General features: G+C 64.6%; 69 protein-coding genes, 1 tRNA gene, 5 pseudogenes and 1 riboswitch. Of the genes and pseudogenes, 29 read left to right on the forward strand and 46 right to left on the reverse strand.

Translation table 11 applies throughout. The annotated features are described in order from the left end of the window. Positions 1–81: 81 nt before the first annotated feature. On the reverse strand, positions 82–276 hold the full coding sequence (locus AKN84_RS26105; RefSeq protein WP_050423447.1) for a hypothetical protein: 195 nt from the start codon (positions 274–276) through the stop codon (positions 82–84). A gap of 138 nt (positions 277–414) precedes the next feature. Then, positions 415–1478: pseudogene (locus AKN84_RS26110) on the reverse strand (ketopantoate reductase family protein). Between the two features lie 122 nt (positions 1479–1600). Here AKN84_RS26110 and AKN84_RS26115 point away from each other — a divergent pair. The 6 genes from AKN84_RS26115 (at position 1601) to AKN84_RS26140 (ending at position 8190) form a co-directional block, all read left to right on the forward strand. After that, positions 1601–2851, forward strand: a complete 1251-nt coding sequence (locus tag AKN84_RS26115; protein ID WP_128971171.1) for a TetR/AcrR family transcriptional regulator — start codon at positions 1601–1603, stop codon at positions 2849–2851. 261 nt (positions 2852–3112) lie between these two features. Next, the gene (locus AKN84_RS26120; RefSeq protein ID WP_050423448.1) at positions 3113–4351 is read left to right on the forward strand and encodes a branched-chain amino acid ABC transporter substrate-binding protein; all 1239 of its coding nucleotides are present in this window, start codon (positions 3113–3115) and stop codon (positions 4349–4351) included. A 161-nt stretch (positions 4352–4512) separates the two neighbouring features. Further along, positions 4513–5460: a branched-chain amino acid ABC transporter permease gene (locus tag AKN84_RS26125; protein WP_050423449.1), complete on the forward strand. Its 948-nt coding sequence runs from the start codon at positions 4513–4515 to the stop codon at positions 5458–5460. Continuing rightward, on the forward strand, positions 5457–6749 hold the full coding sequence (locus tag AKN84_RS26130) for a branched-chain amino acid ABC transporter permease (RefSeq protein ID WP_050423450.1): 1293 nt from the start codon (positions 5457–5459) through the stop codon (positions 6747–6749). The genes AKN84_RS26125 and AKN84_RS26130 overlap by 4 nt, the downstream gene beginning before the upstream one ends. Next, positions 6746–7495: an ABC transporter ATP-binding protein gene (locus AKN84_RS26135; protein ID WP_050423451.1), complete on the forward strand. Its 750-nt coding sequence runs from the start codon at positions 6746–6748 to the stop codon at positions 7493–7495. Before AKN84_RS26130 ends, AKN84_RS26135 begins: the two co-directional genes overlap by 4 nt. Beyond that, positions 7495–8190 (forward strand): ABC transporter ATP-binding protein, encoded by a 696-nt coding sequence (locus tag AKN84_RS26140; protein WP_021078467.1) that lies wholly within the window; start codon positions 7495–7497, stop codon positions 8188–8190. Before AKN84_RS26135 ends, AKN84_RS26140 begins: the two co-directional genes overlap by 1 nt. A 63-nt stretch (positions 8191–8253) precedes the next feature. Here the strand turns inward: AKN84_RS26140 and AKN84_RS26145 are convergent, their stop codons facing one another. Then, complete coding sequence (locus tag AKN84_RS26145) at positions 8254–9246, reverse strand: AraC family transcriptional regulator (RefSeq protein WP_050423452.1); 993 nt, start codon at positions 9244–9246, stop codon at positions 8254–8256. A 540-nt stretch (positions 9247–9786) separates the two neighbouring features. Here AKN84_RS26145 and AKN84_RS26150 point away from each other — a divergent pair. Together AKN84_RS26150 and AKN84_RS26155 are read left to right on the forward strand one after the other, a co-directional pair. Further along, the gene (locus AKN84_RS26150) at positions 9787–9966 is read left to right on the forward strand and encodes a hypothetical protein (RefSeq protein WP_050423453.1); all 180 of its coding nucleotides are present in this window, start codon (positions 9787–9789) and stop codon (positions 9964–9966) included. Between the two features lie 124 nt (positions 9967–10090). After that, complete coding sequence (locus AKN84_RS26155; RefSeq protein ID WP_128971172.1) at positions 10091–11353, forward strand: OpgC family protein; 1263 nt, start codon at positions 10091–10093, stop codon at positions 11351–11353. Positions 11354–11388: 35 nt separating this feature from the next. On the opposite strand, the gene uca is transcribed toward AKN84_RS26155, so the two are convergent. The 17 genes from uca to AKN84_RS26240 form a co-directional block, all read right to left on the reverse strand. Beyond that, entirely contained in the window at positions 11389–14931 is a 3543-nt protein-coding gene (uca, locus tag AKN84_RS26160) for an urea carboxylase (protein WP_050423454.1), read from the reverse strand. Positions 14932–14934: 3 nt separating this feature from the next. After that, a complete protein-coding gene (locus AKN84_RS26165; protein WP_050423455.1) occupies positions 14935–15588 on the reverse strand; it encodes an urea amidolyase associated protein UAAP2 in 654 nt (217 codons plus the stop codon). Then, positions 15585–16430 carry an urea amidolyase associated protein UAAP1 gene (locus tag AKN84_RS26170; protein ID WP_050423504.1) on the reverse strand — a complete coding sequence of 282 codons (846 nt, stop codon included), beginning with the start codon at positions 16428–16430 and terminating at the stop codon, positions 15585–15587. Before AKN84_RS26170 ends, AKN84_RS26165 begins: the two co-directional genes overlap by 4 nt. Next, entirely contained in the window at positions 16427–17260 is an 834-nt protein-coding gene (locus AKN84_RS26175) for an ABC transporter ATP-binding protein (protein WP_128971173.1), read from the reverse strand. The genes AKN84_RS26170 and AKN84_RS26175 overlap by 4 nt, the downstream gene beginning before the upstream one ends. Then, complete coding sequence (locus AKN84_RS26180; protein WP_050423456.1) at positions 17257–18075, reverse strand: ABC transporter permease; 819 nt, start codon at positions 18073–18075, stop codon at positions 17257–17259. The genes AKN84_RS26175 and AKN84_RS26180 overlap by 4 nt, the downstream gene beginning before the upstream one ends. Positions 18076–18122: 47 nt before the next feature. Continuing rightward, positions 18123–19196, reverse strand: coding sequence for a putative urea ABC transporter substrate-binding protein (locus tag AKN84_RS26185; RefSeq protein ID WP_050423457.1), 1074 nt, complete (start codon positions 19194–19196; stop codon positions 18123–18125). Positions 19197–19274: 78 nt separating this feature from the next. Beyond that, positions 19275–19385: riboswitch (guanidine-I (ykkC/yxkD leader) on the reverse strand. A 294-nt stretch (positions 19386–19679) separates the two neighbouring features. Next, complete coding sequence (locus tag AKN84_RS26195) at positions 19680–20324, reverse strand: glutathione S-transferase family protein (RefSeq protein ID WP_050423459.1); 645 nt, start codon at positions 20322–20324, stop codon at positions 19680–19682. Between the two features lie 4 nt (positions 20325–20328). Further along, positions 20329–21069: an SDR family NAD(P)-dependent oxidoreductase gene (locus tag AKN84_RS26200; protein WP_050423460.1), complete on the reverse strand. Its 741-nt coding sequence runs from the start codon at positions 21067–21069 to the stop codon at positions 20329–20331. A gap of 64 nt (positions 21070–21133) precedes the next feature. Beyond that, entirely contained in the window at positions 21134–22330 is a 1197-nt protein-coding gene (locus AKN84_RS26205) for a CaiB/BaiF CoA transferase family protein (RefSeq protein ID WP_050423461.1), read from the reverse strand. A 120-nt stretch (positions 22331–22450) separates the two neighbouring features. Then, complete coding sequence (locus tag AKN84_RS26210) at positions 22451–23323, reverse strand: AraC family transcriptional regulator (protein WP_050423462.1); 873 nt, start codon at positions 23321–23323, stop codon at positions 22451–22453. Positions 23324–23467: 144 nt separating this feature from the next. Continuing rightward, positions 23468–27349, reverse strand: a complete 3882-nt coding sequence (locus AKN84_RS49325) for an NACHT domain-containing protein (protein WP_128971174.1) — start codon at positions 27347–27349, stop codon at positions 23468–23470. Next, positions 27330–27905: a hypothetical protein gene (locus AKN84_RS46035; RefSeq protein ID WP_128971175.1), complete on the reverse strand. Its 576-nt coding sequence runs from the start codon at positions 27903–27905 to the stop codon at positions 27330–27332. Before AKN84_RS46035 ends, AKN84_RS49325 begins: the two co-directional genes overlap by 20 nt. A gap of 489 nt (positions 27906–28394) precedes the next feature. Further along, the gene (locus tag AKN84_RS26220) at positions 28395–29102 is read right to left on the reverse strand and encodes a hypothetical protein (RefSeq protein WP_050423464.1); all 708 of its coding nucleotides are present in this window, start codon (positions 29100–29102) and stop codon (positions 28395–28397) included. A 79-nt stretch (positions 29103–29181) separates the two neighbouring features. After that, positions 29182–29751: an invasion associated locus B family protein gene (locus AKN84_RS26225; RefSeq protein ID WP_157863338.1), complete on the reverse strand. Its 570-nt coding sequence runs from the start codon at positions 29749–29751 to the stop codon at positions 29182–29184. Positions 29752–29756: 5 nt separating this feature from the next. Further along, positions 29757–34736 carry a beta strand repeat-containing protein gene (locus AKN84_RS26230; protein ID WP_050423466.1) on the reverse strand — a complete coding sequence of 1660 codons (4980 nt, stop codon included), beginning with the start codon at positions 34734–34736 and terminating at the stop codon, positions 29757–29759. A gap of 399 nt (positions 34737–35135) precedes the next feature. Continuing rightward, entirely contained in the window at positions 35136–36023 is an 888-nt protein-coding gene (locus AKN84_RS26235) for a helix-turn-helix domain-containing protein (protein WP_244485495.1), read from the reverse strand. A 955-nt stretch (positions 36024–36978) separates the two neighbouring features. Continuing rightward, positions 36979–38661: a peptidoglycan-binding protein gene (locus AKN84_RS26240; RefSeq protein WP_050423468.1), complete on the reverse strand. Its 1683-nt coding sequence runs from the start codon at positions 38659–38661 to the stop codon at positions 36979–36981. A gap of 348 nt (positions 38662–39009) precedes the next feature. Here AKN84_RS26240 and AKN84_RS26245 point away from each other — a divergent pair, with 348 nt between their 5' ends. From AKN84_RS26245 to AKN84_RS26260, 3 genes are all read left to right on the forward strand, one after another. After that, positions 39010–39438, forward strand: coding sequence for a hypothetical protein (locus tag AKN84_RS26245; RefSeq protein WP_167351878.1), 429 nt, complete (start codon positions 39010–39012; stop codon positions 39436–39438). A 365-nt stretch (positions 39439–39803) separates the two neighbouring features. Then, a complete protein-coding gene (locus AKN84_RS26255; RefSeq protein WP_050423471.1) occupies positions 39804–41378 on the forward strand; it encodes a putative bifunctional diguanylate cyclase/phosphodiesterase in 1575 nt (524 codons plus the stop codon). After that, positions 41375–42211 (forward strand): hypothetical protein, encoded by an 837-nt coding sequence (locus AKN84_RS26260; protein ID WP_050423472.1) that lies wholly within the window; start codon positions 41375–41377, stop codon positions 42209–42211. The genes AKN84_RS26255 and AKN84_RS26260 overlap by 4 nt, the downstream gene beginning before the upstream one ends. A 704-nt stretch (positions 42212–42915) precedes the next feature. Here AKN84_RS26260 and AKN84_RS26265 read toward each other — a convergent pair. Both AKN84_RS26265 and cpdR read right to left on the reverse strand, forming a co-directional pair. Then, a tRNA-Val gene (locus tag AKN84_RS26265) sits at positions 42916–42989 on the reverse strand. A gap of 79 nt (positions 42990–43068) precedes the next feature. Continuing rightward, positions 43069–43428 (reverse strand): cell cycle two-component system response regulator CpdR, encoded by a 360-nt coding sequence (gene cpdR, locus AKN84_RS26270; RefSeq protein ID WP_016843340.1) that lies wholly within the window; start codon positions 43426–43428, stop codon positions 43069–43071. A 305-nt stretch (positions 43429–43733) separates the two neighbouring features. Here cpdR and AKN84_RS26275 point away from each other — a divergent pair, with 305 nt between their 5' ends. The 3 genes from AKN84_RS26275 (at position 43734) to AKN84_RS26285 (ending at position 47047) form a co-directional block, all read left to right on the forward strand. Next, a complete protein-coding gene (locus AKN84_RS26275) occupies positions 43734–44621 on the forward strand; it encodes an N-formylglutamate amidohydrolase (protein WP_050423505.1) in 888 nt (295 codons plus the stop codon). A gap of 591 nt (positions 44622–45212) precedes the next feature. Next, the gene (gene hisN / locus AKN84_RS26280; protein WP_050423473.1) at positions 45213–45992 is read left to right on the forward strand and encodes a histidinol-phosphatase; all 780 of its coding nucleotides are present in this window, start codon (positions 45213–45215) and stop codon (positions 45990–45992) included. Positions 45993–46069: 77 nt separating this feature from the next. Then, positions 46070–47047, forward strand: coding sequence for a Bug family tripartite tricarboxylate transporter substrate binding protein (locus AKN84_RS26285; protein WP_162240904.1), 978 nt, complete (start codon positions 46070–46072; stop codon positions 47045–47047). A 68-nt stretch (positions 47048–47115) separates the two neighbouring features. Here AKN84_RS26285 and AKN84_RS26290 read toward each other — a convergent pair whose 3' ends face one another. From AKN84_RS26290 to AKN84_RS26295, 3 genes are read right to left on the reverse strand one after another with little or no spacing between them, the layout of a single operon-like run. Continuing rightward, positions 47116–47646 carry a glutathione S-transferase family protein gene (locus tag AKN84_RS26290; RefSeq protein ID WP_244485496.1) on the reverse strand — a complete coding sequence of 177 codons (531 nt, stop codon included), beginning with the start codon at positions 47644–47646 and terminating at the stop codon, positions 47116–47118. Then, positions 47591–47764 (reverse strand): thioredoxin domain-containing protein, encoded by a 174-nt coding sequence (locus AKN84_RS49330; protein WP_244485497.1) that lies wholly within the window; start codon positions 47762–47764, stop codon positions 47591–47593. The genes AKN84_RS26290 and AKN84_RS49330 overlap by 56 nt, the downstream gene beginning before the upstream one ends. Before the next feature lie 17 nt (positions 47765–47781). Next, positions 47782–48675 carry a LysR family transcriptional regulator gene (locus AKN84_RS26295; RefSeq protein WP_050423475.1) on the reverse strand — a complete coding sequence of 298 codons (894 nt, stop codon included), beginning with the start codon at positions 48673–48675 and terminating at the stop codon, positions 47782–47784. A 92-nt stretch (positions 48676–48767) separates the two neighbouring features. On the opposite strand from AKN84_RS26295, the gene AKN84_RS26300 reads away from it, so the two are divergent. Further along, positions 48768–49520, forward strand: coding sequence for a sulfite exporter TauE/SafE family protein (locus AKN84_RS26300; RefSeq protein ID WP_050423476.1), 753 nt, complete (start codon positions 48768–48770; stop codon positions 49518–49520). 67 nt (positions 49521–49587) lie between these two features. Here AKN84_RS26300 and AKN84_RS46040 read toward each other — a convergent pair. Continuing rightward, positions 49588–50222, reverse strand: a pseudogene (locus tag AKN84_RS46040) (LysE family translocator). A 238-nt stretch (positions 50223–50460) separates the two neighbouring features. On the opposite strand from AKN84_RS46040, the gene AKN84_RS26310 reads away from it, so the two are divergent. Together AKN84_RS26310 and AKN84_RS26315 are read left to right on the forward strand one after the other, a co-directional pair. Further along, on the forward strand, positions 50461–52260 hold the full coding sequence (locus AKN84_RS26310; RefSeq protein WP_050423478.1) for an adenylate/guanylate cyclase domain-containing protein: 1800 nt from the start codon (positions 50461–50463) through the stop codon (positions 52258–52260). Between the two features lie 60 nt (positions 52261–52320). Further along, positions 52321–52980 carry a hypothetical protein gene (locus AKN84_RS26315; RefSeq protein ID WP_050423479.1) on the forward strand — a complete coding sequence of 220 codons (660 nt, stop codon included), beginning with the start codon at positions 52321–52323 and terminating at the stop codon, positions 52978–52980. 27 nt (positions 52981–53007) lie between these two features. On the opposite strand, the gene AKN84_RS26320 is transcribed toward AKN84_RS26315, so the two are convergent. Then, the gene (locus tag AKN84_RS26320) at positions 53008–53955 is read right to left on the reverse strand and encodes an alpha/beta fold hydrolase (protein WP_050423480.1); all 948 of its coding nucleotides are present in this window, start codon (positions 53953–53955) and stop codon (positions 53008–53010) included. Between the two features lie 220 nt (positions 53956–54175). On the opposite strand from AKN84_RS26320, the gene AKN84_RS26325 reads away from it, so the two are divergent. Then, a complete protein-coding gene (locus tag AKN84_RS26325) occupies positions 54176–54652 on the forward strand; it encodes an Hsp20 family protein (RefSeq protein ID WP_193399688.1) in 477 nt (158 codons plus the stop codon). Between the two features lie 172 nt (positions 54653–54824). Here AKN84_RS26325 and AKN84_RS26330 read toward each other — a convergent pair whose 3' ends face one another. Beyond that, positions 54825–55628: a hypothetical protein gene (locus AKN84_RS26330; RefSeq protein ID WP_050423482.1), complete on the reverse strand. Its 804-nt coding sequence runs from the start codon at positions 55626–55628 to the stop codon at positions 54825–54827. A gap of 488 nt (positions 55629–56116) precedes the next feature. Here AKN84_RS26330 and gltB point away from each other — a divergent pair. Together gltB and AKN84_RS26340 are read left to right on the forward strand one after the other, a co-directional pair. Next, positions 56117–60851, forward strand: a pseudogene (gltB, locus tag AKN84_RS26335) (glutamate synthase large subunit). Between the two features lie 138 nt (positions 60852–60989). Then, positions 60990–62446 (forward strand): annotated as a pseudogene (locus tag AKN84_RS26340) (glutamate synthase subunit beta). A 244-nt stretch (positions 62447–62690) separates the two neighbouring features. Here AKN84_RS26340 and AKN84_RS26345 read toward each other — a convergent pair. Further along, on the reverse strand, positions 62691–63674 hold the full coding sequence (locus AKN84_RS26345; RefSeq protein ID WP_050423483.1) for a HEPN domain-containing protein: 984 nt from the start codon (positions 63672–63674) through the stop codon (positions 62691–62693). 45 nt (positions 63675–63719) lie between these two features. Next, complete coding sequence (locus AKN84_RS26350; RefSeq protein ID WP_050423484.1) at positions 63720–65405, reverse strand: outer membrane beta-barrel protein; 1686 nt, start codon at positions 65403–65405, stop codon at positions 63720–63722. Between the two features lie 240 nt (positions 65406–65645). Here AKN84_RS26350 and AKN84_RS26355 point away from each other — a divergent pair, with 240 nt between their 5' ends. Continuing rightward, the gene (locus AKN84_RS26355; RefSeq protein WP_050423485.1) at positions 65646–66653 is read left to right on the forward strand and encodes a KpsF/GutQ family sugar-phosphate isomerase; all 1008 of its coding nucleotides are present in this window, start codon (positions 65646–65648) and stop codon (positions 66651–66653) included. Positions 66654–66714: 61 nt separating this feature from the next. Here the strand turns inward: AKN84_RS26355 and AKN84_RS26360 are convergent, their stop codons facing one another. Further along, complete coding sequence (locus tag AKN84_RS26360; RefSeq protein WP_050423486.1) at positions 66715–67254, reverse strand: carboxymuconolactone decarboxylase family protein; 540 nt, start codon at positions 67252–67254, stop codon at positions 66715–66717. An 89-nt stretch (positions 67255–67343) separates the two neighbouring features. Between AKN84_RS26360 and AKN84_RS26365 the strand changes: the two genes are divergently transcribed. Then, on the forward strand, positions 67344–67679 hold the full coding sequence (locus AKN84_RS26365) for a winged helix-turn-helix transcriptional regulator (RefSeq protein ID WP_050423507.1): 336 nt from the start codon (positions 67344–67346) through the stop codon (positions 67677–67679). Here AKN84_RS26365 and AKN84_RS26370 read toward each other — a convergent pair. From AKN84_RS26370 to hemH, 3 genes are all read right to left on the reverse strand, one after another. Continuing rightward, entirely contained in the window at positions 67676–68122 is a 447-nt protein-coding gene (locus AKN84_RS26370; RefSeq protein ID WP_050423487.1) for an NfeD family protein, read from the reverse strand. The two genes, AKN84_RS26365 and AKN84_RS26370, sit on opposite strands and share 4 nt — an antisense overlap. Positions 68123–68377: 255 nt before the next feature. Next, positions 68378–69382: an SPFH domain-containing protein gene (locus AKN84_RS26375; RefSeq protein WP_050423488.1), complete on the reverse strand. Its 1005-nt coding sequence runs from the start codon at positions 69380–69382 to the stop codon at positions 68378–68380. A 183-nt stretch (positions 69383–69565) separates the two neighbouring features. Next, positions 69566–70603 carry a ferrochelatase gene (hemH, locus tag AKN84_RS26380; protein WP_050423489.1) on the reverse strand — a complete coding sequence of 346 codons (1038 nt, stop codon included), beginning with the start codon at positions 70601–70603 and terminating at the stop codon, positions 69566–69568. Between the two features lie 112 nt (positions 70604–70715). On the opposite strand from hemH, the pseudogene AKN84_RS26385 reads away from it, so the two are divergent. Next, positions 70716–71113 (forward strand): annotated as a pseudogene (locus tag AKN84_RS26385) (MAPEG family protein). A gap of 250 nt (positions 71114–71363) precedes the next feature. On the opposite strand, the gene AKN84_RS26390 reads toward AKN84_RS26385, so the two are convergent. Genes AKN84_RS26390 through AKN84_RS26400 form a run of 3 tightly spaced genes read right to left on the reverse strand, consistent with a single transcriptional unit; the run spans position 71364 to position 75234 of the window. Continuing rightward, entirely contained in the window at positions 71364–72512 is a 1149-nt protein-coding gene (locus AKN84_RS26390) for a nickel/cobalt transporter (RefSeq protein WP_162240905.1), read from the reverse strand. Then, a complete protein-coding gene (locus tag AKN84_RS26395) occupies positions 72509–73144 on the reverse strand; it encodes a DUF1007 family protein (RefSeq protein ID WP_050423508.1) in 636 nt (211 codons plus the stop codon). Before AKN84_RS26395 ends, AKN84_RS26390 begins: the two co-directional genes overlap by 4 nt. A 14-nt stretch (positions 73145–73158) precedes the next feature. After that, complete coding sequence (locus AKN84_RS26400; RefSeq protein WP_050423490.1) at positions 73159–75234, reverse strand: M3 family metallopeptidase; 2076 nt, start codon at positions 75232–75234, stop codon at positions 73159–73161. 130 nt (positions 75235–75364) lie between these two features. Here AKN84_RS26400 and AKN84_RS26405 point away from each other — a divergent pair, with 130 nt between their 5' ends. The 6 genes from AKN84_RS26405 to AKN84_RS26430 all read left to right on the forward strand — a co-directional run bounded on the left by AKN84_RS26405 (position 75365) and on the right by AKN84_RS26430 (position 80337). Continuing rightward, entirely contained in the window at positions 75365–75625 is a 261-nt protein-coding gene (locus AKN84_RS26405; RefSeq protein ID WP_050423491.1) for a hypothetical protein, read from the forward strand. Positions 75626–76288: 663 nt separating this feature from the next. Beyond that, a complete protein-coding gene (locus AKN84_RS26415) occupies positions 76289–77431 on the forward strand; it encodes a type III PLP-dependent enzyme (RefSeq protein WP_050423493.1) in 1143 nt (380 codons plus the stop codon). A 130-nt stretch (positions 77432–77561) separates the two neighbouring features. Further along, positions 77562–78170 (forward strand): GNAT family N-acetyltransferase, encoded by a 609-nt coding sequence (locus AKN84_RS26420; protein WP_050423494.1) that lies wholly within the window; start codon positions 77562–77564, stop codon positions 78168–78170. 11 nt (positions 78171–78181) lie between these two features. Beyond that, entirely contained in the window at positions 78182–78349 is a 168-nt protein-coding gene (locus tag AKN84_RS48175) for a hypothetical protein (protein WP_167351880.1), read from the forward strand. 115 nt (positions 78350–78464) lie between these two features. Further along, positions 78465–78854, forward strand: coding sequence for a RidA family protein (locus AKN84_RS26425; RefSeq protein ID WP_050423495.1), 390 nt, complete (start codon positions 78465–78467; stop codon positions 78852–78854). 40 nt (positions 78855–78894) lie between these two features. Further along, on the forward strand, positions 78895–80337 hold the full coding sequence (locus AKN84_RS26430) for a homospermidine synthase (protein WP_128971178.1): 1443 nt from the start codon (positions 78895–78897) through the stop codon (positions 80335–80337). Positions 80338–80404: 67 nt separating this feature from the next. Here AKN84_RS26430 and AKN84_RS26435 read toward each other — a convergent pair whose 3' ends face one another. The 9 genes from AKN84_RS26435 to AKN84_RS49335 form a co-directional block, all read right to left on the reverse strand. Continuing rightward, on the reverse strand, positions 80405–81145 hold the full coding sequence (locus tag AKN84_RS26435) for an acetoacetate decarboxylase (RefSeq protein WP_050423497.1): 741 nt from the start codon (positions 81143–81145) through the stop codon (positions 80405–80407). A 118-nt stretch (positions 81146–81263) separates the two neighbouring features. Then, positions 81264–81590, reverse strand: coding sequence for a hypothetical protein (locus AKN84_RS26440; RefSeq protein WP_050423509.1), 327 nt, complete (start codon positions 81588–81590; stop codon positions 81264–81266). 183 nt (positions 81591–81773) lie between these two features. Next, a complete protein-coding gene (locus AKN84_RS26445) occupies positions 81774–82490 on the reverse strand; it encodes an MgtC/SapB family protein (protein WP_050423498.1) in 717 nt (238 codons plus the stop codon). Between the two features lie 51 nt (positions 82491–82541). Continuing rightward, positions 82542–83561, reverse strand: coding sequence for a WD40 repeat domain-containing protein (locus AKN84_RS26450; RefSeq protein WP_050423499.1), 1020 nt, complete (start codon positions 83559–83561; stop codon positions 82542–82544). Further along, on the reverse strand, positions 83561–84619 hold the full coding sequence (locus tag AKN84_RS26455) for a CobW family GTP-binding protein (protein WP_050423500.1): 1059 nt from the start codon (positions 84617–84619) through the stop codon (positions 83561–83563). The genes AKN84_RS26450 and AKN84_RS26455 overlap by 1 nt, the downstream gene beginning before the upstream one ends. 145 nt (positions 84620–84764) lie before the next feature. Next, positions 84765–85637, reverse strand: coding sequence for a metal ABC transporter substrate-binding protein (locus AKN84_RS26460; RefSeq protein ID WP_050423510.1), 873 nt, complete (start codon positions 85635–85637; stop codon positions 84765–84767). 2 nt (positions 85638–85639) lie between these two features. Next, a complete protein-coding gene (locus AKN84_RS26465) occupies positions 85640–86509 on the reverse strand; it encodes a metal ABC transporter permease (RefSeq protein WP_050423501.1) in 870 nt (289 codons plus the stop codon). Between the two features lie 5 nt (positions 86510–86514). After that, positions 86515–87270 (reverse strand): metal ABC transporter ATP-binding protein, encoded by a 756-nt coding sequence (locus AKN84_RS26470; protein ID WP_050423502.1) that lies wholly within the window; start codon positions 87268–87270, stop codon positions 86515–86517. A 5-nt stretch (positions 87271–87275) separates the two neighbouring features. Then, positions 87276–87470 carry a hypothetical protein gene (locus AKN84_RS49335; protein ID WP_128971181.1) on the reverse strand — a complete coding sequence of 65 codons (195 nt, stop codon included), beginning with the start codon at positions 87468–87470 and terminating at the stop codon, positions 87276–87278. Positions 87471–87627 lie beyond the last annotated feature (157 nt).

Below are 87627 nucleotides of genomic sequence, written 5' to 3' on the forward strand. Positions count from 1 at the left end.
AGGGAGCCTGACTGGTGTGCTCACCTCACAAGGCGCAGGGCGCGATATGCGAGCGCTAGGTAAGTGCTCGGTGACCGCGGCTTACGCGGCCAGATGGCACTGCCCCATCTCGAGGCCGTGCCTGCGGCCGCGCGCGATGCCTTCGGCGATCGCTTTCACGACAAGCTCGGCGTCGTCGGGGGAAAGATGGTCGAGCGGCTGCCAGGCGCGCAGGATGTCGCGTGCGCGATCGAGGTCGCCATAGATTGCAAGGAGAGGAAGCGATTTGTTCGGCATGTCGGTGGCTCCGAGCCGCAGCTGCGCCAGCCTAGCTCAACTAACCAGGCCGAGCCATGCGTTCGCGAGCCGCGATTTCGCGCTTCGCCGATCGCCGGTGCATGGCGAGAGCTCTTCTGGCCCCCGCCATCAACGCGATTACTCCGCGCCGGAGCCGCCCTGCACGATCTTCTCGTTCAGCTTCTGATCGACGGTCTCGACGGTGCGGTCGATCTCGGCGCTGGGGTTACCGAGCTGGTGCGAGATCAGCTTCACCAAGAGGTCGACGCGCTCGATGAACGGCGCGCGGCGGCGACGGCGCGGGCCGCCGATGACGGCTTTAGCAGGCTTTCCGCCGCCTTGGCGTATTTCGCGAACGGCACCTGATCGGCGGGGTCGGCACCGAGCTTGCGCGCGATGCCATCGACATGGTCGTAGATCGCCTGCGAACGGCTGAGATCGCCGTGCACGGCGTCGCGGATCGATTGCGGCTCGGTCGGCGTGATGCAGCGATAATTGCCGGTCAGCAGCATCGACCATTTCGCCAGCGGCACGAACAGCGAGTCGAATACTTTCAGCTTCACCGGCACGTCCTGGCCGTCGAGCGTCACCGCTTCGATGTCGGCTTCGAGCTCGCGCAGCACCTTGTTGTGCTTGTCGTCGGCGAAGGCAGAGGCCTTGAAGTTGGTCGGCAGGCCGACATGCAGCACATTGGCCTTCTCCTCCGGCGGACGGAACGCCTGCGGATCCGGCGAGCACAGCGTGACGAGGCTCGGCTCGAAGCGCTCCCACACCTGCGCATTGGTGTAGGCCTCCTCGAGATCCATGCCGGCGAGCGCGGGGATCCGCTTCAGATACGGCAGCGGCGGCATGTTCATGATCGACAGGCACGGCAGCTTCGCCGCCGCGATCTTGATCATCAGCACACGCACCGTGTGGTTGGTGTATTGCGGCTCCTGCATCGCGAGGCCGACCATGTCGTAGCGCGACACGTCGACATCGGCGGGCGTCACGGCATCGAGCTTGCCCGGCAGGTCGCGCGAGAAGATCGAGCGATGCTCCTTCTCGTCGCGCAGCTTGATCCGAACCTCGGTGCCCTCGCGGTTGATCAGATCCGCGGTGTTCTTGCGGCACACCAGGGACACATTGTGCCCCGCCATCAAGAGCTTGGTCCCCAACAGGGAGCCGTAGGAGGCTCCAAGAATCAAAATGTTGCGCGCCATGCTCTCTCCAAAGGACTGCTGGTGTATGGTATGCCACCGTCTATCGCAGATCGACAAGCCGCTGCCAAGCGGATTATCTCGCGGGCGGATTATCGTTCTGCGATCAGGAAGGGCATTCGAGCTTGCAAGTCGCCGCCGACCCGACGGACCGGGCTGAAGCAATCCTCATCTCAGCTTCCCGGCTGTTTGCCCGCCACTCCTATGCGAACGTGACGATGGAGCAGGTCGCGGCGTCGGTTCGGGCCGTGCCGGGCGCGCTGTACCACTATTTCCGCGACAAGGAAGATCTGATCTTCCACTGCTATCTGCGGGGACTTGCGATCTACCGGCACGAAATCGAAGCCGCCGCCGAGCCAGGGATCGACGGGCTCGAGATCATCAGGCGCTTCGTGCGCGGGAGGCTGCGGCCCGAGGGCCAGCGCATGATCCTGTTCACCGATATCGATGCGCTTGCCGCGCCCTACAGCAGCGAGGTCCATGCCAAACGCTGGCAGAACGCCGCGCTGCTGGCGGATATCCTGGAACGGGGCGTCGCGGACGGCTCGATCGCCTGCGACGAGCCGCAGCTCACGGCGGTGGCGCTGATCTCCATCCTGGACTGGGTGCCGTTCTGGCTGTCCGAACGCGACTACTACACGCGCCAGCAGGCGATCGACGCCATCGACGACATCATCACGCACGGCGTCTACCGGCGCGAGATCGCGCTTCCCGGCATGCCCGAACCGCTCAGCCTCGCCCCGTTCCTCGCGTCTCGAGCGGCGTTGAACAAGCGGGCCGCGAAGTTCGACAGGATGCTGTCGATTGCCTCCGACAGCTTCAACCGGCGGGGCGCGTCAGGGACGTCGCTCGAGAACATCGCGGCGGATGCGGGCATGACCCGCGCCGGCATCTACTATCACTTCAGCGAAAAAGAGAGCCTGCTGCTGGCCTGCCTGCGACGCGGGCTCGCCGGCGAGGTCAGCATTCGCGAGCACCTGCAAGAGCACAGCCTCGGGGCGTTCGACCACATCGTTCAGCGAATCCGCCTGCTGCTGATGCTGCACGACACACCCTGCGGCCCCAAGGCGACCTACCACAACATCAACTATCTCAACGACGCCGACCGGAAGGAGTATGTCGGCCAGGTGCTGGCGACGATCCGGCGAGACCAGGACAGCTATCAACGCTGGATCGACGAGGGCCGCTTCCGCCGCATCGATACATATTTCGCCGAGCGGATTTTAACCGGCATGGGGCATTGGTATCCGATCTGGTTCAAGACGCGGCGCGACTGGTCTGCCGTCGAGATCGCCGACCACTTCGCGCGGCTCTTCCTCTCGGGCCTCAAGCCGCGCCGGCGGGCTGAATCGCCAATTCGCGTCCCGCCGCTATAATGCTCCAGGATCGGGCTCGTCCCGCGGACGAGGTCGGTTCCAAACGAACTGGCGAACGCCTCGTCCAAAAGTTTACTTGCGGTTCAAATCTGTGCCGGATCTCGCGGTATCTCGAAACATTTATAGCCTATAACATTATAATACCTCGCGCGAAAACTTGACGCAGTATTCAAAGCGAAAGTTGCGAAGGCTCGGCAATTGAGGTTATGAGACGGCTTCGATCGCTGAAGATCAAGAAACATGAGCAAGGGAGGAAGCAGGATGCGTAGGCTGATCGTTGCTGCCACGGCAGCACTGACGGTGTTGGGAGGCGCGGCGTCCGCGCAGGAATCCATCAAGATCGGCTACATCGATCCGCTCTCCGGCGGCGGCGCCAGCGTTGGCGAAGGCGGCCTGAAGACGTTCCAGTATCTCGCCGACGAGTTGAACGCCAAGGGCGGCATCCTCGGCCACAAGGTCGAGATCGTTCCGCTCGACAACAAGACCAATCCGCAGGAAAGCCTGGTGCAGGCGCAGAAGGCGGTCGACGCCGGCGTCCACTACATCACCCAGGGCAACGGCTCGTCGGTCGGTGCCGCGCTGGAAGACTTCGTCACCAAGCACAATTCGCGTAACCCCGGCAAGGAAGTGCTCTACTTCAACTACGCCGCGGTCGATCCGAGCATGACCAACGAGAAGTGCAGCTACTGGCATTTCCGCTGGGATGCGAACTCGGACATCAAGATGGAAGCGCTGACCAACTACATGAAGGGCCAGCCGTCCATCAAGAAGGTCTACCTGATCAACATGGACTATTCGTTCGGCCAATCGGTGCGCGCGGCTGCGCGCAAGATGCTGGGCGAAAAGCGGTCGGATATCCAGGTCGTCGGCGACGAACTGCATCCGATGCTCAAGGTCACCGACTTCTCGCCCTACATCGCCAAGATCAAGGCGGCCGGCGCCGACACCGTCGTGACCGGCAACTGGGGCCAGGACTTCGCGCTGCTGCTGAAGGCGGCTGCCGACGCCGGCCTCAAGGTCAACTGGTACACCTATTATGCCGGCGGCGCCGGCGGCCCGACTGCGATCAAGCAGACCGGTCTCGAGAACCAGGTGTTCCAGATCAGCGAAGGCGTGCCGAACTCCGGCAACAAGGCGGCGATGGATTTCGAGAAGGACTTCCGCGCCAAGACCGGCATCTCCGTGTGGTATCCGCGCGCGGTCAACGAGATGCGGATGTTCAAGGCAGCCGCCGAGAAGGCCAACTCGATCGACCCGGTGAAGGTCGCAGCCGCGCTCGAAGGCATGAAGTTCGACGTGTTCGACGGCGGCGAAGGCTTCATGCGCAAGGACGACCACCAGTTCTTCCAGCCGATCTACATCTCCTCGTTCGGCTCGCTCGCCGACAAGGCCAAGGAGCCGTTCGACGAGGAGAACACCGGCTGGGGCTGGCACATCGTCTCCAAGATCGACACCGCGCAAACGATGCTTCCGACCACCTGCAACATGAAGCGGCCCTGATCGGCTCCTTCCGTCATTCCGGGGCGCTCGAAGAGGCGAACCCGGAATCTCGGGGTTCCGGGTTCGCTCGCTAACGCGAGCGCCCCGGAATGACTGGTGATAAATTTCCTTCGACAGGTCTTTGATCACGTGAACCGTTCCCATTCTCAAGCGAGTGCACCGTGGCTGAGCTGATCGTCATCTCGACGCTCAACGGCGTGCTGTTCGGCATGCTGCTGTTCCTGTTGTCCAGCGGGCTCACCGTCATCTTCAGCATGATGGGCGTGCTCAACTTCGCGCATGCGAGCTTCTACATGCTCGGCGCGTTCTTCGGTTATCAGCTCACCCGCTGGATCGGCTTCTGGCCGGCGCTGGTGATCGCGCCGCTGCTGGTCGGCGTGGTCGGCATGGGCGTCGAGCGCTACGGCTTGCGCAACACCCACAAGCACGGCCATGTCGCCGAGCTGCTGCTGACCTTTGGTTTGGCTTTCGCGATCGAAGAGATCGTCTCGATGATCTGGGGCAAGAGCCCGGTCGACTACCGCGTCCCGGCAGTGCTGGACTTTCCGGCCTTCACAGTGTTCTCCACCAACTACCCCGCCTACAAGATCTTCATGCTGGTGGTCTCGGTCGTGATCTTCATCGCGCTGCTGGTCACGCTGAAGCGGACGCGGGTCGGCCTCATCGTGCAGGCCGCGCTGACCCATCCAAGCATGGTCGGCCATCTCGGCCACAATGTCGGCCGCGTGTTCATGCTGGTGTTCGGCGTCGGCAGCGCGTTGGCGGGTCTTGCCGGCGTCATCGCCGGTCCCTCGCTGGTGACGCAGTCCGACATGGCCGCGTATCTCGGCCCGATCCTGTTCGTCGTCATCGTGTTCGGCGGCCTCGGCTCGCTGCCCGGCGCCTTCATCGCCTCGCTGCTGATCGGGCTGATCCAGACCTTTGCGGTCGCGCTCAACGGCTCGCTCGCCAGCGTGTTCGGTCCGCTCGATCCGAGCCTCGGCCCCTCGCCGCTCACCGACATCTGGAACGTCACGATCGCGCAGATCGCGCCGATCCTGCCCTATCTGCTGCTGGTGCTGGTGCTGATCTTCCGCCCGATGGGCCTCTTGGGGACGCGCGAGTCATGACGAACGCTCCCACGCCCTCCCTCGCCGCGGCCAAGCAGGAGTCCAGCGGCGCCCTCGGCTTCTATGGCGTCTGGCTGCTCGCAGCCGCAGCGCTCGTCGTGCTGCCGCTGGTCTTCTCCTCCGGCGGCTCGCTGACCTCGTTCAGCCTGATCGGCATCGCGATCATCTTCGCGCTGTCCTACAACATCCTGCTCGGCCAGACCGGGTTGCTGTCGTTCGGCCACGCGGTGCAATACGGCCTCGGCGGCTTCCTCGCCGTGCATGTCATGAATGCGGCCGCGAGCCACAACTGGCCGATCCCGCTGCCGGTAATCCCCTTGGTCGGCGGCATCGGCGGCATGGCGTTCGCTTTGCTGGTCGGTTGGGTCATGACCAAGCGCGCCGGCACCGTGTTTGCGATGATCTCGCTCGGCATCGGCGAACTGGTCGCCTCGTCGTCGCTGATCCTGCGCAGCGTGTTCGGCGGCGAATCCGGCATCACCACCGACCGCACCTCGCTGATGCCGCTGTTCGGCTGGACCTTCGGGCCGCAGATCCAGGTCTACTATCTGATCGCATTCTGGGTGCTGGTCTCGGCGATCGCGATGTACGCGCTGACGCGCACGCCCCTGGGTCGCATCTGCAACGCGGTGCGCGACAATCCGGAGCGCGTCGAGTTCATCGGCTACGATCCGCATGTGGTGCGCTATCTCGCCTACATGTTCGCCGGTTTCTTCGCCGGCATCGCCGGCGGCCTGACCGCGATCAATTTCGAGATCGCCAACTCCGCCTATCTCGGCGCCATGCAATCGGGCTTCGTGCTGTTCTCCACCTTCATCGGCGGCACCGCCTATTTCTTCGGTCCGATCCTGGGTGCCATCCTGGTGACCTATCTGCAGCTCGGGCTGACCAGCGTCACCTCGGTCTGGCAGCTCTATTTCGGCGTCATCTTCATCGGCATCGTGATGTTCGCGCCGGGCGGTATCGCCGGCATCCTGATGAAGCATCGCCCGCTGATCCGCGCCGGAACGCTCGGCACGGTGATCCCGTCCTACCTGGTCGCGGCGATTCCGACGCTGGCGTTTGCGCTCGGCATCATCCTGACCATCGAGACCGTCGCGCGCTTCTCCGGTGGCGACCCCATCAACCTGCTCGGCATTCCGTTTGTCGCCACGGCGCCGACGACCTGGGCGGCTGCCGCGGTTCTGGTGGTCGGCGGCTTCCTGGTTGCGCGCATCACCTGGCGGCGCGTTGCGGATGCCTGGGATCGTGCCGCGACGGTGGCCCGTGATCGGGGGTATCTGGCATGACCGCTGCCATCCAAGTCAACGCCGTCGAGAAGAGCTTCGGCAATGTCCAGATCATCCGCGACCTCAACTTAAGCGTCGCCAAGGGCGAACGTCACGCCATCATCGGCCCGAACGGCGCCGGCAAGTCGACGACGTTCAACCTGATCAGCGGCCACATCAAGCCGACCTCGGGCGAGATCCGCCTCAACGGCGAGGTGACCTCGGGCTTGCGGCCATTCGAGATCAACCGGCGCGGCCTGTCGCGCTCGTTCCAGGTCACCAACGTGTTCGCCCGGATGACGGTGTGGGAGAACGTCCGCTGCGCCGTGCTGTGGGCGACCGGGCATCGCTATGCGTTCTGGAAGAACGTCGACAGTCTGCCCGAGGTGAAGCAGCGCACCGCACAGATCCTCGACGACATCCATCTCAGCCATCGCCGCGACGTGCCGGCGGGCCTCTTGACCTATGCCGAGCAGCGCGAGCTCGAGATCGGCATCACCATCGCCGGCGGCGCCAGCGTCATCATGCTGGACGAGCCGACCGCGGGCATGAGCCACGCCGAGACCGAACGCGCCGTCGCGCTGATCCGCCGCCTCACCGAGGGCCGCACCCTCGTCATCGTCGAACACGACATGAGCGTGGTGTTCGGCCTCGCCGACCGCATCTCGGTTTTGGTCTACGGCCACATCATCGCCTCCGGCACGCCCGAGGAAATCCGCGGCAACCCGAAGGTCAAGGAAGCCTATCTCGGCGAGGAGGTCGACTGATGCTCGAGGTCAGGAATCTTCACGCCTATTACGGCAAGAGCCACATCCTGCAGGGCGTCGATCTCGACATCGCGGCCGGCGAGGTGGTGAGCCTGCTCGGCCGCAACGGCGTCGGCCGCTCGACCACCGTCAAGGCGATCATGGGAGAGGTGCCGCCGCAGGGCACCATCCGCTTCAAGGGCCAGGACATCGCCGGCCTGCCGAGCCACAAGATCGCCCGCCTCGGGCTCGGCTATGTGCCCGAGCATCGCGACATCTTCCCGAGCCTGACGGTGCGCCAGAACCTGATCCTCGGCATCAAGGACCCGCGCCGGCCCGGCAAGTGGCGGCTGCAGGAAATGCTCGACATGTTCCCCAACCTCGCCCGCCGCGCCGACACGCCGGCCGGCGTGCTGTCGGGCGGCGAGAAGCAGATGCTGACCACCTGCCGCACGTTGCTCGGAGACCCCGAGCTGATGATGATCGACGAGCCGACCGAAGGCCTGGCGCCGCTGATCGTGCAGCAGGTCGGCGAGCTGATCGCGCGGATCGCGAAGGCAGGCGTCGCCATCCTGCTGGTCGAGCAGAAGCTGTCGATCGCGATGAAGATCTCGAACCGGGTCTACATCATGGGCCACGGCCGCGTCGTGTTCGAGGGCACGCCCGAGCAGCTCAAGAACAACGCCGCCATTCGCGAGGAATGGCTCGAGGTGTGAGGCGGACAGCCTCAACAATCCGCGAACATCGGCTGTTGGACTCCGCAGACGCCTCCTTCTCGATCAGAGTCGCGCGGCTCCGCTGGATCCCTTGCGTCCGAACCGGACGCCGCGCGGTGAATCGCCGAAGCGAGCCCGGAACAAGCGGTTGAAATGCGAAACGTCCGAGAAACCCACCTCCAGCGCGACATCGGAGATTCGCCGACGGCCGGCATCGGACCCGGTGAGCAGCTGGAACGCCCGTTGAAGACGCAGCTCATTGAGGCGCTCGGTGAACGATGATCCCGACGACGCCATCAGGCGCTGCAGATAGCGGGACGAGATGCCCTGCCCGCGTGCGGCCGTCTGAACGCTAAGTCCGGGCTCCTCGAAGTGGTGGGCGATGTAGTCGAGTGCTGCACTCTGCCGCGCAGCTACGACGGCGCTCGCACTGCTCTCACCCAACGCAGGACACTCGTCGATGGCGAGCGCGACGAGATCATGGATGTGGTGCACGACCGTCTCACGAAGCCCCGGAGCGCTCAGGGCTCCCGTCTTGAACACCGACTTCAGATATGCCGTGAACAGGCGGAAGGCTTCCGTTTGGTGCCGGATCGGCCGCATGGCCAGGCCTTCCACATCCGTCACGCGCTGCGCAAGCGCCGCGTGCGGCACGGCCAGGCCGAATTGCAGTCCTTCGACATAAGTCACGCTGACGGGCTCGGAATGCAGAATTGCGATCGCATCGGTGCCGCGAAGCTCAACCTCCTCGCCGCGCTGCGACAGCCGACTTCTCGCGGACGAGCAGACGATGACACCGATGGAGTCATCGCCATCGGCAAGGTTCGCTCGCAAGCGCGCGAAACGCATGGACGTGCCTTTCAGCGCGAGCGTACGCAAGCCCTGAACCGCCTGCAGCGACGCATCGGCCCGGAACGGAACGTCCGATAGAGGCTTGATATCGGCGTGCACGATGCATCGTGCGAAGTGCTCGCGCCATAGCGGGACCCGGATACGCTCCGGATGGTCGCGCGTCGAAAATCGATACGATAAAAAATCGGCTGCGTCCGTAGCCATGGGGACCTCCAGCCTTCACAAAACATCAGAACGGAATGCTGCGGCACACCGCAGCCACTATCTACATTTTGCAATTCACGCACCGACCTAAGCTCGATCCGTGCGCATGAGTCCAAGAAGCCACGCTACCGGTCTGCTAGTCTCACTCGCCTGTGATTGATGCTGATGTGAACTGGTTCACTCGGTGATCAGGATATTACGGTTATAATGATAGCGAAAGTCACGGCGATTTTTCTCCTTTAAGAGGAGGCGGTCGTGATGGCTCTATTTATAATTGCTGCCACCGGACCCAGTTTGGATACTCCTAGCAAGGTGCAAAGCGCAAATCAGCTTTGCGAACTTGCTGGCGATCGATCGAACTCAGGGAACTGCGGGCAGGCAGGTATTTTGGAATCGAATTTATTTTGCTGCCACAGCGACATCGCTGGCAGAGTTCATCGGACATAAGACATCCCCGGCACCGCTTTTTTGCCGCCGGTTGAAATGGTCGAAATCTGTCACGTGGGAAGTTAACCTCAGTGATCAAGAAGGCGTTCGATCATGCCCACCATATTCGACATGCTTTATCATGAATACTGTCGCGCCCGCCTCGCCGAGATGCGGAAGCAGCTTTTGATACCGGTCATCGGCGAAATCATGCAGACGCCGTCGGAAGACAGCGATCCTGCTGGCCCCCGTGATTGCGACTGGCCGACGAAAACGTCGCCAACCCTCGGGTAGCCGGAGCACATAATCCCAAGAGTTGACCGGAGGCTGGACCAGCACGCGCGCGCCTCGGAGCATCCGAGCGCCTCATGGACCCTCGTCCGATGAGGTCGTGCGCGTACGCCGGACAGATCGACAAATGCATGATCGAACACACAGCTCGAAGCGATTGATCGGCGAAACCCCGCCGGAGTTCAGATCGACCGGCCGCGACCCGCGCATCGATATCTGTCGCGGCATCGCGTTATGGTGGATCTTTCTCGATCACATCCCGAACAACGTCGGAAGCTGGCTGACGCTGCGCAACTACGGCTTCTGCGACGCCGCCGAAATATTCATGTTCATCTCGGGCGTTACCTGCGCGCTTGCTTATGGCAGGGCGTATCAGCGCGAGGGCTGGAGGCACATGATCGACCGTTCGCTGCGGCGGGGTTGGGACATCTATGCCGCCTTCCTGCTGCTGACGGTCGCCTGCGCCATCCTCGTCTACCTCGCAGGCAGCGACCGCCTTGCCGACGCGAGCAATACGCGGATTCTGCTCGAGCATCCCGGCGCGACGCTCGCGCATGCCGCGGTCCTGCAATACCGTCCGGTCAACACCGATGTCTTGCCGGTCTTTGTGATCTGTCACATCTTGTTCGCACCGTTGTTGTGGCTGCTGCTGCGCGCACCAAACGTGACGCTCGGCCTTTCGTTATCGCTCTACGCACTGGTGCACGTCTTCGGATGGCGGGTTCCTGCCTGGCCCGACGGCGCCTGGTTCTTCAATCCACTGGCCTGGCAGCTTCTGATCGTGCTGGGCGCATGGTACGTCATCGAGGGGCAGAATGTCCGAAAGTGGCTGACTTCGCGCCCTGCTCTTGCTCTGTCCATTCTCTATCTGGCGTTCAGCCTGGTCCTTGCACTGGGCCAGGACAGCAAGGCACTGCTCCCGCAGACTTTGACGGATCTGCTATTTCCATTGGACAAATCGAATCTGAGTCCGTTGCGATTGCTGCATTTCCTGGCTCTCGCGATCGTGGCGTTGCAGTTCGTTCCGCAGGGCTGGCGAGGACTGTCGGCGCCGCTGCTGCGCAGCGCGAGATGGTGTGGTGAGAACTCGCTGCCGATCTTTTGTCTCGGCGTGGTGCTGGTACTCGTCAGCCAATTCGATCTGTTCGACGTATCGAACAGGCCTTCGATTCAGATCGCGCTCAGCATTGGGGGTGTCCTGATGATGATCGTGTTCGCGATGCTCCTGAACGCGCTCGGTACCAAGCGAGAGCAGCAGCCTCCGGCGAACGCAGCCGATCGAGACATCCCCTCCGCCGCTGCGAACTGGGAAGTTCCGACGGCGCACGCAGGACCGCTGTTGGTCCGCCTCAGAGCCCGCGCAGTATCCGCATCCGCGCCACCGCCGTGAGCTGAGCGGACCTTATGCCTCGATGCGCACCCGTCCTAACCCGGCCGGAGCAACGCCACGACGTCGCCGGCGCGCAGCGTCTGGCCGGGCTTGACCGGCACTGATGCGATCCGGCCTGCCGCCGGCGAGAGGACCGAGATCTCCATCTTCATGGACTCGATGATGGCGAGCACGTCGCCGGCTGCGACCTTTGCGCCCTCCTCGACCAGGATCTTCCAGATATTGCCGGGCACCTCGGAGAACGCTCCGACCTGGCCATCGGGAATGCCCGTCGTGACGGCGCTCGCATCAAGCGTCTCCGCCAGCGCCTCGTCGAGCTTCATCTCGCGCCAACGCTGACGCTCGGCGTCGAACGCGGCCTGCTGTGTCGCCTTGAACGCGGCGATCGAGGGCTGTGCTTCCGCCAGTCGTTTCGCATAGTCGGCGTAGGAGAACTCGCCCTGCTCGATCCTGATGTCGTATTGCCCGTGCGGGAATGCGGCACGGGCGTCGAGCAGTTCGTCGGCGTCGACAGGGAAGAAGCGGATTTTGTCGAAGAACCGCAGCAGCCAGGGATGGCCGGGCTCGAACACCGGCGTCGTGCGCCAGCTGTTCCAGACCTGGATGGTGCGACCGAACAGCTGGTAACCGCCCGGCCCTTCCATGCCGTAGATGCACATATAGGCGCCGCCGATCCCGACCGCGTTTTCCGGCGTCCAGGTCCGCGCTGGATTGTACTTCGTGGTCACGAGGCGATGCCGCGGATCGAGCGGGGTTGCCACCGGCGCACCGAGATAGACGTCGCCGAGGCCGAGCACGAAATAATCCGCGTCGAATACGATGCGGCGAACGTCGTCCTCACAGCCGAGGCCGTTGATGCGCCGGATGAACTCGACATTCGACGGACACCACGGCGCATCTGATCGCACCAGCTCCTGATATTTGCGCATCGCAAGCTCGGCCTGCGGATCGCGCCACGACAGCGGCAGATGCACGGTGCGGCTGGGCACCCGCATCGCGTCGACCGGTGGCAGTTCACGCTCGATCTTGCACAGCACGTCGAGCAGTTTTCCGCGTGACAGCGCCGTGCCGTCATAATGGATCTGCAGCGAGCGGATGCCGGGCGTCAGATCGATCAGGCCGCCGAGCTTTGCCTCCTCCAGCGCCTGCGCCAGCACATGCACGCGCAGCCGCAGCGCGATGTCGAGCTCCATCGGGCCATATTCGACCAGGAGATTGTCGTCGCCGGCGCGGCGGTACACCACCGGGATCGGACCGTCATCGTTGCGTCCGACGATGGCCGAGCCGAGCTCGGGCGCGCGCAGCGCGGTGGGCCCGGCAACCGGATCGTCACGCTTCGCCGGAATGAAGCGGACGGTGTCGCCGGGCCGGAGCTGGCCGACCTTCCAGAGCTCGTCGCGCGCGACCACCGCCGGACACACGAAGCCCCCAAGGCTCGGTCCGTCAGGGCCGAGAATGATCGGCATGTCGCCGGTGAAGTCGATCGAGCCGACCGCATACGCATTGTCGTGGATGTTCGACGGATGCAGCCCGGCCTCGCCGCCATCGGCGCGAGCCCAGCGCGGCTTCGGGCCGATCAACCGCACGCCGGTGCGGGCGCTGTTGAAGTGCACCTCGTAGCTCGACGCAAACAGCGTCTCGATGTCCTCGTCGAGGAAGAAGTCCGGCGCGCCATGCGGGCCGTAGACCACGCCGATCTGCCACGCCGATGTGAGCTCTGGACGCTCATCCGCCGTTGCGCGTCGCGGCGCTGCGAGGCCCGATGCCTCAGCACCGATATGCAGCACGTCGCCGGCCTTCAGCGAGCCCGTCGCATGGCCGCCGAACGCACCGAGCGCGAACACGGCGCGCGATCCGAAGATCTCGGGCACATCGATGCCGCCGCGCACGGCGAGATAGCTGCGCTGACCCGGGCCCTTGATGCTGCCGATGACCAGCGTCTGGCCCGCGCGCACCGCAACCGGCTCGTCGTAGGCCACCTCGGCGCCGTCGAGCGATGCCTTCATGCGCGCGCCTGCGAGCGCGACGATCGCATCGGAGTTGAAGCGCAAGGTGGGTCCATTGACGGTCAATTCCAGCGCGGTCGTTGCTTCCGGATTTCCTACCACACGGTTGGCAAGCCGAAACGACCGCTCGTCCATCGGGCCGCTCGGCGGCACGCCGACATGCCAGAGATGCAGCCGGCCGGGCAATTCCTGCACCCCGCTCTGCGCGCCGGGCGCGACGACGTCGATGGTGCGGGGTCGATAGGCGAACGCGCCGAGCACGCTGGTCGCCACCCGCCCGCTGCGGAAAACGTCCGACGCGGCGATCGCACGCAGATAGCCGAGATTGGTCTCGATGCCGGCCACCACCGTCTGATCCAGCGCCTGCGTCAGCCGCGCGATCGCAGCCTCGCGGGTCTCGGCCGACACGATGATCTTGGCCAGCATGGGATCGTAGAACGGGGTCACCTCGGTGCCGGTCTCGATCCATCCATCGATCCGCGCATCCGGCGAGAAAGCGACCTGCGTCAGCCGGCCCGCGCTCGGACGGAATCCTGCGCCCGGGTTCTCGGCATAGAGCCGCACCTCGATCGCCGCGCCCTTGGGCGCCAGCGTGCCCGCGTGCGCCAGCACGTCCTCGCCGGCCGCCTGCCGGATCATCCATTCGACGAGATCGACGCCGGTGACCTGCTCGGTGACGGGGTGCTCGACCTGAAGGCGGGTGTTGACCTCGAGGAAGTAGAAATCCTCGCGCTCGACGTCGTAGATGAACTCTACCGTGCCTGCGGATTCGTAAGCCACCGCCTTGCCGAGCGACACCGCGGCCGCATGCAGCCGCCGGCGGATGTCGGCGGAGAGCCCCGGCGCGGGGGTCTCCTCAAAGACCTTCTGGTTACGCCGCTGCAGCGAGCAGTCGCGCTCGCCGAGCGCCACCACGTCGCCCTTGCCGTTGCCGAAGATCTGCACCTCGATGTGGCGGGCCCGGGCGACGAACCGCTCGAGATAGACCCGGGCATCGCCAAAACTCGCACGCGCCGTGCGCTGCACGGATTCGAAGCGCTCGCGCAGCGTCGCCATGTCGTGGCAGAGCTGCATGCCGATGCCGCCGCCGCCCGCCGTGCTCTTCAGCATCACCGGAAAGCCGATCGCTTCCGCCTGCTGCACCGCCTCGTCGATGGTCTCCAAGAGGCCGGAGCCCGGCAGCAGCGGCACGCCGCTGCGCTCGGCGATCTCTCGTGCCTTGTGCTTGAGGCCGAAGGCGTCGAGATGCTCCGGCCGCGGCCCGATGAACCTGATGCCGTGCTCGGCGAGCCGCTCGGCAAAGCGGCGATTCTCCGACAAGAAGCCGTAGCCGGGATGCACGGCCTGCGCACCGGTCGCAAGGCACGCCGCCATGATTGCATCGACGTTCAGATAGCTCTCGGCGGCGGGCGCCGGGCCGATGCGCATCGCCTCGTCCGCCTCGAGCACCGGTCGCGTGAAGCGGTCGGCGTCGGAATAGACCGCGACCGAAGCGATGCCCATATGGCGCAATGTTCTGCCGATCCGCCCGGCGATCTCGCCGCGGTTGGCAATCAGGACCTTGCTGAACATGCCTCACGCCTCCGGCTCGAAGATCGTCGCATCGAAGATCGTGACTTGCACCGGCGTCGGGAAGAAACCGTTGCAGGGGTTGTTGATCTGCGGGCAGTTCGAGATCAGGCACAGCACGTCCATCTCGGCGACCAGCTCGATGGCGTCGCCGGGCTTGGAGACACCGTCGACCACGGTGAAGTTGCCGGCGGGATCGATCGGCACGTTCATGAAGAAGTTCAGGTTCGGCACGATGTCGCGCTTCGACAGGCCGTATTTCGCGGCTTCCAGCACGAAATTCTCGCGGCAGGCGTGCTGGTAGCGGGTCTGATGCCCGAACCGCACGGTGTTGCTCTCGCACGAGCAGGCGCCGGCTGATGTGTCGTGCAGGCCGCAACTGTCGGCGGTGACGCGCAGCATCACGCGGCCTTCGTTGGAGATGATCTTTGTGCCGAGCCCGACATAGGCGGAACCCTGCGCGCGCAGCGTATCCTGGCCGCTGTAGCGCTCGCCGAAATCGTCGGCGCGATAGAACAGCGTATCGACCGCCTGCTGGCCGTGGGTATCGGTGATTCGCAGGGTCTGTCCCTTGCGGATGATGGCCGACCACGGCTTGCGCGCGGGAATTTCGACGTCGAGGACGACGCGGCCGCGCGTCTGAACGGATTGCGTAGTCATCGCGCGGCTCCTTGCAGGGTTTCGCCGAGATAGAGCGCGTTGTTCTCATAGGCGCGAACCGCCTCTGCGGTCGCGGTGCGGCAAAGATCGTCCGCCGCCGGCGCCTCGGCGCGGTAGCGCACGATCTCCACACTCGCCTGCGGATAGGCCGCAGCAGAATCGAGCGGATGCGGACAGTTCGACAGCGCGATCAGCAGATCCATTTCCGCACGAAGCTCGACGAAGTCGCCCTTCTCGCGACGCGCCTCGGACCAGACGAACTTGCCGTCCGCGTCGATCGCGACCGGCGCGAAGAAGCTGACGCAGGGGTGGACGTCGCGGCGGTCAAGCCCAAGCTTGGCCGCAGCGAGAACAAAGTTGTCGCGCGTGTTGCGGAAATTCCCGTCGCCGTATTTCGCCAGGTTGGTCGCCGCGGTCGAGCCGCCGACCACCGCATCATGCGCGGCGCTGGTATCCTCGGTGATGCCGAGCAGCGCACGCCCCATGTCGGACAGCAGCACCCGTCCCTTCTGCAGCCGCGCCGCCCACTGCACCTTGATGGTGTCAGCGTGGTTGAGCCGTTCACTGGGATCGGCCGCGTTCCAGGCGAGCAAGCTCACGGTCGACGTCCCCGACGTGTTGACGATGCGCAGCGCCTCGCCGCGGATCAGCCGCGTGGTCCAGTACCAGCCGGCCGGAATCACCTCGCGATGGATGATCGCGTCAGTGGCAACGGGCGCGCCGTCGCGCGCGGTCGGCGCCGGCAACGCGCGCGGCGCATGCTCCTGCCCCGCCGCCTTGAGCTCGTTATACCGTCGGGTGTGCGCCGCGATTTCGGCTTTCTGTTCCTCTGTGAGGATCATGGTTGCTCCTTCAAGACGAGAGCGCCGGGCCGTCCCGGCTGATGCTCCTTGCCTGACCGGGTCGTCCCGGCCGGAGCTGGTTGAACTGGCGACCGCAACTCGGCGCTGCGGCGTGGAAAGATCTCGAGATCGCGCGACACCGTGGCGCCGTAGCGCTCGCGCTCCTCGGGGCGGTTGCGCGACCGCTCCAGCGCGATCACGCGCGTCGCGAGCCCGAACGCTTCGCTGAGGTCATGGGTCACCATCACGACCGTCAGATGGGTCTCGTTCCACAGCCGCTTCATCAACAGATGGATATCGGCGCGGATGCCCGGATCGAGCGCGCCGAACGGCTCGTCGAGCAACAGTATCTTTGGACCGCGCATGATCGCCTGCGCCAGCGCGAGGCGCTGCTGCATGCCGCCCGACAGCGCGGATGGATATTTATTCTCCTGGCCGGCGAGGCCGACCTCGGCGAGCAGCTTCATGGCATCGTCGGCGGCCGCGCGGCGCGCGGCGCCGAACAGGCGGGCGGAGAATTTGGCATCGCGCAATTCGCGGCCGAGCATCACGTTCTGCAGCACGGTGAGATGCGGAAACACCGAGTAGCGCTGGAACACCACGCCGCGGTCGGCATCCGGTTCGCCGGGCAACGGCTTGCCGTCGACCAGGATCTGCCCACGGCTCGGCTGCTCCTCACCGAGCAGCATGCGCAGCAACGTGGTCTTGCCGCAACCGGACGGACCGACCAGCGCAATGAAGGCGCGCGGCTCGACCTCCATCGTGATGCGCTCGAGCACGATGTGATCCCCATATTCCTTCCAGACATCGTCGAACCGTATCGCGCTCATTCCGCCCTCACCGAGGCAAACCAGGGGAACGCCTTGCGTTGCAGGACGCGCAGGCCGACATCGATCAGGAACGCCAGCAGCGTGATCCAGGCGACGTAGGGGATGATGACGTCCATCGCGAGATAGCGCCGCACCAGGAAGATCCGGTAGCCGAGCCCGGAATCGGAGGCGATCGCCTCGGCCGCGATCAGGAACAGCCACGCCGGGCCGAGCTGCAGCCGCAGCACGTCGATCAGCCGCGGCAGGGTTTGCGGCATCGCGACGCGCAGCGCGATCTGCCAGGTCGAGGCGCCGAGCGTCTGCGCCTTGACGATCTGCTCACGCGGCAGCTCCTGCACCTTCATGGCGAGGTCGCGGATCATGCAGGGCAGCGTCCCGATCACGATCAGCGCGATCTTGGAATTCTCGCCAAGCCCCATCACGATGAACAGGATCGGCAACAATGCCAGCGGCGGCACCATCGAGGTCACCGACACGAATGGCCCGAGCAACGCATTGGCGCCCGGCAACAGCCCGATCACGATGCCGAGGACCAGCGCCGCCACCGTCGAGATCAAAAGCGCGGAGCCCAATCGCCCCAGGCTGGCGACCGTGTCGGAGGCCATTAGATAGCTGCCGGTGCGCGGGTCGACCTCGAACGCCATCTGCTTGACCGCTTGCACCATGCTCGGCAGCGCCGGCAGCAGCTTGTCGTTCGGGTTCTGCGCGAGCCGTGCGCTGGAGCCGGCGAAATAGGCGATTGCGACCAACAGGAACGGCAGCGCGAGCAGATAGAATCGCGTCTGCCGTCCCGGCCGTATGTTCACAAGTCGCATCGTCGGCTCCTGCTTGGGGATCGCGCCGTGGCGTCAGAGCTTGCGCGTCAGAGCTTGCCCTTGGCGGCTTCGTCCATATAGGTCGGATCGAAGCGCAGCTTGACGTTCGCCTTGTCGCCCAGCACCGACTTGTCGGCGAGCTCGATGCCGACGGCGTCGGCCGATTTCGCGCCCTTGCCGAGCAGATCCTTTTCGAACAGGAACTTGCGGACCCGATCCATGGTCGCCCCGACGGTCTTGCTGCGCGTGAAGGCTTCGGCATCGGTTGCCTTGTCGAACAGCTTTGTGGTCGAGAGCTGGCTGTCGAACCCGGCAAGATCAGTGCCGGAGGCCTTGGCCATCGCCTCCTTGGCGGCCTTCGCGGCGGGATCGTTCGCGGTCATCCTGGACAGCGTCTCGTACCAGATGCCGACCAGCGCCTTGGCGAAATCCGGATTGTCCTTGGCAACCGCAGTGTTCACCACCATCAGGTCCATGATCTCGCCGGGGATCTGCGAGGAATCGAACACCTTCCTGGCGTCGGGCGAGCCGAGGATTTCCGTCACGATCGGATTCCAGGTCACGACCGCATTGACGTCAGGCGTCTTGTAGGCGGCGGCGATGTCGGCATCCGACGTGTTGACGACCTTGACGTCCTTCTCGCTGAGCTTGCTGGTCTCGAGCGCCCGCGCCAGCAGATAATGCGACACCGAGAACTCGACCAGATTGACCGTTTGGCCCTTGATTGCGGCGAGGTCGGGCTTGTTCTTCAGGATCACGGCATCATTGCCGTTGGAGAAGTCGCCCATCACGACGGCTGTCGTGTCGACACCGCCGGCCGCCGGAATCGACAGTGCGTCCATGTTGGTGATGGTGACGGCGTCATAGCCGCCGGCGGTGTACTGGTTGATCGATTCGACGTAGTCGTTGAACTGCTTGACCTCGATGGTGATGCCGTATTTGTCGGCCCACTTCTTGACGATGCCGGTGTCGGCCGCATAGCCCCACGGCATCCATCCGACATAGATCGACCAGGCGACCTTGAAGCTTTTCTTCGGCGCGGCGTCGGCCGCGGGCACCGCCGCAAGCACGACCGCGCAGCCGATGACAACAGAGCGAAGGAAGAAAGAGAATTTGTTCATTGCCGATCCCTCTTGCGAAACTTCACAAAAAGGGACTGGCGAAAAGACCATCGCTCCGCCAATCCCTTGGCTAACGAGGTCTCCCGGGCTTTTATCCCGCCGTGCACCTGCGGGGATGTCTCCCCCGCAAGCGGCTGCTCTCGGACCAGCATCTTGCCTGGCAAGATCGGAACCCTAGCGGCCAACTCAACGCCTTTGATGCACGAGCCGTGCCACAGCACCGGCGTTGAATCTCATGAGATTTTCCGCCGCGCTCGGCTTGGCGGCGCAAGCGTACTGCTCAAAAACTGCGCAGGCCTGCTCAGAATTGGCTCTGTCCTTTCGCCACCCGCGCTCGCAGGATCGCGATGGACAGTGTCGAGGGGGAAGTCGATGCGCAAGCTTCTGAGCGTTCTGTGCGCCAACCTCTGGCGCGGACTGCACGGCCGGTTCGGCCTGGTGCCGACGTCAGACGTCGGCGGCGCAAGGCGATAATAGGACCGGTCAGGTCTTCACCGTATTGACCGCGACGCTCTCCTTGTAGGCCGGCCGGGCGGTGACGCGGTCGAGATAGGGCGTCGCGACGTCGCAGACCCCGACGCCGTAATCGATTGCCCACACCAGACAGGTCGTCAGCAGGATGTCCGCGCTAGTGAACTGATCGCCCATCAGATATCTGCGGCCATCGGACAGCGCCACTTCCACGTGCCTGAGTTGCTGGCAGAAGTATTCCGCGGCCTTGCCGACCACGTCGGGCGCGTGGCCGTAGATATGCGCAAGGCCCTGGAGGCCGTGGCGGCGCATCACGTAGAGGCTGGTCGAGTCCAGTTCGGCCACGATGAAGAAGCACCATTCCAGCCAGCGCGCGAAATCGCGCGCCGCGACCGGCACCAGCGCAACCTCGGGATTGGAATAGGTGCGCGCCAGATAGGCGACGATCGCGGCGCTCTCCCCGATCGTGAAGTCACCATCCTGCAGCAGCGGTATCTTCTGGCGCGGGTTAAGCAGTGTGTATTCCGGCGTCTTGGTTTCGCCCGAGCGCGGCAGGATCGGCTTGCAGCGATAATCCAGCCCGAGTTCGCGCAACGCCCAATGGGCCCGGATCGTCCGCGATGTCCCCACGCCCCACAGCGTCAGCGTCTCCGGCATGGCATCACCATTTCTCGACCGACGGCCGCAGATCGAGTTCATGGCTCCAGCCGTCGCGGCTTTGCTGGTGCACGAACCAGTAGGCCTCGGCGATCGACGATGTCTTCGTCAGGGAATCCGGCGCGATCTCCGACGCGTCGATGCCCCTGTCGGCCATCCGCTGGTGAATGGCCGGACTATCGACGCCGGCATCGATCAGGAGATGAGCGACATGGATGTTCTTCGGCCCGAGCTCGCGCGCCATCGCCTGCGCCACCGCGCGCAAGCCGAACTTCGCGGACGCAAAGGCGGCAAAGCCGCTGCTGCCGCGCACGCTCGCGGTCGCGCCGGTGAACAGCATGGTGCCTCTGCCATGCCGCAGCATGTGCCGCGTCGCCTCGCGTCCGACCAGGAATCCGGCCATGCAGGCGAGCTCCCAGGCCTTGAAGAACAGTTTTTCGCTGGTCTCGTGCAGGTCTTTCTTCACGTTCGAGCCCGCATTGAACAGGCAGACCTCGATCGGCCCGATCTCGCGCTCGACCCGCTCGCACAGCTCCTGCACCTCGCTCTCGCGCCGCGCGTCGACGGCGAACGCGTGCACCTTGCGTCCGGCGCCGGTCAGCTCCTCCACCAGCGCGCTCGATTTCGCGGGATCGCGCCGCGCGATGCAGACGGAGTAGCCGCCGGCCGCGAACCGCCGCGCGACCGCGGCACCAATTGCATCGCCCGCGCCAACCAGCAAGGCAGTCTTGTTCGTCTCGGCCATAGGACATCTCCCACCGACGGCAGTTCTTTAGTTCGACAATGCTGACGTTGCGCGGCGCGGTCGTTCAGACCGCGCGCACGGCCTTCTGCGCGATCATCGCTTCGATGGCGGCATCGCCGTAGCCGAGATCGCGCAGCACCTGCCTTGTGTGCTGACCGATGCGCGGCGCCGGGCCGCCGATCGCCGCAGTGTCGACCTCGAAGCGCGCCGCGGGCTTCGGCTGCCGCACGGTGCCGACGCCAGGCTGCTCCAGCTCGGCGATCAGCCCGCGGGCCACCACCTGCTCGTTGGTGATGATCTCGCCGCGCCGCAGAATCGGCGCGCACGGCACGTCGGCCGCATCGAGCCGCGCCAGCCATTCGGCGGTGGTGTGCCTGGCGATATAGTCCTGCATCTTCTTGATGCGCGCCGTCGCATTGACCGAGCGCGACGCCGGGGTGGCGAAGCGTTCATCGGCGGCAAGCTCGGGATCGCCGGTGGCCTTGCAGAAGCCCTGCCATTCGGAATCGGAGATCGTGCCGCAGGTGAGGTAGCCGTCCGAAGTTTGGAACACGAGATCGGGACGATCATTCGGGTCCGACGCGGTCTGCTCGCGGCCGACCACCGTGTATTGCATCATGCTTTCCGGCCAGAGATAGGCGATCATCGCATCGAGCATCGCCACCTGGATGTGCTGGCCGCGGCCGGATTTCTCGCGGGCATACAGCGCCGCCGTGATCGCCTGCGCGGCATAGACCGCCGTCGTCTTGTCGGCGACGATGGTGCGGATCATCTGCGGACGGTTGGTGACCGGCTGTGCCTGCACGTCGCAGAAGCCCGACAGCGCCTGCACGATGGGGTCATAGACGCGCTTCTTGGCATATGGCCCGTCTTCGCCGACGCCGCTGATCGAGACATAGATCAGCCGCGGATTGTTCTTGCGCACCTCGTCCGGTCCGAGCCCGAGACGTTCCATCGTGCCGGGCCGGAAATTCTGCACCAGCACGTCGGCCTCTCGAACCAGCTTGCCCAGCACCTCGCGGCCGGCATCGGTCTTCATGTCGATCGAGAGCGAGCGCTTGCCGCGGTTCGACGAGATGAACAGCGCCGAGAACTCGCCGGTCTTGTCGACATTGGCCCGGCTGCGGCGGGTGATGTCGCCGCCGATCGGCTCGACCTTCAGGACATCCGCGCCCTGGTCGGCGAGAAACATCGTCGCGAACGGGCCGGAGACGACGCCGGTCAGATCAAGTACGCGAACTCCCGCCAACGGCCCTGACATGCGTTGCTTCCTTCTCCAATGCGCGGACGCGACCAAACCGTGAGCGCAGTCCCGGCTTACGACGGACCACGCAGAAGCGCTTGCGGGAAACCGCCGCGACTTGCGGAAAAGCGCCGAAACTCAGGCCCGGCGCTGCTGCCGGAACACGGATGGGCTCATGCCGGTGGCCTGCCTGAACGCCGACGAGAAATGCTGGGCGTGGCTGAAGCCCGACGCCAGCGCGATGCTGGTCAGGCTCTCGTCGGTGTCGCTGAGGCGGCGCTTGGCCGATGCGATGCGCAGGCCGAGCACGTAGCGATGCGGGCTGGTGCCAGTGCTCTGCTGGAAGGCGCGCAGGAAATGCCGCTTGCTCAGGCCGGCAACATCCGACAGCGCCGATAGCGAAATCGTCTCGCCGAGATTCGCGCGGACGAACTCCTCGATCCTGCGCAGCTTCAGCGCCGGCAATCCGCCGCGGCTCGGCGGCTTCGGAGCCTCCGCGCCACGCGACAACCGCGCCATGTGGGCCAGCGCCTGGCTCGCCCAACCCTCGGCGAACAGATCGAACAGATTGTCCGGCGTGGCGGCCTCCTGGCCCAGTTCGACTAGGCCGCGGGCAAGCTGGTCGTGGCGGAATGCGATCGCCGGCCTTTCGATCAGACCATGGAGACGCCGCTCGACGAACTTCGGATCGAGGAAGACGACCGTATAGTCGAACGCCGGCTCCACCGACCATTCCCCTTCGATCTCCGTGCCGGCGGGAAACAGCGCGAGGCTGGCCGCCTCGGAGAACTGATATTCGACGGGCCGGCCGTCGATCCGGGCCCGCAGGCGCGGACAACCCTTTCCAAACCAGAACAGCGTCAGTTCGGGCTGGCGGAAGTGCCAGTTCATCCGGGGCCGCGAGGTCCGGCTGAGCAGTTCGACCCTGATCGGCTTCGACCGCGCAATGACGGAAGATACCAGTTCACCGCCGACGTGGCGGACAAACCGCTCCGGACGCGCTTCCTCCATGGGACATCTCCTCCGCGTTGGGCACGGATGGTAAGTTCCAAATCAGAATTGACGATCCGGCGGCAGAAATCCAGCCCTTTATCGGCTGATCGCCAAGATGTTAGCGGACGAATGGGCCTAAGGAACCGCGCAACTGGAATGCCATCAGCGACGGTCCGATTTGGCAAGTTTCCGGCCTCTGCTGATGGAAAGACGTCGCTTGCGAGGCCGCTGCACCGCGCGCTTCTTCGAAGTAGGCGGACCACTTCCATTTGACCAAGCGTTTATCCCCACGCACTTCACCACAATCGGGCCAGCAGCATTTTCCGTAATCGTTGACGCGATTCCCGACAACCATGCAATCAAGTCGGGAAAGGAAATGGGCTTGCTATCGCCAATACCGAGCCATCGCCTGTCACGATGATGAGTGATAACTAGCATACCATGACGACGGCTTTCCGACTTCAAGTAATCTTCTGCAAGCTGGGTTCGTAACGCATGTTCGAGGTCGCGAGCAGTCCAGCCCTTGCCGCCATGCTTGACTTCAATTGCCACTTCGCAGGGCGCGGAAGTTGATGCAACAATGACGTCCGGCTTGTCGCGCGTCGCAACTTCAGCTTCGCGAAACGCATGGAAGCGGCCACGTGCACGAGCTGTCATCTGCTCTACGAGCCAGTGTTGGACTTCATCTTCGTCCTTTGCTCGCTCTAGTAGCGGGCGGGATGTAACGTCTCCTTGCGTGAGGGTTCTCGCGATGTCGCCTAGAACGCCGCCAACAAGACGGAGCAAATCTGCACCCGTTTTTGCCGGAGCTGCAAATTGACGCTGAAATGCGATTACCTCTGCGGCGTTCCACGCAGGACTTTCAGCGTCGCGCTCGGCCTTCCCGCGCGCAAGCTCGCGAAACCGGTGCGAACGCAATGCAAAGACCGGATCGTCAGCAAGTCTCTTGATCGCTTGGTAGGCGTCCGCGCCTGGTCTTCCCAAAAGCGTCGTCAGAATAGCGTCGCGCGCGTTTTGGGCATTATCCCGCGTGTCGGGACTGTAGGAGCCTCTGCGTATGGTGTCGTCCTTCGGGCGGATGCGGGTGTAGGCCAAGCGGAGGAGCGCTTCCAGCGTCTCGATCGGCGCGCTCGAAAGGGCGCCCGTAATGACTGAATCATGGCGGTCGAACAGCGTACTGAATGTCTTATCCGCCCGCACTTGCCGGGCAACCTTGGGTCCAGAATTCAACCATCTGGCAAGGATCGACAAAGCCTTGTCGGCATCAACTATGAGCAAGAGCGCCAAATAGGATAGAGCGAAATCGTCCCTCTCGCCTTTGACATGCTCGCCGTAGCGCGCTTCCGCGGTCGCAAACAGCCTCCTGCGCTGTCCGGCATCCAATTCCAAATTGCGGACAACCTTGAGAATACTTCTGATTACCTGGACCGTATTCGCGTCAGACTTGAGAATGGCTGAAACTATGAGGCGTTGCACCGGCAGCTGTATCGCGTTGGTAAGTGAACCGTATCGATACAGGAATGTGGTGGGCGTTTCAGAAGGCGATGACCATTCGCGTTCGATCTGATCTTTTACGACCGGCAGAACTGCCTTCGGCCATGATATGATCAGTGCGTCAAGCCAATCTGGGTAACTTTGCTCGGCCCGGCATCCGTGACGCGCGGCCATAGCAGCTTCCTCGTGAGTCAGCTGAAGCACCCAATCCGGATTGTCGGCGGCTTCGACACTGATGCCCGCGAATGCGAGAACGGTTGAATTCTTTATGGTGATAACGCCGCCGGGTTTGCGAATCGGTCGAACGGGCTTGACCAGCCGCCAAAGTCGCTTCATTCCGTCCCGATAGGCTTCTGCTACTGCGCGATTAAAGCCTTCCTCAAGCAGGCGCCATTCGAGCGAAGCCTTTGGAGCATCGCCGCCGGTTCTTTTCTGAAGCCAATTTGAAAGGTAATACAGCCTGAACTGCCCGGCCTTCCACGATGAGAGGTTTACTCGGTCGGAAATCAGCGATGGGTGCTTCAATAGTTCATCCTGGAATTCGATCCAGGACTTCCTATCCTCGGCTTCACGTTTCCTCGACTTGAGCTCATAAACCGCGCTTCTCAGTCGGTGCGTCTGCGTCCCGATATCTTCCGGCGGCGGAAGGAGTGCCGCATCCAAGGCGGCGACGAGCACCGCTTCTGAACCCATGGCCCCACGTACAGTTGCTTGGTCGGTGGTGAGTCTGCTAGCTTGCAGAAGAACAGTCAAAATGGCGCTAAGCGCGATTTGCTTGTCTTCAATATTCGAGCGCGCTGAAAGATCTTCATATAGCCACGGCAGATCCATCTCTGAAAAGCTCCAGAGGGACGCGTTGCCGCTGAAGTGCACGTGCCAGAACTGGACGACAGAACCATGCTTCCCGTGTTCGCGTTGCTCCCCGACGTCAGCCCAGAACAGCGCGCGATTGAGCGGTGGGTTGCCCCGCACCAACTCATGAAGTTTCGGCGTTTCCTCCTTGATAAAGCTGTCTCGACCACCGCGTTCGACTACCATCAACAACCGAACCAAGTAGGATGGCGGGACATTCGTCTTTAATCGAAGAGCTTCGTCGCGCGCAATATCATGGAGGTGCTTTGCGATATCGGCAAAGCGTTTTGCGATCCGGCGATAATCGTCAGCGAATGGCTTTGAGAGACAAAGGCTAGCGAGACCAGCCAGCAATTCCGTACGGTCGGCGCTGCTGGGAGCCTTGTCGTAATACTGCCGTAGCAGGTATCCAAATCCATCGGTTGAGTGCTCTTGCGGCGCCTCGGATTTCTCAATCACCTTGAGCAAATTGCGTGTGGTGAGGTGCCTGGGGTAAAGCACAAGCGCTAACGACGCGGCAAGTCCTGCGCTCGCCGCCTCGGGCTGCTTGACCAGTGCTTTTGAGACTGCCGACAATGTCGAGCCGTCACCACATGCATCGGCAGCTTGAGTGGCAACAATCCGATGATACTCGTCGGCCTCAGGATCGAGTGCGACAGCCCTTGCAATCGGAGCCGCTCCCTTGATCCCGCCTTCACGGATGAGCCTGAGGAGATCGAAGCGGAAATCTCCACGTGTATTCAGCCGCCAAGCGTTACGAACAGCGGTCGCGAGCTGTTGGTCAGCGAACATCCATAGAGCTCGAGAATCGAGTCTGTCGTCCGATATTTCTGCCGCCGCTTGCTTTGATGCAAACGATAAAAGCAGTTGCTCTCTGACACGAATAGGCAGTGAGCCCGGGTCGCCGTGGGCAACAAGCACAAGCGGTTCACGGCGGATCACTTCAGCTCGGATATCGGGGTGCCAGAGCGATAACCAAGCCGCTTCTGCTCGTAAGGATGGCACGACGGTTTCGACGTTATATCGTTCAGCGAACAATAGATTGGCTACTTCCGCGACCGGGCAGCCCTTTTGCAGCAAACGGTCAAACCACTTTGCCGCTAGATACTCTTGGGTGGAACGATGATGGAATCGGATGCGGCCATAGGTGGCTGGCGCGAAAAGTCCCCTCCGCAATAGCGCACTTCGTCGCGCTTCCGTCCAATCAGGAAGCACCTCGGTCGGATCAAATGCGCCCGCAGCGAGGCTGGGGTCCGGCTCGTGGCCCGGTGCCAGTAAGGTGAAGGACTTTCCGAGCGCAAGAGCTCCCGCTAAACGCTCCGCCCCATCGCGTGCATCTTCAAGTGAGATGGTCTCATTGTCTGGCCGATGTGGATCGCGCTCGGTCAGCTTGCGTGCAATGCTATGTTCAAGCATTTCCGCAAAGGAGCCGAAAGTCCCGTGGCTCTTCCAATAATTGGCAAGGTCGATCAGATCGCCGGGACGTTCGGTTAGCGCTTCCAGCCCGTGCTTTGTGATAGCTTTGACAAATTTTTCAACATTGTTAGTGACTCCTGCGCCGTTTGCGAGAAGTCGGTACTGGTCGCTCGTAAGCGGGATAAGCTGTACGACTGCAAGGTGATCTAAACTCTCTTCGCTATGGTCGTGTGAAGCCGCAGGAGATGTGCTTTTTTTCCTCTCAAATAGAGGGTCGAGCAATGCGCTGTAGTCGTCTGGTTTGACGACCGGCGGAACAACGGGTTTCTTCCACGCGGGCAAGTACCGTGAATAAGTCGCGCGATCTTCTGCACCAGTCGGTAACTCGGCACGAGACATAGACGTGTGCACGTTCGCGCCCGTCGCCGATATCCCGCGCGAAGCGCTTCAGTGCCGTTTCGAAGCTTTTGCGATTGAGGCGAGCTTCGTCGATAGAATCAAGGAAGAACCAGCCCTCGCGAGAGTCACCAAGCCACGCTTCGAAGAGTTTCACGCTGTCGGAATCAAGTGCTGTTTCCGTACCGTTGTCAGCTAGTTCTTCGATCCGAAAGAAGAATGCTGGTTTACCGAGCGCTCTCAGCGCTTCGCATTGGTGCCGGAACTCCTCGGTTTTCCCGCTCGCCGCTTCAGCTAACAAGATCACGCGTCGGCGTCTTCTCAGATCGCCCCAGCTAAGCCACCCTCCCAGGCGCGGCCCCCAAGCGCGGCCTACGTCCAGACTGGGCTCTTGATCCTTTGCTACAGATATAAAGTATCGGTCGAGTTCGACAAAATCCATGATTTCTCAATTTGCATAGCCGCTGATTCGCATTTATGTAATTCTTACACGCGCCAGTTGTATCGTGCATTGCTGGTGATGGCAAAACGGCCATGCGCGTCGAGTTGCTGTGACTAATAATGCCGCGCGCTGGTAGATCATCGGAGCCCGTAGCTCAGCAACTTTGCTCGAACGCTCCGCCAGGCGGTAAAGACCATGGACAGCCCATTGTCGTCTCTTCTGGCATCGTTGCCCGCTCTAAACGCCGCTCACTTGCCAGAGTCTACAAGCGCGAGGTGCCCCATCGTTGCCTTATGGCAAGGATCAGAAAATCACCCCATCGGCGCGTGCTCTGGTACGACGGAATGCCAGATGCGCGCCGGGGAACAGCGGCGCCCGCCCGATCACGGGCACCAGCTTCGCCATCGATGGCGGCTACGTTCTCCGATCAGGCGACGTCGCGCATCCGAGGAGGCCTGCGATCGGCGCAGCGCGCGCCGAGTTGCCGCGTTACCCAGCGATCCGCAGCGCGGTCACGGCGACGCAGGCATTGCCGAACGGGATCAGCACCACCTGCGCGCCGTTCGACAGCGCGACCGTCGCGAGTTCGCCAAGCGCGCCGCTTTGCCCGTTGAGCTTGGCGAGTTCGGCGGCAACCGTCGAGCAGTTCTCGGCGCGCGGCGTCACCCGCACCAGGTTGCCTTCGCAGGACGATCCGACCGGTGCCGCAAACACGATGCCGGCGGCCTGCTGATTGGCAGCATTGCCCTGCGGGGCTTGATTGCCCTGGTTGCCCTGCGCGGCTTGGTTCGGTGCGAGCGCAACCAGCGACTGCACCGAATGGGCATTGCCGGCCTTGGCGTCCCACTGTGACTGCGCGGTGTAGTTGGAGTTCATCGCAATTCCGCGGCCGAGCGTTCCGAACAGATTGGCGCAGGTCACGATGTTGGCCTGCCGCGCCTGATCGTCGAACACCGTCGGTTGCTGTCCCGCCTGCTGCGGCGGAACTGCTGCCGCGGCAGCGGGCGGTGTCTGAACCTCCTGCGCATGCGACTTGTGCGGCTGCGGCTTGGCAGCGGCGGCGGGCTTCTTGGCCGGCGCCGGCGAAGCCGGCTGCAACGGTACCGGCTGCGCCTGCTGCGCGTAGACCACGACGCCGGCGGCACCGAGCGCGGCCACCACGACCGCAACAAAGATCAATCCAAGGGTGCGCCGCATCGACCATTCTACCTTTTCACTTCGCGCTTCAGTCTCGAGCCGGATACCGGAAGTCCACATCCGCATGTCCGACCTCACGTCATTTCAGTTTCGCCAGCACGCCGGACAATCCGTCGAGCGGCGCCTGCAGCGTGATCGGCCCGCCCTGCGGCAGCGGATAGGACACGAGGCACGGCGTCGCCGCGCGGATGTGCCGTCTCAGCACGTTGCCGATCGCGATCGTGGCGAAGCAGAAATTGGCGTCGCAGCGATCGGTCTGCGCGACGATGCGATCGGGGCTGTCGCCCATCGCGAGCTCGATCTGCGCGCCGACCCCGGCGGCCGCGGGAATCCGCATCGCCATCAGCGGCTTGCCGTCGGCGGTCGCAATCAGCGACCAGTTGAAGGCGACCGCGCTCTGCGCATTGACGATCGTCTGCGTGACGTTGCAGACCCGGCGCTTCGATTTCAGGCTCTCGTCGCAGATCAGGGTCCAGTTCTTGAACGGCTGGATCATCCGCCTGAACTCGCCAAGCGTCTCGCCTTCCGGCACCATGACGTCCGATGGCTTCACGGTGTAGGCGGACGGCGGCGCGCCTTGCGCGTCCGCGCCCGCCGCCTCGCCGAGCCAGATCGCCAAAGCCAGGCACGCCAGCCGCCTCGTCGCCATCAGGATCAATTGAGCGTCAGGCTCACGCCGGCGCTGACGCCCCATTCGCTTCCGGCGGTGGTCGCGGCCGCGTTGGTGCGCAGCCGGCCGTTCTCACTGGTGTAGCCAATGCCGAAGGCGAGCGCGCCCTGGCTGCGCCAGACGCCGCCGCCGGCCGATGCACTGACCTTGCCGGGCCGGTCGTCATAGCGCAGTGATGCCGCCGCCATGCCGATCGCCGCGGCGCGCCAGGCGTCCTGCCGCACCTCGCCGATCTGGCCGTTGAGCTGCTGGAACGCGCTGTTGAGCTGGTTGACGTTGACCGCATCGGTGCCGGCGACGCCCGCCGCCACGTTGCTGATGGTCACCGGCCCGCTGCTGCCGCTGTTCAGCGTCACCCTGTTGGTGGTGTTGCCGGCGGCATCGGTGTCGTAGCGGATCGAGCTCGACGCAACCGCCTGCAGCTGGCTCACATTGACCGCGTCGGTCGCGGCCGAGCCCGCGGCGACATTGGTGACGCGGCGTTCGGCGCCGGACGAGCCGACCGACACTTCGCCGGTCGCAACCCCGGCGACGGACTTGCCGACAACAGGCGTGTAGGCCGCATCGCTGAGATTGGCGGTGGTGGTCGCGTTCGCGCCGAGCGCCAGCGAGTTGGCCGAAGTCGCCTTGGCGCCGGCGCCGATCGCGACCGAATTGTCGCCCGAAGCGGACGAGCCGTTGCCCATCGAGATCGCGTTCGCCCCGCTCGCGACCGACTTCGGCCCGATCGCGACGCTCTCCGCACCGGTCGCAATGGAATCCGCCGCGGTCGAATTGGCGTGGAAATATTTCACGCCGCCACCGCCAGTGCTGATGTTGTTGACGGTGTTATAGAGATTGCTGAGCGACACATTGGTGGCCCACAGCTGTGAGCCGTTGATCGCGTCCGTCGAGGTCGCGGTGATCTGGCCCGCGGCGACGTTGGTGATGGTGCGTTCCGCACCGGCGCTGCCGACGCTGACAGTCGACGTCGGATTGGTGCCGGCGAAATTGTAGGTGGTGCCGGCGATCGTGGTGCTGGCGGTCTTGACCACCGTGGAGGTGGTCGAATTGGCGCCGAGCGCAACGTCGCCGGCCTGCGCCGTCGCCTTGGCATTCGGACCGAGCGCGACGCTGGTCGGGTTGGTCGTCTGGGATCCGGCGCCGATCGACACCGACTGGATGCCGCTCGCCTGCGCGTTGGTTCCGAACGCGATCGAATCAGCGAAGTTGGACACCGAATTCTGACCGATCGCGATGCCGCCGGGCGCGGTCTGCGCCACGGTGGCGCCAAACCCCATGCCGATGCCGTTGTCGCCATTGACCACGGTCTGCGGTCCCACCGCGACCGAGTTGTTGCCGACCGCGAGCGAGTCGGCCAGCGTCGAGTTGGCGTGGAAGTATTTCGTCGTCGTGGTCGCGAACGACGTCAGCGCCCCAGTCAGCTGTCGCACGGTGACGGCGTCGCTCGACTGGGTGCCGTCGGCCACATTGGTGATCTGGCGATAGCTCGTCGCATTGCCGACCGACACCGCGCCGAGCAGCGTGAGATCGGTGGTGTTGTAGGGAATGATGGTGCCGCCGATCGTGCCGAACGCCGGCGCGAGCGGGCGGTTGGACACCGAGCCCGAGCCGATCGCGACGCCGTCGGCGACGGTGGCCTGGGTGTTGAAGCCCAGCGCGGTGGCATTCGCCGCCGTCGCCGACGCGGCGACGCCCGCCGCCATCGAGTTGACGCCGGTCGCGCCGTTGTTGTTGTAGTTGGCCTGCTGGGTGCCGCCGTCGTTGACGCCGTAATAGTGCGTCAGGCCATTGCTGACCACGGTCGACAGGCTGTCGATCGCCGAGGTGGCGGCAAACAGCTGCGAACCGTTGATCGCATCGGTCGAGCCGTTGCTGATCCGGCCAGCGGCGACGTTGGTGATGGTGCGCTCGTTGCCGACAGTGCCGACGCTGACCGTCGAAAGCGGGTTGGTGCCGGCGAAGGCGTAATTGGTGGTGCCGATAGTGATGCCCGATGTGCCGACCGCCGTGGTGGTCTGGCTGCCCGAGCCGAGCGCGATGTCGTTGGCATTGGCCGCGGTCGCGCCATTGCCGATCGACACCGAGCCGCTGCCGGTCGCCGTCGACACCGGTCCGATCGCAACCGAGTTGGTGCCAGCCGCGTTGGAATCCGCCAGCATCGAATTGGCGTGGAAATACTTGATGCCGCCGCCGGTATTGATGTTGTTGACGGTGGTGGCGAGGCCGTCGACCGCCTGGTTGGTGGCCCACAGCTGCGAGCCGTTGATCGCATCGGTCGAAGCGTTGCTGATCCGCCCCGCCGCGACATTGGTGATGGTGCGCTCAGCGCCGAGCGCGCCGACGCTGACGGTCGAGGCCGCCCCCGTGCCGGCGAAGCTGTAGGTGGTGCCGTTGATCACGGTGTTCGGCGTGTTGACCGCGGCGGCGGTGACGCTGCCGGAGCCGAGCGCAACCGAGCCGGCATTGCCGGCGGTGGCGCCGTTGCCGATCGACACCGCGTTGCTGGCGGTCGCGTTCGACACCGGTCCGATCGCAACCGAATTGGTCCCCACCGCGGAGGAGTCGGCCAGTGTCGAATTGGCGTGGAAATACTTGATGCCGCCGCCGGTATTGATGTTGTTGACGGTGGTGGCGAGGCCGTCGACCGCCTGATTGGTGGCCCACAGCTGCGAGCCGTTGATCGCATCGGTCGACGAGTTGCTGATCCGGCCCGCCGCGACATTGGTGATGGTGCGCTCGGCGCCGAGCGCGCCGACGCTGACGGTCGAGGACGCCGTCGGGCCGGCAAAGCTGTAGGTGGTGCCGTTGATCACAGTGTTCGGCGTATTGACCGCGACGGCGGTGACGCTGCCGGAGCCGAGCGCGACATCGCCGGATTTTGCTGCCGCTGTGGCGCCGTCGCCGAGTGCGATATTGCCGGCAAGGCCGGCGCCACCGGCGGTGGAGCCGTTGCCGAGCGCCACCGAGCCCTGCCCGATCGCCTTGTTGTTGTTGCCGATCGCAACTGCACCGTTGGCCTGGTTGGCGACGGTGGCGCTGGCCGTGCCGTCACTGTTGGCGATGTTGTTCGCGCCGCCGGTGAAGGCACCGGTGCCGCTGGCGTAGCTCGGATCGCCGATCGCCACGGCGCCGTTGCCATAGGCAGTGTTGTTCGCACCGATCGCCACCGCGCTGCCGCCGGTTGCGTACGCGCTGGTGCCGATGGCGACCGCGTCGGCGGAGTCCGCGCCAGCGGCGGTGCCGACGGCGATCGTATTTACGGCGAGTGCGGACGCGCCCGCGCCAAGCGCGGTCGCACTCGGCGCTGTCGCGTTGGCCGTCACGCCAATGGCGACGGAACTATCACCACTGGCAACGGCCGAACGGCCGCCGGCGAACGCAAGGGCACCGCTGGCGCTGGAGCCAGCACCAACCGAAGTGGAGAACGCTCCCGCCGCGCTGGCCTGGAAGCCCACGGCTGCCGAGTTGTTGCCACCAGCTACGGTGCCGATGCCGAGCGCGGTGCTGCCGGTTCCGCCGGCATTGGCGCTGACGCCGGCCGCGAGAGAATTGTCTCCTATCGCCTTCGCTCCAGACCCGAACGAGGAGGCGTTTATGCCGCTGGCAACGGCCGCGTTGCCAATCGCCGTGCTGGCGGCGGCACTCGCATTTGAGGCAGTGCCGACCGCTAGCGCGCTTGTGCCGGCAGCACTGGCCCCAACGCCGGTCGCGAGCGAACTGATGCCAGTGGATGCCGCATTGTTGCCGACCGCAATGCCACCTGTCGCGGTGCTGGCGACGATTGCACCCGATCCGATTGCGACTGAGCCGCCGGAACTCAGCGCCTGCGCCTGGTTACCCAAAGCAACGCCGAAATTCCCCGACGCGGTGGCGAGGTTGCCGGCCGCCAGCGAGCTGGTACCGGACGCGGCGGACTGGATGCCAAAGGCGGCGGCGTTGGAGCCGCTCGCATTGGCGAGGTATCCCACGGCTGCGGTCCCGACGGCGGAGCCCTTCGCGCCGTTGCCGATCGCTGTCGACTGGTCTCCTGTCGCGGCTGCGGACGTTCCCAACGCACTGGCGCCCGTTCCCGTTGCTGATGCACTAGAACCGACGCTGGTCGACCACGCCCCCGTCGCGGTGGAACCGGTGCCGAGCGCAACGGCCTCGAACGTGAAGCCGGCCGGCGCGGTCCCGCTGGCATTGGCATTCACGCCGATCGCAATTGGAGAACCGCCGCCGGCTCCGGCGTTTGCCTTGGCGCCGACGCCGATGGCCGTGCCCGAGCCGTTTGGAGATGAGGCGGCGGAGGACAATCCAATCGCGATCGAGGCCCCACCGGAGGCGCTGGCCGATGAGCCGATGGCGACTGCACTCGCACCGTTTGCAGAGGTGTTGACGCCAAAAGCGCTCGATCCGTCGCCGGTGGCGTGCGCGTTCCCGCCTACGGCGAGGGCGTTGGTGCCGGTCGCATTCGCGAAGACACCCATGCCGATCGCATTGAGGCCGTTGACGGAGTTGGCATAGCCCACGATGATCGAACCATCTCCGGTCGCCGTGTTGGAATCGCCGATCGCCAGCGAGTTCTGGCCATTCGCATTGGTGCCGGTGCCAATGGCGGTTGCGCTGACACCGGCGGCGTGGGCACCACAACCCATAGCAGTGCTGCCTGCAGTAGCAGCGGTGGGATTGGTGCAATTGGCGGGGTTGCTCAAGACCCCGTTGCCGATGGCGACCTGCGCGAACGCCCCTTGCGGAGACAACATCGTCATCATGGCAAGCACGGCAGCGCCCGCACCCAGCGATCCGAGCCCCAGCCGATCGCGCTTCATGCCGAGCGTCCGGTGCGCCTGTCGCAGCACGGCCAGTAACCGCCGCCGCAGCGAATGGCTGTCCGCATCGCCTGCTGCGACCCAGCTCCGCACGAAGCCGGTGCGGCCTTGACGCTTCAGCGATGCGGTTGGAGTCTGTGCGACAGCCATGGTACGCCCCCTTTATGACATCTGATCCAGACGTCGGGGGTGCCGTGCCACAGCAGACCGAATGCGGTCCCACCGGACACGCATATGGAGAAATCAGCAGCGCGCGATCCGCGCTCACCTTCCGGTCCTGGCCAACGATGTGTCGAGTTCAACGAGCGCATCTTGCCACCCAGCGCCCGCTCGACCGCCCCGCCAATGTGCCCCGAGTCGTCATAACGGAAAATGATAGACACATATTTGACAACGTCACTCAGCAGGCCGTCCAAATAGATGGCAGATCGTCTCACAAGTTGAACGATCATTAAGGCACACGGTGCGCGGACGTGTCTTATGAATCCCACCGTGCACAGCGTACGCCACGCGTCCACGCCTACGCCATTGGATGATTCGAGCGGGAGCTCAACTTGCGCTTGATGTGCGGCGCGCGTGTTCGCGCATCTCGCGAGGGCTGACGCCGAACTCACGGCGAAACGCGCGCGTGAAATCGGACGCCAGCTTGAAGCCATGGCGAAAGGCGACTTCCTGCACCTGCCGGTCGGGACTGCCGACGAGTTCGGCATACGCAGCGTGCAGGCGCTTGCGCATGATGTAGCCGGCTACGCCGCCGACGCTTTCGAATGCCCGGTATAGGTTCGAGCGCGATATTTTCAACTTTTGCGCGATTCGATCCGGCGTCAGGTCGAAGTCGCCAAGATGCGTCTCTATATAAAGACGCGCACGCTCGAACAGCACCGACTCGATCGCACCGCGCGCTTGCTCCAACCGATCCGAGGACAGCTGAATGCATGCGGCGATCATCTGCGCAGTCGCCCGTCCCGCCTGCCGCAACTCCTCCGGGGACATCAGGATCAGGCGCGTCTCGAGTCGGTCGAGGTAGTCGGTCAACAGTTCGATCAGATTGCCTGAAAGGAGGACGTTGCTGATCTCGCCAAGCTGATCCGCCACGCCTGCGAACGACCTGCGCGGCAAAGCCAGCACCAGCCCATCATAATTCGTGATGCTGCCGCGGAAATCGTCATCAAGCGAGATCAGGAACGTCGCGCCAGGTCCGGCATGAATCCGCCGCTCCGCGGTTTCGAAGCGGGCTTCGCCAGAGCGCACGCGGAACAGCCACCAGATATCGACCGGCGTGCCCTGGGACGGCTGCGCCGCGCGCGCGAATGTTTGCGCGGCAAATCGCCCTGAAGTGAACACGACATCGGCCATGTTGCAGGTCAGGTAATCCACCTCGAACCCCTGTGCAGGATTGTGCCCCTCCGGCGGCGCGACGTCGACCAGCGAGGCCATGCGCGTCTTCCAGACTTCGAATTGCTCCGGCGGCGGATAGGACCGTGTCGTGAAAAGCCGCGGTGCCGCCGGGGCTATATCCCTGATGTTCCGGGGTTCGCGTGGCAAGGGAACTTGTTCCAGGAGCTTCGCTACGCTCGCCGGCGTGTTGTCGTCTGGTTGCATGTACTTTCGTCCCCCGCTGTCGCAAACGACGAACGTCGTCTCAACGAGGGGGCATTCCCAAGGTTGCGCCGCCGGCCACTGACGGGCCAGCAATTTTCTGGCGGACAAGGAAGCAGCATTTTTCTGGATGCGGACATCGCCCGCTTACGCCGGCCGCTCCTGATAGGTCCGATGGTTCCTGCGGCAGTCGTGCTCACACATGGCATTCATCATTGTCGCGTCATTGCATTGTCGCGTCACAGCCGATCCGGCTCGGAAGCTCCCGTCACCGAGTCGGCTCGACTGATCTAGAGAACAATCTGGGCGAGAACCAGAGGGGCGACGACGTGCGTCGAGCGGAAATTCAAGATTGCCTTCATGCGATGCGACAGGGCAACGCATCGTCGCGGACTGTTCGGAAAATTTTCTCGATCTCCGCGCCGAGACGAAACGAACGTCATAAGCGGGACGCGATCTAAGCACGGTACATGACACATCGAGAATCCCGCGCACGGGTTCCTCGGCGACCGCGACCAAGGACATTTGCCTAATCATGTGGCATTCCATCGCGTGCAACGTCAATGCAATCCATGCGGACGGCACACGTGAGCTGCACGAGGCGCACATGTTGTCGCACGTTGTGCGGCATTCTCATTTGAACGTCGAGATGACGAAGGTCACAACGGCTCATCACGTTGCGAAGAACTTTTCCGCTGGACACACGACGCGCGAAAGTAGGGACGCCTCAAGGAAGGAGCCCCGCCGTGCGGCGGGGCTCCTGCTCGAGCATCCTGTTTCCGATCCGAACATCCTATTTGCGATCGGAGTTTTGCGCCGGCGTCTGCGTGCTCTGGCCTGCGCCGGACGATGGCGGATTGCTGCTCTGGTTAGGTTGGCTCGACTGCTTGTCCCGGCCAGCGCCTGGCTGGTTGGCGCTGCCCTGACCAACGGTGGACTGGCTCCGCGGCGCAGCCTGTCCTGTCGTATTGTGCTCCGGGGCCTGCTGTTGAGCGGATGGCTCATTTCCGGTCCGGCCGGATGATGACTGGCTCTGCGGCGAGTTCACCTGCCCCGTCGTTTGTCCATCCCGCGTTTGCCCGGTCGTGCTCTGCTCGGCGGGCTGCTGCCGCGCGCCGCCCCGGCCGACCGTCGACGGCTCTCGCCCCGCACCCTGGCCGATCCGGTCCGACAGGCCCAATGCGGCAACCGTGTGCGTGTCGACGCTTCCGCTGGTCGCGATGCCCTCCCGACGCTGGAACGTGATCAGCGCCTCGCGGGTCCGCGCTCCCATGACACCGTCAGCCTCGCCGACCAGCAGGCCGCGGTCGATCAGCACCTGCTGCACCTCGCGGATCTCTTGAGGATTGAGGTCCATCATCGCATAGCTATCGCTGCTGCTGCGATGGTGGCTGAAGCGCGTCCGCGGTCCGACCGGGACCACGTCGACCACGCGGCGATCCCGATCGAGGAACACGACTTCATCTTCGACGACGAAGAAGCTGTCGTCGCGATAATACGGGAACGCATCGATCAGCACCGGGAAGGCGGCGACCGACACGACGTTGAACCTCCGGGGCACCACCACGCCCGGATTGACCGCGAAGTTGATCGCGTTGACGTTCACGCGCGGCGCGTTGCGCGCCGACAGCACGGAGCGCTGGATCGTGCTTTGCTGTTGCGCGGTCACCGTGCGTCCGGCCTCGGTCTGGACCGCAGCATTCGATTGGGTGCGAGCGGTTGCACCGGCCTGACCGGTGGTCTGTCCGGAATTGAGCTGTCCGGACTTGGCACCGGAGTTAACCTGGCCCTGCGTCGTGCCGGATTGCTGGGCGGCCGCGCCCGTGGTCTGGCCGGCTCTGGTGTTCTGGCCAGCCGTTGTGCTCTTGCCGGTTGTCGTGCTCGCGCCCTGACCCTGACCCGTGGTGGTGCTCTGGCTGCGGTTCGCGGTGTTGGCGCGGTTCTCCTGCCGCTGGCTCTGCCGCGTTGTCGCGTTGCTGCGTTCGCGGGATTCAGATCGGCCGATCTGCTCGCGCTGGCTTCGACTCTGACCGATGGTCTGCTCCTGCCGGCCCTGGGTGCGCTCGCTCTGTCGATCGCCTCTCTCCTGCAACCGGCCGCTTTCGCGCGCTTGCCCGGTGGTCTGGCCTTGCACGCGTTCGCCGCGTCCGGCTGCGCCGCCGCTGATCCGACCTTCAGCGCGGCCACCTTCTCTTGCGCCTGCGCCTTCTCTTGCGCCCGCACCCTGGCCGACCGTCATGCCTTCGCTTCGCGACGCGCCGGGACTTCCATGCATTGCGCCGCCGGCATGTCCGCCTGATGGACCTGCGGACGGTCCGTGTTCGCTGGCACCGGCTCCGGCACCCGCGCCGCCCGCACCACCACCCATGCCGCCGCCTGCTCCTTCGCGCATGCCCTGCGCCGAGGCGAGACTGACGCCGGCGAACAGGATGGCTGTCGTCAGCAGCAATTTGCTCTTCATGATTCGGTTCTGCATTGCGGATTCCTCCTAAAAGTTCGACGGCTACCGGGTTCGCGAAAGCTGGCACGTAATGACCAGCGCTATCGCCGCAAAAGCCGCTTTCCAACAGGGCCGGTGAGATGCGCGGCACAAGCGTGCACGCGACTCGACCAGTGAACCTGCGTTACGAAGAAACAACGTCGCCGCCCTCGCCGTTCCTAGACACGCGCTCGACGCGACATTTCGCATCAGGGAACTGCGGCGGAATCGTCCTGATCCCGCTCAAGGAACCAATTGCCGCCTGCTCGCAGGCGCGTGGCGATTGGCAACCATTGCCACCCTGCCCCGTTGACCGGCTGGGCAATCACTATCGAGGAGGACGCCATGAGGAAAACAGCCCTTGTTCTTGCAACAGTCGGTGCGCTTGGGGTGAGCGCTATCGCAGCCCCCGCGCCCGCCGAAGCACGATGGGGACACGGAGGGTGGGGAGGATGGGGTCCCGCGCTCGCAGGCGGATTGATTGCCGGCGCAGTCGTCGGCGGCCTCGCCTCGTCAGCCTATGGCTACCCAGGCTATGGCTACGGCTACCCCGGTTACGGCTATGACTACGCGCCCGCCTACTATGCGCCCGGTTACGCTTACGACTACGGCTACGACGCGCCGTATCGCTGGGGCGGCGGCTACACCACGACATATTATAGCGGATACAGCCCGGCCTATTACGGCTACCGCTATCGTCACGTGGTGCGACCGGCATACGCCTACTATGGCGGCCCCTACCACCGCTGGCATCATCGCTGGCATCGTTGGTGAGACCGGGTAGAAGCTCGCCGAATTGCGCGGGCATGGCACGTGCCCACGCCGGTTCGCCTGGCATGAAGCTGGCGCGGTCAGCGGCAGCAACATCGCAGCCGGCGACATCGTAATCCTGCGCGTACTCGGAACCATTCGGGTTGCCGATCAGCCGTCGAACACGCTTGTTCCGAACCAAGCGCCGGAACCCGGTAATTTTACCGTCGACGAAAGTCTCAATAAATGGACCACGCCGCCATCGTAGATTTGTAACCATCTTGCAAATCGTTATCGCGCAAAAGTCGCGGACGGCCTTCACGCAACCTTTTGCAAACTCCAGACTGCCTACCGTCGCCGGATATTTGATTGGTAGTGGGGACGAGGAGATGGTTGGACCGCGGCCCAATATTTCGATGCGGCTCGGGGCCACGATCAGGGAACTGCATTCTGGCGTCGAGAATGATCCCGCCGTTGCGTCGGCCGGGACAAGTTCGGAGGTCGAGCGCCTGCGCGGCGTGATTGCACGCCTGATGCACACGGCGGCGCATGACCAGCTGACCGGGCTTCCGACGCGCAGCCTGCTGCTCGAACGGCTGGATCGTGAACTGGCGCGCGAGGCCGATGACGGCGCGCGGGTCGCGGTGCTGTTCGTCGATCTCGACAACTTCAAGCTCGTCAACGATTCGCTCGGCCATAGCAGCGGCGACAAGGTGCTGACCGAGATGGCTAGGCGCATCGCTGCATGTCTTGGACCGGACGATACCGCGAGCCGGTTCGGCGGCGATGAGATGGTCGTCCTGCATCCGCGCGCCTCGGATTCTTCAGGAGCTGCGCTCGGCAGGCGGATCCTCGCCGCGCTGGCCGAGCCGATCCTGCTCTCCGGCAAGGAAGTCGTGGTCTCGGCAAGCGTGGGGCTTGCGCATTGCAAGCCCGGCACGAAGTGCGCCGAACAATTGCTGCGCGAGGCGGACACCGCCCTCTACGCCGCAAAGGTCCGTGGCCGGGCGCGACTGGCGGAGTTCAACGACGAACTGCATGCCCGCGCCGAGAAGCGCGTCCAGATCGAATCCGATCTGCGGGCGGCGCTGCGCGAATCACAGTTGTTTGTCGAGTATCAGCCGCAGGTCCGCCTCAAGGATGGATGCGTGGTGGGTGTCGAGGCGCTGGTGCGCTGGCGACATCCCGAGCGTGGCATCATCTCGCCCGCCGACTTTATTCCCGTCGCCGAGGAATGCGGGCTCATCGTGAAGATCGGACGGCAGGTGCTGCAGGAATCCTGTCGCCAGCTCGCCGAGTGGACGAGGCAGATGCCGGGCTGCCGGCTCGCCATGACCGTCAACGTGTCGCCGCGTGAGATCGCGGAGCCGAGCTTCATCGAGGAGCTCCGCCAGGTTCTCGCCACGACTAATGTCGATCCGACCGCCCTGTGCCTCGAAATCACCGAAAGCGTCATGATGAGCGCGCCGGAGGAGGTCGTTCAGGTCCTGGATCAGATCCGCCAGCTCGGCGTGTTTGTCGCGATCGACGATTTCGGGACCGAACACTCGTCGCTGTCGCGCCTGCGCGACATGCCGGCCGAAGTCCTGAAGATCGACCGCAGCTTCATCGACGGTCTCAGCAGCGAACCAGGCGATACCGCGATCGTGTCATCGATCCTGAGCCTGGCCTACGCGATGGGCAAGCACACTATCGCCGAGGGCGTGGAGAGGAGCGAGCAGGCCGCCATGTTGCTGCGCATGGGCTGCGACGTTGCCCAAGGCTATTTCTTCTCGCGGCCTGTTGCGGCCGAACAGATCGCGCCGATGCTGACCAAGGCGCTCTGGCATCCAAGTTCGGGACGCGCACTGCACGCCGCGCAGCCCGTCGAAGGACCGGTGCGGCGCGGCCATCACTATTTCATCGATGAGTTTCTCGATCACATCGGGGCGCCGATGGGCACCAAGGCGACGGTCTCGCGATGATGTACCTGGTCATTGGTCTCAGCAATCTGGCGATCGGGCTGGCTTACGCGGGTCTTGGGCTGTTGTCGGCGTGGGAAACCGTCAGCCTGCATCGCTACCGCGGCTGGTCGCGCTTCGGCATCGGATTTTCGATGATGGCTGCGAGCTGCGGCCCGCATCATCTCGTGCATGGCTTTCAGGTGCTGCAGGGCGAGAGCGTGTCCTGGTCGATGCTCGCCGTCACCCTGCTCGGGCTGCCGGCGGGACTGACATTCGTGTTCCTGCGGTTCGAGACGGTGTTGGGCGGCCAGGGCGAGCGACTGATCGCTCTCTCGCCGCATCGCGCGATGTTGCTGGTCGGCGGGTTCGCGATCACCGCGGGCTGGCTCGCGGCCTGGGCGATGGCCCAGCCCGGTGCCTACGTGCCGTTCCTTTGCACGTCGGCCGAGCTTGCCGCGCGCGTGACGACGCCGGGCAGTTGGATCGACGTTGCGTCAGCCACGTTCTTTGCCAATGTGTTCGTGACCGTGACCTACGGCCTGGTCGGCTGGTATCTGGGTGACCATCAGGTGCGCCGCTATCTTGCGACGGGCACGTGGTCGCTGTCCGGAGCTGCCCTGACGGGCGTGTTCTTCAGCTGCGCGCTGATCCACCTGATCGATGCCACGACCCACGGCAGCGGCTCGATGCTCGTGTTCGACCTGATCGGCATTCCCGCCTCGGTGTATTTCCTGTGGGTCGTCGAGCAGCTGCACAGCGACTCCGTGCTGGACTGGAATCGGCGTCCGCTGGTCGGCGCCGCGGCCGCGCCGGCACGGCCCTCACCCTGGAGCGGCGGCGGCGTGCCGCACTGAGCGGCCGCTACTTTGGCGATAGGTCGTCGTTTGGTTGGCGCGTGATCAGTCTCGCGCGCCGGGTTCGGGCCGACGCGAATCGTCCGCCGGCGTCATCACCACGACGAACAGCATGTTGATCAGCACCCAGATCGAAAGCAGGCTCAGCGCGGTGTGCACAGTGATTTCCAATGGAACAGGGGCGTCGATCAGTCGACGCGATGCCACGGCGTATCAGCACCGGAGCCGAAATACGACGCGTAGTAGCGCGGGCGTAATTCTACGGAACATCACCGGACGACGAACGGGCCGAACGTTTGCATCAATGAGAGAGCGGAAAGAGCAAGACTCGGACGATACATGTCGCGAGAGTGCGAAGCGGCATCCCCACCAAAGCTGTCATCGCTCGGCTCGACCGGGCGATCCAGTACGCCGCGGCCTCTCGGCTCAAGCACTACGGCCTCTGGAATACTGGATCACCCGCGTTCGCGTTCGCGGGTGATGACAGCCAGCAAGCTGTTTGACGGGTTGAAGTGAAAACCGGTCGCCTCGCTATTGCGAAGCGGCTTGCCGAGCCGAAGCTCGCGTCCAAGGGCCCGCCTGCGCCCGTTGGGCTTCGGCGCCGTCGTCCGTCTTCGCTTTCACTTCGTTCAAGCTACGCCGGACACGCTCCGCTGGCGATCTCCGGCGTGGCTGCACCACGCGAAGCCCGTCAGGGCGAAGCGTGGTGGGTGCGACAGGATCGAACCTGTGACCCCTACCATGTCAAGGTAGTGCTCTCCCGCTGAGCTACGCACCCAAAGCCATGTTTGGATCGGGTCCCTATAACGGACACCGGCGGGGCAGGCAAGGATACAAAGTGAAGGTTTTTTGGCGAATCAGGCCGCCAGCAACTTATTCACTTCGCTAACCAATTCCCTGAGGTGCACGGGCTTGGCCAGCACCTTGGCGTTTTTCGGCGCCTCCGAATCGGAATTGAGGGCCACCGCGGCGAAGCCGGTGATGAACATGATCTTGATATCGGGATCGAGTTCCGAGGCACGGCGCGCCAGCTCGATGCCGTCCATCTCGGGCATCACGATGTCGGTCAGCAGCATTTCGAACGGCTCCTCGCGCAGCCGCTGGTAGGCCGACATGCCGTTGTCGTGCGGCGAGACCTTGAAACCCGCATTTTCGAGCGCCTTGACCAGGAAGCGGCGCATATCGGTATCGTCTTCGGCGAGAAGTATTTTCGGCATGGCAGGAATCGTCGAATCCGGCTTGAGGAGCAGTCCGAACAGTAAGCCCGACAGACGGTAAATTTCGGGTGAAATTTGCGTCAAGCCAGAGGCAAATGCGCACCACGCATTTCTGGACCCCACCCGCCATCGAATCAACCGGGTGCGGCATTTCCCGCTTTTAAGACGCGTTCCAGGGCGTGCCACACTCTTTTCACTTGGCAGAATGATCGCGATTACCGACAATGCCTTCCCATAAATCTCCGCTTTTCCCGCAGAATCAGTTCTTGCGGGGCGAGGCGGACGCAAGGGACGGCGCCAAGGGAATGACCGAATTTGCTGGCGAGTTGTCGCCCCCGTTCGAGATCGTTGAGCCGCAGGCCTGGCGCGCGCCGATCATCTTCAATTCCCCGCATTCGGGCTCGGTCTATCCTGCCGAATTCCTCGAGGCGTCGCGTATAGATGTGGCGTCGCTGCGCCGCTCCGAAGACAGCTTCATGGACGAGTTGATCGCCGGCGTGAGCGATCGCGGCTTTCCGATCGTCCGGGTCAACTTCCCGCGTTCCTATGTCGACGTGAACCGCGAGCCGTATGAGCTCGACCCGCGGATGTTCACCGGGCGGCTGCCGAGCTTTGCCAACACGCGCTCGATGCGGGTGGCCGGCGGCCTCGGCACCATCCCGCGCGTGGTCGGCGACGGCCAGGAGATCTACCGCGAGCGGCTCGACGTCGACGACGCGCTGCGGCGGATCGAGGTGCTCTACAAGCCCTACCACCGCGCGCTGCGCCGGCTGATCAACAAGGCGCACCAGGCGTTCGGCGCCGTGATCCTGGTTGACTGCCACTCGATGCCGTCGGTCGGCGTGTCGCGCGACGAGCCGCGCCGGCCCGATGTCGTGATCGGCGACCGCTACGGCACGAGTTGCGCGCCGCTGCTGCCCGATCTGGTCGAGGAGATCATGAGTTCGCTCGGCTATTCGATCGGCCGCAACAAGCCCTATGCCGGCGGCTTCATCACCGAGCACTACGGCAACCCGGCGAGCGGCCTGCACACCGTGCAGATCGAGCTCAACCGTGCGGTCTATATGGATGAGCGCCACCGCGAGCGCGGACCGCGCTTTGCCCAGGTGGCAGCCGACTTCGCGACGCTCGCGGATGCGCTCGCAAAGATCCCGTTCGGTGATCTCGGCCCGTTCCAGGCGGCGGCGGAGTAGCGGCGTCTTCGAATCGAACTGCGGTGATCGACGAAGTCGTGAACTGGGAATTCAGTTGGCGGCGTGACCGGATGCGAAATTGGATTCCGCATTCACGCCGGGAAACGTCGAGCCAAGGAAGAGCCAAGGAAGAGCCAAGAAAAAAGGGCCGCTCGAATGAACAAGCGGCCCAAGTCTAGGGAGGAAACGCCCAAGGAGGGCAGCGATAGCGCGAGGCGCTACCGCACCGCAACAATATGCGACCGCGCTGCACAAAACGCAAGAACTTTCGAAACATTTCTTCTGCAATGTTGGTAAGTCTGGCGAAATTGCACCACGGTCAGGACGCCGAATTAATCCGTTAAATATCAAATATTTACGGAGAAAATCGAAATCAGCCAGCGCTCGGCGCATAGCTTGTATACCAGAACTCGCAACTTCGTGATCCGTCCCGGAGCCCTCAAGACTTTCGAATCGGGACCAAATCGAAAGTCCGGAACCGGTCATCAGGCTGGGATAACACTTCGTTAATCGTGCGCGCCGCGTTGGATTGAGCTAGGCAAGAGCGCATTCGATGCTTTCCGCGTCGTTTGCGCATTTCGGGGACATGCCGTGACGGTCATCGACTTTACCGCCTTCATCGGCCGCCTCGCGACCGCATCCGGCGAAACCATCCTGCCCTTCTTCCGAACCTCGCTCTCAGTCGACAACAAGAGCTCGAACGATTTCGATCCGGTCACCGAGGCCGACCGGGCCGCCGAGGCGGTGATGCGGCGGCTCATCAAGGCGAACTTCCCCCAGCACGGCATCGTCGGCGAGGAGTTCGGCAATGAGCGGCAGGACGCCGACTATGTCTGGGTGCTCGACCCGATCGACGGCACGAAGTCCTTCATCGCCGGCTTTCCGATCTGGGGCACGCTGATCGCGCTGCTGCACAAAGGTACGCCGGTATTCGGCATGATGCACCAGCCCTATATCGGCGAGCGTTTCCTGGGCGACAACGGCTCGGCGAATTATTCCGGGCCGTCGGGCGAGCGGCGGCTCTCGGTGCGGCGCTGCGCCGCGCTGAAGGAGGCGACGGTTTTCACCACAAGCCCGCTTCTGATGAATCCGGATGACCGCGCCCGCTTCGGCCGTGTCGAGCAAGCGGCGCGCCTGTCGCGCTACGGCGGCGACTGCTACTCCTATTGCATGCTCGCGGCCGGCCATCTCGACCTCGTGATCGAGACCGAGCTGAAACCCTACGACATTGCCGGCCTGATCCCGATCGTCACCGGCGCCGGCGGCGTCGTCACCACTTGGGACGGCAAGCCGGCACAAGGCGGTGGCCGCATCATCGCGGCCGGCGATCCGCGCGTGCACGAAGCGGCGATGAAGCTGCTCAACGCCTGAGCTTCTGATCGCCTGATTTCTTGAGTTGCCGGGCGACTGATCTGTGCCCATCCTGACGGCAACGAGAAAAGTCAGGGATGGGCGACATGACGATGTGCGGCAGGCTGCTGGTAGTCCTTCTCCTGCTTCTCGCGCCCGTTGCAGCTTCAGCCCAGGAGTTCCCGACCAAGCCGATCCGGCTGATCGTGCCGTTCCCGCCCGGCGGGCCGAACGACATCATCGCGCGCGTGATCGGGCAGAAGATGTCGGTACTGGTGAAACAGCCGATCATCGTCGACAATCGCGCCGGCCAGGGCGGCGTGCTCGGCACCGACGCGGCCGCGAAGGCCGCGCCCGACGGCTACACGGTTGCGATCGCAAGCGCCGGCGCACTGGCGATCAGCCCGAGCATGGAAAAAGTCGCCTACGACACCCTGAAGGATCTCGCGCCGGTGACGCTGGTCGCGACCGTGCCCGAGATGCTGGTCGTCGCAACCGATGTGCCTGCGAAGGACATGAGCGAGCTGGTCGCGCTCGCCAAGGCGCAGCCCGGCAAGCTCAACTTCGCCTCCTCCGGCCCGGGCAGCCTGCCGCATCTGGCCTGCGAATTGTTCAAGCTGACGGCGAAGATCGACATCGTCCACGTGCCGTATCGCGGCGCCGCGCCGGCGGTGAACGATCTCTTGGGTCAGCAGGTGCAGATGACCTTCCTCGACCTGCCGGTGATCCTGCCGCAGATCAAGGCCGGCGCGCTGCGGCCGATCGCGCTCGGCGGCCGCGAACGCGCCCCGACTGCGCCCGACGTGCCGACCACGACCGAGGTCGGCATGCCCGACCTTATCATCGAGAACTGGTACGGCATGGTCGCGCCTGCCGGAACGCCGCCGGCGATCGTCGCGAGACTGAACAAACTCGCGACCGATGCGATGGCTGATCCCGCGGTCAAGGCAAAACTCGCCGAGCAAGGCCTGACATTGGCCGGCGACACGCCGGAACATTTCCGCGACTTCATCGCCGCCGACATCAAGCGATGGGCGAAAGTGATCCAGGACGCCGGCGTGGTGACGGCGAAGTAGAAGCTCTGGATTCTCGTCTTGACGCGGTTTCTTCGCGCCAACCGGTGCCCGCTTCGCTCGAAAACGCTCTAGTGGTCCGGCCGTCCGCGCAGCTCCTCGAACGGAATCATGACGTGCTTACGAAACGGCGGGCGCTGTTGCAGCGTCCTATACCAGCGCTCGACCGCCGGCAGCGGCGGGCGCGCGATCTCGAGCTCGAAGTAGCGATAGAGCGAGGTTCCGGCGGTGATGTCCGCGAGCGATAGCGTCTCGCCGAGCAGGAACGGATTATTCTCAAGGAGACGTTCGAGCTTGGCGAAATGCTGCTCGCAACGGGCCAGCGCGCGCTCAATCGCCGGCCGATTGCGCTGGCTCTCCGGCGTGCGGAAGAATCCCCAGAACACGCCGCCGAGAAAATCCGGCTGCAGCGCGGTTTGCGACCAGTCCATCCAGCCATCGACCCGCGCCCTCATGACGGGATCGTCGGACCAGAACCGCCCTGCCCCATGCCGCGCGGCGAGGTAGCGCAGGATGGCATGGGATTCCCAGACGACGGTTGCCTCGTCATCCCTGATCACAGGCACGCGGCCGTGCGGGTTCATCGCCAGGAAGGCCGGCATCGAGCCCGCCGAACGCGCCGCCGGCATCGATCTGCTCGTGCGCCAGATCGAGCTCGCCGATCAGCCACATCACCTTCTGTACGTTGAACGAACTGCGTCGTCCCCAGACCCTGAGCATTGCACTCTCCTCGCATGTCAACGCTGCGCTTCGGACCGCAAATACTCCACGAGCTGCTTGGCCGCGCGCGGCAACGCCTTGAAGCTGCGGGCGCAGATCGTCAGCCGGCGGTTGGCCCAGCCGTCGCGGATCCTTATCGTCGTGATCGCCATCGACGCCGCACAGCGCCGTGCCGCGGTTTCCGGGATCACCGCGACGCCGACATCGGCGGCGACCATCTGGCAGATGGCGTCGAAGCCGCGCAGGCGGGCACGGAAGCGCAGCCGCGCGCCAAGCTTTGCCGCGTGGCGGGAAATATGGACCTGCAGCGCAGACGTCGCCGTGAGGCCGACGAAATCGCGCCCGACCACCTCCTGGAAGTCGATCTGGCGGCGGTTGCCGAGATCGCTGCGGCGCGGCGCCACCAGCATCAGGCGGTCCTCGCTGAACAGGAAGCGCTCGACGCTGTCCGGCAGCGCATGCTCCGCGGCGAAGCCGAGATCGGCGCCGCCGCTGGCGATTGCGGTCGCGATATCGGTGCTCTCGCGCTCCTCGACATCGACGCTGATATCGGGATGTTCGTGCAGGAAGGCCGCCAGCGCCCGCGGCAGATGCTCCGACAGGCCCGATGTGTTGGCGAGCAGCAGCACGTTGGCGCGGACGCCGCTGGCATAGGCGGCAAGATCGCTTTGCAACGCCTCGACATTGTGGATCACGATGCGGGCGTGACCGAGCAGGCTCTCGCCCGCCGCGGTCAATTCGACGCCGCGGCGGCCGCGCTTGAGCAGCGCGACGCCGAGAGCCTCCTCGAGGCCCTTGATTCGCTCGCTCGCCGAGGCTAGCGCCATGTTCGCCCGCGCCGCGCCCTGCGTGATGCTGCGCGCATCGGAAACCGCGATGAACAATTGCAAATCGATCAGGTCGAACCGCATGACGTGTCCCGCCCCATTCCTTCGGGTGCCCCGAAGGCTAACTCCGTAACCTCCAGATTGTGCCGATCGCGTCGATCGGTCAATGTCCGGCCATGGTCGACCATCTCCTGATCTTCATCGCTTTCGCCTTCCTGCTCGCCGGTTTCGTCAAGGGCACGCTCGGCCTCGGTCTGCCGACGGTCGCGATGGGGCTGCTCGCGACCACGATGGCGCCGGGCCAGGCGATCGCGATCGTGATCGTGCCGGCGATCGTCACCAACATCTGGCAGACCTTTGTCGGCCCCTATCTGCGCGACATCCTGAGGCGGCTGTGGCCGCTGATGCTCGGCACCGTCGCCGGAATCTGGATCAATGCCGGACTATTGACCGGGCCTTACGCCGCCTACGGCACCGTCGTGCTCGGCGTGCTGCTGGTGATCTACGCGATCGTTGGCCTCAGCCGGTTCAACTTCAAGGTCGCGCGGCGCAATGAGAAATGGATCGGCGGCATCGTCGGCGTCATCACCGGGCTGATCTCGGCGGCGACCGGCGTTCAGGTCATTCCCTCGATGCCGTTCATGCAGGCGATCGGCATGGAGAGGGACGAGCTGGTGCAGGCGCTCGGCGTCTTCTTCACTACCGCGACCCTGGCGCTCGCCTTCAACCTCACGGCCTCGGGCCTGCTGACCGCGGCGACTGCGCTGCCCGGCGCGGTGGCGATGGTGGCGTCGTTCATCGGCATGTTCATCGGCCAGGCGGTCCGCACACGGATGCAGCCCGACGTCTTCCGCCGCTGGTTCCTGATCGCGATGATCCTGCTCGGCATCTATCTCGCCGGCAGCGCGCTGCTCAAGCTCCACGGCTAGATTCTTGTTCGACGCGTTTTCTTCACGCGAACCGGTGTCCACTTCGCTCGAAAACGCTCTGGCGACGCTAGCGCGCCTCCAGCATGGCGACGCGGACGCGAGATAGACGAACAGCGCGCCGAGCGAGCGGTTGATCCAGGCGATCACGCCCGCCGATTGCCGGATGCGGCCGGCGGCCCGCGCCGCAAAGGCCGCGAGGCCAAGACACCACAGCGTGCCGCCGGTGATGAAGATCAACCCGAGCACCAGGAAGGCGAGCGTCTTGTGGGCTGAGTCCGCCGCTACGAATTGCGGCAGGAACGCCAGGAAGAACAGCGCCACCTTGGGGTTGAGGATGTTGGTCAGCGCGCCCTGCCAGAACACGCGCGAAATCGAGGTCTCGCCGGCCTGCCCCGCGATCTCGGCGATCGGCTTGGCGCGCGCCAGCAGCATCTGCAGGCCGGTGAGCACCAGATAGGCCGCGCCGATCAGCTTGACGGCCAGGAACGCGGTCGACGACGCCATCAGCAGCGCCGACAGCCCGATCGCCGCGCCCAGCACATGGACCAGGCAGCCGCAGCTGATACCGATCGCCGCAGCGGCGCCGCCACGCCACCCGAGCTGAATCGTGCGCCCTATGATATAAGCGGTATCCGGCCCCGGCGTGACGTTAAGCAGCAGCCCGGACAGGACAAACAGCCAAAGTTCGTGAATTCCCAGCATTCCGCGAGATTATCCTATGTAAGTAACGAACCGGAAAGGACGGTCAGCCAACCTGCGCCATTCCAGCGACACACGAATTCAGTAGAGAAACGGACTGTACGATCCGTTGGTCGCATGCCAATTCCTGCTACTATGCATTATAGGTGCCCGCAAACCGAACTTCCGCCGGACCCGGCCTGTCTTGTAAGTATCGGATTCGGTCACCTCGGCTAAGTGGCCCTTCCAGGGCACAGGAGACATGGAAAGACGGCTCGCTGCCATTCTTTGCGCTGACATCGCCGGCTATTCCCGCATGATGGGGGTCGACGAGGCGGGGACGCATGCCTCGTTCAAGGCGCACCGCAGCGCGATCTATCCCATCATCCTCAACCATGGCGGCCGCATCGTCAAAAACACCGGCGATGGCTTCCTGCTGGAATTTCCGAGCATCATCGGCGCGATCGAGGCCGCCGTCGCGATGCAGACCCTGATGGCCGAGCGCAACGAGCATCTGCCGGCCGACCGCGCCATGCATTTCCGGATGGGTGTCCACATGGGCGACGTCATGGCCGACGAGGACGAGGTGTTCGGCGACGACGTCAACATCGCCGTCCGTCTCGAGACAGTCGCCACGCCCGGCGGCATCGCGGTGTCGGACAAGGCCCGCACCGAGGCGGGACGGCGGCTTGCCGTCAGCCTGGTCGATGCCGGCCCCCACCGCTTCAAGAACATCGCCGAACCGGTCAATGTCTGGACCTGGGTGCCGGCCGGGACTGACGCCCAGGAGCACGCTCCGGAGGACGGGCCGCATCTGCCGGGGCAATACCGGACCGCGATCGTCGGCGTGCTGCCGTTCGACAATCTGAGCGGCAGCACAGACGAATATTTTTCGGACGGCCTGACCGAGGATCTGATCCACGCGCTGTCGCTGCAATCCTTCTACCGCGTGCTGAGCCGCAACTCGACCTTCACCTACAAGGGCAAGAATGTCTCGACGCGGCTGATCGCGCGCGAGATCGACGCCACCTATCTGATCCAGGGCTCGGTGCGGCGCGCCGGCAACAAGATTCGCGTCACCGCCGAGTTGATCGCGCCCGAGAAGGGCGAGCAGCTGTGGACCGGCCGCTACGACCGCGACATGGGCGACCTGTTCGCGATGCAGGACGAGATCACCGCCAATCTCTCCGCTGCGGTCGCGCAGGAGATCTACCGCGCCGAGGCATCGGCGCCGGCACGCTCGCCGAACTCCGAGCTGACCGCGTGGGATCGTTTCCTGAAGGGTCTGTCGCACTACTATCACCAGACCAAGACCGATTGCGAAACCGCGATCGCGCTGTTCAAGGAAGCGATCGAGCTCGATCCCGCGCTGTCGATCGCGCGCGCCTATCTGGCGCTGATCCAGATCCAGAGCATCCAGTTCGGCTGGATTTCGAGCACGCGCGAATTGTGGGCCTCGTCGGTCAGCCTGGCCGAGAGCAGCGTCCGGCTCGATCCGCGCTCCTCGTTCGCATTTTCGCTGCTGGCCTATCTGCACGCGATGCAGGGCCATTACGAAGCCGCGATGGATGCCATCAAACGGGCGATCGAGCTCAACCCCTACGACATGGGCGCGCGCGGCGTGCTCGGGATCTGCCACATGGTGATCGGCGACCATCGCCAGGCGGTGGAGCTGTTCTCGACGGCGGTCCAGCGCGGCAACAGCGATCCGCGCTACCAGTGGGGCGCCTTGAACGCGTTCAGCCATTATTTGCTCGGGCAGTATGACGCATCGCTGTCGTGGTCGCGCGAAACGCTCTACCTCAACCCGAACCATTTGCAGGGCCTTGCGGTGCGCGCCGCAGCGCTCGCCCAGCTCGGCCGCACTGAGGAGGCCGCGCAGGCGGCCGAGGCGCTGCTCGCCAACCATCCCGAGCTGACGGTCGAACGTCACTTGCGCAATTTCCACTGGAAGAACCCGGCCGACATTGCGCATTATCGCGACGGCCTCTTGAAAGCGGGCCTCCCCTTCGGCAAACTCGCTCTGGTTGCATCCACGTCGAAATTCGCCATCGACTCCTGAGCGAATTCATTCACCGGTAATGGATGCTTTTTAAGCTGAAGCTTTTCAGGATGTGGTTTGATGTCCGATACGGCTGCAAGCGCGGTGCCCGCCCCGCAGGTCTCCCCTGACAATCCCTGCCCGTTCCTGCGTGCACTGGTCGCCGGCGGCTATGTCGGGGGCCACATCGTGCCGTTGCCACAGCTGACCGAAACCATCGACCGCGCCACCGGCAAGACCGGCCTTCCGGCGCTCAACGCCGGCGCCAAGATCTTCATGGTCGCGCAGATGGCCAACGGCATCGGCCCGTTCAGCCTGGTGCGCAGCCTGTTGCAGGGCGCGATCCTCGACGAATTGCGCAACGGCCCGCTCGACAAGCACGGCGCCGGCTCGCGCATCCTCGATCAGGACGCCGTCGTGCATGAAGACGAGATCGCGCGGCTCGCGACCTTCGGCAGCGACCACAAGGCGTCCGACGGCAGCGTCGAACGCGGGCTGTCGGCCTCCGAGATCAAGACCTTCATGGCCGCGAACTTCCAGCGCGCCAAGGACGAGCATCCGCCGTCCTACGCCATCCTGCACTGCTACTATCCGCTCTTGATGCTCGGCGAGTGGCCGGTGCTGCTCGACATCATGGGCAAGGGCGAAGGCAAGCACCGCTATCTCAGCGTCGCCGAGGTCAGGACCCTGTTCGTGGAAAAGCGCTTTCCGGACCGCATCGTCGCGCTTCTCAACGGCTGAGTTGCGGGCCTTGCGCCAACCAGCTGTCTATTTGAACAGCGGCGTGCCCGGCACGAAGGCGTCGAACGCCGCCCAGAACTGCGCGCGGTAACGATCCTGCTCCTGCAGGATCTCGTGCTTGGAGCCGGCGATCACGAGATGCGAGCCGGCGCGCAGATGATAGGCGAACTCCTCGATCGCGGCCGTCGACACCACCTCGTCATTGCTCGCCGCCAGCATCAGGATGGGCTGGCGGATCTCGGAGGGATACGACATGCCGCGGAAGGTGCGCATCGCAGTGAACGCGGTGTCGGCCCACGCGATCGTCGGTGCGGCGATGCCGAGCGTCGGGTCTTCCTCCAGGATCGCCGCGTTGCGGGCGTGCCGCACCGGATCGCTGGTCACGGGATTGCCGATGAAGGGCGCGAGCCCGACCAACTCGCTGCCGCCACCCGGAACGTAATTGCCGCCCTGCCCGGTCCAGCGCATGATCCGAAGCAGCGCGCTCGGAAAGAACGACACGCGCTTGCGCGGCAGGTCGATCATCGGCGCCGACAGCACCATGCGGTCGAACCAGCGCTTGCCGGCATGCGCGACCCGCAGCAGGACCGCGCCGCCCATCGAATGGGCCAGCGCGAAATAGGGCGGCGGACAATCAGGCAACACCACCTGCTGCACGAAGGTCTCGACGTCGGTCTCATAGTCAGCGAAGTCGCGCACATACCCCTTGCGCGGATCACGCAGCCGCCGCGACGAATGGCCCTGCCCGCGCCAGTCGATCATCGCCACCGCGAAGCCGCGGTCGCGCAGGTCGCGCACGGTCTCGAAGTATTTTTCGATCATCTCGCCGCGCCCGCCGAACACGCAGACCGTGCCCTTGCGGCCGGGCGGCGGCGCCCAGCGCGCGAAGCGCAGCTCGGCCCCGTCTGATGTTTTGATGGTGCCACTGACAACGTCGTCCGGAACCGGGTTGGCGGGAATCGAGACGAGCGTCATGCGGGAGACCGGCGTGGTGAGACAGGGTGGAGATCAAGGACGCCTGCGCCAAAAAAAGCGACGCGGTTTCCGCCTCTTGAACGCGACGTGACCCCTCCCATATCACCTCAGTGCAGGCCGCTACCAGTGTTTCGGAACCGGAACATGAGGCTGCACACATCTAAGCCCGGCCCGATGGCGGGCGGGTAACTGAAGCAGTCGCTCATTGGAGGACTACCCTATGCGTAGCTACGACCTCACTCCGTTTTATCGTTCCACCGTCGGCTTCGACCGCCTCTTCAACCTGCTCGATCAGGTGACCTCGGACGGCAGCCCCGGCTATCCCCCCTACAACATCGAGCGCACCGGCGAGAATGCTTACCGGATCAGCGTCGCGGTCTCCGGCTTCTCGCAGGCCGAGCTTTCGATCGTCGCGAAGGAGAACACGCTGACGATCAAGGGCGAGAAATCCGCCAACGAGAACTCCGGCCACGGCTCGGAAGTGCTCTATCGCGGCATCGCCTCCCGCGCGTTCGAGCGCGTCTTCCAGCTTGCCGACTTCGTGCAGGTGAAGAACGCTTCGCTCGAGAACGGCCTGCTCCACGTCGATCTCGTCCGCGAGATTCCCGAGGCCAAGAAGCCCCGCAACATTCCGATCGGCGGCGGCGGCGAGAAGGCCCCGCAGGTCGTCGACGGCTCGGCGAAGGTCGCAGCCTAAGGAATGCGCCCCGCGTCAGCAGATATTGGCTGAACGCGAAAACGCCCCGGGAAACCGGGGCGTTTTTTTTTGTTGCCGGCTGCGTAGCCGGATGGAGCGAAGCGAAATCCGGGGACGCTGTGCCAGCGGAGAGATTCCCGGATTTCGCTACGCTCCATCCGGGCTACGGACGTCACTCCAGCCCTTGCACCTTGGGCATTTCCTGGGTCGGCAGGATCGCGGGCGGGGGCGCCGCCGGCGGTGGCGCGGCTTGACCGACGGTCGGAACCTCGGCCTGCTGGACGGGCTTCGGCGCCGCGGCCGCCTGGGTCTCCGCCGGCTTCGGCGCAGCCGCGGCCTGCTCGGGTGCTGCGGCCTGGGCGGGCGCAGGCTGCGGCGTGGCGGTCGGCGGCACCGCGGCCTGGGCCGCCGCGGCGGGAGCCTGGGTCGCCGGAGCAGCAGCGGGAGCCTGCGCCTTGGCGTTGAGCGGGCTGCGCTTCGGCACTGGCACGCGGCTCGCGACATGGGGGATCGGGAGCGGCGGCCGCGGCACCCGGGCCTGGATCGCCCGCGGCATCGGACCGACCGGGCCGTAGGTCGCGCTCATCTCCTCCTCGTAATTGTCGCCGAGCCGATAGGCCGGGGTGAAGCGGATGATGTGCCCGTCGCGGGCATCGATCACCAGCCGGCCGTCGTCGCCGCCCTGGTCGATCACCGAGATCGTGTAGACGAAGCCGCGCTGCTGCGGGGCGCCGAGCGGCAGATAGCCGTTCTCGCGCAGCACGGTGTAGATCTCGACCGGCGGCAGCAGGCTTGGGACGCGGCCAAAGCGCGGCGGCGGCGGAACTTCGGGCATGGCGGCGTAGGGCCCGTCCATGTCGGAGACCCTGACGAAAGCCGGGCTGCCGATCCGGGCGGACGTTGCGAGCTGCGCCTCGGCCGAGACTGCGCTGAGCGCGAGGGCGGCGGCTGCAACCGAACCTGTGAACAACTTCATCGCCGTAACTCCTGTCTGCCCCGCCCTAAGGAGCTTCCCGCTCTCTTGGAGGCTTGCCCGGGGCAAAATTTCAGTTTGAAATTCGGCGGTCCTTGGTCGCTCCTTGGGCCAGATCACGGCGTGTTTGCTTCGAATCGGGGGCGCGGCGGGCCAGCCGAGCCGTTCATTCCGAGCATGCGGGCGAGGACTTCCTCGCGCTTGTGTGATAGACAAAAATTTGGCAAGGTCGAGGTTAGGACAGTAAGGCTGTCTCAATTTCGAGGCCATCCCGGCATGGGGATTGCAACGAGAACCTTCGCGAGAAGGACCTCGGCGCCCCGGGCTCCGAGAATGCTGCAGACAGGGCCGTCCCCTAGGGGACGTTGAAACGCCCGTCGTCTGAATTTAGGAAAATGCGGCTCGCGGCGGACGAGCGGTGGCCCGGTGGGTGCCGCAACGTCCAAGGTGCGCCAAATAGGGTGAGGCCCCTTACGCAAGGGAGAGGACACATGAGCGGGTCGGAATTCGAGCGCGAAATCATCGTGGCAGGTGCGCTGTCGGCGACCGCGGACTCGAAAGCCGCCGAACCCGCGCGTGAGCTGCATACATGGCGTCCTGAAGCCGAAGGCCTGTTTGATCCGAGCCTGGAAAAGGATTCCTGCGGCGTCGGCTTCATCGCCAACATCAAGGGCCAGAAGTCGCATCAGATCGTCTCGGACGCGCTGAGCATCCTGTGCAACCTCGAGCATCGCGGCGCCGTCGGCGCCGATCCGCGCGCTGGTGACGGCGCCGGCATCCTGGTGCAGATCCCGCACACCTTCTTCGCGCGCAAGACCTCCGAGCTCGGCTTCAAGCTGCCGCAGCCCGGCGAATACGCCATCGGCGCGCTGTTCATGCCGCGCGATGCCGCGTGGCGGAACGTGATCAAGAGCATCATCGCCGACGAGATCAAGAACGAGGGCTTCAAGCTGCTCGGCTGGCGCGACGTGCCCAGTGACAACTCCTCGCTCGGCGTCACCGTGAAGCCGACCGAGCCCTACCACATGCAGGTCTTCATCGGCCGCAATGGTGCGGCCAAGAACGAGGACGATTTCGAGCGCCGGCTCTACATCCTGCGCAAGTCGATCTCGCAGGCGATCTACCAGCGCCGCGACCGCGGCATGGCGGGCTACTATCCGTGCTCGTTCTCGTGCCGCACCGTGATCTACAAGGGCATGTTCCTCGCCGACCAGCTCGGCAAGTACTATCCCGACCTGCACGAAGCCGATTTCGACAGCGCGCTGGCGCTGGTGCATCAGCGCTTCTCGACCAACACCTTCCCGACCTGGTCGCTGGCGCATCCCTACCGGATGATCGCCCATAACGGCGAAATCAACACGCTGCGCGGCAACGTCAACTGGATGGCGGCGCGGCAGGCTTCGGTGCATTCCGAGCTCTACGGCAAGGACATCAGCCGGCTGTGGCCGATCTCCTATGAAGGCCAGAGCGACACCGCCTGCTTCGACAACGCGCTCGAGTTCCTGGTGCAGGGCGGTTACTCGCTGCCGCATGCCGTGATGATGATGATTCCGGAAGCGTGGGCCGGCAATCCGCTGATGGATGAGCAGCGCCGCGCCTTCTACGAATACCACGCCGCGCTGATGGAGCCGTGGGACGGCCCGGCCGCGATCGCCTTCACCGACGGCCGCAAGATCGGCGCCACGCTCGACCGCAACGGCCTGCGCCCTGCGCGCTATCTCGTCACCAAGGACGACCGCATCGTGATGGCGTCCGAAATGGGCGTCTTGAAGATTCCTGAGGACCAGATCGTCACCAAGTGGCGGCTGCAGCCCGGCAAGATGCTGCTCGTCGATCTCGAGCAGGGCCGCCTGATTCCCGACGACGAGATCAAGGCCGACCTCGCCAAGAGCCACCCCTACGCCGACTGGCTGCATCGCACCCAGATCCAGCTCGAGGAGCTGCCGGATGCGCCGGCCAAGGGCGTGCGCTCCAACCTGCCGCTGCTCGATCGCCAGCAGGCGTTCGGCTACAGCCAGGAAGACATCAACATCCTGATGACGCCGATGGCGTCGACCGGCGAGGAAGCCGCCGGCTCGATGGGCAACGACACGCCGATCTCGGCGCTGTCGGACAAGCCGAAGCAGCTGTTCACCTACTTCAAGCAGAACTTCGCGCAGGTGACCAACCCGCCGATCGATCCGATCCGCGAGGAAATCGTCATGAGCCTCGTCTCGATCATCGGGCCGCGGCCGAACCTGTTCGACCTCCAGGGCGTCGCCTCGACCCAACGCCTCGAGGTGCGGCAGCCGATCCTGACCGACACCGACCTCGAAAAGATCCGCTCGATCTCCGACGTCGCCGAGACCCACTTCAAGTCGCGCACGCTCGACACCACCTTCCACGCCGGCTTCGGCGCGGCGGGCATGGAGCAGGTGCTCGATGAGCTCTGCGCGCGCGCCGAGGGCGCGGTGCGCGAGGGCATCAACATCATCATCCTGTCGGACCGCATGACCGGCACCGACAGGATCCCGATCCCGTCGCTGTTGGCCTGCGCCGCCGTGCATCACCATCTGATCCGCACCGGCCTGCGCACCTCGGTCGGCCTGGTCGTCGAATCCGGCGAGCCGCGCGAAGTGCATCACTTCGCCTGCCTCGCCGGCTACGGCGCCGAGGCGATCAACCCCTATCTCGCGTTCGAGACCATCCTCGCGATGAAGGACCGGCTGCCCGGCGCGCTCGACGACTACGAGATCGTCAAGCGCTACATCAAGTCGATCGGCAAGGGCCTGCTCAAGGTGATGTCCAAGATGGGCATCTCGACCTACCAGTCCTATTGCGGCGCGCAGATCTTCGACGCGGTCGGCCTCAAGGCGGACTTCGTCGCCAAGTATTTCGCCGGCACCCATACCCGCATCGAAGGCGTCGGCCTCGGCGAGATCGCCGAGGAGACCGTGCGGCGCCACACCGACGCGTTCGGCGACGGCCAGATCTACAAGAGCGCGCTCGATGTCGGCGGCGAATATGCCTACCGCACCCGCGGCGAGGACCATGCCTGGACCGCGGAATCGGTCTCGACCCTGCAGCATGCCGTGCGCGGCAACTCGCAGGAGCGCTACCGCGCGTTCGCCAAGATCCTCAACGAGCAGTCCGAGCGTCTGCTGACGCTGCGCGGCCTGTTCCGGATCAAGGGCGCCGAGGACGACAAGCGCAAGCCGGTCAAGCTCGAGGACGTCGAGCCGGCCAAGGACATCGTCAAGCGGTTCTCGACCGGCGCGATGTCGTTCGGCTCGATCTCGCGCGAGGCGCACACTACGCTCGCGATCGCGATGAACCGGATCGGCGGCAAGTCGAACACCGGCGAAGGCGGCGAGGAGTCCGACCGCTTCAAGCCGATGCCGAACGGCGATTCGATGCGCTCGGCGATCAAGCAGGTGGCCTCGGGCCGGTTCGGCGTGACGACGGAATACCTCGTCAACTCCGACATGATGCAGATCAAGATGGCGCAGGGTGCCAAGCCCGGCGAAGGCGGCCAGCTGCCCGGCCACAAGGTCGACGCGACGATCGCGCGCGTGCGGCACTCGACGCCGGGCGTCGGCCTGATCTCGCCGCCGCCGCATCACGACATCTACTCGATCGAAGACCTCGCCCAGCTGATCTACGACCTCAAGAACGTCAATCCCGACGGCCAGGTCTCGGTCAAGCTGGTGTCCGAGGTCGCGTCGGCACGGTTGCCGCCGGCGTCGCCAAGGCGCGCGCCGACCATGTCACCATCGCGGGCTTCGAGGGCGGCACCGGTGCCTCGCCGCTGACCTCGATCAAGCATGCCGGCTCGCCGTGGGAGATCGGTCTTGCCGAAACCCATCAGACGCTGGTGCGCCAGCGGCTGCGCAGCCGCATCGCGGTGCAGGTCGACGGCGGATTCCGCACCGGCCGTGACGTCGTGATCGGTGCGCTGCTCGGCGCCGACGAGTTCGGCTTCGCCACCGCACCCTTGATCGCGGCGGGCTGCATCATGATGCGCAAGTGCCACCTCAACACCTGCCCGGTCGGCGTCGCGACCCAGGATCCGGTGCTGCGCAAGCGCTTCACCGGCCAGCCCGAGCACGTCATCAACTACTTCTTCTTCGTCGCCGAGGAAGTGCGCGAGATCATGGCGCAGCTCGGCTACAAGAAGTTCGACGACATGGTCGGCCAGGTCCAGATGCTGGACCAGACCGCGCTGGTCTCGCACTGGAAGGCCAAGGGCCTCGATTTCTCCAAGCTGTTCGTGCGGCAGAAGGAGGAGAAGGGCCAGACGATCTATCACTCGGAGAGCCAGAACCATCATCTGGATGCCGTGCTCGACCGACGGCTGATCGAGCAGGCGCAAGCCGCGCTCGACCGCGGCGCGCCGGTCAAGATCGAGGAAGAGATCAACAACACCGACCGTTCCGCCGGTGCGATGCTGTCGGGCGCGGTGGCCAAGATCTACGGCCATGCCGGCCTGCCGCTCGACACCATCCATGTCGGCCTGAAGGGCACGGCCGGACAGGCGTTCGGCGCCTGGCTCGCCAAGGGCGTCACCTTCGAGCTCGAGGGTGAAGGCAACGACTATGTCGGCAAGGGTCTCTCGGGCGGCTGCATCATCGTCAAGCCGCCGAAGATCTCCGGCATCGTGCCGGAAGAATCGATCATCGTCGGCAACACCGTGATGTACGGCGCGATCGCGGGCGAGTGCTACTTCCGCGGCATCGCCGGCGAGCGCTTCGCGGTGCGCAACTCCGGTGCGGTCGCGGTCGTCGAAGGCGCCGGCGACCATTGCTGCGAATACATGACCGGCGGCATCGTGGTGGTGCTCGGCAAGACCGGACGCAACTTCGCGGCCGGCATGTCCGGCGGCATCGCCTATGTGCTGGACGAGACCGGAGACTTCACCAAGCTCTGCAACCTGTCGATGGTCGAGCTGGAGCCGGTTCTGTCGGAGGAGATGATCAACGCCGACACCTACCACCACTCCGGCGATCTCGAGGCGCATGGCCGGGTCACGTGTTCCAGAACCTGCTCGACTCCGACGTGGAGCGGCTGCATGTCCTGATCACCCGTCACGCCAAGCTGACCGGCTCGAAGAAGGCGGCGGAGATCCTCGCCAACTGGAAGGCCTGGCTACCGAAATTCCGCAAGGTGATGCCGGTGGAGTACCGCCGCGCGCTGAAGGAAATGAAGGCCAACGCCGACGCCGAGCCGAAGATCGCGATCGGCGCGTAAGTCACGACCACGCGTCATTCCGGGGCGCGCCAGGCGCGAACCCGGAATTGCGCAAAACCACTTCGAGACTTCGGGTCTGTGCCCCGCGGCACAGCCCGGAATGACGGAACAACTGAGATGCAGGGGCATCGGGTTTCAATGGGTAAGATCACAGGTTTTCTCGAGATCGAGCGGCATGACCGCAAGTACGAGCCGGTCGCCGATCGGCTCAAGAACTTCAACGAGTTCGTCATTCCGCTGAGCGAGAAGGACACGCGCGACCAGGCCGCGCGCTGCATGAATTGCGGCATCCCCTATTGCCACGGCACCGGGTCGGTCCAGCCGGGCACGCCGGGCTGCCCGGTCAACAACCAGATCCCCGATTTCAACGACCTCGTCTATCAGGGCAACTGGGAAGAGGCCTCGCGCAACCTGCACTCGACCAACAACTTCCCCGAGTTCACCGGCCGCATCTGCCCGGCGCCATGCGAGGCGTCCTGCACGCTGAACATCGACGACAACCCGGTCACCATCAAGACCATCGAATGCGCGATCGTCGACCGCGCCTGGGACAATGGCTGGCTGAAGCCGGAGATCGCCGCCGAGAAGACCGGCAAGAAGGTCGCCGTGATCGGCTCGGGCCCCGCGGGCCTCGCCGCCGCGCAGCAGCTCGCGCGCGCCGGCCATGAGGTGCATGTCTACGAGAAGTTCGCCAAGGCCGGCGCCTGCTGCGCTACGGCATTCCAGACTTCAAGATGGAGAAGGGCATCATCGACCGCCGCGTTCAGCAGATGGAAGCCGAAGGCGTCACTTTCCATTACGGCAAGGCGGTGGGCGGCTCCACGCCCGGCGCGATCGATCCGCAGGAGCTCGCCAAGCAGTATGACGCCGTGGCGCTGACCGGCGGCGCGGAAGCCCCGCGCGACCTGCCGATCCCGGGCCGCGACCTCGCCGGCATCCATTTCGCGATGGACTTCCTGCCGCAGCAGAACCGCCGCGTCTCCGGCGAGCCGCTGAACGGCGCCGCCGACATCCTCGCCGGCGGCAAGCATGTCGTGGTGATCGGCGGCGGCGACACCGGTTCGGACTGCATCGGCACCTCGTTCCGTCAGGGCGCCAAGTCGGTGACCCAGCTCGAGATCATGCCGGCGCCGCCCGAGCACGAGAACAAGGGCGTGACCTGGCCGAACTGGCCGCTGAAGATGCGGACCTCGTCGAGCCAGGCCGAGGGCGCCGTGCGCGAATACGCAGTGCTGACGCAGAAGTTCGAAGGCGTCGACGGCAAAGTGACAAAACTGCATTGCGTCAAGGTCGACGACAAGTTCAAGCCGCTGCCCGGCACCGAGTTCACGCTCGACGCCGAGCTCGTGCTGCTGGCGATGGGCTTCGTCCATCCGGTGCACGAGGGCCTGCTCAAGACGCTGGGCGTCGAGCTCGACCAGCGCGGCAACGTCCGCGCCTCCCTGCACGACTACCAGACCTCGCGCGCGAAGATCTTCTCGGCCGGCGATATGCGCCGCGGTCAGTCGCTCGTGGTCTGGGCGATCCGCGAAGGCCGCCAGTGCGCGCGCTCGATCGACAGCTTCCTGATGGGCAAGACCGACCTGCCGGGGTGAGTGCCCCGGCCGTTGCGCCGAACTAAATCTCACAAACTCGACTGTCATCGCCCGCGAAAGCGGGCGATCCAGTATTCCAGAGACTTCTGCGATTGGACGGATAGGTCGCGGCGCATTGGATGCCCTGCCTTCGCCGGGCACGACGAGCTTTCGCAGCGGCAAGGCCGCGTAGCCTCAGCAACTCGCTACCGCAACTGCGCGCCGAGACGCGAACGGCATGGTGAGCAGAGTCGGGGCGTTCGCGTTATACAGCCGCCCCCAGAGATCGTCCTTTCTCCTGTTCGATGAGGCCACTTTCCACAAGAGCAAGCGCAAGACCCCTCGATTTCAGACCTATCTGCTCAATCACAATATCCCAGAAAAAGAGTTGCAATAAGCGCTCCTGATACGAACGAAGTGTATGGAAGCTGCCTTTGTGGAACAGTCCATGCCTAATGGCTTCGATTTCCTTGAAGAGTAATTTTTCGTCAGCGAATGACTTATTCCTTTGTCCGTAGGAAGCGGAAAGCTTGGTGCGAATTGCATCACTTTTTCCGCCAACAAGTATTTCTAGTGCGATCCAATACGATGAAAACTTGAAAGCCTCATCTTCCTCGCCAAGCGCCATATCGAAGAACTTGCATGCTCGTTCAAGCCGCGTGCGATACTGCGTTTGTTGCAACGCGAGCCTGCCGGAAATTTCTGCCATGAGTGCCGGATCGACAATTCTAAAGAGGTCACTGAGCAGCGGCATACGGATTGTAGGCCCAGACAGCGAAACAATGCCGTTCTCGTCGAAATCGAAGTTGGCCACCCAGCTATAGCTCGACAATCTTCCAAACGGCAACGCAAGATAAGCCTTGAGAAAGCTGATAGACTCGAACGCCTTCGCGTAGCTCGTTTCCGAATCATATCGTTCCGCCGGCGAAATCAGCGCAAGATAGTTGCAGTCGGGAAGTTCGGCCTTCGATAAGTGATGGTGAAGCTTCAATCGCCCATCTTCAACCGCCATCACCACGTCAATTCGATTACTAACAAGCGGTGCGAGCTTGCCAAAGAGCATCGTCGCCGGATGCGAATTTGGAAACGACTGTCTGCGAATTCCAACATTGGCCGCAAGATCCGCAAATTGCTCCGGGTCCGGGATTATGACGCTGAATATCTTTCCATGAAAATATCTGAATGAGGGATCACTGTCCGCGAAGCTCTTTGCCACATCGGCGAGCGAAATCGTCTGGGTCTCCGGCATAGTCGCAAATCCACATTGGAATACAGTGGGCGCTTCTTTGGGTGGTCAGTTCTGCACCCGCACGCCGAGCATCACCACCGTCGACGCCGAGCTCTGTCCCGGCTGGTTGGAATCCAGCCAGTCGCGGCGCAGCGTGCCCTTGATCCAGAGGCTGCGCGTCATCTTGTAGATCAGGTCGCCCGACAGCGAGTAGATCTTGTCGGTGCGGTTGTCGCCCTGGTAGTCGAGCGTGCCGTAGGTGAACTTGCCGATGCCGGTCAGCCAGCGGCGGAAGTCGTGGTCGACCTCGACGGTGTAGGTGCGCGACAGCACGCCGGAGGTGCCCGGCAGCGTGGTCTCGCCGAGCTGGGTGTCAGAATAGAACTTTGCCGTGGTCAGCGGCGTCGCAGTCCAGGTCAGCGAGGCCGTGGTGAGCAGGCCTTCGAGCCGGCTGAGCCGCGGGTCGACATAGTCGCGCGCCGCATAGCCGATCGAGACCTCGCCGAACAGCAACCGGGTGAACTCGAACGACGTACCGACTTTGGCGTAACCGCCCGACGAATTGCGCGCGTAGCCGTTGCGGTCGAGATAGAGATCGTGGAAGCGGCTGTCGCCCTCCACCTCGACGAACGGCTTCACGGCCGGATTCAGCTCATAGCTCAGGCGGCCGACGCCGCCATATTGGGTGAAGTTGCGGTCGTCGTTCGATGACGAGGTGCCGTCGGTGAGCTTCGACCATTGATAATCGGTGCGATCGACCGTGCCGCCGAGCGAGACCTGCATGCGGTTGAAATGCTGGTCGATGCCGAAGGTGCCGCCGACCGTAGAGTAGAGCGGATATTTGGCAAGGCCCGCCTGCACGTTCGGGCTGCCCGGATTGTCGGTCGAGACCAACAGGCGGGCCTGCGCCGTCAGATGCGTGTCCTTCGACACATCGAGACGGCCGTCGATATGGCCGGTGAAGTTTGGACGGTCGATGTCGAGCGGCGCCGACAGCGGCGTGTCGTCAATCGGCGTGAGCTGGGAGCCGTAGCCGGTGAAGGAGCCGCGCAGATCGGCGACGACGGCGTGACGCTCCCAGTCCGACATCGCGACGAATTCCGGCGCGACCATGTAGAACGCCTTGCCCTGCGGCGAATTCAACCGGCCCGGATTGGTGTCGTAGCCGGCCATCACCTCGACCGCGGTCTTGACCATGAACGAGCCGGCGTAGTCGCCGACCGCGCCGAACGGATCGTCGTCGATCTTGAGCCGCCTGCGCGGCGGCTGGCCGACGATGGTGCCGGCCATCGCCGGCGGCACCGGCGGCTTGCTGGCGGTCTCCGACGGCGGGATCGACAGCCGCAGCTGCCCGGCCGCGGTCAGCGGCGGCGCCGTGGGCACCGGCGAGCCGGGTCCCGGCGGCGGCTTCGGCTTGGCCTGGCCCGGATAATATTTCGGCTTCAGGCGCTTCCGATTGAGCGAGTCGTAGCCTGATGTCGAAGCGCCGTTGGCGGCCGGAAGACCGTAGGTCGGGACCTGTCCCACGCGCTCCGACGTGGATGTCGATGACGGCGACGCACGCCGGCTGGGATCGGCGTCCGGCAGCTTCAGGCCGTTGAGCGGATCCATGGCGTCGGCCGTGGTCCGGCGCAGCGGCGAATCCGGCGTAATCACCTGGCTCTGCCGGTTCGGGCTGAACAAATCCGGCGTCACGGTCTGGGCGTTGGCGAGCCCCGACGTCGCAGCGAACGCAAGGCATGGCAAAACCACGCGAACGGGGCGTCCGCGCCGATTTGGGCCGCTTGCTGGCCGCCGCCACACGATGGAAATACCCCAACGAATTCATGCACTTGACGTACGCATTTCGCCGGGCGGCGAAAAACGTCGTTAATGGAGTTAAAACAATTATGGTTAATGAGCCGTTGAGGATCCGCCGCCGCGCGTCGCATCGCGGAATCGAACGTGCTAAGGGAGACGCCCGGGTGCAAAACCCCTCCCCTGGAATCCGAAATGGCCAAACCGAAACCGCTGATGACCAAATCATCCGGCCCCGATGACGGCGCTGTTCAGTCGGCGCTCCGCACCCTCGATGCCGAGGCAAGCGGCGTCGCGGCAATCTCCGCGGCACTCAAGTCCGACCTCGGCGCGCCGTTCACCGCGGCGGCCGAGTTGATCTGCAAGGCCAAGGGACGGCTGATCGTGACCGGGCTCGGCAAGTCCGGCCATATCGGCCGCAAGATCGCTGCGACCTTCGCCTCGACCGGCACGCCGGCGTTCTTCGTCCACGCGGCCGAAGCGAGCCATGGCGACCTCGGCATGATCACCGCCGAGGACGTGATCCTCGCGCTGTCATGGTCCGGCGAGCAGCCGGAGATGCGCAATCTGATCGCCTATGCGGCGCGCTTCGGCATTCCGCTGATCGCGATGACCGCCGACAAGGATTCGACGCTGAGCAAGGCCGCCGACGTGCAGCTGACGCTGCCGAAGGCCCGCGAGGCCTGCCCGCACAACCTCGCGCCGACAACGTCCTCGCTGATGATGCTGGCGCTCGGCGATGCCTTGGCGATCGCGCTGCTCGAGGGCCGCGGCTTCACCTCGACCGATTTCAGCGTGCTGCATCCGGGCGGCAAGCTCGGCGCGCTGCTGAAATATGCCCGCGACCTGATGCACAGCGGCGACGCGCTGCCGCTGAAACCGCTCGGCACCAACATGTCGGATGCGCTGGTCGAGATGACCTCCAAGGGCTTCGGCTGCGTCGGCATCGTCGACAGCCACGGCCATCTCGCCGGCATCGTCACCGACGGCGATTTGCGCCGGCAGATGCGCCCGGACCTGCTGACGCTGTCGGTCGACGAGGTCATGACCAGGACCCCGAAGACGATCAGCCGCGACACGCTGGCCGGCGAAGCGCTGGAATTGCTCAACGCCTCGAAGATCACGACGCTGATCGTGACCGATGCGAAGAAGCCGGTCGGCATCATCCATCTGCACGATCTGCTGCGCGCGGGCGTGGCGTAAACAGAACTCTTTCAATTCGTCATTCCGGCGCGCGCCTCTTGGCGCGAGCCCGGAATGACGCTCACTTCGGAAACCGCGCCGCGGTCGCTTCCAGCGGCAGGGCCAGCGCGTTGGCGAGGTAGGAGACGGTGCGGTAGAAGCCGCACAACAGGATGATCTCCAGCACCTGATCGTCGTCGTAGTGCGCCGACAGCGCGGCATATTCCTGCTCGCTCAACGTCGCGCGCGCATGCAGCGCGTCGACCGCCGCGATCATCGCCTGCTCGGCCGGCGACCAGCAGCCGGCATCGGCCGCACCATGCACGGTGGCGTGGACCTGCTGCTCCGATAGCCCGGCGGCAGCGCCGAATGCCGCGATATGCATGCCCCATTCATATTCGCATGCATTGAGCGCGCAGGTACGGTCGATCACGATCTCCCGCTCCCGCAAGGGGAGCGGCCCGCGGTCCAGCAGGCTACCGCCGCGAAACTTCTCCCAGGCGCGCGGATGGCCGGCCATCATTCGGAACAGCACCAGCGGCGGCTTGCCGCGCATGATGCGGTCGAAATGCTGTTGAACGTCCGCCGCATAGGGCGGATCGAGCGGCGCGATGCGTGACATGGGCTGATCCCGTTGCTACATTTAATGTAGCGCAACGCTACAATATCTGTAGCGGTATGCAAAGAGAGATTCAAGGGGGGATGGGCGACATGCCGAAGCAGGTTCCAGCGACAAGACCCGGCGTCCGCGGCTCGCGGAGCGGCCGCCCGATCATGGCGCTGCTGGATCTGCTGGGCCGGCGCTGGACCTTGCGCATCGTCTGGGAGCTGCGCGAAGGCGCACTGACCTCGCGCGCGCTGCGCACCGCCTGCGACGAGGCCTCGCCGACCATCCTGCAAACGCGATTGACCGAGCTGCGCGAGGCCGGGTTCGTCGAGCTGACGGACGATGGTTACAGCCTTACCGCGCTCGGCCGCGAGCTGTTTGCGACCTTCACGCCGCTCCATCGCTTCGCCGAACGCTGGAGCAAGCACGCAAGCAGCTAGACCGCGGCCACCGTCAGGCTGGCGCCGTCGGCGCGCACCACCTTCACCCGGCTGCCGGCCGGCGCATCGGGGCCGGCGACACGCCAGATCGTGTCGTCGATCCGCACCGTGCCTGAGCCGTCGATGATCGGCTTCTCCAGCGTGAATTCGCGGCCGACCAGGGCTTCGTTACGGCGATTGAGGAACGGGTTGCTCTTGCTGGCCGCGGTCGCGCCCTTGGCAAAATGCCGCCACGCCGGCACCGCCAGCGCGGCGAACACCGCGAACATCAACAGCTGCATCTGCCAGGAGGGCGTGAACACGAACGACAGCAGGCCGACCACGAGCGCCGCGAGCCCGAGCCAGAACAGGAACACCCCGGGCGCCGCGAGCTCCAGCGCCATCAGGATGAAGCCGAAGATCAGCCAGTTCCAGGTACCCAATGTCGAAAACATCTCGGCCATGACGTGACCTCTAGGTGCCTCCACAGCGGAGGTGCGCTCCCTCTCCCAGCCTACTCGGGTTTACCCGAGTTGGCCCTCCTGCAATTGTCGAAGTCGGATATATCCGACTTCGACTGGGAGAGGGTTGGGGTGAGGGGTTGCGGTCTCTCCGCGGAGAGAGACCCCTCACCCGGATTGCATCCGTCGATGCAATCCGACCTCTCCCACAAGGGGAGAGGTGAACTGAATACGCCCGCAGGATCGCGCCTCACGCCGTCACCGCTGCGGCGGCACCGGCGGTGGCGGCGTCGGACCTGCCGGCGGCACGGAGCCGCCGCGCCGCGCCGCAGCGGTTGCCGATGCCGCGCTCTCGCCGAAGGTGGCGCGGGCGATCTCGCCGATACCGGCGAGCGAGCCCAGCACGCTCGAGGTTTCGATCGGCAGCATCAGGACCTTCTGGTTCGGCGACTCCGCGAGCTGGCCGAACGCCTTGATGTACTTGTCGGCGATGAAATAGTTCAGCGCGGCGACGTCGCCCTTGGCGATCGATTCCGACACCATCTGGGTCGCCTTGGCCTCGGCTTCGGCGAGACGCTCACGAGCCTCGGCGTCGCGGAAGGCGGCCTCGCGGCGGCCCTCGGCCTGCAGTATCTGGCCCTGCTTGGCGCCCTCGGCGCGCAGGATCTCGGACTGCCGCTGGCCCTCCGCCTGCAGAATGTCGGCGCGCTTGACGCGCTCGGCCTTCATCTGCCGGCCCATCGCCTCGACGAGGTCGGCCGGCGGCACGATGTCCTTGATCTCGATGCGGTTGACCTTGACGCCCCAGGGCGACACCGCGGCATCGACCACGCGCAGCAGCCGCTCGTTGATCTCGTCGCGATGCGACAGCACCTGGTCGAGATCCATCGAGCCCATCACCGAGCGGATGTTGGTCATGGTCAGCACGGTGATCGCCTGGTTGAGATTGGCGACCTCGTAGCTCGCCTTCGCGGCATCGAACACCTGGTAGAACGCGACACCATCCACCGTCACGGTGGCGTTGTCCTTGGTGATCACCTCCTGCTCGGGGATGTTGATCACCTGCTCCATCATGTTGATCTTGCGCCCGATGCGATCGAAATACGGCACGATCAGATTGAGGCCGGGCGACAGCGTGCGGGTGTATTTGCCGAACCGCTCGATGGTCCAGTCAAAGCCCTGCGGAACGGTCTTGATCCCGGCGAACAGCGTGACGATGACGAGAAGAACAAACGCAATCGCGAAAATGTCGAAGCCAGTCATAAAGTCCTCCAGGGCCGGCGAGACCGTCGCCGGGCGCGGTCGTGCATTGGTCGGCAGGACCGCCGCGCCGGTTCAGCCGGCTGTTCTTCTACCTAGCACATGGGAAGCTGCTGCGAGACTACCAGATGCAAATGAATGGCTGTGTCCGCTGTCACCGATCGTTAACAATCAGCTCCAGCCTTATTAGATCCAGCCCTGAAGCTCGCGCAGCACGAGCTGGCGGATCACGTCCATGCCGCCGTCGCTGTCGTTGAGGCAAGGGATGGCCGCGAACTGCTCGCCGCCATTGTGCCGGAAGATCTCGGCATTCTCCTGCGCGATCTCCTCCAGCGTCTCCAGGCAATCGGCGGAGAAGCCGGGCGTGACCACGGCCATTCGCCGCACGCCGTCCCCGGCCAGCTTCTCGACCGTCTTGTCGGTATAAGGTTGCAGCCACTCGGCATTGCCGAAGCGCGACTGGAAGGTGAGAAGCAACCGCGAGGCATCGAGCCCGAGCCGCTTGCGCAGCGCGTTGGTCGTGGCAATGCACTGCGCCTGATAGGGATCGCCCTTGTCGACATACTCCTTCGGCATGCCGTGGAACGAGGCGAGGATCACCTCGGGTTGGAACGGCAGCGTCGCAAGATGCGCATTGATCGAGACCGCCAGCGCCTCGATGTAATCGGGATCGTCGTAGTAAGGCGGCGTCACCCGCAGGATTGGCTGCGCACGCATGCCGGCCAGCACGCGAAACGCTTCGTCGCAAACGGTCGCCGACGTCGCCGCGGAATATTGCGGATAGAGCGGCACCAGCAGCAGCCGGCCGCAGCCCTGCGCCGCCAGCGCTTCGATGCGCTGCTTGATCGACGGATTGCCGTAGCGCATCGCCCAGTCGACCACGACATGGTCGTGATCGGCGATCGCCTCCGCCAGCTTGTCGGCCTGCGAGCGCGTGATGGTCTTCAGCGGCGACTCGTTCTTCTCGGTGTTCCAGATCTTCAGATAATCGCGCGCCTTGCGGGCCGGGCGGACGCGCAGGATGATGCCGTTGAGGATCAGCTTCCAGACGAGGCCCTGATCCTCGATCACCCTGGGATCGGACAGGAATTCCTTGAGGTAGGCCCGCACGCCCACGGCATCCGCCGTATCCGGCGTGCCGAGATTGACCAGCAGAACGCCGACGCGCTCCGGCTTCGGCGCTGCGGCGGGCTTCGCGCTCTCGAACGGGATCACCGTGCTCATGATGGCTTTGCGCTTGGTCCTCGCCTGGGGGCTTTGGGCTTCGCGCGTTGCTCCAACCTTGTCAAGCCAAGCGCCGGTTGGCTACGTTCCGCTCCGTGAATGGGGAGGAACCATGACGATCGCCGAATGGTGCGTCTTCGGGACGCTGCTGCTCTCACTGCTGACGATCGTGTCGGTGAAATGGGCCGGCATCCGCGGTTTCGACAATTCGAAACCTCGCGATCCCGATTTCTACGACGACCCGATCCGCTCGCGCGCGCTCGGCGCCCACCAGAACGGCCTCGAGGCTTCCCGTTCTTCGCCTTTGCCGTGCTGCTCGCCGAATTCCGCGTCGGCCCGCTGCGGCTGATCGACGAGCTCGCCGTGCTGTTCCTGATCGTGCGGATCGCCTACGTCTTCACCTATATCGGCAACCGCCCGACGCTGCGCTCGATCCTCTGGAGCATCGGCTTTGCGATCAACATCGCGATCTTCCTGCTGCCGGCGATCAGGGGATATCTGACGAGCTGAATTGCCTCTCTCCCCGCCTCCGTTCTTGCGTAAGGTGAGTACGCTGGTCAGGCTCCCTCTCCCCTTGCGGGAGAGGGTGGGGAGAGGGGTGGCCCCGGGCGAGATGTACGAGGGCGAGCAAAGCTCTATCAACCGACATCTCGCTCGCCGCCCAGTAAGCGCTCACACCTGACAAGCAGCGGAGCAAGCGGCACCCCTCTCCCTACCCTCTCCCGCAAGGGGAGAGGGAACCCTCGCAGGGATGCGTCCCTCACTCAGGAGACTGCAAGCGGGGCGAGGTGACTTCAAAGACACGTCGCCCGTTCGCCGCGACATAGCCGAACAGCAGGCCGAGGCCGAACAGCAGCACGAGCGCGGCGGCGGCGAACTCCAGGCCGCGCATGATCACCATGCCGCCACCGTCGCGCGCGCCGCTGAGCCGCTCGGCCACGCCGCGCGCCGACACCGCAACCAGCGCGATCGCCGCCACCGTGATGGCGGTGCCGAGCCCCATCACGAAGGTCGCGGCAATGCCGGCCCAGAACAGGCCCTGCGCCAACGCGAACACCAGCACCAGGATCGCGCCCGAGCACGGCCGGATCCCGACCGTGAGGATCGCACTGAGGCCGCGCCGCCAGCCGCCGGGACCGGCGAGCTCGGCCAGCGTCGGTCCATGCGAATGGCCGCAATGCTCGTCATGGACATGGTCCGCGTCATGGCCGTGGCCATGATCGTGATGATGGTCGTGATCGTCATGCGCATGGCGATGATGGTGATCATGGCCATGGTCGTGGTGAGCGTGACCATGGTGATCGTGACCGTGCTGCTGTGCGCCGGCCATCGCCAGCGCCGGACGCGGCAGCCGGAGCGCGCGGAGGAAGCCGCCGCCCTTGACCCAGACCAGCCGGGCGCCGAAGGCTGCGATCAGCGCGTAGCTGGCGATCTCGATCGCCTTCTCCGCCCCGCACATCGTCTTCGCCGTCGCATTGAGCAGCCAGGCGCAGACACCCACGATCAGAACGGCGACCAGCGACTGCATCAGCGCCGAGGCGAACGACAGCACGATGCCGCGCCGCGCGGTCTCGCGATTGGCGACCATGTAGGACGAGATCACCGCCTTGCCGTGGCCGGGACCTGCGGCATGGAAAATCCCGTAGGCAAACGAGATCGCGAGCAGCGTCCATACCGCCGAACCGTCGGATTTCGCAGCGCGGATGGTCTGCGACATCTCGCGATAGAACTCCGACTGTTTTGCCAACAGCCAGCCGACCAGCCCGCCCTGCGGCTCCGCTGCGCGCGGCGCGCCAAACGGATTTTGCGCCAGCAGCGCATGCACCGCGCCATCGAGCACCGCGAATGCCGCGAGCACCGCAGCAGACACGGCGAGGCCGCGCATCGCGCGCGAGGCGATCGGCGTCATGGGCAATCCACCGTGATCTTGTTGGCGAACATCATGCCGAAATTGGCGTTGCCGCCGTCGAGGAAGTTCTGCTCGCCGAGCTTCTGGGCGGCGGCGGAGCCGTCGTTCGGCCGCTCGAACTGCATCTTGCAGTCGGCGGCGGCGCCGACGAGCTTGACCGGCTCCTTCTCGGCGAACTGGAAGTCGATGAAATAGGTCGGGTCGAACACTTCGAGCGAGAGCTGCCTGGCCTTGAACGGCGTCTTCACCGGCAGGGTGAAGTGCAGCGTCAGCGCCGAGTCCTTGTATTCGAGGAAGTAGTCGACCGGCTCGGTGAACTTCTGCTTCTTGCCGTCGCCCTTGGCGAAGGTGAAGTAGGCGTATTCCTTCAGCGACTCGACATTGGTCTGCGCCAGCGGCGCCAGCTCCTCGCGGCTGTAGGCGCCTTTCACCTTGGTCTCGAGGCCCTGCAACGCGTAGGTCGAGAACATGTCGTCGAAGGTCCAGGCGTGGCGGACCCCGGTGATGGTGCCGTCAGGCGCGTAGATCAGCTCGCTCTTTGCGACGATCCAGACATGCGGATGCGCCTCGGCGGCCGCCGTGCCGAGCACGCCGGACACCGCAAGCACGAACCCGGCGATCAGCCGGTTCAGTGACGGCCTCACCTTCAGGCCGCCTCTGATGTCTCGAGCAGGCCGCGGCGGCGCAGCAGCGCATCCGGCTCGGGTTCGCGGCCGCGGAAGGCGACATAGGCCTCCTCCGGATCGCGCGAGCCGCCCGACGAATAGATGTCATCATGCAGCCGCTTGGCGGTGGCGGGATCGAAGATGTCGCCGGCCTCCTCGAAGGCGCCGAAGGCGTCGGCGTCCATCACCTCCGACCACATGTAGCTGTAATAGCCGGACGCGTAGTGGTCGCCGGAGAAGATGTGGCCGAACTGGGTCGGCCGGTGCCGCAGCGAAATCTCGGCGGGCATGCCGATCTTCTCCAGCTCCTTCTGTTCGAAAGCGCGGACGTCCCAGCTCGCCGCCGCCGGCTGGGTGTGGAATTCGAGGTCGACCAGCGCCGAGGAGACGAACTCCACGGTGGCAAAGCCCTGATTGAACTTGCGCGCGGCGAGGAAGCGCTTGAGCAGGTCGTCGGGCAGCGCCTCCCCGGTCTGGTAGTGGCGGGCGAAGCGCTGCAGCACCTCGGGCCGCTCCTGCCAGTGCTCGTAGAGCTGCGAGGGCAGCTCGACGAAGTCGGTGAACACCGAAGTCCCCGACAGTGACGGGTAGGTCACATTCGAGAGCATACCGTGCAGACCGTGGCCGAACTCGTGGAACAGGGTCCGGGCATCGTCGGGCGACAGCAGCGACGGCGCGCCGTCGGCGCCCTTGGCGAAGTTGCAGACATTGATGACCAGCGGCGCGACGTTGCCGTCGAGCTTCTGCTGGTCGCGCAGCGAGGTCATCCAGGCGCCGGAGCGCTTCGAGGGCCGCGCGAAGTAGTCGCCGTAGAACAGCGCCTTGTGCTGGCCGTCGCGGCCCTTGACCTCCCAGACCCGCACATCCGGGTGCCAGACCGGGATATCCTTGCGCTCCTCGAAGGTGACGCCGAACAGGCGGGTGGCGCAGTCGAAGGCGGCCTCGATCATGTGATCGAGCACCAGATAGGGCTTGATCGCGGAATCGTCAAAATTGGCTTTGGCCTGGCGCAGCTTCTCGGCGTAGTAGCGCCAGTCCCAGGACGCCAAGGTGAAATTGCCGCCCTCCTCGGTGATCAGCGCCTGCAGTGCGTCACGGTCGGCGAGCGCCCGCGCCCGCGCTGGCTTCCAGACCCGCTCCAGCAGGCCGCGCACCGCGTCCGGCGTCTTCGCCATGGAATCCTCCAGGCGGTAGGCGGCATAGGTCGGGAAGCCCAGTATCTTCGCGGTTTCCTCACGGAGCCTGAGGATCTCCACGATGGTCGCATTGTTGTCGTTGGCGTTGCCGTTGTCGCCGCGGGCGGTGAAGGCCTTGTAGACCTTCTCGCGCAGGTCGCGCCGCTGCGAGCTCTGCAGGAACGGCTCGACCGAGGAGCGCGACAGCGTCACGATCGCCTTGCCAGGCATTCCGCGCTCTTCCGCCGCAGCCTTGGCCGCCGCCACAAATGTGTCGGACAGGCCGGCGCGGTCGCCCTCGCCGAGCTCCATCGACCACTCCTGCTCGTCGCCGAGCAGATGGTGGCTGAACGAGGTGCCGAGATGGGCGAGGCGCTCGTTGATCTCGGCCATGCGAGCCTTGGCCGCGTCGTCGAGCCCGGCGCCGGAGCGGCGGAAGCGGGTATAGGTGCGCTCCAGCAGCCGCATCTGCTCGCCGGTCAGGCCGAGCGAGGCGCGCTTCTCGTGCAGCATGGCGATGCGGCCAAACAGCACAGCGTTCATCATGATCGGATTCCAGTGCCGCGCCATCCTCGGCGACACCTCCTTGTCGATCTCCAGGATCGCCGGATTGGAGTGGGCCGAGACCAGGTCGTAGAACACGGCGGAGACCTTCGACAGCAGCTTGCCGGAGCGCTCCAGCGCCGTGATGGTGTTGTCGAAGTCGGGCAGCGCCGGATCATGGGTGATCGCAGCCACTTCCGCCGAATGATCGGCGAAGGCCTGCTCGAAGGCGGGGAGGAAATGCTCCGGCTTGATCTCGGCGAAGGGCGGCGTCTCGAGCGGCGTCTGCCACGCCTTCAGGAGGGGGTTGGCAATAGCCTCTGCGCTGGTTTCTGACATCGAATATCCCGTTTTTCGCCTTGAAAATGCGGCCCAATCTATATCACGCGATACGGCATTTTTGGGCCTTTTGCGCTTGATAGATGGGCACTTTTCGGAGAGATTGCGCCCCCTGAACAGGACCTATTTCATGAGCATGCAGCCCACCGCCTCAGGCAACAGCCGGATCTACTGGCCGAGCGTCATCACCGTGATCTCGGCGGCGATCCTGATCGGCGCCGAAGTGTTCGGCGCGGCGTTCGCCGGCGGCTGGGCGCTCGCGATCCTGCTCGGGCTCAACGACACCGCTGCGCACATCCTGCAGGCCGTGCTGTTCGGCCTCGGCGTCCTGATCATGATCGCCTTCATCCGCGCTGCGCAACGCGTCGAGCCGTTCACGCGTCGCGCGTGAGCTTTAGGCGATTCAAGAAAGCGCTGCGGCACAGGGCTAAAACGCACACGCTTCGTTAGTCATTCTTAACAGCTGTTCATCTCCAACACGTGCTGTGCGCGAGATCGCAAGCACGCGTTAGGGAAATTTGCCGCTATCGCAAAAAAATTCTTGCGCCGCGAAGTCAAAAGACTTATTTCCTGCCTTGCCCAATTTCGCACGTGCCTGTGGTCGTGTGTCAGTCGGTAGGTATCCGGACAAGAGGCCGGACAGCCGCCAAGGGGTGGAAGAACCGAGGGTCGCTTACGTCCGAGAGGACACGAGGCGGCCAGCATCTCTCTCCAGGGATGCCTTGTTGAAGGTCTCACCACTCTTTGCAACCGTGACTGGCAGCCGGAGGCGAACCGGCGCACCCCGCTCTCAACGGGGGACGCGACTTAAAGCAACGACGGATCGGGCTTTTTTGGTCTCTACCGGCAGTCCAACGCCGGCGCGGGCTACTGAAAAGGCTTGTCCTTCATTGCCAGGTGAGCGGGCGGGAAACTCTCCCAACCAATCCACGGCAGCACAGTCTGGTTTGAGTCTCTTGGCCTCAGCGCGCCTCCATCGCGCGATGTGGCCAAAGCGCTCTTATCCGACGTCACGTTGATGCGGATCCCGTCGCTGGGGCCGTTGGAGAGTGCCATGACCGAACGTATCCAGGAATTCCTGCGCCACCGCCGCCAGGATGGTCTCGACACCGAGCCGTGCCTCGTCGTCGACCTCGAAGTCGTGCGCGACAACTACCAGACCTTCGCGAAGGTGCTGCCGGACAGCCGCGTGTTCTACGCGGTGAAGGCGAACCCTGCGCCCGAAGTGCTGTCGCTGCTCGCCTCGCTCGGCTCCTGCTTCGACACCGCAACCGTTGCGGAGATCGAGATGGCGCTGGCCGCCGGCGCGACCCCGGACCGGATCTCCTATGGCAACACGATCAAGAAGGAGCGCGACATCGCGCGTGCCTTCGCGCTCGGCATTCGCCTGTTCGCGGTCGACTGCGCCGCCGAGGTCGAGAAGGTCGCACGCGCTGCTCCCGGCGCCAAGGTGTTCTGCCGCATCCTCTATGATTGCGCCGGCGCCGAGTGGCCGCTGTCGCGCAAGTTCGGCTGCGATCCGGAGATGGCGGTCGACGTGCTCGACCTCGCCAAGCGCCTCGGACTCGAGCCGTGCGGCATCTCGTTCCATGTCGGCTCGCAGCAGCGCAAGGTGAAGGCGTGGGACCGCGCGCTGGCGATGGCGTCGACCGTGTTCCGTGACTGCGCCGAGCGCGGGATCAACCTCACCATGGTCAACATGGGCGGTGGCTTCCCGACCAAGTATCTCAAGGACGTTCCGCCGGTGCTGCAATATGGCCGGTCGATCTTCCGCGCGCTGCGCAAGCATTTCGGCAACCAGATCCCGGAGACGATCATCGAGCCGGGCCGCGGCATGGTCGGCAATGCCGGGATCATCGAGACCGAAGTCGTTCTGATCTCGAAGAAGAGCGACGAGGACGAGGTGCGCTGGGTCTATCTCGACATCGGCAAGTTCGGCGGTCTCGCCGAGACGATGGACGAGTCGATCCGCTACGCTATCCGCACCCCGCATGACGGGGCGGACATGACGCCGTGCGTGCTCGCGGGCCCGACCTGCGACTCAGCCGACGTGCTGTACGAGAAGCTGCCGTATCCGCTCCCGGTGACGCTCGAGATCGGCGACAAGCTGCTGATCGAAGGCACCGGCGCCTATACGTCGACCTACTCGTCGGTGGCGTTCAACGGCATTCCGCCGCTGAAGACCTACCACATCTAAGCCGCCTCCCGATCGAGGCCCGATAAACCGGGAGCCGGCCCCGCCGGCTCCTTCCCGATCATTTTTGATTTTTCTGAACGACGCTTGCCGCGGCGTACGACATGCCGTTGCAAGCCGGGACTGACGTGCCATGACTGCAAAACGGAACACCCCCGTTGCCCTCATCCGAGAAGCCGCCCCGTTCGCGATCCGTGCGGAGCGTGCCTCGGACGTCGTCGCGCGCGAAGCGCTGCTGGATGCCTGCTTTGGCGAGGACCGCCATACGCGCACCTGCCAGCGCCTGCGTGACGGACGCGCGCCCGCGCAAGGCTTAAGCCTTGCGGCCGTGCGCCAGGACGGCCGGTTGGTTGGAACCGTGCGGCTGTGGCACGTCAGCGCGGGGGGCCGCAGCGCGCTGATGCTGGGGCCGCTGGCAGTCGATGACGGCTGCCGCGGCCTCAGCGTCGGCGCCGCGCTGATGCGGCGCGCGCTGGCTGTCGCCAAGACCCGCGGCCATGGCGCGGTGATCCTGCTCGGCGATGCGCCCTACTACGCCCGTTTCGGCTTTGCGGCCGCCAAGACCGGCGAGCTGTCGCTGCCGGGTGCCTTTGCGCGCGAGCGGCTGCTCGGCCTCGAGCTGGTCGAGGGCGCACTCGACGGCGCCTGGGGCATGGTCGTGCCGACCGGCGCATTGCTGCCCAGCAAGAGCAGGGCCGCCCGTACCCGGAAGGCACCGTTCGCCGTGCCGCACGCGGCGTAAGGGCGGGCGCCATGTCGGAGAACCTTCCCGCAATCGACGGCGCGCGCCCGCGTTGGCGCGGCCTCGTCACCACGGTGATGCTGGTCCTGATCTCGGTCATGATCGTCAGGGACATCCTGATCCGCCGCTGGGCCGGCTCGCCGCCCTCGCCGCCGGACACCACGCAGCAGTCCCGCTAGCGCCGGCCGCCGGCCAGAAGCCCGGGCCAGATCCAAGGTCAGAATCCAAGGGGTTGCGCGGGCGCCGAAAATGCCCGTAAACCCCGCGCAAAGCCCTTTTCAGTCGAGGTCCAGCATGTCCCGCCGCCTGATTTCCACCGGCTCGCCTTTCGAGAAGACCGCCGGCTACAGCCGTGCCGTGATCGACGGCGACTTCGCCTTCGTCGCGGGAACCACCGGCTACGACTACACGACGATGACGATGCCCTCAGATGTCACGAGCCAGTCACGGAACTGCTTCAAGACCATCGAGGCCGCCCTCAAGGAGGGAGGCTTCACGATGGCCGACATCGTCCGTGCGACCTACTACCTCACCGACGTCAACGACGCGGACGCCCATTTCGCGGTCTGCGGCGAGGTCCTCGGCGACATCCGCCCGGCCGCGACGCTGCTGATCGTCGCGGGGCTCTACAAGCCCGAGATGAAGGTCGAAATCGAAGTCACCGCAAAGCGTCGCAACCCCTGATCCACTCTACCCGCCGCTAGGCGTTCTCCTGGAGAAAATGATGAGCCCCTCCTCGCAGATCTACGCGAAAATCACCGGCCCCATTGTCATGATCGGCTTCGGCTCGATCGGCAAAGGCACGTTGCCGATGATCGAGCGGCATCTCGATTACGACAAGTCGCGCATCACCGTGATCGATCCCAAGGACGAGGGCCGCAAGGCGCATTGCGAGAAGCAGAACGTCAAGTTCATCCAGAAGGCCGTGACCAAAGATAATTATCGCGAGTTGCTGACCCCGCTTCTCACTGAAGGCGGCGGCCAGGGCTTTTGCGTCAATCTCTCGGTCGATACCGGCTCCACCGACATCATGGAACTCTGCAACGAGGTCGGCGCGCTCTATATCGACACCGTCAACGAGCCCTGGCTCGGCTTCTATTTCGATGCGTCGAAGGGCCCGGAAGCACGCTCCAACTACGCGCTTCGCGAAGTGACGCTGGCCGCCAAGAAGGCGCGCCCGGCGGGTTCGACCACGGCCGTGTCCTGCTGCGGCGCCAATCCCGGCATGGTCTCGTTTTTCGTCAAGCAGGCGCTGCTCAATGTCGCCGCCGATCTGAAGCTCAATGCCCCCCGGCCGAAGACCAAAGCCGAATGGGCGGACCTGATGCGGCAGGCCGGCATCAAGGGCATCCACATCGCCGAACGCGACACCCAGCGCGCCAAGGCGCCGAAAGAGCCGGACGTCTTCGTCAACACCTGGTCGGTGGAAGGTTTCCTGTCGGAAGGCGTGCAGCCGTCCGAACTCGGCTGGGGCACCCATGAAAAATGGATGCCCGAGAATGCGCATACCCACGAAGCCGGCTGCGGCGCTGCCATCTATCTGATGCAGCCCGGCGCCAACACGCGGGTGCGGACCTGGTGCCCGACCCGCGGCGCGCAGTACGGCTTCCTCGTCACCCACAACGAGTCGATCTCGATCTCCGACTACTTCACGGTGCGCGATGCGTCGGGCAAGGCGATCTACCGGCCGACCTGCCACTACGCCTATCATCCCTGTGACGACGCCGTGCTGTCGCTGCATGAGATGTTCGGCCGCGCCGCGAAGATGCAGGAGAAGCACCACATCCTCGACGAGAACGAGATCGTCGATGGCATCGACGAACTTGGCGTGCTGCTGTTCGGCCATGACAACAACGCCTATTGGTACGGCTCGCAGCTCTCCATCGAGGAGACCCGCGAGCTCGCGCCCTATCAGAACGCCACTGGCCTGCAGGTAACCTCCGCCGTGCTCGGCGGCATGGTGTGGGCGCTGGAAAATCCGAACGCGGGGATCGTCGAGGCCGACGAGATGGATTTCGATCGCCTGCTGGAAATCCAGCTGCCGTATCTCGGCCCGGTGAAGGGCTTCTACACCGACTGGACGCCGCTGACGGATCGTCCGGGACTGTTCCCGGAAGATATCGACACGTCGGATCCCTGGCAGTTCAAGAATATCCTGGTGCGCTGACCGCGACGCGCGCCTTGAGAACGAAAATGCCCGGCCTCGTGCCGGGCATTTTGCTGTCTGGCGTGGCTCATCGCGCCATGTAGTCGAATGCGACCGAGCCGAGGCCGAGCGTCAGATCCACCTTGTAGTGCAGCGCCGACACCACCTCGCGCACCGGCAGGCGGGCGACGTCGCACAGCGCGTGCGGAAACAGGCCAAGCGCGGCTGGGCCAGTCCATGCCTCTTTCAACGTGATGTCGTCGAGATGGAAGCGCACCAGCTCGCAGATCCGCGCGCTGCCGTCGACATGCGGGATGATCTTCAAAATGAAGTTCGGCGCCTTCATCGCGTTCAGGACCGTGTCGTGGTCGACCTTGCGGTGCTTGTAGCCCATGGTGGCGGAGGCGCAGAGCACCGAGCCGTAATGCAGCGAGCCGACCAGCACGTCGCTTTCGACCGCGATCTTGGGTTTCGCGAGCTTCTTCGGAAATCCCCACAGCTCGCGGCCGCCCGCAATCGGGGCCTCGTCGTCGAGATACATCGCGTGGGTATAGGCCCCGAGCTCGCCCTTGAAGCGGACCGGGATCACCTGCCCGGTCTCGGTGTAGTCGCCGAATCCGGTCGAGTCCGGCATGCGGATGAATTCATACTTCACCACGGGCTCGGCGACCTCGAGCGGCTCCGGCACCACGGCCTGGAGCGCTTCAAGGTCGGTTTTGTAGGTGATGATGAAATATTCGCGGTCGAAGAACCGGTACGGCCCCGGCGGAAACGACGGGTTGGTGAGCGGCATCGAATAGGCGGTGCGCCGGACGTCCTCGATCTTCATGAAAGGCCCCATCTGTCGTTGGCAAGACGACGGATTATGGCGGGCGGGGATGACGGAGGCGAGACCGTATAATCGGCAGCAGCAGTCAAATGCGCGTCACATGCGCTGACCGGAGGGGCTATTTCTTCTCGATCGGCGGGGCGGTCTTCTCGGCGGGCGCGGGCGGCAGCATCGGCTTGGCGCCGGCCTTCTGGGCTTCATCGTCGGGACGGGCGGGTTGCGGCGCCGGCGTGGTCGGCCGCTCGCCGCCCGGCTTCGATTCGGCCGGTGCCGTCGTCCTCTGCGGCTCCGGCGTCGGCGTTGTCTGCAGCGGCTGGGTCGCCTGCGCCAGCTCTTGCGGGGCGTTGATCGCGTGCAGCGACAGCACCGCAATCGCGACGCCCGCCGCGACCAAAGTCGAGGCGATCAGGATGTCCCTCCGCAACCTGGTCCGATCCGCAGCCATCTCGTTCACCCCGCGTCGTGTCAGCGAGATCAACGATCCGGCCACCGCATGGTTCCTGGGCGCCGCCTGCGGGAACCGTGCCTCAGAGCCGTTTCCGTTCCGATTGAATCGGAACGGGGCTCTTGATTTTGTTTTGACGCCTTTTCTTCACGCGAACCGGTATCCACTTCGCTCGAAAACGCTTTAATCCGTGGTGCTGATTTCCCAAGTCGCGTGGCGCACGCCGGGCTGATGCTGGACGTCGACCACCACGGCGTTCAGCTCGTTGGGCTCGACCGCGGTCGAGACCAGCTCCGCCACGATCTCGAGGAAGTCGTCGCCGGCCTCGACCACGTTGACATCGGCGACCGGATAGTTCGCGGCCTCGAGCTTCTCCACGACGGCGTCGCGCATGTCGGGCAGCATTTCCGGGGTGACCACGACCTTGAAGTAGTAGGTCGCCTCCAACGCCTTCTCGTTCAGCGGGATGCGGTTGATGGCATTGACCAGCGGACGCAGCAGCGTGTTGCCGGCGATCACGAACACGGTCAGCGCCGCCGCCTGCGCCACGAGGTCGGCGCCAGCGCAGGAGCCGACCGCGGCCGAGGCCCACAGCGTCGCCGCGGTGTTGAGGCCGCGCACGTCCATGCCCTGCTTCATGATGACGCCGGCGCCGAGGAAGCCGATCCCCGACACCACATAGGCGATCACCCGCACCGCGCCGTCGGCACCGGCCAGATGCATCGCGAGATCGACGAAGGCAGCCGCGCCGACCGCGACCAGCACGTTGGTGCGCAGCCCCGCGGTGCGCTGCCGGTACTGCCGCTCGGCCCCGATCAGGGTGCCGAGCACAAAGGCCGAGGTCAGGCTGATCAGCGTGTCGATGAAGTCGGCGAGCTGGAATGTCGTGAGGAATCGCATGACGCTGCCGGTACCCAGTTCGCTCGAATCCGCTTCGGATGCAGCGATCTCTTACATTTCCAGGATGCCCGCGTCACCATCTTCCGTGCCGAAGGCAAGCAGCGTGCCCTTGGCATTCCAGCCCAGCGCGGACACCGTCGTGCCAGTGTTCCGGCGCACCAGGATCTCGGCGCCGTCCTCGAGCCGGACCATCAGCACGGTCCCGTCGGCATAGCCGACCGCCATGATGTCGTTCTTCGGATGGCAGGCGACCACGGCGACCCGCGCCGGCATCGGCGCCAGCATCGCCGGCTCCTTGCCCATCGGCCCGTCCTTGCTGGTGAACGGCCAGACGATCACGGTATCGGCGCCCGAGGTCGCGAGCCCCTTGCCGCCGACGCTCCACGACATCGAGCGCACGCGGCCGGGATAGCCGCTCATCCGCATGTGCCTGTTGTCGGCGAGCCGCCAGCCATGCATCGCGGCCTCGTGCATCGCGGTGACGAGGAATTTGTTGTCCGGGCTGAAGGAGACCGCAAGATGCGAGCCGGCCCATTCCAGGAATTCCGGATTGGCCGCCATGTTGGGAAACCACAAGGTCACGCCGTTGTAATGCGCGATCGCAAGCCGCAGGCCCTTCGGCGCGAATGCCAGCCCGCCGACGGTCGACGGCACTTCGAAGGTCTTCTCCTCGCCCTTCGGATTGCGCACGAAGGCGGTCTTGCCCGCCGACCATGCCACGGTGCCGTCGCCGTGCAACGCGACATTGTCGATCCAGCGCCGCTTGGCGTCGGTCGCAATCGTTGCGGTCTCGCCCTTGGCGTCGGTCGCGATCAGCTTGCCGTCATCGCCACCGGTGACGAGCCGCTTGCCGTCGGAGGCCGCGCACAGGATGGCGCCGAAATGCGTCTCGGTGCGCGTGATCTCGCCCTCTAGGGTGGCGATCGCAACGCTCTCCTCGGCGCCGACGAAGAATGCACGGTCGCCGAGGAAATGCACCGCACCGACCGCCGCGCCAAGCGGAAGCTGCTTGACGCGGTCGGTGATCGAAACGATGGAAGAAGGGGCCTCGCCCGGATCGAACTCTTTCATCACGTGGTGATGCACTGCTCGAAGCCGTCGCGGATCGCCTGCTCAGGCAGTTCGCGACCGATGAACACGACGCGGCTCTCGCGCTTCTCGCCGTCCTTCCATTTGCGCTGGTGGTCGCCCTCCAGCATCATGTGGACGCCCTGGAACACGTAGCGGTCGTCATCGCCGGTGAAGGCGAGGATGCCCTTCGAGCGCAGGATCTTCTGGCCCTCGGTGGCAACGAGGTTCTGCAGCCAGGGCATGAACTTGGTGGGGTCGAGCGGCTTCTCCGAGCGCAATGACAGCGATTGCATGTCCTCGTCGTGATAGTGCTTCAGCCCACCATGGCCGTGATCATGATCGTGATGGTGGTGGTGATCATGGTCGTGATGGTGATGATCGTGGTCATGGTCGTGATCGTCGCCGGCCTCGAGGAAGTCCGGCTCGATCTCCAGGATGCGGTCGAGGTCGAACGCGCCGCGCTCGAGCACGTCGGTCAAGCCAACCTGGCAACGCTCGGTGCGGTGCAGTTTTGCGTAGGGATTGATGCCGCGGATGCGGGCTTCGACCTCGGCGAGCTCGGGCTTGGAGACGAGGTCGGTCTTGTTCAGCACGATGACGTCGGCGAACGCGATCTGGTTCTTGGCTTCGGGCGCGTCCTTGAGGCGGTCGCTCAGCCATTTGGCATCGGCAACGGTCACCACGGCGTCGAGCCGGGCGTTCTTCTGCACGTCCTCGTCGACGAAGAAGGTCTGCGCGACCGGCGCCGGATCGGCAAGGCCGGTGGTCTCGACGATGATGGCGTCGAACTTGCCCTTGCGCTTCATCAAGCCGTCCATGATGCGGACGAGGTCGCCGCGCACCGTGCAGCAGACGCAGCCATTGTTCATCTCGAACACTTCCTCATCGGCGCCGATGATGAGGTCGTTGTCGATGCCGATCTCGCCGAATTCGTTGACGATGACGGCGTATTTCTTGCCGTGGTTTTCCGACAGGATGCGGTTCAACAGCGTGGTCTTGCCGGCGCCGAGATAGCCCGTCAGCACGGTCACAGGAATTTTTTGCGAAGCTTCAGCCATAACAACTCCGGGAACGTTGAACTCACGATGCGAAATCGCATCATGATCTCAACTCTTTGTTTGGGCATGATCTTTTCGGAAAACCGGTTCCCACTTTTCCGGATCATGCCATACGCGCTCAACCCCGGCAGGGAGGCCCCTGCCCCTACTCGGCGAGCGCGCTGGTCAGGGCCTTTATATTGTGCCTGACCATATCAATGTAAGTGGGTGCCTGGCCCTTTTCGCCCGTCAAACTGTCCGAATACAGGGTGCCGCCCACCCGGGCGCCGGTCTCGGCCGCGATCCGTTCGATCAGGCGGGGATCGCTGATATTTTCGAGAAAAACTGCCGGAATTTTCGCAAGCTTGATCTGGGCGATGATGGCCGCGATGTCGCGTGCGCTGGGCTCGGAATCCGTGGAGACGCTGAGCGGCGAGAAGAACGTGATCCCGTAGGCGTCGGCAAAATAGCCGAATGCGGTGTGGGTCGAGATCACCTTGCGCCGCGTCTCCGGTATTTTCGCCACCGCCTCGTGCACCTCGCGGTCGAGCGCCTCCAGCTTGGCCAGATAGGCGTCGGCATTGGCCTTGAAAGCGCCTGCCCGGTCGGGAGCCACGGCGATCAGCCCGTCGCGAATATTGATGACGTAGATCTTCGCATTGGCGACGGATTGCCAGGCATGCGGATCGTCATGGCCGCCCATCTTGCGGGGCATGATGCCCTTGGTTGCCACCGTGACCGGCGCCTTGCTGCCGGAGGCCTGCAGCAGCCGCGGCATCCAGCCCTCGAAGCCGAGGCCGTTGATGACGAGGAGCTTGGCATCAGCGACCTTCTTGGCGTCCGTCGGCGTCGGCGCATAGACATGCGCGTCGCCGTCGGGCCCGACCAGCACCGTCACGTCGACGTCGTTGCCGCCGACATTGCGCACCATATCGGCGAGGATCGAGAAGCTCGCGACGACATTGATGCGCTCAGCGGCGCGCGCCGTGCCGCTCGCCAGCACCAGCGCCAGACCGATCAACCCAAGCAAACGCCGCATCGTCATGCCTCGAGATGGCGGCCGGGAAACAGCTGCCGCACCAGGCCGCTGACATTGCCGAACAGCAGCGACACGATATAGAGCCCCGCCGCAACCAGGATGATCGCCGGGCCGGAGGGAATGCGGGTCTGGTACGACAGCGCCAGCCCGGCATAACCCGACAGCATTGCGCTCGCGACCGCGATGCAGATCATGGTGGTGATGTCGCGCGACCAGAACCGCGCGATGCCCGCGGGCAGGATCATCAGCCCGACGCCGAGCAGCGTGCCGAGCGCGTGGAAGCCGTTGACGAGGTTGACCACGACCAGCGCGAGGAAGGCGAGATGCGCCGGCGCGCCGGCCCGGCTCACGGTGCGCAGGAACACCGGATCGACGCATTCGATCACCAGCGGCCGATAGATCACCGCAAGCACCAGCAGCGTGAGGGTGGCATTGAACGCGATCACCAGCAGGGTTTGGTCGTCCATCGCCAGAATATTGCCGAACAGCACATGCAGCAGGTCGATGTTGGTGCCCTTGATGGAAACGATGGTGACGCCGAGCGCGAGCGAGACCAAATAGAAGGTCGCAAGCGAAGCGTCTTCCTTCAATTCGGTGGTGCGGGCGACGAGGCCGGCGAGCAGCGCCACGGCAAAGCCCGCGATCAGGCCGCCGGTCGTCATCGCGAACAGATTGAGCCCCGACAGCAGGAAGCCGATTGCGGCGCCCGGCAGGATCGCATGCGCCATGGCGTCGCCGACCAGGCTCATCCGCCGCAGCATCAGGAACACGCCGATCGGCGCACCGCCGAGCGACAGCGCGATCACGGCCGCGAGCGCCCGGCGCATGAACTCGAATTCGGTGAAGGGCGTGATCAGCGCGTCTGATAGCATCGGCGTCAGGCAGCCCTCGAACGCGGATCGACGGCGCAGGCGCCGGCGGAGTCGTCGAACGCCTCGCACATCCGCATCGCGACCATCAGATTGTCCGCAGTCAGCGTCTCGGCGGTCGGGCCCCATTCAACCGGGCCGCGCGCCAGGAGCAGCGTTTCCGGGAAATTGTTGCGTACCATCTCGAGGTCGTGCAGCGCCGCCAGCACCGTACGCCCCTCGCCGTTCCAGCGCTTCACCAGCGCCAGGAGATCGGCAGTGGTCTTGGCATCGATGGCGTTGAAGGGCTCGTCGAGCACGATCAGGCGGGCGTCCTGCAACAGCACGCGCGCGAACAACATGCGCTGGGTCTGGCCGCCGGACAGCGTGCCGATCGGGCGGTTCTCGAAGCCGTTGAGGCCGACCGCGGCGAGCGCCGCCAAAATCTTGCCGCGCGCGGCCTTGCCGATGCCGCCGAAGAAGCCGGTGGAGCGCCACAGCCCGGTGCCGACGAAATCGAACACCGAGATCGGAAACGTCCGGTCAATGTCGGCGGATTGCGGCAGATAGGCGATGTCACGGTGCTCGAGCCCGTCAAGATCGATCACGCCGGACAGCGGCTTGAGCACGCCGGCAATACCGCGCAGCAACGTCGACTTGCCGGCGCCGTTCGGCCCGATCACGGCCAGCAGCGCGCCCGCCTCGACCGCGCCGTTGAGATGATGCACCGCCGGGTGGCGGTCATAGCCGAGGGTGACGTCGCGGAAGGTGACAAGAGCAGCCACGGGTCTCACCTCATCGCCAGCCACACCACACCCCACAGGCAGGCAGAGACCGCGAGCGCCGTGAGCAGCCGGGCCGGCACGGGCATGCGCAGGATCGACCAGTGCGCAGTCTGGGCCGGATGGGCGGCCGGGCCATGGCTGTGCCCGTGGGGATGGGCGTGGCCGTGAGGGTGGTGGTCGTGGGTGTGCGTATGCGCCATGGAGAGACTGTTATATTATAACATAACGCGAGTCTACAAACGCGGAACTCATGGCCGGTCCGCAAAACCGGGAGGGATTTGAGCTGGCCGGCGCGGGATCCGCCGGGATGGAACCGCCGGAGAGCCGTGTGCAGTTCCCTCCGACGTCGTCCTGGCG

Origin of the sequence: Bradyrhizobium tropiciagri (genome assembly GCF_001189845.1) — a bacterium.
Classification (GTDB): domain Bacteria; phylum Pseudomonadota; class Alphaproteobacteria; order Rhizobiales; family Xanthobacteraceae; genus Bradyrhizobium; species Bradyrhizobium tropiciagri.

Bases quoted from the DNA above. Each gene is read 5' to 3' on its own strand.
- AKN84_RS26105 (WP_050423447.1), bottom strand. From the start codon at position 276: ATGCCGAACAAATCGCTTCCTCTCCTTGCAATCTATGGCGACCTCGAT.
- AKN84_RS26120 (WP_050423448.1), top strand. From the start codon at position 3,113: ATGCGTAGGCTGATCGTTGCTGCCACGGCAGCACTGACGGTGTTGGGA.
- AKN84_RS26130 (WP_050423450.1), top strand. From the start codon at position 5,457: ATGACGAACGCTCCCACGCCCTCCCTCGCCGCGGCCAAGCAGGAGTCC.
- AKN84_RS26135 (WP_050423451.1), top strand. From the start codon at position 6,746: ATGACCGCTGCCATCCAAGTCAACGCCGTCGAGAAGAGCTTCGGCAAT.
- AKN84_RS26140 (WP_021078467.1), top strand. From the start codon at position 7,495: ATGCTCGAGGTCAGGAATCTTCACGCCTATTACGGCAAGAGCCACATC.
- AKN84_RS26145 (WP_050423452.1), bottom strand. From the start codon at position 9,246: ATGGCTACGGACGCAGCCGATTTTTTATCGTATCGATTTTCGACGCGC.
- AKN84_RS26150 (WP_050423453.1), top strand. From the start codon at position 9,787: ATGCCCACCATATTCGACATGCTTTATCATGAATACTGTCGCGCCCGC.
- AKN84_RS26155 (WP_128971172.1), top strand. From the start codon at position 10,091: ATGCATGATCGAACACACAGCTCGAAGCGATTGATCGGCGAAACCCCG.
- uca (WP_050423454.1), bottom strand. From the start codon at position 14,931: ATGTTCAGCAAGGTCCTGATTGCCAACCGCGGCGAGATCGCCGGGCGG.
- AKN84_RS26165 (WP_050423455.1), bottom strand. From the start codon at position 15,588: ATGACTACGCAATCCGTTCAGACGCGCGGCCGCGTCGTCCTCGACGTC.
- AKN84_RS26170 (WP_050423504.1), bottom strand. From the start codon at position 16,430: ATGATCCTCACAGAGGAACAGAAAGCCGAAATCGCGGCGCACACCCGA.
- AKN84_RS26175 (WP_128971173.1), bottom strand. From the start codon at position 17,260: ATGAGCGCGATACGGTTCGACGATGTCTGGAAGGAATATGGGGATCAC.
- AKN84_RS26180 (WP_050423456.1), bottom strand. From the start codon at position 18,075: ATGCGACTTGTGAACATACGGCCGGGACGGCAGACGCGATTCTATCTG.
- AKN84_RS26185 (WP_050423457.1), bottom strand. From the start codon at position 19,196: ATGAACAAATTCTCTTTCTTCCTTCGCTCTGTTGTCATCGGCTGCGCG.
- AKN84_RS26195 (WP_050423459.1), bottom strand. From the start codon at position 20,324: ATGCCGGAGACGCTGACGCTGTGGGGCGTGGGGACATCGCGGACGATC.
- AKN84_RS26200 (WP_050423460.1), bottom strand. From the start codon at position 21,069: ATGGCCGAGACGAACAAGACTGCCTTGCTGGTTGGCGCGGGCGATGCA.
- AKN84_RS26205 (WP_050423461.1), bottom strand. From the start codon at position 22,330: ATGTCAGGGCCGTTGGCGGGAGTTCGCGTACTTGATCTGACCGGCGTC.
- AKN84_RS26210 (WP_050423462.1), bottom strand. From the start codon at position 23,323: ATGGAGGAAGCGCGTCCGGAGCGGTTTGTCCGCCACGTCGGCGGTGAA.
- AKN84_RS46035 (WP_128971175.1), bottom strand. From the start codon at position 27,905: ATGGATTTTGTCGAACTCGACCGATACTTTATATCTGTAGCAAAGGAT.
- AKN84_RS26220 (WP_050423464.1), bottom strand. From the start codon at position 29,102: ATGCGGCGCACCCTTGGATTGATCTTTGTTGCGGTCGTGGTGGCCGCG.
- AKN84_RS26225 (WP_157863338.1), bottom strand. From the start codon at position 29,751: ATGGCGACGAGGCGGCTGGCGTGCCTGGCTTTGGCGATCTGGCTCGGC.
- AKN84_RS26230 (WP_050423466.1), bottom strand. From the start codon at position 34,736: ATGGCTGTCGCACAGACTCCAACCGCATCGCTGAAGCGTCAAGGCCGC.
- AKN84_RS26235 (WP_244485495.1), bottom strand. From the start codon at position 36,023: ATGGCCTCGCTGGTCGACGTCGCGCCGCCGGAGGGGCACAATCCTGCA.
- AKN84_RS26240 (WP_050423468.1), bottom strand. From the start codon at position 38,661: ATGCAGAACCGAATCATGAAGAGCAAATTGCTGCTGACGACAGCCATC.
- AKN84_RS26245 (WP_167351878.1), top strand. From the start codon at position 39,010: ATGAGGAAAACAGCCCTTGTTCTTGCAACAGTCGGTGCGCTTGGGGTG.
- AKN84_RS26255 (WP_050423471.1), top strand. From the start codon at position 39,804: ATGGTTGGACCGCGGCCCAATATTTCGATGCGGCTCGGGGCCACGATC.
- AKN84_RS26260 (WP_050423472.1), top strand. From the start codon at position 41,375: ATGATGTACCTGGTCATTGGTCTCAGCAATCTGGCGATCGGGCTGGCT.
- cpdR (WP_016843340.1), bottom strand. From the start codon at position 43,428: ATGCCGAAAATACTTCTCGCCGAAGACGATACCGATATGCGCCGCTTC.
- AKN84_RS26275 (WP_050423505.1), top strand. From the start codon at position 43,734: ATGACCGAATTTGCTGGCGAGTTGTCGCCCCCGTTCGAGATCGTTGAG.
- AKN84_RS26285 (WP_162240904.1), top strand. From the start codon at position 46,070: ATGGGCGACATGACGATGTGCGGCAGGCTGCTGGTAGTCCTTCTCCTG.
- AKN84_RS26290 (WP_244485496.1), bottom strand. From the start codon at position 47,646: ATGCCGGCCTTCCTGGCGATGAACCCGCACGGCCGCGTGCCTGTGATC.
- AKN84_RS49330 (WP_244485497.1), bottom strand. From the start codon at position 47,764: ATGCTCAGGGTCTGGGGACGACGCAGTTCGTTCAACGTACAGAAGGTG.
- AKN84_RS26295 (WP_050423475.1), bottom strand. From the start codon at position 48,675: ATGCGGTTCGACCTGATCGATTTGCAATTGTTCATCGCGGTTTCCGAT.
- AKN84_RS26300 (WP_050423476.1), top strand. From the start codon at position 48,768: ATGGTCGACCATCTCCTGATCTTCATCGCTTTCGCCTTCCTGCTCGCC.
- AKN84_RS26310 (WP_050423478.1), top strand. From the start codon at position 50,461: ATGGAAAGACGGCTCGCTGCCATTCTTTGCGCTGACATCGCCGGCTAT.
- AKN84_RS26315 (WP_050423479.1), top strand. From the start codon at position 52,321: ATGTCCGATACGGCTGCAAGCGCGGTGCCCGCCCCGCAGGTCTCCCCT.
- AKN84_RS26320 (WP_050423480.1), bottom strand. From the start codon at position 53,955: ATGACGCTCGTCTCGATTCCCGCCAACCCGGTTCCGGACGACGTTGTC.
- AKN84_RS26325 (WP_193399688.1), top strand. From the start codon at position 54,176: ATGCGTAGCTACGACCTCACTCCGTTTTATCGTTCCACCGTCGGCTTC.
- AKN84_RS26330 (WP_050423482.1), bottom strand. From the start codon at position 55,628: ATGAAGTTGTTCACAGGTTCGGTTGCAGCCGCCGCCCTCGCGCTCAGC.
- AKN84_RS26345 (WP_050423483.1), bottom strand. From the start codon at position 63,674: ATGCCGGAGACCCAGACGATTTCGCTCGCCGATGTGGCAAAGAGCTTC.
- AKN84_RS26355 (WP_050423485.1), top strand. From the start codon at position 65,646: ATGGCCAAACCGAAACCGCTGATGACCAAATCATCCGGCCCCGATGAC.
- AKN84_RS26360 (WP_050423486.1), bottom strand. From the start codon at position 67,254: ATGTCACGCATCGCGCCGCTCGATCCGCCCTATGCGGCGGACGTTCAA.
- AKN84_RS26365 (WP_050423507.1), top strand. From the start codon at position 67,344: ATGCCGAAGCAGGTTCCAGCGACAAGACCCGGCGTCCGCGGCTCGCGG.
- AKN84_RS26370 (WP_050423487.1), bottom strand. From the start codon at position 68,122: ATGGCCGAGATGTTTTCGACATTGGGTACCTGGAACTGGCTGATCTTC.
- AKN84_RS26375 (WP_050423488.1), bottom strand. From the start codon at position 69,382: ATGACTGGCTTCGACATTTTCGCGATTGCGTTTGTTCTTCTCGTCATC.
- hemH (WP_050423489.1), bottom strand. From the start codon at position 70,603: ATGAGCACGGTGATCCCGTTCGAGAGCGCGAAGCCCGCCGCAGCGCCG.
- AKN84_RS26390 (WP_162240905.1), bottom strand. From the start codon at position 72,512: ATGACGCCGATCGCCTCGCGCGCGATGCGCGGCCTCGCCGTGTCTGCT.
- AKN84_RS26400 (WP_050423490.1), bottom strand. From the start codon at position 75,234: ATGTCAGAAACCAGCGCAGAGGCTATTGCCAACCCCCTCCTGAAGGCG.
- AKN84_RS26405 (WP_050423491.1), top strand. From the start codon at position 75,365: ATGAGCATGCAGCCCACCGCCTCAGGCAACAGCCGGATCTACTGGCCG.
- AKN84_RS26415 (WP_050423493.1), top strand. From the start codon at position 76,289: ATGACCGAACGTATCCAGGAATTCCTGCGCCACCGCCGCCAGGATGGT.
- AKN84_RS26420 (WP_050423494.1), top strand. From the start codon at position 77,562: ATGACTGCAAAACGGAACACCCCCGTTGCCCTCATCCGAGAAGCCGCC.
- AKN84_RS48175 (WP_167351880.1), top strand. From the start codon at position 78,182: ATGTCGGAGAACCTTCCCGCAATCGACGGCGCGCGCCCGCGTTGGCGC.
- AKN84_RS26425 (WP_050423495.1), top strand. From the start codon at position 78,465: ATGTCCCGCCGCCTGATTTCCACCGGCTCGCCTTTCGAGAAGACCGCC.
- AKN84_RS26430 (WP_128971178.1), top strand. From the start codon at position 78,895: ATGAGCCCCTCCTCGCAGATCTACGCGAAAATCACCGGCCCCATTGTC.
- AKN84_RS26435 (WP_050423497.1), bottom strand. From the start codon at position 81,145: ATGAAGATCGAGGACGTCCGGCGCACCGCCTATTCGATGCCGCTCACC.
- AKN84_RS26440 (WP_050423509.1), bottom strand. From the start codon at position 81,590: ATGGCTGCGGATCGGACCAGGTTGCGGAGGGACATCCTGATCGCCTCG.
- AKN84_RS26445 (WP_050423498.1), bottom strand. From the start codon at position 82,490: ATGCGATTCCTCACGACATTCCAGCTCGCCGACTTCATCGACACGCTG.
- AKN84_RS26450 (WP_050423499.1), bottom strand. From the start codon at position 83,561: ATGAAAGAGTTCGATCCGGGCGAGGCCCCTTCTTCCATCGTTTCGATC.
- AKN84_RS26455 (WP_050423500.1), bottom strand. From the start codon at position 84,619: ATGGCTGAAGCTTCGCAAAAAATTCCTGTGACCGTGCTGACGGGCTAT.
- AKN84_RS26460 (WP_050423510.1), bottom strand. From the start codon at position 85,637: ATGCGGCGTTTGCTTGGGTTGATCGGTCTGGCGCTGGTGCTGGCGAGC.
- AKN84_RS26465 (WP_050423501.1), bottom strand. From the start codon at position 86,509: ATGCTATCAGACGCGCTGATCACGCCCTTCACCGAATTCGAGTTCATG.
- AKN84_RS49335 (WP_128971181.1), bottom strand. From the start codon at position 87,470: ATGGCGCATACGCACACCCACGACCACCACCCTCACGGCCACGCCCAT.